Origin of the sequence: Dysgonomonas sp. HDW5A (assembly GCF_011299555.1) — a bacterium.
Lineage (GTDB): Bacteria > Bacteroidota > Bacteroidia > Bacteroidales > Dysgonomonadaceae > Dysgonomonas_A.
The window spans coordinates 2,076,177-2,191,519 of the sequence record NZ_CP049857.1; the positions used below are offsets into that span (position 1 = coordinate 2,076,177).

The window sequence follows — 115,343 nt, forward strand, 5'->3', positions numbered from 1 at the left end:
ATATGGATATAGAACGTCATTATTCACAACATAACTTCCATGATCATGTCCTTTTATTATCTTTAATACTGCATTAGGCATTGCGTTGACAATATTTTGAAAGCTATCTTCATAATACAGGTCATCTTCTGCTCCGATAACCAGGGTCGGGGTATTGATTTCTTTTAAATCGTCTAATTCGATATTCGGTTGCTCCAGCATCATTTTAAATAATGGATCTTGCGTCTTTTCGTATTCTTCAGCAATCGAGTTATATATATCCAATTTAAAATCGCTAGGTTTTAGATTCACTCCAAGTAACACCATTCGGTTGAACGTCTGAGGATATTTTAAAGTAAGTAATAAGCTTATAATTGCTCCGTCACTAAATCCTATTACTGACACATGTTTCAATTCTAGTTTTTCGATAAATTGATGAATGTCTTCGGCCATAGTTTCATAAGTAAAATCTTCGGTTCTTGTACTGGCACCGTGGTTACGGCTATCAATAGCATATACCGTAAATTGTTTTTCTAATTTACTTACCAGTTTATCGAATATTTGTAAATCTTCTCCATTGCCATGCAATAAAATGAGCGGATTTCCATTTCCTTTTACAAGGTAGTTAAGCGTAATATTATTGACATTTATTTCCATGTGTTTTGATAATTAAGGTCTAAAACCTGTTTTTTTACTCTAATAATTAAATAGTAAGTAAAAGAAAGTATTTAATGAAATGTATCATTCAATACTTTCATTGAGATATGTATAATGAACTGATTGTACTCTACACATTGTTTACTATCTGTTGGCTAGGTATACAACTCTAATATAATTATATTTGTAAGAATAATGACTAATTAATGGGAAATTCATCACCAAACGAAATATTTACTCTTGCAGCCGATATTGTGCTTAATACGTCGCAATCGGTTTTTCTGACAGGTAAAGCGGGTACAGGTAAGACAACATTCCTGCATTATATCCGTGAGCATGCAAATAAAAATGTAATAGTGGCTGCTCCAACAGGAGTAGCATCAATAAATGCAGGGGGAGTAACTCTACATTCTTTATTACAGCTTCCATTCGAGCCGTTTATTCCGAACCTTGAGGGTAAAAAGAAACTTGAATTTCATTTCAAATTGCGTAAGTCGAAGATTGAGATGTTACGCGAACTCGATCTGCTCATTATAGATGAAGTCAGTATGCTTAGAGCAGATATGCTCGATGCTATAGACTATTTATTGAAACGTTATCGCAATAATCAGCAATTATTTGGCGGTGTACAAATTCTCTTCATAGGAGATATGTATCAACTTCCACCGGTGGTACAACAGCATGAGTGGGATCAAATGAAAGAGTATTATCCGTCCCCATTCTTTTTTCATGCTCAGGCACTGCAAAATAATATGCCTTTGTATATAGAGTTAAAGACTATTTACAGGCAAAGCGATCAGATTTTTATCGATATCCTTAATCGTATTCGCAATAGCTGCACAACGTCTGCTGACCTACAAATACTGAATAAGCGTTATGATCCTTCTTTTAAGCTAACAGAGGAAAACAGATATATTGTTCTTTGTACTCATAACTATAAAGCTGATAAAATAAATAATGATGAGCTGGCTCGTCTGACTGCAAAAGCTGTATCTTTTTCGGGGAAGATAAGTGGCGATTTTGCGGAGAACTCTTTACCTACCGACTTTAATCTATTGCTAAAGGTTGGGGCACAGGTTATGTTTGTGAAAAACGATGCAGGAGAGAAACGTCGTTATTACAATGGAAAACTGGCAGTCGTTAGTTTTTTATCAGAAAAAAAGATAATCGTCCGGTTCGAAAACGGTCATGAAATGGAGCTGGAGGAAGAAACATGGCGCAATGTACGTTATTCGTTAAACGAAGACTCCGGAGATATTCAAGAAGAGGAGCTTGGAGCATTTACTCAATATCCGATCCGATTAGCTTGGGCTATTACCATACATAAGAGTCAGGGCTTAACTTTCGACCGTGTTGTAATCGATGCAGGACATGCTTTTGCTGCCGGTCAGGTGTACGTGGCACTCAGCCGCTGTACTTCTCTGGATGGGATAGTATTGTTTTCTCGTATTGCGGCAGACAGTATTCGCACGGATGAGGGAGCTATAGCTTTTAGCCGTAAAGAGTTGAAGCAAGACTACCTACAACAAATATTAGAGCAGGAAAAACCTTATTATTGTGCTGAACGATTAAAAAAGGCATTCGACTGGTCACCCGTAGTCCGTAGTTTGCGTTCGTTCTATGAATTAGTCTCAAGCAAGACCATTCCCAACAAAGAGGAGGTTCAAAAATTAGTTTCACAATTGTATTGTAAGGCTGAAGAACAAGAAAAGATATCCCAAAACTTCAGAAAGGAACTTCATTCCATATTATATACATCCAACCCTGATATCTATTTAATAAAAGATAGGGTAAATAAGGCTGTCTCTTATTTTCATAAAGATCTGCAACAAAACATTATTCTACCAATAGAGAATCACATTAACAGTTTAAAGAATGCTTCTAAGGTAAAAGCGTATTTGAAAGGGATACGTGAGATTGATGCTACTTTATTATCATTTCTGGCTAAGTTAGAGCATATACGCTATGGTAATATTAACCTCACTGAAAATATTATTTTTGACAAAGTAATCATTCAAAAAGCAGAAGAGGTACAAGTTGCTGAAAAGAAAGAGAAAGCTCAAAAAGGAGATAGTCAACGTATTACTCTTTCGTTATTTAATGAAGGAAAATCGGTAAAAGAGATTGTAGCTGAACGTAATTTATCCACTACTACAATTGAAGGGCATTTATCGGGTTTTATCCTTACTGGTGATTTGTCTGTTGATAAATTAATCTCTAAAGACAAGCAGGATTATCTCATCCCCCGATTAAAGGAGATACCATTTAATACTCCTTTATCGAGTATCAAAGAGAACTTACCAAAAGAATATAGCTATCTGGATATTAAATCAATAATCAATCATCTGAGATGGTTGAAAAGCTCTTCCGAATAAAAAGGGAAAGGAGTTGGATGAAATGATGATGGGTTGCTAAAATTTTATTCTTGTATGATTGAATACATTTTCATATCTATAACAGCACCATTCTTTACTGCATTTTTTCTTAAAGTGCCTTCGCATTTAAAGCCACATTTTTCAAGTATACGGCATGAGCCCGTATTATGGGCAAATGGTTCTGCAAAAATTCTGATAATATCAGTATTCTGAAAAACATAGTCACATATTTGTTTTACCGCACTTGTTCCAATCCCTTTGCCCCAGTACGGTTCTGCAATATAATATCCTAATTCGGCTGTTTTTGAATGTATATTTGTCTGGCGAAATATGCCTATACTGCCTACTGCCTTGTCTTCAATAGTTATTGCAAAAGCATACACCATTTCGTCATCTGCAGTAAGCATTGTAGTAATGTATTCTTTGGCATCTTCCGGTGTATAAGGAAAAGGTATACCATCTCTTAAATTATCAAGAATCTTTTTGTTGTTTAGAGCTTCCGAAAGATCATCTGTATCTTCTATTTTCCATCGGCGTATTTTACATTCCATTTTATTTTCTATTTATCTAGTCTCGCTAAGATAAATATTCTATTAGTATAAATCGGCAATAATGATATAAAAAAAGCCTCTCAGAAATGAGAGGCTTTTTATCTAGTGATCCTGCTGGGGCTCGAACCCAGGACCCCATCATTAAAAGTGATGTGCTCTACCAACTGAGCTACAGAATCTACCTATTTGCTTTTCTTTCAAAGCGAGTGCAAAGGTAGTATAATAAATTATATATCCAATAGCATATTGTAAATTTTTGCTAAATTTGTCACTGATTGATCTTCATCCTGAGGTTTTATAAAGGGCGTGGAGGTCTTCCTCCACCTCCCGGAGGACCGAATCTGGGCCCAGAATCATTACCCATATCACTCATTTTGGCACCACCTTTGAATATTTGAAAGCGATATATAAAGCTAAACATAAAATAACTTTCTAAAACATTAGTTCTCGATTCGCTTGTAGATTCTGTTGAGAAGGATTGAGATATATTCGTTTTTTGATGTAGTATATCGTAAATGCTGAGTTTCAGCGTGCCGTTTTTAGCTTTGAAAACTTGTTTTGATACAGAAGCATTCCATAACCATTCATTCAGTTCAAAGCCTTGTGTTGTTCCCGCATTTGCCGAATAATTGAGATCGGTATCCACCACAAAGTTGTATGGTAGATATAATGTCGTATTAAAGGTGCCTCCATAGTTATAAACAGTACGGTCTTGAAGGTTTCCTAAACTGTTATTTGTTGTTGTGTATCTAATGTTACCTCGAAGCCCAAAATCAACTAAATCAGATCTGTATTGCAGACCTAAACTTTCTGCAAGGTTCAGGTTATTTGCTGTATTTCTTAGTGTATCTATATAAGCGTTATTGCGTGCATAGCTCACAAAAGACATGGAGTTTATTGAAAACTTTTTGTTTTTTAGAGGTCTGTTCATTATCAGTCGTAAATTTGTACTCCAATTGCCATTTATATTGTCAAAAGTGCGTTCTTGCCTACCTCCAGATAGTGTTGTTGTTCGTGAAACGATGTCATTTGAAGCAAAATTAAACCCTCCGAATACCATAATTGCACTGGCTTTCTCCGGATTAAATTTTTGATAGCGCATTCTGAACCTATTGCTGAAGGTTGGTTTCAGATTGGGATTACCATAACTTATATTCAATGGATCCGATTCGTCTCTTACGCTCGATAATTGGGTGGTTGTTGGCTGAGTAGTTGACCCTGAATAATCGATACGAAGATTATGTCTTTTATCCCAAAGATAGTTAAATTGGGCAACAGGTGCATAGTTGAGAACATTGTTGGATATTTCGGCACTTTCTTTAGGTGTAATAATCCAGTTATTCATTCTGGAAGGTTGCAGCATAACTCCAATTGTATAATTGTATTTTGCTCTTACCGATTTGAAATTGATTCCTATTTCCTGATTTATGAAGTCATTCTTCAGATTCTTTGTCGCTGTAGAGTCGATGATTGTGTAGTTTCCGGAACCATCGTTTCTGAATGTATTTTGGTCAGCAACAGAATAATTTTTTCTGAAGCTATAATTAAACTGAATAAAGTTATTTCGACCGATAGGCTCTACATATGACAGATAGGCTCTCCAATTATGGCCGTTGTTTTTTTGTTTGGTATGTATATCAATAATTGAAATGGAATCGGGTTTGAGATCTTCTCTTGTGGCTTTCTTCGACCAACTGTCGATGTCATTATCCAAATCATTGAAGCCTCCTGACAAACTTAAGCTAACTACTCGTCCTTTTTTACCCAATTTACGGCTTATTTCTAGTCTCGCATTTGCCGATCTGGTTTCTCCTTCCGAAAAATAAGTAGAGTTACCCCAGTTGATACTATCATTTACATCTTCATAAGAGCTGATGAATTCACTAACATTGGATGTCCTATTTTTACCATATTGCAAATTGGGTGAAAATATGATTTTAGTTAATGAGTCGGGGGTCCACTCGAAACGAAAATCTACTCCATAGTTATCACTTTTGTTTTCGCCTTTATTGTTTGTGTTTTGAAATAAGTTTCCTTTTGGATTATTGGGTGTGAATCGTTCCACATGTTTTGAGGTTATTACATCATTTTCTGTTCTTCCCGCACGGGTGTTACCTCCCCATTTTAATTTATCAGAAGGAGTTATAGAGAAGTTAAAGCCTCCACTTGTCGATTTTATAATTCCATTTCCACCACCAAAGTTAATTCCGCTCGGGCGAAAACCTCGAAATGAATTTCCTGCATTATCCGTGAATCCTTCGTTATTGGTGTTGTTTGATCCCCCCATCAATGTAAATTGACTATCATTATGCATATAGTTGGCTATACCACTTACGCCATATCTGTCGTCACTCCCTAATCCTGAAGTTGTACTTCCGTACAACCCCTGTTTCATATTCTTTTTTATGGTTAAATTAATAACGGTTTCATCGTCGCCATCATCAAATCCGGTCATTTGAGCCATATCCGATTTCCTGTCTAAGACCTGTAGTTTATCGACCATTGCTGCGGGAAGGTTCTTTGAAGCTACTTTCGGATCATCGCTAAAGAATTCTTTACCATCTACCAATATTTTTTTTATCTCCTTGCCGTTCACTGTTATTTTTCCTTCGGAGTCTACCTCTGCTCCCGGCATTTTCTTTAGTAAATCTTCAACAACAGCACTGGGTTGTACTTTGTATGAATCGGCATTATATTCTACGGTATCTCCTTTTATCGCAATTTCGGCGGCTTTGGCTGTTACAATCGCTTCGCTCAACATAATTCCATCGGCACTCAGTAGTATATTGTCCATTACGACCGATTTTTTGCTTGCATCAACATTGGTAAAGCTTTCTTTGTAACCTAAATAAGACACACTAACAATGTATTTTCCCGGATTCACTGTAATTAAGAACTTTCCGGCATCATCCGTTGCCAGTCCTGTTACATAAGTACTATCTCTTTCTTTTAGAATTCTGATGCTGGCTTGCTCAATAGGACTATTATCGGTCTTATCCAAAACTGTCCCTGTAATTCTGGTATTATTTTGTGCGGCAAGAGGTAGTAGAATACATATTACCATTGCAAATGCGAGCAGAAGTTTTTTCATTGATCAAAAAAGCATTATTGTTGAGAGGTTTTAAGCACTATGTATCATAAGACAACAGTTGAGAAGAAAGGTTTAATCGGCAATCTTCTTTTTTTATATTTTTTTGTAGATAATTCGCAATATCATCATATTTACGAATTATTAATTTTTTAGAATCTCCTAAAAGTTTATTTATTAGCTAAATTTGGAGTTTAAACTAATACTGCTTTGTTTAAAGGCAGAGTGTTTGTTTGTCCTCTTGTTGTTCTTTGTTAACAGATGAAGATTATCAGTTCACTCTTATAATTATTGCAGTTATTACAATTAATAATTATTTATGAAGAAGATGATTGGGGGTGCAATGTTGCTTACATTGTGTTTTTCCTGCTCCCACCAGCAGTATGTTGCTACCGGTTTGCAAGCTCAACGATATCCAATTGTGGCGGCAGACTATTCTCAGACCAATAATGAGATGCAATCTCTTGTAGATCACTATAAGATGAAGCTTGATAATGAAATGAATCAGGTTATAGGTGTTTCGACTCAGGATATGACTTATGGACGTCCCGAAAGTTTGTTGACAAATCTTACCTCGGATGTGATGGAAGCATATGGTAATAAGTATACCGATGATGCCTGTGATTTAGCTTGCATGAATGTACATGGACATCGGGCGAATTTGTCGAAGGGTAATATTACGATTGGTAATATTTTTGAAATATATTCATTTGAGAATACCTTAGTTTTAATCAAGCTAAAAGGAAGTGATCTGTTAGATGCTTTTGAGTCTTATGCAAAAATGGGAGGATCGGGCATATCTTCTACAGTTAAATTGCTGATAAAAGATGGAAAGTTAGAAAGTGCAACCGTGAAAGGCTTGCCCGTGGATAAAGATAAAGTATATACAATTATTACGCTTGATTATCTGGCTGACGGTAATGACGGATTGGATGCTTTTAAAAACTCGATTGAAGTTATAGAACCCGGATTGACGCTTCGTGATGCTATGATGCAATATGTGAAAGATCAAACGGCAAACGGTAAAGAAATATCATCTGTATTAGACGGGCGAATAATTATTGAAAAATGAGATAGTAAACCTCTTGATTATTAAATGCAAAGTTTGAATTACTGTAAAAGATAAAGATTTAAGATGAAATTAAGAAATATATTACTATTCTCACTATTGTTTATAGGGTTGATGGTAAACGCCCAAAAGAAGATTGTGATTTTAGGCACAAATGATACTCATAGTCGTATAGAGCCGATTCCCGAGAATGATAAAAGTTACGGAGGAATGGGAGGTGTTGTTGCTCGTGAAGCTTTTATTGAAGGGATAAGAAATCAAAATAAGAATGTACTGTTGTTTGATGCAGGAGACTTTGTGCAAGGCACACCTTATTTTAATCTTTTTCATGGACGAGTTGAGGCTCAGGCTATGAATCTGATGAAGTATGATGCCGGAACATTGGGTAATCATGAGTTTGATTACGGTCTGGATACGCTGAAAATGATTGTAAAGAAGCTAAACTTCCCTATACTGAATTGTAATTACGATTTTTCGAAGACGGTGCTCAAAGATGATATAAAGCCTTATGTTATTTTGAAGCGATTCGGTCTGAAAATAGGAGTCCTGGGAGTCGGTGTAGATCCCGAGGGATTGGTTCAAAAAAATAAATATGAAGGAATGGAGTTTAAGCCAGCTATAAGCAGTGTAAACTTTTATGCTAAAATTCTCAAGGATTCTAAAAAATGCGACTTGGTAGTTTGCTTGTCACACTTGGGATACAATGACGATATAAAGTTGGCGGAGCAGTCTAAAAATGTAGATATTATTATTGGAGGACATTCGCATACTTATATGGAAAAACCTGATATGCGTACGAATCTGGATGGAAAAGAGGTTTTGATTTTCCAAACAGGAAAGAGTGGGGCGTATGTAAATAAAATTGAGGTAGAATTAGATAAAATCAAAAAATAATGAGGAAAGGGATCATTTTTAGTTTTGTAGCATGTCTGTTTCTTTCGGTTTTTTCTTCTTTTTCGAAAGAACGGATAGAGCCTTCGATGATGAAAAATGCAGACAAACTGAAAATGCGACAATGGGTTGACTCTGTATATAACCAGATGTCATTGGATGAACGCATCGGGCAGTTAATTATTATTCATGTAAATGGTGATAATGGTGCGGCTAATCGTCAGAAATTGGTCAGTTTAATTAGAGATCAGCATGTCGGAGGTGTTTTGTTTTCAAAAGGAACCCCCGAAAATCAGGCTAGGCTTACTAATTTAGCTCAAGAGAACGCCCGTGTACCTTTGATGATGACTTTTGATGGAGAATGGGGGTTGTCGATGCGTTTGGCTAATACCACCCGTTTCCCTAAAAATATGATGCTTGGTGCAGTCAAAAATGATTCCCTTATTTATTATTATGGAAGAGAAGTTGCCCGTCAGTGCCGATTGGCAGGTATACAAGTTAATTTTGCACCTGACATAGATGTAAACAGTAATCCGTCTAATCCGGTAATTGGTATTCGTTCTTTTGGCGAAGACCCCAAGCGTGTAGCTAAACTGGGAGTGGCTTATGCCAGTGGACTTGAAGCAGGAAAAGTAATGGCAGTAGCTAAGCATTTCCCTGGTCATGGTGATACTTCTACTGATTCGCATAAAGTACTTCCTCTGATAGATCATAGCAGAGAGCGATTGGATGATGTAGAGTTGGTACCTTTCAAAAAGTATATTGATGCCGGTTTAGCTAGTGTTATGACCGGGCACTTAAATATCCCTGCTTTAGATAATAGTGGAGTTCCAAGCTCATTGTCAAAGCCGATTGTGACAGATTTGTTGCAGAACGAATTAGGCTTTGGTGGTCTTATTTTTACTGATGGGCTTGCGATGAAAGGCGTATCTGTAGAAAAAGATATGAGTGTAAGAGCTATTCTGGCAGGTAACGATTTGCTTTTGGGACCTCTAAATGCAAAAAAAGAATATGAAGCTTTGAAGGCTGCTGTGGCGGATGGTATGCTGAGCGATTCACTGATAAATGTAAGATGTCGAAAGATACTCGAATATAAATATATATTGGGATTAAATAAATTGAAGCCGGTTGATGTTGATAATCTTTCATCTCGATTAAATATACCTTATGCCGAATGGCTGTGTCGTAAATTGAATGAAGAAGCAATCACCTTGTTGAAAAATGAAGACAAAATTGTTCCTTTAAAATCTTTGGATAAAAAGAAGATTGCAGCAGTCTCTTTAGGTGCACCGCATAACAGCCCCTTTCAGATGACTTTGAGGTTATATGGTGATGTTACCTGCTTTAATGCTATGAGCATTGCCGAATTAAAGAAGTTACAACCTGAGTTGAGCCAATATAATACAATATTAGTTTCGGTTCATTCCAATAGAGTTTTTTCAAGTGATGATATTCAAAGTGTTGTAGAAGGAAAAAATAGTGTGATCACTTTTTTTACATCACCCTATAGCATGTCTCGATTCAATAACGTTATAAAAAATACAGATGCTGTTGTTTTAGCTTATGAAAATACCCCATTTGCACAGGAATATGCTGCTCAGGCAATCTTTGGCGGAACTAACATATCCGGAAAATTACCTGTTACGGTAAGGGGGCTTTATGCCGTTGGTGACGGAATAGAAACTGAGAAAACAAGACTGGGCTATAATCTGCCGGAAGAGGTTGGTATAAAATCATCGGATTTAGATCAAATAGAAGCAATAGTAAAGGAGGGTATTGCACAGCAAGCGTTTCCGGGTTGTCAGGTTTTGATAGCTAAAGATGGAGTCGTTATTTACAATCAATCATTCGGATCGTTTGAGTATAATCAAGCTCAAGCGGTGACTAATGAAGATTTATATGATCTGGCCTCTATGTCTAAAGCATCGGGAACTATTCCTGCAATAATGAAATTGTATGATGAGAAAAAAATAACCCTTCAATCTCCATTGAGTAAGTATGTTCCGCAATTGAGGGATACAGATAAAGAGAATCTGACGATTCGTCAAGCATTGTTCCATGAAACAGGCTTGCCTTCCATTATTCAATACTATATGCCTGCTATAGATACTGACAGTTATGAGGGGAGATTGATTAGTTATAAGCCTTTAGACTCATATCCTGCTCTTATTGATAATGGTGCATGGGCAAGAACGGACTTTAAGTATAAGTCAAATTTGATTTCGGATGTACCTAAACCCGGTTTTTCAAAGAGAATTTCTGAAAATCTATATATAAGCGATAGTTATCAGGATACAATTCTTTATCGTATTGCCGAAAGTAAATTGCGACCTAATAAATCGTACCTCTATAGCTGCTTAAACTTTATGCTTCTCAAAGAAGTGGTAGAGCAGGTGAGTGATAGCGACCTGAATACATTTTTGCAAAATAATTTTTATCGTAAGCTCGGTGCAGTAACAAGTACGTATAATCCGTTGACGAAGTTTGATAAGAATATGATCGCTCCTACTGAGCAAGATGATTTTTTGAGAAAACAACTGTTGCAAGGTTATGTACATGATGAGGGTGCGGCTTTCTTGGGTGGAATATCAGGTAATGCCGGATTATTTTCAAATGCTAATGATTTAGCTAAGCTTTATCAAATGTGGCTCAATTTGGGAAGTTATGGAGGCGAGAAATATTTAAGTAAGGAAACTACCCGTTTGTTTACGACAACTAAAAGCCCAAACAGTAGGAGAGGTCTAGGCTTCGATAAGCCCGATCCTAGAAATAACCGTTCGAGTCCAACGGCTCCACAAGCTCCGATAAGTGTGTATGGACATACGGGTTTTACAGGGACATGTTTTTGGATAGATCCGGACAATAATATGATCTATATCTTCTTGTCTAACAGGGTGAATCCCTCTCGTACACACAAAAAACTGATGACTTTGAATATTCGCCCGCGTATACAATCGGTAATATATAATGCAATGAAAAAGTAAAAAAAGTGCGGTAGCACTTGCAGATATAGAAAATTGTTTTACCTTTGCACACGCAATGCGATAATGGTACCATAGCTCAGTTGGTAGAGCAACGGACTGAAAATCCGTGTGTCCCTGGTTCGATTCCTGGTGGTACCACTTCAAAATGATAAAAACGAAAGAGTTACATGAAAATGTAACTCTTTTTTTGTGCATAGAATTGTAGGTTTTGATGGTTTTAGAGGACAAAGTTAAACCAAGAGTTAAACCGAAATTTATGGTTAATGTCTTGTGTTACAAATCAAAAACGTTAGCAAATGGCGAACATCCTTTAGTAATTCGTGTTTGCAAAGATGGAAAGAAGAAATATCAGAGTTTAGGCATTTCAATTAAGGCGGAATATTGGGATTTCAGTAAGAATCAACCCAAGCGGAACTGTCCTAATAAAGAAGCAATTCAGCAAATTATTATCCAGAAAACCAAAGAGTACCAAGAGCAAATCTTAGAGTATAAAGTTGAGAATAGAGATTTTACCGCAAGAGCGTTAGTCGATAAAGTAAGTAATCCTGTTACAGCAAAAACGGTTAAGGATGTATTTGATTTACAGATAAAACGGTTAATCGATACGAAAAGATTACGTTATGCAGAGATGCATGAACTTGTAATGAGGTCTTTAATTAAATTCAATAGTCATTTAGATATTTATTTTTCTGATATTGATATTACTTGGTTAAAAGGATATGAAAATTGGCTACGTGCAAACAATCTGAAAGAAAATACAATAGGCTTACGATTCAGAACATTACGCACACTTTTTAATATAGCCATTGAAGAAAAAATTGTTAAATCAGAATATTACCCTTTCGATACATTCAAAGTATCTAAGTTAAGCCAAAAGACAGCAAAACGTTCTATCTCAAAAGATAAAGTGTTAGATGTGTTAAGTTATAAAGGCAAAACACTTTATGAATGTTTGGCTATTGATCTATTTACATTCTCCTATTTCTCAGCAGGAATAAATTTTGTCGATATGGCACAATTAACAAAGGATAATTTACTTGATAATAGGATTGTTTATGTCCGTAAAAAGACAAAGAAACTGATAAATGTACCATTGCAACCACTAGCTATTAAATTGATTGATAAATATTCAGATGCTAATAGTCCTTATTTATTCCCTATTTTAAGCAAGTTGCATAAAACAGAACAACAAAAAGCAAATAGGATTCATAAGGTTATCAGTAAGGTAAATAAGAATCTAAAAGACATAGGAAAAGAACTTAATCTACCGATTGACTTAACAACCTATGTCGCACGCCATACTTATGCAACCGTTTTGAAGCGTTCAGGTGTTAATACTTCTATCATATCTGAATCATTAGGTCATAGTTCAGAGAAAGTGACTCAAATCTATTTAGATAGCTTTGAAAATAGTCAGATTGATGAAGCAATGAAGAATTTGTTGTGAGAAAATAATGCTAATCATATTAAATTAAATACAAATAGAATGGACTGAAAGATGAATATTCAGTCCATTCTATTTGAATAGAAAGTTGTTAAATGAATTATTTAAATATAATCTCCAAAAACTTCAACCATTTTATTTCTCCAATTTTCAGGTAAATCCGCCCAAGTATCACCCCATTCTTCTGATTTTTTATAGGCTTGATATGGTTTTTCATATGTGGCTGTGTAACCAAGTTCTTGTTCCACATTATTTACCATCATAATTATTTTACCATTTTCGCCTAAAGCTTCGAAAATAGGTTGATTGAATCTTTCGGCATTGGGTTCATTTGAATCTTGATCATGAACTACTATTGGATTTATTCCCATTGATGTTAAGTACTTTACTAAACTAATAATAGCAGCTTTGCCTCTTGCTTTGATTATTTCAAAATCAGACAAAAGCTTTAAATATTTAGTCTTATCAAGCCTTTTTAGAGTTTCCTTAATTAAGATATCTTCAGTGTCACCTTCAATTATAACCACATATTTAGTAAAGAATATTCTTGAAATATAATTGTCTATTTTTAGAATCATCTTTACATAATGCTTTTCGTCAGCTTGTAGCTCTTTAAATTTCTCGCTAACACTAAAAGTATTACACTCAACATAATTCCCACAGCTATAAAGTCTATTTAATACTTGTTTAGGTTTTTTCGAGATGTCAATAATATAAGGAGAATGTGTGGACGCAATGATTTGAGAACTTTGAGAACTTAATTCATAAATAGCATCTCGCATTTGATTTGCAGCACTAGGATGTAAATAAGTTTCTGGCTCTTCAAAACATATAATTAAAGACCTAGTATGTTCATCTTCTTTTTGAGATAACCACATTTGTCTAAATCTAAGCATACCGAAAACGGCGGCTCTAACCATCCCTGTTCCTTGATTATCGACAGAGGTTCTTATGTTACTAGACATTTCAACATTAAAGGAAGGTTTTAAACTTGTAGGATCACTTAAGTTTGTAATTGCATGGAGCTTTGAATCTGGAAAGACAGATGATAAGATATTGTTTAAATCTTTCATCATTTTGCCAAACTCAGAATCTTCATCATTAGGGTCAAGTTCTTTTTCTAGATTTTTTAAATGAGTTTGTGCTTTCTCGAAATTATCAGAAGTTTCCCGCACTGTTTCAAAAAGTTCACTAAGTGTTTTACTTAAGACACCACTACCTGTTCCTTGTATTTCATGCATGCCTACGTCTACAGGAATTAATAGAAATCGAGGTAACATTTTTAGTACATTACCAGGAATGCCTCCTGGATTCTGAAACCAAGTTTCTTCATCAGAAATATCCCAAATCTCATCTATTTGTTCAAGCTTTTCTAATGCCGCCTTACTGACCCCTATACTCTTATCTAGATCTGGAAAAAATTGAGTCATTATTTCTTCTGACAAACCTTTATCTATATATTCTTGAGGCTTTTTACAGTCTGAATATTCTTCTTTTAGAATTCTTACTTTAGATTTAAATTCTACTATTACGTCTTTGCCTAATTCGTAGGTTTTTCTATAAATTACAGATAACCCAGTTTCTTGGCTACCATCTGGAATTTCATAGCTGAAAATTCGCCCTTTAAAGCCTCTCCAAATTCGTGCTTCTTCGGGGAGATTTCTAAATTCAGCTTCTAGTACTACAATATTAGTGTCAACCTTAGTTTCATTTGTATCTTCATCTAATATCGAATGATACTCGAATGTCGTAAGTTGTTTCTTTGCGGAAAGTAATGTTTCTATGGCTCTAATTACAGAACTTTTTCCACAATTGTTTTGACCAATTAGAAAGGTTGCATCTCCAAATAAAATTTCGATTTCTTTCAATCTTTTATATCCAGAAATTTTCAAAGAGTGTAGCTTCATAGTGTTATTCGTTTTGATATGTTTTTGTTAATTAGAAACAATTATACGAAAAATATTTCAACTATATAGCTAGAAAACAAATCCTCATTTAAGAATATCTTCTTTTTTGCCTAAAATGAATAATCAATGAACACAGACAATCCTTTTTACATTAAATCCGAACATTTACAATTCGTAGAATCCTTAATAAAACAATACTATGATTTTCATTCAAGTATGTTCATAGATGAAATCCAAAAAGGAGTTGAAAATAGTAACATAGGGTAAAAAACTTCTAAGATAGCCAAATTGATGAAGCAATGAAGAATTTATTGTAGTTATCAATCACAATTATAATGGGGATATTTTTTGAGAAATATAGATTTTATATACCCTACTCACATTTTATCCTCTATACTATATTGAAAAAAGAAAGGTTTATCATAAGGTTTTATTTCAATAAAAGTAATTTGATAATAAACGTTGATTATATCAATAAGTAGTTAATGAGTCGAATTTTTAATTTTTAATAAAAGATAAATTACTTTTTTTGTGTATTGTATTGATTAAGTCGTTAAATTTACGAAAAACAAACTGTTAATTAAAACTATAGATTATGAAAGACCAAATTTTCGAAGCGATTGAAAATCAAAACTTATTAGAATTTAACTATGAAGGATACTCTAGGACAGTTGAACCTCATTGTTATGGACTTACAACTAAAGGAAATGAAGCAATAAGAGCATATCAGGTTGATGGGTATAGTTCTTCTGGTAAAATGGGGTGGAAATTATATGATTTATCAAAAGCTGATAATTTAGAGATTTTAGATGATATTTTTGAAACAAGAGATGATTATAAGCGAGGGGATAAAGGAATGTCTAAAATTTTTATAGAAATCTAAATTTATGACTCAATGGGGCACTATACAAATAGGAATGAAAATTCTCCGATTCTATATTATAAAATAGAAGAAGATAATATAACTGTTTGGTTTAAGGGGGGAAATCGTATACTTATAGCTATAGAGAAGCAGGGAGAGGTCATGTTGAAGCAATGAAATCTTTATCTCTTAGTGGTTCTGGATTAAGTGCATATATTACGAGAAATGTGAGATTTGATTATGATTGAATATGAATAAATTATCTATTAATTTTGAAAATTGTTATGGTATTGGAAAATTAATAAAGGAGTTTGACCTCTCAACTTCAAATACTATACTCATATATGCTCCAAATGGAACAATGAAGACTTCGTTTGCTAACACCTTCGAATGTTTTGCTAAAGAGCCCCGAAAAATGCCTAAAGACAGGTTATACCTTGATAGAGAAACTATTTGTCAAATATTAATTGATGATATGGAAATAGAAAGTAGCTCTATTCTCGTAGTCAATGCAGAAAATAATTCTTTTGATAGAAGTGATAAGATAAGTTCCTTCATTGCAAGTAGATCATTAAAAGAAAAGTATGATGCTATTTATTCGGAGTTAAACTCTTTTAAAGATAAGTTCATAAAGGAGTTAAAGGTGATTTCTCAAAGTACAGATTGCGAGAGTGAGTTTATTACGACATTTTTGAGAGATAAGGATGACACATTTTTCACACTTCTTTTATTTATTCGAGAACAGCTTAGTAATAAATTTAAAAAATTTGACTTTAGGTATAATGATATATTTGATAAAAAAGGAAATGTTAAAAAATTCTTAGAGAAAAATCATGTTTTACTAAATGAATACTTTGAAAGTTATCAGGAACTTATATCAAACTCGACATTTTTTAAACAGTCTATTAACAATACCTTTGGAACACTACAAGCAAATGAAATAATAAAATCGACAGATGATAATGCTTTCTTTGAAGCAGGACATAAGCTCGTGTTAGATGGGAATATTGATATTGATTCTGCTGAAAAACTAAAAAAAATAGTAGAGGAAGAGATAAAAAAGATCATAAATGATGAGAATTTAAAGAAAACTTTCGATCGGGTTGATAAAGCTATTGGAGCAAATGTTGAGTTAAGAGCATTTAAAGTTGTAATAGAAAAAAACAATTTACTCTTAGTTGAATTACAGGATTATGAGGCTTTCAAAAAGAAAATCTGGATAAATTATTTTTCTGAACTTATAGATGATGTAGATATATTGATAAATCTTTATAATGAGAAAAAAGGAGAACTTGAAAAAATAGTAGAAGAGGCAAAAAAGGAGATCGATACATGGCAAACTATTATAGGAATCTTTAATTCAAGATTTTATGTCCCATTTAAAGTAAAACTCACAAACCAAGAAGATATAATATTAAAGCAAGAAACAGCAAACCTCGAATTTGAGTACAAAGATAAGACTGATGCTCTTCTAATTATAAAAGATAGAGCGGGGTTATTACAAGTTTTAAGCAAAGGAGAACAACGAGCATATTATATTCTTCAAGTTCTATTTGATATAGAAGCACGGAAATCTCTAAATACAGAAAGTCTGTTAGTCTTCGATGATATTGCAGATTCTTTTGATTATAAAAACAAATATGCAATAATAGAATACCTCAAAGATGTCCATGAATCTAATCTATTTAAATCAATTATCTTAACTCATAATTTTGATTTTTATAGAACTGTTTCATCTCGTTTAAATTTGGGGGGAGCTGTATTGATGTCTATAAAAGATAAAAATCGTGAAATTAGATTGGTTAGAGGACAATACCGAAAAGATGTATTTAGCCATTTTACACAGAATGCCAATGATGTGAAAGTTTTCATTAGTTTAATATCATTTGTCCGAAATATAGTTGAATATATAAAAGGTCAAGAATCAGATGATTATAAAAGTTTAACTTGTTGTTTGCATATAAAAGATAAAAGCACAGGTATAAAAGCTAATGATATATTAAACATATATAAGACTAATCTAAATAATTGTATAGATATTTCTATTGATTTTGGTGATAAAAATATAATTGAATTAACCTTAGATACTGCTGAAAATATTGTATTAGAAAATGCTATAGATGAAATTTTACTAGAAAATAAGATCGTTTTATCTATTGCTATACGCTTAAAAGCAGAATTGTACATGAAAAGATTTCTGCCTGAATTTGATTCTAATATTTTAAGATCAAATCAAACGAGAGAACTATTTAAAGAATTTAAGAAGAATAATGGTGAAAAGGATATTCTTTTAGTATTGGACAAAGTGAATCTGATGACTCCAGAAAATATTCATATGAACGCCTTTATGTATGAACCATTAATTGATATGTCTGTTGGACATTTGACTAGTCTATATAATGAGATAAAAAAATTGCAATAAATGTCAACAATAAAATTAAATCAACAACTCAATCGAGTTGAAATAAAAGAATTTGAAATAGGAAATTCCATCGTATTTAATTACTTCAATAATATTCCAGCAAATGAACGAGATGGAAAACTTCTACGTGCAATATATATAGGAGTGTTGGCAATGATGGAGGATCGAATTTCGGCATTTCTTTCTAAAACTTCTAATGAATTGGGAACAGAATTAGAAAGTTTAAAAATGATTTTCGAGATGAAAAAAGAACTTTTCTATAAAAGTACAATTAAAGGAATACTTGCGGAAGATGAAATTGCGGAATATTTAAATAGTTATTTTCAAGAAAAGAAACTGAAAGATAAAGCAGTATTAACAGGGAATACTACAGGACTCCTAAATAAAAATAAAACAGGGGATATAATATGTGAAATTGATGGAAGTAATGAACTCAAAATTGTTCTTGAATGCAAGTTTGATAAGAGTATAAAACTAGGAGATATAGAATCGAAAGATATTTTTACCCGAAAAACTGATACCGCATGGAGTCAATTGATAGAATCAAAGGCTAATCGAGATGCTAAAGTTAGTATTATTGTTTTGGATATATCATTAATTGATAATTCAATATTACGGAATTTCGATAATGTTGGATTCATTCCATCAGTAGGTTTTGTTTGTATAATTGACTCACAAAAAGGAGACTATTCTAATCTTGCTATTGCATATATGCTAGCTAGGGATATTGCAGTCAATGCTAAAGATGTTGAACTGGATAAAGATTTATTGGCGATTCTTATTAATCGAATAATAAAAGACACCAATGAAGTTCTTACGATAAAAAGTTTAGTCCTAAATAATATAGAAAATAATAAAGCAATATTACGACAACTAGAAAAGTCATTACTTTTAGTAGAATTTAATCAAGAGTATATGAAAAAATTTCTGGAAGAAGGAACGCTATCTAAAAAAGACCTATTAGATTTTTATATGGCAGAGGATGTTAAGGACAAATACAAATTGATAGAAAAAGAAATAAAAGAAATTTGACATTTTTTGAAGGATATTATTTTCCAAATAATACTTTTATATACCATCTTCAAATTTTTCCCTCAATATATCAATCACATTATATGGGGATCATTTATTAAAACATTATGATACAAAGAATATATTGGGGTTTAGAGTCAAGTCTATCAAACTAGTTGCCTAAAATACAGTGTCTTTTTTTCTTGATGTTTTTTTTTACGAATATTGAAATATATAATAAATGAAGGCTATAACCGAACCGATTTATCAACTACCCCTTCCTGCAAGTTATTATCAAATAGCGGAACCCTATCTAAATAAATATTTTAATATTGAAAGAAGAAATATAAATAAACAGATATTTGCAGCAGTAGCAGAATCCTCCGAACAAATACCATCAGAAGACTTCTATAACCAAGATCATTTAGAGTTTCTAATAAAACATGATTTAAAAATAGAGTTTGAAGTCTATAATCCACAAATAATAAGTGAGTGGCTTAAAATATATAATATTACAGAAAAAGTTGAATTTAATACTACAATAATAATCGCAACTCACTTTTATATTCAAATTACTAAAGCCCCAAGTTTAGAAGATAATGATTTGGAAAGAGTCTACATGGAAGACCGAGACATTTATAAACACTATGTTCGTCCAGATATGCTTCAACTTTATAGCTTTATTAATGACTGGAAGAAAACTCCAACAGAAGCTCCCATTACAATAATTTGTGGAAATAAGAAGTTACAACTAGACAATAAATCGAATTGGATATTCACAGCAATAAATAATCATTTAGAGCAATACCTAAGAGGAATTAAAAATGTTGACCAAGCTCAGCTAGAATTAGAAGAAAAGTACTCTAAGAAAACAGGTCGAAAATCCAATAAATTCCAGAATATATTAATTAATGGAATAGACAAGCTATTCCAAGACTTAACAAATAACACTGAAATAAGCAACGAGCAATGTCGATTTGTGAGGGATTATTTGAAATATGTGGATATGCCTATCTCAGAAGAAGAATTTGATCATGAAGATGATATAAAAAACATAAGATCAAGAATTCGATATTTACGAAAGTTAGACTATCAAGCAAATTGGATAGATGAAAATAATCTACCATATGCATTTGAATATTGGTAACGAGAAGATTTAGTCTTCTCGTTTTTTTATTTTAATAATTTGCTTATCTCTAGTGATATAAAAAATAACCTCCATTTTAACATCAATTCTTTTCCTATCGACCCCTTCGTATTACCCCACTTTTGCACTGCGTTTCAGAAAAAATACTGAATGCAAGTGCTCTTTGACGTATTGTCTATTTTCCTATTTAAATACCATACTATATGAGGTAGAAAACGAATCTCATTTTAACTATTGTTGTTTTCCTATCAAAGTTTTCAAAGTCACACATCTTTGTATCGTAATCATAACGATAAATGTTACAGCGGTCTTTGAAATACTGAAACAAAAACAAACTTCTAAAAAATTGGCATCGAGTTTTTCAGAATAAGTTCTATCGGTGCAATAAAATGAGCTAAGAACGAGAAGGCGCTAAAGTTCGAAGCTACGAAAAAACAATTTTATAAATATTAAAAAATAAATTAAGATGTCCACAAATAATTTTTCTTTAGACTTGAATTTTGTAGCTGAATCTGAATTATTTACCGTAAATAAAAATGAAGAATCTTGTAAAAAGCTACAAGAGGTGATGGAAGAGGGTGCTCGATTGATAATTAAGGCTTACACAGATAAAAAAGGTTATCCTACTTTTTGGATTGAAGCTATTCATCAAAAAAGAACTGATACATTCTCAGTTCCCGCTTACAACTTAATTATGCAAACTGTTTATAACTATCTCCGCAAAGGAACTATAGCAGAAATAAACTTTGTAGAAGGAGACTATGAGAAAAGTAAAACAGAAATGAACTTCTCTTTAAGATTATTTAAGGCAGAAGTTGAAAATGGAATTCGAATCAATACAGTTTCTGCATTTAAAGGAAGCAAGTATTTAAAAGCAATGACAAATCATAAGAAAGGGCAAATCCATTACAACTTAGAGCGAAACGAAGAGTTTGAAGGTTATCTTCTGGAAAAGAACCTTATTTAATAAAAGTGGGGAGCAACAGGCTCCCCATTAAATTTTTAACCACAAAAAAATAAAATAATGAAAAAGCCAGATCCTATAAAAATAAATAAAGGTCAATATCTTAAAGATGTTTTGCCCGAAATACCCACTAATACTATTTTAAATAAAACCCTTACAGGATTAGGTGCAACATACGGAGAACTTAAATCTGATAGGCATTCTATAATAATAGAACCTAACGTCCCTGTTATAGTCGGGAAAATGAAAGATAAAAAGCATAAAAATATTTTCGGGGTTTATGAAGGAATATATGCAGAAGATATTTTAAATTATCTAGAGAAAAATAATGGTAAGCATAAGTTTAAAATATTGACTACTCCTGAGAGTTTAAGAAAAGTCAAAGATGCTTTTTTTGAATTTGGGATGAATATTTACAAAGAATGTTTCTTATTATTCGATGAGTGTCAGAAAATAGTTCAAGATGTTTGCTACAGACAGGATATAGCCTTACCAATAGATGATTTTTTCAGATTTGAGAATAAGGCTTTTGTCTCTGCAACACCGATATATCCAAAAGACCCAAGATTTAAAAAACAGGGCTTTCAGATATTAGAGATTGAACCAACATTTGATTTTAAAAAGCAAATGTATCTCGTTACTACAAATAATGCGTTGCAGGCACTAAAGACGGTTTTAGAAACACTTTGCAAAAATAATTACTCTAAAGATGAAGAAAGGGATATTTGCATATTCTTAAATTCAACAGATACAATTGAGGCGATCATTAAGCAGTTAGAAATAATAAGTGAATCTACAGTTTTTTGTTCCGAGAAGAGCGTTAAGAAATTAAATAAGCGAGGATTTAAATCGGCATATGAACATTGGGATAAAAAGAAGATGAAGAAATACAACTTCTTTACTAGTCGTTTTTATTCAGCTTTCGATATTGAACTCGATGAAGCAGTAGACTTGATAATGATAAGTGATTTGTTTTATGCAGAACATTCAATGATTGACCCTAACACCGAAGCTCCTCAGATAATCGGGAGATTCAGAAAAGAGAACGGAGTTGCAAATATTGTTCATATTACCAACCTTAAGTCTGATTTACCAGTACGAACTAGGGAAGAGTTGCAACTATATCTTGATTGTAGTGAATCTATATACAATAAGATATATGAATTACACAATACAACCTCTGATTTAAGTTATAGACAAGCTTATAAAGCTGCATTAGCTGTAATACCCTATTCTAAATATATAGATAAAAACGGAAAAAAGAACTATTTTGCATTAGAGAACTATATAGATGAAGAGATAGTTAAGGGGTTCTATAACAATTCCCAATTTCTACTACAAGCTTATAAATCAAGTAATCGATTTGAAATCAATTATCAGCCAGTTTACTTTCCTTTAGGAGACTTTGAGCGATTACAACGAGAGCGAGATAATAAAAGTCTGAAAGAAAGAAATATCGAAACAGTTCGACAACTTGACCTTTTAATGGAGAGTGGAGATTATAACTCCGAAACTATACAAGAATATAGAAACGAACTTTATAAATATAATAAGTTATACGTTGAAGCATATGAATTTATTGGAAAGGAAGGAATTATAAAACTTAATTATTCGAGACCAAAAATAAGGGAAGCTATGATATTAAAAAAATATAAAGATGGAGTTTCTGGTTTAGGATTTCAAGAATTGCTTGTAAATTCATTTGTTGTAGGAAAAAAATATACTCGCAAATTCATAAAAGAAGAATTGAGTCGGATTTATTCAATATTTGAGATCAAACCCAAAAGGAAAATAACAGCAGAGACAATTCGTGAGTATTTTGAAGTAATAGAAGTTAAACAAAAAGGAGATGCAGCTTTTCAATTAATGGCTAGGTTATAAATTGACTGGTGAATTAAAGATCGTTACATATAATAATTAATATGCCCTCTTCCAAAGTATTTCTATTGAAATATTGAGTGAAGAGGGCTTCTGTTTTGGTATAACGATATCTCAGATCTCTTTAATTTTTTGTTATATTTGATAAATATAATATGACAAACTTAAATAACTATGGCAGATGCTTTAACTGTTGATGATATTGTCCTTGATGAAAGCAATAAACTGTTTTTTAATGCAGCAAAATTAGTTTTAGAAACAGAGAAGCAAATTATCTATCTTACAGGAAAAGCGGGAACTGGTAAAACCACTTTTCTTAAATTTATAAGACAAAGTTTTAAAGGGAATTGTGTGGTTCTTGCATCCACTGGAATAGCAGCGATTAATGCAGGGGGGCAGACAATTCATTCATTCTTTAAATTGAATTATGCTCCTTGTCCTCCCGATGATACAAGATTATCTCCACCTGAAATTTATGACGTTTTAAAATATAAAAAAGATCATATTGAACTAATTAATAATTTATCATTAATTATATTAGATGAGGTTTCTATGGTTAGAGGTGATGTGTTGGATTCTATAGATCGAGTTCTAAAAGTATATAGGAAGAATAAAGCACCATTTGGAGGAGTTAAAATCTTACTGATTGGAGATACTTTCCAGTTGCCTCCAGTAGTAGATGACTCTACATGGAATGTTTTAAAACTTTTTTATCCTACGCCTTATTTTTTTAGCTCTATTGTATATTCTAATTGTAATCCTATATACCTAGAACTAGAAAAGCCATATAGACAAAGCGAATTGGAATTTATTAATATTCTAAATAAAATCAGAGTTAATAAAATATCAGATGAAGAATTGAGCCTTTTAAATCAAAGAGTATCCCCAATTGCTGTATCGGATATTCAAGAAGGCAAAGAAGAACCCATTTTATTAGCTCCAACAAATTATCTAGTTAATAATTATAATACTTCGAGATTTGAAGTCCTAACATCGGATATATATCCTTTTGAAGGAGTAGTTCAGGGAGATTTTCCTGAAAAAATGATGATGGCAGAAAAGATGCTGAAGCTAAGAGTTGGCGCACAAGTTATGATCCTGAGAAATAAAAGGAGAGAGGGTTCTCTAGAATATGAATATCACAATGGAGCAATAGGGATTATTGAGAAAATAAATTTAGAACTAAAAACTATTACAGTTAAATTGTCACAGAAAACAGTAGAAATAGAAACTGTTATATGGGAAAATTTGGAATATACATGGAGTAAAGAAGAGAAAAGATGTAGAATAAAAGTAAAAGGAACATATGTACAAATTCCTCTAAAGTTGGCATGGGCAATTACGATACACAAGAGCCAAGGTTTAACTTTTGATAATGTCAATGCTGATCTTGCAAATTGCTTCGATTATGGTCAGGTATATGTTGCATTAAGTCGATGTAGGAAATTGAGTGGTCTAAAGCTGAAGTCTCCCATTCAAAGAAATGCAATCAAAACAGATCATAGGATATTAAGTTTTGTTGAAACAAAAACCCCTCATACATTAATTGTAGAAGAACTCCAAAAAGGAAAGGCTGATGGTTTGTATAAAAAGACTAGACAAGCTTTAGATAATAATTTCGTTGAAGAAATGTTTGATTCCTTAAATGAAGCAATTAAAATTAGAGATGATAGAGGCACCCCCGAATTTAAAAGATATATAAAAACGAAACTACAACAATTTCATGATAACAAAAATAAAGTAATAAGACAAAGTGAAATGATCGGCTATCTAGAGACTGATATTCTTTGTCTTGAAGAAGCAGAGTCTATCTTAACAAGTGAAGTAGACGATTTAAACGAAGAATACCAAAAGCTAATAGATGTAGTCGTATCTCAAAAACAAGAGTCAGCTAAAATAATTAAGAACTTATCAACTTCTGAGCAACAACTTAAGCGAGAGAATAATGAATTAAAAGAGAAAGTTCGGGATTCGACATTAAGAATCAACGAGCAAAATGAAAAATATGAAAATTTAAAGAAAGAATTTACAATAAAGGATATTTTATTAGAATCAGTTAGGGATAAACTTTTCAAAATGGAAGGATCTTTAAATAAGGAGATATTAGAACTAAAAAAACAATTAAGTGATGCTTCTATAGAAATATGTATTCTTCAAAATGTTACTTGGTGGCAAAAACTTTTCACAAAGAGACATCTCTAATTATGATACTTCGTATTTGTATTATATAGGTAGATATTTTTCAAGAAATAATACTTTTATAATCCACTTTTAGATTTTATCCTAGTTGAACATTGATTGAATCAGAAATACATATAATCTTAAAATAAACTCATTACAAAATTCTAAAAATATATTTTACGCGCTGTACGGTCGTGTTAGCAATTCTACGCCCCCATCCATCAGATTGGAAAGTAATATTTTAGGCACAACGGTATAGGAGCGAACAACCCTAAATTTAGAGAAACATCTTGAACAAAATAAGCTAACCTATAATACTTTATAGCTAAACCCAAAAAGTTGAGAAGAATCCGAAAACTTTAAGCAAACCCATACTGCCTAAAACCAATTACAATCCAAACATCCCAATAAGAGAGCCATAGACTTTAACTAGTCTGTGGTTCTTTTCATTTATAAACCCTTTAATCACTAACAAGATATGGATGCAAACGATCTGATAGAAGCTAAAGTTTACGTTGGAACATATAAGAAATACAATGAAGGCTCACTATTTGGTAAATGGCTAGAATTATCAAATTACACAGACAAAGAAGAATTCTATCAAGATTGCCTAGAACTACATGAGGATGAACAAGATCCCGAACTGATGTTTCAAGACTATGAAGGAATACCACAAGGATTGATTAATGAGAGTTGGATAAGCGAAGCCATTTTTGAACTGATCCATAAAGCCAATGATATAAACGATTTCGATGCTTTCCTTTCATTTCTTGATCTTACAGGATACAATTTAGAAGATGAAGAAATAAGCTACTTAGTTCAAAAATTCAGAGATAGTTTCTATGGGAAATTCATTAATGAAGAAGCATTTGCCAGTTTGTTAGTCGAAGATGGGTATTTAGGAGATATACCAGACAATATAAAACACTATATAAACTACGGAAGTATAGCTAATGATCTATTCACTACAGACTATCATTACGACAATGAAACAAACGCAGTTTTTAGTCGGAATTATTGATTTAAAATATTTTGATTGGACATGCTTTTCAGCTAAATTTGTGACAATTCCTAAAAGTCAAAGAGTTGATATTGGAAGGACATTTTATTTACGGAAAGCGTTAACGTATTATCCTTGATTTGAAAATCTCGACAATTTTTAATCACCCAAGGATAGTAGCAAATAGCTTTCCACGTCATTGTACATATATACCAGAGAAGGTTTTATATAAACATGGGCGTGGGAGCATTTGTCTATTATCGGTGTGATTGGGCAGTCGAGAGCCTTCAAATCAGATAGTAGTTCAAGTGCCTCACGCTTTTTTATGTTTATAATCGTCATCCAAGGGCACAGGAAGGCACAAAACCAAACTATTTATGAAGAAAATTATTTTCAGTATTTTTTTATTGAGCCTTTCAGTACACATGTCTCCACTAAAGGCAATAAACATTCAAACTATTTCTACACAACAAAGTGGTCATGTCATTGAAACATCCGCTTTTAAAGTAGGAGATGAATACGGTCGAACTGTCCAAATCCGAATGAATTCCGATTCATATGGTCGTTATTTTACTGTTATTAAGGTGCAGGGAATGTCATGTGATCCTATTATAGTCACAAGAACAAAAAATAACACCTATTTTTCTCACAGCTTTGTCTATGGGAGTATTACTTATTATCTAAATCTTAATTTATAATTAGCATGAAAAAACAGTTATATATATTATTGCTGTGGCTTTGTGCTTATTCTGTACATGCACAAGGCTACATTCCTTTACCTCAATTTAATTATACTCCATTAGATACACAAGGACATATTATTCAGTCATCTGTTTTAGAGAATGGAAATTATATTGCAAGAGTGAAGTATTATAATAGTAATACGAATACAGAATCTACTTATACTTTGAACGTTAATATTGTGAATGATAAAGTTGTCAGAATATACTTTGGTAATGGCGGATATATCCAAGTCGGAAGTAACAATTATACAGGAGGAAGTTTGAATTTCTATACAGATCAATACGGAAATCTAGATAGTGCAGATACCACTGTTAAGATCTATCGAAATGGGAGATATGAATATTACTATGTTGAATTATAATACAAATTAAAATGAAACAGGTAATTATATTATTTACTCTATTAATGTTTGGTTCTTATATACAGGCACAAGAAGGAAATTCTAAAGTTAATTATAATGTACGATATATTTTTGATGAAAAAGGCGATATATATAGAAGTGAAGCTAATCTTCAATTTGCATTAGGTAATTTATACGTACATCGGAATAACTATACAAAGAATTGGAAATGCGATTATAAAGGAATCATCAAAAAGGACGATAATAAAGCATCCTTCTATTATCATCATTATTATTTACCGACAAAAAATATACATATGTATATCAGTAAGATTAAAGAAGTAAAGCACGAAGGCATATTTTATTATAGAATTATTTTCGACGGTCAAACACAATTAGCATTATAATATGAAGGCACTAGCAACAATAGTAGGAATAGTAAGTTACTTTATTCTATCATGGATAGTAAAAGATATTTGGTATTCAATGGATAGAATAGAAGCTAAACCACATGAGGTAGAGTTATATTCAGCTACCATAGCTACAATATTATCAGCTTTGATTACCCAACTTATACGTTATGATTTTAATACGAATAGAATTGATATAACACCGATAATGGGAGGAATAGTGCTTTTCATTATTACTTATGGTATAATATTCTTACCTATATCAATGGGTTTAGCTATTTTATTCAATATCATAAATATAGCATTCATCGTTTATTTTGCTGTATTCTATGAAGAGTAATATAGTATATAATTATATTGAAATATTGAATAGTAAAGGATTTGCTCCTCAATTAAAAGGGGAGCATATTAACTTTCTGATTGAAGATACTCTAATGTCTATAACTAGAATCGATCGGTTCAGATATAAGTTAATGATCCCTGATGTTACCAATACAGAGAGAAAGAACAAAGCTTATATCCAAAAGCTAATAAACGAAACATACGAAGATTGCCAAAATGGAGTTAAAATAACTATTGAGTCAGATACAGTTAATATGTTTGTCATAGGTCATATTTACCCTAAAGAAGAATTCAAAAATAGTTTTAATCACTACATGGAGATATTACAAGACACTTATAATGTTTTCATGCAGAAAATCATCAATCGATATGAAACTAATTAACAATATAAATCGAATCAGAGGTCTCATTTTCGGGCAAGCAATTGGTGATGGCTTAGGTCTAGCCTCAGAGTTTATGACTCGAAATGAGGTTTTACACTTTTATCCAAACGGAATAAAAGGTTACGATGATATAATTCAAGACAAACATAGAAGTCGTTGGCAAAAAGGAGCATGGACGGACGACACAGATCAGATGCTTTGTATTCTTAATAGTCTATTGGAAAAGAAGTCTATTGACTTAAAAAATATAGCTCAACGCTTTGTTGAATGGAAAAAGTCAAATGGTATGGGAATAGGAAGGCACACTAACAATATCCTATCTGTTGGTAACTATGCAGATGAACCAATAAAAGTAGCTCAACTTATTTGGAATATGTCAGGCATGAAATCAGCCCCTAATGGAGCTATTATGCGAACCTCAATAGTTGGGTGTTGGAATTATTCTAATTGGGAACAAGTCCGCATAAATACAGAAAATATTTGCAAACTCACCCATTATGACCCTCGCTGTGTTGGCTCATGTGTGATTATAAGCTATATAGTTAGCCAAACTATACAGGATAAAACAATATTAAAATCTGATATTTTAAATATAGGTGATCAATATGACTCACGAATAGCAGAATATATAGAATTATCCTATCAGTCAGATGTTAACTTGTTGAAACTGGATGAAGAGAGCAAAATAGGATATACCTTGAAAACACTTAGTGCAGCATTATGGGCATATAATTATGCACCAGATTTCCATTTAGGACTAAGACTTATAATAGAACAAGGTGGAGATGCAGATACCAACGGAGCAGTGGCAGGAGCGTTATTAGGTCTGAAATTTGGCTATATAGATATACCAAAGAACTTAAAAGAAAAGCTCATAGGAAAAGATATACTTGAATATCAATCAGACCAATTCATTAATCTTATTTGCGAAAATTGATACGATTTAACTATCACTTTTACCAAGAGCATATTTTTCAAGAAATAATACTTTTATAGTACCTCTCTAAATTATATCCATTAATATTAAAATTTAAAAGTATATGAATGATAAAGTGAAAATTTTACTGTTACTGATACCTATTACAATACTTGTTTCATGTTTAGAATCGAAAAAACGATCCGAACCCTTACTCGAAGTGAACACTAATAATTATATTTTAAGTTCAGCTAAGGAGTTGGAGCAAGAAAAATCAATACAAATCTATTTACCAAAATACAATGATTCGATAACGTTAAGATTAGGTCGTGACTATCCAAATGGGACAAGAATTGAAGCCATAAAAGGAAATCATAAAGAGAATTTAATATTCTCAATTTTACCCAATACGAGATCTAACTTTTTTGATGAATATGGTTATTTAAATGAGGAGTATTATATTCAGATGTCTTGTGTTGATTTAGACAAAGATGCTGTAAGCGAAATTGTTGTTTCAATTGGAAACAAAGCAGCAGAATTGGAAAGCTATATATTCCAAATCCAAGATTCAGATACAACTCCATTTGAATATATAGGATACGTTTATAAATAAGTAGTTTGAAGTATATTTATAATTATAATAATCAATTAAAATTTAGTATTAATCACTCTTGAATTAATGATGTCAGTTAAACCACTAGTTAAACCAGATACAATATTTCAGTGAAATCATACAACTAAGGATTTGTGTCGTAACTGCATAATGAATTGTATATGATTGTTTTACCTTTGCACACGCAATGCGATAATGGTACCATAGCTCAGTTGGTAGAGCAACGGACTGAAAATCCGTGTGTCCCTGGTTCGATTCCTGGTGGTACCACTTCAAAATGATAAAAACGAAAGAGTTACATGAAAATGTAACTCTTTTTTTGTATTTTTAAAGCTGTCTTTGGAGATGCTTAAGGGCAGATTGAATGTAAATCGAATAATTTATGCATCATTATCTATTGAAAGAAATCGCAGAACGCGAACATTTATCAGACCTTGATACTGAATTATGTATGAAATGTTCGGAGTCTGTTTCCGTACTCAAGAATACCATTTTGGAAGAGGCTGGGAAAATTCCTCAGTATCTTTATTATATTGTTTCCGGCTTTATGCGTTTATTTTACTATGACGAAAATGGAGATGAGGCTACCATGCATATTAATTGTCCTCATGGCTTTTTTACAGCTTTCTCTCATTTTTCCAATCAGAGTATTTCTCCTGTAAATGTAGAATGTATAACCGATTGTGAATTGCTTAGGATATCTAAACCCAACTATGACATTTTAATGAAAGAGAGTGTCGTATGGAAAGACTACAGTTTGTTTGTATTACAGGAATCAATGACTTATCATGAAAACAGATCAAAGGATCTTGCTACTCTTACTGCCGATCAGCGTTATCGTAAGCTCATGGAAACTCATCCCGAAATTATACAAAATGTACCACTTCAATATATTGCATCCTTTTTGGGCATGAAGCCCGAAAGTTTAAGCCGAATCAGACGAAATTTGATTACCTAACAAATGTCAAGTAAAAGCAGCTAGTTATTTCCCAATTTTGCAGCATAATAATTAATATATTATATGATGCAAAATAATTTAGTTCTGGTTACTGGAGCAAACGGTCATTTGGGGAATAATCTGGTTAGACTACTTATCGATAAAGGGTATAAAGTAAGAGCCTCGGTGCGTAATATCAAAAATAGTGAACCCTTTCTAGGACTAGATTGTGAGGTTAAACAAGCCGATATAACGGATAAACAGTCGATGGTTGAAGCTTTACAAGGAGTTGACACTTTTTATGCCGTAGGAGCTGTCTTTAAATTGTGGGCAAAAGATCCTCAAAAAGAAATTTATGATGTAAATATGATTGGTTGCAAGACTATGATTGAAGCAGCCGCTGAAGCAGGAGTGCGCCGTATTGTTTATGTCAGTTCTATTGCGGCACTTGATTATTCTAAATTACCAATAACAGAAGATTCCGGATATAATCCAGATAGGAGAGATATGTATTATAATTCAAAAAATGATGCAGAGAAGCTAGCTTTTAAATTGGCAGCCGAGCATAATATTGAATTAGTCTCGGTTATGCCCAGTGCTATGATTGGTAGTGTTATTGCAGATCGGTTGAGTAATTCCTGTATGATTTTACGTTCGGTTCTAAAAAACGAACTTTCAGTAGAAACCAATGTAGCTCTGAACTGGATAGATGTAAAAGATGTGGCTGAAGGGTGTTATTTAGCAGCAAAGAAAGGACGTAATGGAGAGCGTTATATTCTGGCAAATGAAAAGAGTCTTTCTATTACCGAAACTATGTCTATCGCAAATAATCTTATTCCCGAATTAAAGTTGAAAAAGCCTGTTCGTGTTCCTAAATTTGTGCTTTACTCTGTAGCTTGGTTTATGGAGATGAGAGCAAAAATAACAGGAAACCCTCCCGTTTTAACGCCCAAAGAAGTTGGCATGTTTTGGGGATTGATTCCGGATTTTGATATCTCTAAAGCGAGAACCGAACTCGGATTTAATCCTAAACCCGGAAGAGAGGCTTTAGAAAATGCCTTAGTTTATATGTGGAATAATAAGGATCGGTTTTTAAACTAAAAGTCTATTACTCTTTCTGAGGTGGTATGGGCACCTGCTCTGTAAGCATTACTTTTCCATTTTTGTCATAATATGAACAGAGCATGCCCTTTATATCAACTGTCCATTTTTCAACTCCCGAAGCTGCCGAATGTTTGCAAAAAGTCATATAATTAGTCTGCCCCTGCTGATGAATAGTTAAAGCATGTTGTAGTCTTTCTATATCGCTTTCTTCAGCAATATGTAGCTCTGGATACTTAGGATCAGAGGTAAGTTGAAAATTGTCTTTCCCAGAATAAACGGTGTGTCCGTCATTCACGTAAATAGTATAACTTATTACTCCCAATTCAATCAGTTCCTGTATGTAATGGGGGAAGTCTGCACCACTTTTTACTTTGGCATGAATCTCTTCTATTGCATGAATTGTAAACATAATCTTATCGATTTAGATTGTCCGTTTTAATTGATTACTAAATGAATATATGATATTAATAGCCTACTATTAATATAACATTCGTATTTCGTCTTTGTTTATGATTTGATCGGTTTTGTGAAGTGTATCAGTTGGTTAAATCTGATTGGTCTAAAAAGAAGACTGTTTATGACTCTTCAGTTTCTTGATTGGGAGATGATGATACGGAGGGAATACCCGGTTCAGAAGTCTCAGATAAAGATAATTCAAGTTCTTTTTCTTTTAGAATGAAGATACTCTTGGTAAACTCTTTATCCATATTGATCTTATCCAAAGCTTCTTCTGCAGCCCTTTGCTGTGATTCTTTCTTTGAATAGCCACGACCTGTACCCGATTCTTGATCGTATATGTCAACAGCCGTATAGAATATCGGATTATTATTGTCGTCTGTAAATGATTCGATAAGTCTGAACTCAATTGGAATTTTATTTTTTTGACTCCATTCAATCAGACGTGATTTGAAGTTTACTTCTTGTTGGGCAACCGTTTCAATATTCAGGTGTTCAACGATAAGCCTTTCATGTACAAATTTTTTGGCAATACGGTAGCCTTGATCAAGATAAATCGCACCGATTAATGCTTCGAGAGCATTACCATACATGTGCGTTTTGTGATTGCCGGTTTTTGCAGAAGATTTTATAAGGCGATCCAGTCCTAAATTGAGTGCTAATTTGTTTAAAGTTTCGCGCTGAACAATCTTCGACCTCATATTGGTAAGGAAGCCTTCTTTCTTGTATTCGAATTCCTTAAATACGATATCAGCTACTATTGCATCGAGAATGGCATCTCCTAGAAACTCGAGACGCTCATTGTTGATCCATCTTCCGTCTTTCAGTTTGATAGACGATGATTTATGCAATAATGCTTGCTCATACAATGTTATATTGTATGGATAGAAATTTAGTATCTTATAAAACGAAACATAAGGCTCTTTCCCTTTTTTAGGAAGAAGCCTTATATTTCGATATAGTTTCTTAAGCACTTACTTATTAAACTTCTTTACGATTACACATGCATTGTGTCCACCAAAACCAAATGTATTTGATAAGGCAGCTCTGACTTCTCTTTTTTGAGCTTTATTAAATGTCAGGTTCAATTTGTAATCAATTTCGGGATCTTCATCACCTTCAGTGAAGTTGATCGTTGGAGGTACGATATCATTTTGTACAGAAAGTACACAAAATAAAGACTCCATTGCTCCGGCTGCACCAAGAAGGTGTCCGGTCATTGATTTTGTTGAACTGATATTCAGTTTATAAGCTGAGTCGCCAAATATCTCTTTGATAGCTTTGATCTCCGAAGGATCACCCACTGGTGTAGATGTTCCGTGAACATTTACATAGTCGATATCCTCAGGTTTCATGTTTGCATCCTCAAGGGCTGCTTTCATTACGATCTTAGCTCCAAGTCCTTCCGGGTGAGATGATGTCAAGTGATAAGCATCAGCCGACATTCCTCCACCTACAACTTCTGCATATATCTTAGCTCCTCGAGCTAATGCGTGTTCTAACTCTTCGAAAATAAGACAAGCCGATCCTTCTCCCATTACAAATCCATCGCGGCTGGCGCTAAACGGACGTGATGCTGTTTCCGGAGAATCGTTTCTTGTCGACAGAGCAGTCATTGCGTTGAATCCGCCAATAGCCGATTCGCAAATAGTGGCTTCTGCGCCACCAACTACCATTACGTTTGCTTTACCTAAGCGAATAATGTCAAAAGACGAAATTGCACTGTGGGTAGATGATGCACAAGCCGAAACTGTTCCGAAGTTAGGTCCGCGAAGACCATGTCTCATCGATATGTGTCCCGATGCAATATCAGCAATCATTTTAGGTATAAAAAACGGATTGAATTTAGGTCCCATTTCCTTATTTTGGAAATAATATCCGACCTCCTCTTCAAATGTTTTTATACCACCTATTCCGGCAGATACAATTACACCGATTTTATCACAATCTTCAGTTTCGAACTTAAGTCCAGAATCAGCAATTGCTTCTTCTGATGCAGCTATAGCCAACTGCGTATATCTGTCGCACTTACGTGCTTCTTTTCTGTCAAGATATTTCGCCACGTCAAAATCTTTCACCTCACAGGCAAACTGTGTTTTGAATTTCGACGCATCAAATTGAGTAATGGGTCCAGCTCCACTAACTCCGTTGATTGCATTGTTCCATGTGGTTTGCACATCGTTGCCCAGCGGTGTTACTGCACCTAAACCCGTTACTACTACTCTTTTTAATTCCATAAATTATTTGTGGAAATTTTTATTTTGCGTTAGCTTCAATATAAGAAACTGCGTCTCCTACTGTAGAAATTTTTTCAGCTTGATCATCTGGAATAGAAATACCGAATTCTTTTTCAAATTCCATGATAAGTTCTACTGTATCAAGTGAGTCAGCTCCTAGATCGTTTGTAAAACTAGCAGCATTTGTAACTTCTGTTTCTTCAACACCTAATTTATCAACGATAATTGCTTTAACTCTTGATGCTACGTCAGACATAACTTTTTGATTTTAATGAATAATTAAATTTTATTTCTAATTTTGTCGATGCAAAGTAAGCGTATTTTATTAATACGAAACAAATATTTTGGACAGAAAATTCGTTAAAACTGCACATTTCTTCTTTTTGTGTGCAAAGTCAATTAAAACCCGTTTATGGTCAATATAGCTATTTTTGCTTCCGGATCCGGCTCTAATGCTGAGAATATTAGCAATTATTTTAAGAATAAAGAGGGTGCTTCAGTAAGCCTGATTATATCGAATAAAGCAGATGCTTTTGTGCATAAGAGAGCAGAAGTTTTAGGCATAAAATCGATAACTTTTTCTAAAGATGACTTTGAAAAGACCGATTTGGTTCTTGATTGTTTAAGAGAAAATCAGATAGATTTCATTGTTTTGGCAGGTTTTTTATTGAAAGTACCTCAAAATTTAATTGATGCCTACCCTCAGAGAATAGTGAATATTCATCCTGCTCTACTTCCTAAGTTTGGCGGAAAAGGTATGTATGGAGATAATGTTCACAAGGCTGTTGTTGCTGCCCGAGAATCCGAATCAGGAATAACAATTCATTATATTAATGAGAACTATGACGAAGGAAATATCATTTTTCAGGCCAAATGTGAGGTCTTGTCGGATGATACATTTCAAAATGTAGCCGAAAAGGTTCATCAATTGGAATATCTTCATTTCCCTCCTGTAATCGACTCAGTAATAGCTAAATTAAGTAACGAATAAAATTTATTGGTATATTTTATAGTTGCAACAATCTATATTTGTTATACTTGCCAAAGCTATAAAAAGGTCTGTGACCTTATAATCTCAAAATGAAAAAAGAGCGAAAAGTGATTCACTTTTCGCTCTTTCGTTATATTATAGAGTGTCTTTTTAATTATCGTATTTTACCTCGTACCATACTTCTCCATTTGGATTTCCTGATACAGTATTTCTGGTGCGTACTTCTTTATTAATTATTTCTTTCTTTCTAAGTCTGTTTACTTCGATCTTGTCTACTTCTTTTCCGTTGATGAAGTAGGTAGGCTCATGTCCGAATTCCGAAGTCTCTTCATCTACTACGTTTGTTATGTTTGTTGTAGTATTGTCTGAATTATTGTTGGCATAAGATGGGTTTGTTGCCGGCTTCTTTCTTAATGTGGCACGACCGGCTCCGCCGGATAAGCGTGACGACATAGAACCTGCACTTGTTGTTTGTGCTTGTTCTTTTCGAAGGTCCTCCAGTAATGCTTCTACTGCTAATGCAGCTTCTTCCATTGTTTTGTACTGAGGTGTATATTTTTTGTTAAACACCGATGTCTTTTTGGAGGTAGTCTTTGTTTGAGCCGTTTTATTTGCTTCTTTACTGATTTGATTGTTGTTTGTATTTACCTTGGTAACGGTTACATTATCAGCTTGTTCTTCGTTTGCTAATGTAATTGGTGAATTTTTAATCGTAGTAGATCTTGTCCCCACTTCTGTATTTGTTTCAGTAGCATTATTGCTTGCGGATTCTTTATGGCTTAAAACCTCTGTTGGTTTTAACGCCTCTTTTCGTATAATGCTAGACCTTACAGGAGCTTTTTCTTGTGTTGTTGCTTCTGTTCTGATTGGCTCTGCTGGTGAAACGATTCGCGTACTCAACGGTTTTTCGATAGGAGTGATTTTTGTATCTTCACTATCATCTTTTATTAGGTAATTACTTTCGCTTTCTTCAGTTTTAACATTCTGAGGAGTGGAGGTAGTATGGGATGTTGTATCAGCTGGGGTTTCTTCTTCTTTTTGAGTTGTTGAACTACTTTGAGTTTGATAAACGACTAATCCATCGTCGTTTATGTAAAATGTATTTAGTGATTTGAACTGATTTTCAAGACGTTTTTTTTCATTCTCGTCAATTTTAGTACTGCGAGAATCCCTGTTGGGGCTTTGTGCAAAAGCATATGATGCTATGGAAAGCAGAACTATTGTTACTGAGAGTTTCATCTTCTTATTCATTTCTGTTAAAAAAAGAGCATTCGTTTCGATCCATCTAACCGGATTCTTTGTTAAGGTATGCTTCAAAAACTATACGCTTTAGTTATTCTTAGAGCCTACAAATTTAACACAAATCTTTGAGATAAAAAATAGAAAAGTGTTAACCCCGTGAAAATGTGTCAATTTCGTCTTTGCTTATACCACACCTGACTTGAGTTGATTATATTTTGCCAAAGTATGTAGGCTCCCGGTCCGATTGATGCAATTGGGTTCAGGTAAGTTTGTGCCATCCAGATCGAAAGTATAGTGTTTTTTTGTCCCAATCCCTGTCCTCCTGCGATAGTGTCGCTATATCGCCGTCCTAACAGCCTTCCAATGTAGAATTGTACAATGCAAATTATTAGGGTTAATCCGAAAATTATTAGTGATGTTTGAACGTGATTACTACCTTCGAGCAGTAGGAAATTAACAGTTCGGGCAGTTACTATCATTAAGGCAATATTCCATAAATAAAATGAATAAGACTGAGATGTCTTTATTTTATGATGAGTTTTTGGTGATATTTTCCCTAAGAGAATAGCCAGAAAGAACGGTAGCAGTAATAATACGAATACCCGCAGTGTAATTTCTTGTAATTCTTCCCAGAAGGAAAAGCCCGAATGCCCTCCTATTATAGTAAACAATAGTGGTGCAACCACGGCAACAGTAAGGTTGCTAAGTAAACTGAAAGCGGTCAGGCTGGCGGTATTACCTCCCAACATGCCTGTAATGACAACAGCCGAAGTGGCAGTAGGTGCTAAGATGCAAATCATTGCACTTTGGGCAATAATGGGATCTATACCGCGTATGGCGAGGTATGCGCCGATACTTCCTAACAGTTGAATTGCCAAAAGCCATAGGTGCAGCATCGAGAACCTAACTGATCTGATGGATATATTGGTATATGTAATAAGCAGCATAAAAAAGATGAGGTAAGGGGTCAAAAATGATAACTCCGATAAATAGGAGTAAAATAAGGCTCCTGTAATCATTGATATGGGCATCATATATGATTTGATCTTTCTCAACTTTTTTCTCGTTATTTTAGTTCGATACAAAGATAGGTTTAAATATTTCTTTTAAATAAAAAAATGCCCGACAGAATCGTTCGGGCATTTTTTAAGTTGGAATACTCGTCAAAGCAATAAAAAGGTCTGTGACCTTAATCAAAAGATTAGTGATTTTTATTTATAAGAGAACCATTTGATAAGTTCTTTAATAGTTGGCTTTTTTCCATACATAAGGATTCCTACACGGTAAATTTTTGCCGCAAATTTTACAACAAAGAAAATACTTACATATAATATGACTATAGATAGGATTTTTTCCCATAAAGGAATTTCGAAAGGTATACGCACCATCATTACGATAGGAGATGTCAGTGGTATCATTGAGCACCAGAAAGCAAGCGGGCCATCCGGATTTTGTAGGCTGTATATACCTACATAAAAGGAAAACATAAATATGAGCGTTATAGGCATAACAAACTGTTGTGTATCTTGTGCATTATCTACCGCTGCACCGAACATAGCAAAAAGCGATGCATAGATAAGATATCCTCCGATGAAAAGGAGTAAGAAATAGATAATGATTTCGATCCAGTTTATCGAAAATAGCATCTGTATATTACCTAATTGAGAAGATATATTCTGGATGTCGGCAGCCGGAAATAGTGTGCTTTTTAATCCCAGGATAATTGCAAAGATTCCGAACCAGATGAAGAGCTGAGTAATGCCGGTAAGTCCTATTCCGATAATTTTACCCATCATCAGATCGAAAGGACGTACAGACGAAATCATAACTTCGACAATGCGATTGCTTTTTTCTTCAACGACTCCCTGCATAACCATTGTTCCGTACATAAGTATAAACAGATACATGATGAATGTGAAAATACCTCCGACAGCCGCTGCAATATCAGTAGATGTTTCTTTCTCGGAGCCATCCTCACTCCATCTCAGTGTTGTTACTTTTATATTTCCTGAGGTCTCAATAACATGGCGTATATCAACCATTACTTGGGTATCTATATCTGCCTTTTGTGCCAGAAGATTTATTTTGTCTGATTTTACAATCTCCGAAAGCGTATTGTTGATATAGCCTTGTAGATCTAAAGGAACTTGTTTTTCGGAAACAAAAGCCGCAGCTGCAGAATTTTCTGTTAAGTCGCCGGTTATTTCGAGTATTCCGAATAAGTCTTTTCCTACTTTCGTTTTTAAATTATCCTCCTGATTACCTCCTACTATTTCGAATGTGTAATGATCGAATGATTTTAAGTGTGAAGCATATCTTCCGGTGTTATCAATTACCGCTATCCGTTTGGTCTCAGAATCTTTGATATTTGATAACAACAGGGGAACAAATACTAATGCAGCCATAAGAAGTGGCATTAAGATGGTGAGTACCACAAATGACTTCTTTTTTATTCGTGAAAGATATTCTCTCTTTATTATAATACTTAATGCGTTCATAGTGCTGTAACTGTTTGAATAAATATTTCGTTCATAGATGGCAGTTCTTCCTCAAAAGAGAGTACTTCGTATTTGTTGGTGATTTCCCTGAGAATCTCGGAGTTAGTTGATTGCACTGATTTTTTGATTCTTACTTTGGTGGTTTCAAAATAAGACTCTTTTGATTCCAACGAAAATAATTCGGAAGGAAGGTCAAAGTCGTTTCCACTTACAGTGACGGTAAAAACGTGTTTTTTGTATTTGTTTCGAATCTCCTTCACATTTCCTTGTAATACGACTTGCGATTTATTGATGAGTGTAATTTCGTCACAAAGGGCTTCGACCGACTCCATGTTATGGGTTGAAAGAATAATTGTTTTTCCTTTTTCTTTCAATTCGAGTATCTCCTTCTTTAATAGTTCGGCATTAACAGGATCGAATCCGCTGAAAGGTTCGTCCAATATCAGTAATTCAGGATCGTGAATCACTGTCGTTATGAACTGTATTTTTTGTTGCATACCTTTTGATAGCTCTTCGACCTTTTTGTCTTTCCATGAAGTGATATTGAATTTCTCAAACCATTCATCTATTCTTCGGTTGGCTTCGTGTTTCTTTAAGCCCTTAAGCTCGGCTAAGAATAAAGCATGTTCTTTTACTTTCATCTTTTTATAGAGACCTCTCTCTTCGGGAAGATAGCCGATATTATATATATCGGAAGGAAGGGATGCTCTGCCATTGAGGAAAACTTCACCGCTGTCGGGTGCTGTAATCCGGTTTATGATCCGTATCAGAGTTGTTTTTCCGGCTCCGTTAGGACCCAGTAAACCATAGATTTTGCCCTTTGGTACTTGTATACTTACATCGTTGAGTGCTCTATGGCTTGCATATTGCTTAATTATATTTCTGGCTTCTAGGTATATCATATTTTGTTAAGGTGTTGTTTCTATATAATTAGTGGTACGTTCTGTGAAAAAGTCACATCGGTATTAATCTTTTTAATATTGATTTGTTGTTTAAACTGTCAGATTACGAAATTAATTTATTATTCCAGATTATAAAGTATAAATTTGCGAGACTAACAGATAATTAACGAACACTATCTTCAGGTTAAGGTTTTCGAATTTTTTATTATCCGTTCAAGTATAACAACTCTGAAGAGATAATCAAAATTACTTCTATAAAATTTAAGCAAACTCTTGATATAAAGAATAAAATAGACCAACAATTGTTATATGAAACTTAAATAGGAGTTTTAGATAAAAGGTGCCTTAAAATGTGTTTTCCAGTCAGGAATTAATATCGTTTTTAACCTTCCCTTTGATCAGGGAAGGTTAAAAATAAATAGGGTATTTTTAAAGCTTAACTATGGATATCGAAGCAGAAGGTGTCGAGTAAACTGCATCTATACTAAGAAAGGTGATCGGGCTACCTTGCAAGGTTGTCCCGGATCGGGTTCTATAGAATGAATAGCGAAGCAAATCGCCTTGAGACAATGAGGCAATAACAGTAGGAAGAATCGCCGGAGTGCTTTGCCCGGTAGTCCAATTAATATTAAATATAGGTCTATATCCAACTACATCGAACCATGTACCTCCATTATTACTGCTTTTTTGTAAAGATATATTTATAAAAACATTACTACCCGTTGTAGACGTTCCAATTACATAATTAATCAAAGAACTTATCTGATATATTCCGGTTTCGGCAATCCTTATATAGCCATTTTGTATATTTATCCCCAAATTGTTTATTAAAATATCGGATGCAATGAAATCAAACGATTGACGAGATCCATCATTAAAAACAGTTAATGTGTTAGGGTCGGAAGAACTACTCAGCATTAGCCTGTTGGTCTGAATGGCAAGAATGGGGCTGATAGCTTGGGTTGCGACTGATCTTACAACATGCCCCTCAGGATCTACAAATAAGGGTTTAAGATTAGCATTGTTAGCACTTTTTGGAGATGTATTCTTAATAATTAAATCTCCTTCAATGTGTAAGGTGGCTTGAGGGCTCTCAGTATTGATCCCAACTTGGGCGTATGAAGATCCCAAGGAAAAAGAAATTAAAATGAATAAAGCTTTTTTAATCATAAATGATTTTAGAAAATTAAATAGTTTGACAAATAATAAATCAAACAACAGCATATAATATTTAGGTAGTGTTGTTGTCTAAACTGTAAATAGTCTCTGGGGTGGATAACCTATAAATTTGAGAAAAAGCAGTAGCCAGATTACATAGCTAAGCCATATCCGATGTAAACATGCGAACACAAAATAATCTCCCGAAAAAAAATTACGGGTATTTATTTTAAGTAGCTATTGCCATATAAAAGTGTGTGGAATTTAATTAAGCTATTGTCGCTCTAATTCCTTGACATACAGATCGGAATACAAATCGTTAGAAATCAAACCTAAAAAATATCTCTCTCAATTTTACCGAATTTATAAATAAATAAATTATAGATGGTTAGTGTCGTTTGCATAAATACATTTAGTGTGTATGCTTTTACCAAAACCATAAAAAGTTTTTGGATTTTTCCCCAGAGTTTTGAGGTGCAAATGTAGATTTTTTCTCGATATTTTTTTTGTTAAAAAATATTTTTTTACTGTTAATTTGTCTAAACTGTTATCTTTTGATCTCACAAACAGCATGTTGTAAACCAAGTTACTAGCCATTCTCTGTTATACTGGAAAAAACGGAAATACTCTGAGGTCAGTTTGAAATATTATTTCTATATTTGCACAGTTAACAATTTTGTTAAACAGAAAAGTTGATAATGGAAAAGAAAGATATAACGACTGAACAAACAATTCTCGAAGCAGCAGAGCAAGAATTTTTGGAGAAAGGATTTGCCGGAGCAAAGACTACTGCAATTGCCAAGCGTGCCGGGGTGAACCATGCAATGATTCATTATTATTTCAGGACAAAGGAAAACTTATTTACAATGGTTTTTCAGCAAAAGATACGTATTTTGGCGGAATCATTCTCGCAATCATTTAATCAGGATCTATCTTTTTTCGACCAACTAAAATTAGCTATAGGTACTCATTTCGATTTTATTGCTGCCAATCCACGGTTGTTATTCTTTGTTTATGGAGAAATAATCACGAATGACAGGCGAAAGAAAATGCTGGTTCAAAGCGTGTTTCCTAAACTGAAAGGGATAGTGAAAAGATTGAAGGATGGAATAGATGCTGAAGTGGAAAATGGAACTATTCGTTTTATTCGTCCTACCGAACTGTTAATGAATATAATTGCACTGAATGCGATTACATTTTTAGCAATGCCTTTGTTGCAGATTATAAAAAGAAACAATAATGAAGTGGAGAAGCTTTTGAAACAAAGAAGAGAGAATAATATTCAATTTATTATAAATGGATTGAAAATCTGATTTTTTTTATAACTAAACTAACAATTTTGTTAAACAGAAGTGTTTGAAAATAGAATGTATAATATGAAGAGAATATTACTTGTTTTGTGCATTATGCTAAGTGGCTATTCGGTTGCATATTGTCAATTGACTATAGAGCTATGCCACGAAAAAGCAAAGAAGAACTATCCTTTGATTAAGAGGTATGATCTGATAGAGAAAACCAAAGATTATAACCTGTCTAATGCAGGTAAAGGTTATTTACCTCAGTTCTCGATGTCGGCAAAAGCCACTTACCAATCGGATGTTCCGCATTTGCCCATATCTGTGCCGGGTGTTAATATAAGACCATTGAGTCAAGACCAGTACGGAGTTACATTGGATGTAAACCAAACGATCTGGGATGGGGGAGTTATCAGTTCTAAAAAGGAAATGGCAAAGACAACTTCTGAAGTAGCCTTAAAACAGCTCGAAGTAAATCTGTATTCAATAAATGATAGGGTCAACCAGCTGTACTTCGGCATTCTTTTGCTTGATGGAAAGATTAAACAGAACCAATTGCTTCAGGAAGAACTGGAACGGAATTTTAATCTCATATCGAGTTATATTCAGAATGGAGTTGCCAATCAGTCGGATTTGGATGCCATAAAAGTAGAGCAATTGAAATCAATACAAATTCAGACACAGTTGATGTCAAACAGGAGAGCATATATAGATATGCTGGCGGCATTAATTGGTGAACCAATTGACGAGAATGTGATCATGGAGAAACCGAATACAAGTACTCAGTTGATAACGGGACAAATCGAACGTCCTGAATTACGTTTATTCGAGGCACAACAAACTGATCTCGAAACACAAAAGAAATTAATAAAGACCGGATATATGCCTAAGTTGGGTGTGTTTGCAACAGGCGGATATGGTAGACCCGGTTTGAATATGCTGGAGGATAAGTTTGCTGCCTATTATATAGGAGGGGTTCGTTTGTCGTGGAATTTCGGCGGATTATATACCGAAAAAAATGACCGCAGAATTATAGAAGCCAGCCAAAGTTCACTCGCTGCCGAGAAAGAAACATTTCTGTTCAACACCAATCTGCAAGTAACACAAGAGCAGAGCGAAATTAAGAAAAACAGAGATTTGTTAAAATATGATGATGAAATAATAATCCTCCGTAATAATGTAAAGAAAGCGGCAGAAGTAAAAGTGGCAAACGGCATGCTCACCGTAACAGATCTTATGCGCGAGATAAACGCAGAGGATTTGGCAAAGCAAGATAAAATCCAGCACGAGGTAGAGCTTTTACTATCCATTTATAATTTGAAGTATACAACAAATAATTGAACGGTTAAGACTGAAATATATGAGAACTATAAAAACAACATTCCTTTTAGCCATTACATTTTTATTCGTAGCCTGTGGCAGCAAAAACGGAGATTATGATGCTTCGGGAATATTCGAGACGACAGAAGTGATTGTTTCTGCGGAAGCTAATGGCAAAATATTAGAACTGAATCTGGAAGAAGGTCAGATTGTAAATCCCGATGTACCTTTGGGATATATTGACACTACGCAGCTTTACCTCAAAAAGATGCAACTGTTGGCTAGTAATCAGGCGGTAAAAAGTAAACAAACCGATGTTCCCCGACAAATTGCAGCGATACAGCAGCAGATTATAACCCAGAAGAAAGAACGGACACGTTTCGAAAATCTGATAAAATCGAATGCAGCCAATCAAAAGCAGTTGGATGATATCAATGCTCAGATTCTTTATCTCGAAAAACAATTGGCTGCACAGACCGAAGTCTTGATGAACTCCAACAGGGGAGTCTCCGAAGAAAGTTCTTCTATGCAAATACAGGTTGCCCAACTCGAAGATCAGATAGCAAAATCGGTAATTAAGAGTCCTATAAAAGGAACTATACTGTCTAAATATGCGGAGCAAGGCGAATTGGCTGTACAGGGTAAAGCCTTATTCAAAGTGGGTGATATCGAAAATATGATTCTCCGCACTTATATTACAGCAAGCCAGTTGACACAGTTGAAGGTGGGTCAGACAGTAGGAGTGTTTTCGGATTTGGGCGAAGCTGATCGAAAAGAATATTCAGGCACGGTGAAGTGGATATCCGACAAAGCCGAATTCACGCCAAAGACAATACAAACACGTGACGAACGTGCCAATCTGGTGTATGCGGTGAAAATAGCCGTTAAGAACGATGGTTATATCAAAAGGGGAATGTATGGCGAGATAAAGCTGTTAAATCCATGATTGCAATCTCAGTACAAAATATAAATAAGAAGTACGGCGATATCCAAGCCTTGAATAACATCAGCTTTGAAGTTGAGCAGGGAGAGATATACGGTATTATCGGTCCCGATGGAGCCGGCAAAACTTCCTTATTTCGTATCCTTACCACACTTTTATTGGCTGAAAGTGGAACAGCCACGGTTGATGGCTTGGATATTGTTAAAGATTACAAGCAAATCCGTAGTAGGATAGGGTATATGCCCGGAAAATTTTCCCTCTATCAGGATTTAACGGTAGAGGAGAATCTCGAATTCTTTGCAACTGTTTTTAATACCACAATAAAAGAGAATTATGATCTGATCAAAGATATTTACAGTCAAATAGAGCCATTTAAAGATCGTCGGGCGGGAAAACTATCAGGCGGAATGAAACAAAAACTGGCACTCAGCTGTGCTTTAATTCATAAACCGACCGTTCTGTTTTTGGATGAACCGACGACAGGTGTCGATCCTGTTTCGCGAAAAGAATTCTGGGAGATGCTCCGTAAATTGAAAGAGCAAAATATAACGATTCTGGTCTCCACGCCGTATATGGATGAGGCTATGTTGTGTGATCGTATTGCTTTGATTCAAGAAGGATCTTTTCTTCAGGTCGATACACCACACAGTATCATAGAAAGATTTCCCGAAAAGCTTTGGGCAGTAAAAAGCAACGAGATGTTTAGGTTACTCTATGATCTGAGACAGTACAATGGTATCAAAACCTGTTTTACTTTTGGTGAAGTGCATCATATAACCGTCAAAGATGAGCTTGAAATGGTCGATTTGGAAGAATATCTACAAGAGAAAGGTCATCACGAAATAGAAATATATGCAATTAAACCCAATATCGAGGATTGTTATATGCAATTGGCACAAAATGCAAGATGATGAATGAATCTGTAATATATACTGAAAACCTGACTAAGAAATTCGGCACATTCACGGCTGTCGATAATATATCGTTCAGCGTTGATAAGGGTGAGATTTTCGGTTTTTTGGGTGCTAACGGTGCCGGGAAAACCACAGCTATGCGTATGTTGTGCGGATTGAGCCATCCGACATCGGGCAAAGGCTTTGTCGCAGGATATAATATTGAGAAAGAATCTGAGAAAGTGAAGAAAAATATCGGTTACATGAGTCAGAAATTTTCTTTATACGAAGACCTAAAGGTTTGGGAAAATATCCGCCTGTTTGGAGGAATCTATGGGATGAAAGAAAAGCTTATAGCCGCAAAAACAGATGAGATATTAGATGAGTTGGGTTTTCTGGGTGAGCGTAACACACTTGTTCGGGAATTACCTTTAGGGTGGAAACAGAAACTGGCTTTCTCTGTGTCCATATTTCATGAACCTAAAGTCGTATTCTTGGATGAACCCACAGGAGGTGTTGACCCTGTAACCCGCAGGCAGTTCTGGGAGCTTATTTATGCGGCGACCGACAGAGGCATTACAGTCTTTGTTACGACTCATTATATGGACGAGGCCGAATATTGTAACCGAGTTTCAATTATGGTGGATGGTAAAATTGAGGCTTTGGACACCCCTAAAAATTTAAAACTCCAATTCGGAGCAGATAGTATGGATGAGGTATTTCAGCAATTAGCCAGAAAAGCAACACGATCGGATAACTAAACGAGCCTAAATATGAACGAATTTCAAATAGTAGTTTGGCTATTGCCCATTGTATTTATGATACATGACTTTGAGGAAATAATTTTCTTCAAACCATGGGTTACTAAGAATAGTCCCTATTTGAAAAAGCGTTTTCCATTCTTAGCAAAACGTTTATTGCCACGTATGGAAGCATTGTCTGTTGCTGCATTTTCCGTCGCTGTTTTTGAGGAATTTGTATTGTTGAGCATAATTACTTTTGCAGCTTTTTATTTTGACTATTATAGTATCTGGCTAGCAGTATTCATGGCATTTTTTATTCATCTGTTTATCCATATTATTCAATGGATGGTACTGAAAAGATATATACCTGCCATAGTCACTGCCATACTTGCTTTACCATATTGCATGTGGGGATTTATAATCGTATTGAGGAGTCATTTATTTACTGTATCCGAAATTATTTTGCTGTCATTGGCAGGAGTCTTTTTTATGGTGCTAAATCTCCTCTTCGCTCATTTTCTTGCAGAGAAGTTCGATAAAAAAATATCAATTGAATGAAACAATTTCTATCATTTGTAAAAAAAGAATTTTATCATATATTTCGTGATACACGAACCATGATGATTATATTGGGTATTCCGGTTATACAGATGCTCCTTTTTGGTTTTGCGATAACAACCGAGGTGCGTAATGTGCAGGTGGCTGTATTCGATCCGTCGAAAGATATTTCAACCGAGCGTATAATCAATCGGTTGGACGCCAGCAAGTATTTTCATGTAGTAAAGATGTTGAATAATCCGGATGAAATTAATTCGATCTTTAAAAAAGATCATAATATTAATCTGGTTATTGTATTCGATGAAAATTTCAATGAAAACCTCCTGCATACAGGTGAGGCATCCGTTCAGTTGATTGCAGATGCTACAGACCCCAATCAGGCTACAACTCTTACTGGATATGCTACTAACATAATAAACTCTTATCAACAAGAGCTTCTAGAAGGGGCTAAAATTCCGATTCAGATAAAGCCCGAGGTAAGGATGCTTTATAATCCACAGATTAAAAGTGCATATAATTTTGTCCCCGGAGTAATGGGGTTGATCTTTATGTTGATCTGTGCTATGATGACTTCTATCTCTATTGTCCGGGAAAAGGAGACCGGTACTATGGAAATATTATTGGCTTCGCCTGTGAAACCCATCTATATCATTGTGGCGAAAGCAATACCCTATTTTGTAATCTCCATGGTAAATCTCACCACAATACTTTTGCTGTCTGTTTATATTTTGAAAGTGCCGGTAACGGGAAATTTTTATTCACTGATCGGTATTTCTTTACTCTTTATAATGGTGGCATTATCGTTGGGTATACTCATTTCAACTATTGCTCAAACGCAAGTTGCTGCTATGCTGGTATCGGGTATGGGGATGATACTTCCTGTTATGATTCTGTCGGGAATGATATTTCCTATCGAAAGTATGCCTGTCATTCTGCAATGGGTATCGGATATCATTCCCGCAAAATGGTATATCTCAGCGGTAAGAAAATTAATGATACAGGGACTGGGCATCACTGCTGTATATAAAGAACTGTCCGTTCTGTTAGGGATGTTCGTTTTTTTAATATTTGTAAGTCTCAAAAATTTCAAGACAAGGCTTGATTAAGGTCACAGCACTTTCTTGTTGCTTCGATAGCCGATAACTTAAGTTGATTTAATCATGATAAAATTTCTATTAGAAAAAGAATTTAAGCAGATTCTCCGGAATTCATTTCTTCCCAGAATGATTATTGCTATGCCTCTAATGATGATGCTTGTATTTCCGTGGGCTGCTAATCAGGAAATAAAAAACTTGCGTTTAAGTGTTGTGGATAATGATCATAGTGTTTATTCTGAACGTCTGATACAGAAAGTAACAGCTTCTGGATATTTTAATCTGACAAATGTATCGGCGTCGAATGAAGAAGCTTTACAAAGTTTAGAGTCCGATAAGGCTGATATAATTTTAGAGCTTCAGCCCAATTTCGAGAAACATTTGATTAAAGAAGGAGCGGCTAATGTTATGATTTCTGCTAATGCGGTAAATGGAATGAAAGGTGGTTTAGGCACTGCTTATCTGTCTGTGATATTACAGGATTATGCGACCGAAATAAGAGATGAGTGGAAGCAGTCTTCCCTGATGGCGACTTTGCCTGTAATAAATATTGTGCCTCAAAATCGATTTAATCCTCATCTGGATTATAAAGTATTTATGGTTCCTGCAATAATGGTTACGCTTTTGACTATGCTATGCGGTTTTTTACCGGCATTGAATATTGTAGGAGAAAAAGAAACAGGCACTATCGAACAGATGAATGTTACACCTGTTAATAAACTTACCTTTATTTTGGCAAAACTTATTCCTTACTGGACTGTTGGGCTTTTGGCTCTGACTCTTTGTATAACTTTGGCGGCTACCGTATATGGCTTAGTGCCTGCGGGGCGTTTGGTTACGCTTTACTTTTTTGCCAGTTTATATATTCTGGTGGTTTCAGGATTGGGGCTGGTTATTTCCAACTATTCTAATACAATGCAGCAGGCTATGTTTGTCATGTTTTTCTTTATTATGATTTTTATTTTGATGAGTGGTCTTTTTACTCCGATTTCGAGCATGCCTCAATGGGCAGAGACTATTACTACATTTAATCCCTTGAAGTACTTTATACAGGTCATGAGAATGGTTTATTTAAAAGGGAGCGGTATTGTTGACCTTACTATGCAGATGGTTGCTTTGGGTTGCTTTGCTGTCTTTTTTAACGGTTGGGCAGTGATTAGTTACAGAAAGAATAATTAGATTATATATTCTTTATAATCTGTTTATTAATAGTTATTCAGAAATCTCCAAAAGGAAATTTATTAGAATAAAAGGAGTTTATTTGTTTATAGTTGTTATTTTTGTGTAAAATTAACATAAGAAATGAGGTGAAATCTTACTTTCATAGTCGAATATGAACTATTTTATCTATTTGTATACATACAAACACATTTCCACATTTTAATTATAAACTAACATTAACAAAATGAACAACAAATTTCTTTTAGTGTTACTCAGTTTCTTTCTGAGTACAACTTATTTGCAAGCACAATTATCAAAAAATATTGATGTGTCGGTGCCTGGAACCTTGGCTAATTCTTTGGGAGATGATAAAACAAAAGTGGGCGAATTAATTCTTACCGGTACTATTAATGATGCCGACTTTGCAACGATTAAACAAATGTCTTTACTTAAGGTTTTGGATATGTCAGATGTTGATATTGTAAATGGAACGATACCTAGTGAAGCATTTCGTTGGAGAGTAATGGAGATTGTTCGTCTGCCGTCCTCACTTAAAACAATCGGTTTTAATGCTTTCCGTGAAGCTACTATTGATGTTTTAGATTTTTCTTCTTGTACCTCTTTAGAGTCATTGTCAGCTTATGCATTTTCCAATTTAAATGTAAAGTTCGGTCTAGATCTATCTAACTGTAGTTCTTTAACTCAAATCGGAAATTATACTTTCGAAAGTTCTGTTTCGTCTGTAATTTTGCCTCATAACTTAAAAGAACTGGGTTCTTTGTCTTTTGCATACTTCAAGGGATCGGTAACTATCCCTTCTACTTTAGAGAGTATCGGTTCAGAGGCTTTCCGTTGGAGTAAGATGAGTTCCTTGTCTTTGCCGTCCTCACTTAAAACAATCGGTTTTAATGCTTTCCGTGAAGCTACTATTGATGTTTTAGATTTTTCTTCTTGTACCTCTTTAGAGTCATTGTCAGCTTATGCATTTTCCAATTTAAATGTAAAGTCCGGTCTAGATCTATCTAACTGTAGTTCTTTAACTCAAATCGGAAATTATACTTTCGAAAGTTCTGTTTCGTCTGTAATTTTGCCTCATAATTTAAAAGAACTGGGTTCTTTGTCTTTTGCATACTTCAAGGGATCGGTAACTATCCCTTCTACTTTAGAGAGTATCGGTTCAGAGGCTTTCCGTTGGAGTAGGATGGCTTCTTTGTCTTTACCATCCAGTTTAAAGTCTATTGGATATCAGGCTTTCCGTGAAGCTACTATTGATGTTTTAGATTTTTCTTCTTGTACCTCTTTAGAGTCATTGTCAGCTTATGCATTTTCCAATTTAAATGTAAAGTCCGGTCTAGATCTATCTAACTGTAGTTCTTTAACTCAAATCGGAAATTATACTTTCGAAAGTTCTGTTTCGTCTGTAATTTTGCCTCATAACTTAAAAGAACTGGGTTCTTTGTCTTTTGCATACTTCAAGGGATCGGTAACTATCCCTTCTACTTTAGAGAGTATCGGTTCAGAGGCTTTCCGTTGGAGTAAGATGAGTTCCTTGTCTTTGCCGTCCTCACTTAAAACAATCGGTTTTAATGCTTTCCGTGAAGCTACTATTGATGTTTTAGATTTTTCTTCTTGTACCTCTTTAGAGTCATTGTCAGCTTATGCATTTTCCAATTTAAATGTAAAGTCCGGTCTAGATCTATCTAACTGTAGTTCTTTAACTCAAATCGGAAATTATACTTTCGAAAGTTCTGTTTCGTCTGTAATTTTGCCTCATAATTTAAAAGAATTGGGTTCTTTGTCTTTTGCAAGATTCAAAGGATTGGTAACTATCCCTGCTACTTTAGAGAGTATCGGTTCAGAGGCTTTCCGTTGGAGTTTTATTACTGAGATTACTTTGCCTGCATCACTTAAGTATATTAGTTCAAGTGGGTTTCAGGAGTGTGGTAAATTGAATACATTGGTTAGTCTAAATCCTTTTCCTCCTGCATTAGGGGCAAATGTTTTTAATAGTGTAAATAAAACTACCTGTAAATTAATTGTTCCGGAAGGAAGTGTTGAATTATATAAAGCTGCTTATCAATGGAAGGATTTTCTTATAGAAGCAGCTCCCAGACCAGTTCAAAAAGTAACTTTACATTATACTGAAGATTCAGGTCAAACAATAAAAGGTGATTATGAAGCAGTCCGCATAGGAGAATATTATTGGATGAATAGTGCATTCAAAAATGAAGTTATGACAAGTCCAACGGATATTGCTAGTTTGGGATACGAAGAGCAGGCATATATAAACTATTCGTGGTTACCTAACAATTCTATAAAGAGATCCCAAATTGATTTATGGCATTGGAGAGCATGGATGTTTGAGAATTCAGATAATATAGCTGAACGATTATCTTATTTTGATGAACTAAAAGGAGTTTCAGAGCAAGAGAAACTGGCTAATATAGAGAAATATTATGGAACTTATCATTCTCGTATACATTTGGATTGGTTATGGCTAAATGCTATACATTCTGGGAAGAATAGCCGAGTGCGTTTGTTAGAAGGCGATACTAAAATATATAATATTTGGACAGAGCCTTCGGTTCAGGCTACAATGCAGTTGTTTGCTATGTGTGGTAATGCTACCAGGGATGAGATTAAAATTTATTTGTCGGATCAATATAATGAAACAGATAATAATAATCCGGTTGTTATTAAAAATAGATCATACATGACTTGGTTTGATAAAACTATACACAATGATGTTGCACACTTGGCTAATGGTTACAAATCACAATATATCAATAGATACGGTTTTAATTTATTACCAACAGGGGATAGATTGAATAATCCGGCAGTCATTCAGCTAAAAGACCATAAGACAGGAATGAATGTGCAATATAATGGAGTTATAGGAGACTTTGAAGGATTAAATCAAAAGGCTGTTTTACCTATGGGAACAAGTTATGCGGTGTTACATGATTATCCAGAGATAGTCTATACCAAGTTGTATCATTGGGCCCCAATCCGCTTTTGCAGACCACTTACTGACGAAGAATTAGGTTATAAATTATACATCAACGTTTCAGGGTATCCTGAGTTGGAAAGTTATAACTTTTTGAGTACGCTTTATCAAAATCATCAAAATGGAGTATTTGAAGTTAAAATAGAGAAAAAAGAACTGGGACAGTCTCCAAACAATGGCTTTTATGAGTTGCCTAAAGGATATTTAAGAGGCTTTTACGTTCAATACATGATTGAGTATCCCGATGATACTAAAACAATGACGGATTTATTAAGAATTGCTCAGCAAAATCCGTTTGTTTTTTGGGATAAGCCTACCGCAGACGGATTGGATGTGCCAGATTACTTGCCCTCAACTCGCTCTTCTTTATCTTTAGAGTCGGAGTCAACAAACATATCTATCTATCCTAACCCTGTGACAGATGTTTTATACTTTGACTCTCCGGGCTCTATTACGGAAGTGAACATTTATAGTACAGCAGGTAAATTAGTATTAAGTCAAACAAATGTCGGCTCATCGGTTTCAGTTAATCATTTGACAAGTGGTACATATATCTTGAAGCTTCAGACCAACAATAAATCTTATACTCAGAAGATTATTAAGAAATAAGAATATAAGGATATATTACAAATAAAAAAGCGACTAATTAATTAGTCGCTTTTTTATTTGAGTAGCATTAGCTATCTAATACAGCATAGTTTAATTGTAACTATAGGTTGTAATTATACTTGCCACAGCTTAATATAAATTACTGTAATTGCTTATCAATTTTTTCTACTAAAGCCGATTTTGGAGCTGCTCCAACTTGTTTGTCAACGATTTCTCCATTCTTGAAAAATAGAATGGTAGGAATGTTGCGGATTCCAAATTTAGATGTAATCTCGTCATTGTTATCAACATCTACTTTTCCTACTATTACTTTGTCTGCATAGTCAACAGCCAATTCTTCTACGATTGGACCTACCATGCGACATGGGCCACACCATTCTGCCCAAAAATCAACCACGACTAATTTGTCTGATTTTAAAACTTCTTCAAAAGTTGCATCTGTAATTTCAAGTGCCATACTACTAATGTTTATTATGTTTCGTTTAATTTTATAACAAATATAACCAAAGTCTCTGAGATACGGAAAATCAATTTACCTTGAATACGATGTTTTCGTTTTCTTCCAGATAGTCAATTAATTCCTTGCGGATATTAATTTTAAGACCTCGGGCAAAGAGTTCAACTTTCATATTCCGTTCACCATCGACAATCTCAAAATATAACAATGAATTACCCACATTGTTTTTAGTCAGAGTTGAAAGCTCTTCTACCATTTGAGCATTCATTTCGTGGATAGGCAATGTTATGGTTATCTTCTCAATAACCTGATCTTTCACATCAGGAAGTAGCTGAATCGATACGATTTTAAGTTCGAGCTGATTTTCATTAAATCTTCGTCCCTGAACACGGGCTTTTACATATACATAAAGTCCGAGACGCCCGTATTTGCTAAAGTTGATGTAATCATCTCCAAATAAAGGAATTTCTCCACTTCCGGTAAAATCTTCGATTTTGATGATCATATAAGGTTTACCATTCTTGGTAATGCCTTCTCTGGCAGCACATACCAACCCTCCAAATGTTACTTCTTTGTTTCTTAGAGCTTCTTTGTCCTCAATGTCAGCCATTCCCACATTGCATCCATATTTAAGTGCTATGGCGTATTCGTCAAGAGGGTGGGCTGATAAGTAAATACCAATCAACTCACGTTCTTTATTTAAACGTTCCAGGTCTGACCATTTTTCGGCTTTTGGAATTTCAGGATGAGTAGGCAAAACAATGTCATCTCCACCGAAAAGTGAATTGGTTGCTTGTGCCTTATCGATCTGATACATATTTCCGTAACGAACCAGCTGGTCTATAAAAGTTTCACCTTTAGCGTTTGTTTCAAAGAACTGTTCGCGGGTAATTTCCGGGAAATTATCGAAAGCTCCGGCAAGAGCGAGTGACTCTATATTCTTCTTGTTACAAGAGGATAGATTTACACGTTCTACTAGATCAAATATAGTTTTATAAGGACCATTGAGAGTTCGTTCCTTGATAATATCATTCACCGCTCCACTGCCCACTCCTTTTATGGCAGCCATTCCGAAGCGTATATCACCTGCTTTATTTACCGAAAACTTAAGATATGATTCGTTTATGTCCGGACCAAGTACATTCATTCCCATGTACTTGCATTCATCCATAAACTTGGTGATTTCCGTGATATTCGACAAGTTTCGAGATAGAACGGCTGCCATATATTCGGATGGATAGTTGGCCTTGAGCCATGCTGTTTGATAAGCTATCCACGAATAACAGGTTGCATGCGATTTGTTGAAAGCGTATGATGCAAACTTTTCCCAGTCAGCCCATATCTTGTTCAATGTTTTTTCGGCATGTCCGTTCTTCTTTCCTCCTGCTAAGAATTTCTCCTTTAGGGCATTCATCTTGTCGATGAGCTTCTTACCCATCGCCTTACGTAACTCATCGGACTGACCACGAGTAAAGTCGGCCAATAGACGAGACAAAAGCATGACCTGTTCCTGATACACCGTAATACCATATGTATCGTCAAGATACCGTTCCATAATCGGGATATCGTAGGCTATTTCTTCACGTCCATGTTTACGGGCAACAAACGAAGGAATATAATCCATCGGGCCGGGACGATACAGGGCATTCATGGCAATTAAGTCTTCGAACTTACTTGGCTGAAGTTCTTTGAGGTATTTTTGCATACCGGCAGACTCAAACTGGAATGTACCTGTTGTCTTTCCCTGACTATATAATTCGTATGTCTTAGCATCTTCAAGCGAAATAGTACTGATGTCTACATCTTCTCCTGTAGTCTGCTTTATATTTTCGAGAGCTTCTTTTATAATCGAAAGGGTTTTTAAACCCAAAAAGTCCATCTTGATAAGTCCCGTTTCTTCGATAATCGATCCCTCATACTGGGTCACCAGCATCGTTTCTCCTGTTTCTTTATCTTCGGCAGTACTTACGGGAACTGTATCCGAAATAGCAGTTTGCCCAATAATAACCCCACAGGCATGCACTCCGGTGTTACGTACGTTACCTTCGAGCATTTGTGCGTATTTCATCGTGTCGCGCATAATGAGATCCGTACTGTTTGAAGCCTGCTTTAATTCGGGTACATATTCGATGGCATCTTTAAGGGTTACCTTCTTTTTATCGGGTATTCTATCCGGAACTAGTTTCGCTAAGTAGTTAGATTGTACTAGTGGTAGCTTTTGAACACGGGCAACGTCTTTGATTGCCGATTTGGTTGCCATAGTACCGTATGTGATAATGTGGGCAACCCTTTCTTGTCCGTATTTTTCTGTTACCCAGCGAAGAACCTCTCCACGTCCATCATCATCAAAGTCGATATCGATATCGGGCATTGATATACGGTCGGGATTAAGGAAACGCTCAAACAGAAGGTCATATTTAATAGGGTCGATATCGGTAATTCCGAGGCAATAGGCTACAGCAGAACCTGCTGCCGATCCACGTCCCGGACCTACTGCAACACCCATTCTGCGAGCAGCTGCAATAAAGTCTTGTACAATAAGGAAATATCCGGGGAATCCCATGGTCTTCATAACGTCTAATTCAAATTCCAGACGTTCGCGAGTTTCATCATTCATATTTTCTCCGTAGCGTTTTACTGCACCTATCATTGTCAGGTGTTTCAGGTAATCGGCTTCGAGTTTTATTCGGATTACTTTGTCGTATCCTCCTAAGCGATGATATTCTTTGTCTCCGAATTCAGTGATAAGATCTGTTTCTGTGAACTTTTCTCTGTAATCTGCTTCTGTCCCGAAAGAAGGGTCAATATCAAAGAATGGCATCAAAGCATCCGAATCTATCGAGTAATATTCAACTTTTTCGGCTATTTCCAGCGTGTTGGATAGTACATGAGGGATATCCTTGAACAGCTCGTTCATCTCGGCAGTTGTTTTTAACCACTCCTGTTTGGTATATCTCATCCGTTTCGGGTCATCCAGATCTTTTCCTGTACTGAGACAGATCAGACGATCGTGGGCATCCGAATCTTCTTCGCCGATAAAATGCACATCATTGGTTGCAATAACTTTGACGTTATGCTTTACGCTTAATTTTAACAACTCCTGATTGACACGTTCCTGAAGCGGATATACCTCAAGGTTAGCATCAGGGCGACTTGTTTTATGTCGTTGAAGCTCAAGATAGAAATCGTCTCCGAAAAGATTCTTGAACCATTGTATGGCTTCGTCTACTTCTTCGGGGGTTCCGCGTGTTATTTTTTTGGGAATTTCTCCTCCCAGACAGGCTGATGATACGATGAGTCCTTCGTGGTATTTTTCGAGTAGTTCTTTGTCGATACGAGGGCGCATGTAAAAGCCTTCTGTCCAGCTTTGCGAAACCATCTTAATCAGGTTTTTGTAGCCTTGCAGATTTTTAGCCAGTACTATTAAGTGCCAGCCGCTCATATCGGGTTTTCCTTCTTTTAACTTGCGGTTTCGATGGGCTACATAACATTCGCATCCTAAAATAGGTTTGAATAAATGGGATTCTTCTTCCTGAAGCTTTTTGTTCAACTCCTCCAAAAGAGGACTTCCTTCTTTAGCTTCGGCTATTGCCGCTTTAATTTTTTTTATTTCGGCAAATACAGGTGCGTTTTTTTTCTTTACGTAGTTGTAAAACTCTTTGATCCCGAACATCGATCCGTGATCGGTCAAGGCTAAAGCCTTCATACCATCTCCTTTGGCTTTGTCAACGAGTCGTTGAATACTTGCCTGCCCGTCGAGCAGTGAGTATTGAGAATGTACATGCAGATGTATAAAGGGTTCCATATATATTTAAGAATTAAAGGTTGCAAACCTTTTTAGTGCTTTGTTGGGTGAATACATTAAAATAACTCTGATCCAATCACCGAATATTGATAAGCATATTGGTGTTTGATTTTATAAAGGTACCCTTTTTATCGAAAAAAAGATACCTATATTTTATTGATTTTATCAATGCTTTTTTAACTCGAAAAGAATCAATACTATATCTCAATTATTTAACTAAGAGTTGCTTTTGCGAGTGTTTCTTAACTTTTGAAGAAGATTGGCAACGTTAATTTTATCTTGTTTTATGTTCTTTACCAAAGTTTCGAGATCCTTAAACTTTTCGTCAGTACGCATAAATTTGACGAATTCAACGGATAATGTTTTGCCATATAGATTCTGATCGAAGTCGAGTATATTTACCTCCAGACTTATGTTATCTCCATTATGAAGCGTGGGTCTTTTGCCTATATAAAGCATCCCTTCGTATTGATCGTCATCGATAAGCACATATACGGCATATACACCAAAGGCGGGAACGACTTTGAAATCTTCCCAGATTTTAATGTTAGCAGTGGGAAAACCGATTGTACGACCTACCTGAAATCCTTCAACAATCTGTCCTGATATTGTGTAGGTATATCCGAGAAGTTGGTTTGCTTTGGCAATATCACCTTCGCCCAATAAGCGTCGTATGCGTGATGAGCTGACGTGTGTGCCACCCTCTAGTTCTTTGGCTTGTATTACATCAATTCCTACCTCTTTACCGTACTTTTGATACTCCTCGAAGCCATCTTCGCGGTTGTGCCCAAAGCGATGGTCGTAACCGATAAGCAGTGTTTGTACATTGAGCTTTTCTTTGAGTATTTGTTGAATGAATTCGCGAGCGCTCAAAGTTGACATTTCCCGGGTGAAATCGAGTGTTATGCAATAATCGACATCTGTTGTAGCAAGGCGTTTTACTTTTTCCTGATATCCACAAAGTAAAGCGGGCTGGTAATCACTGCATAAAACTTTTCGCGGATGTACCGGAAATGTTATAACGGCCGAAGGCAGATTCTGCTTTTTAGCTTCTGCCTTAAGCTGTTCTATGAGGTACTGATGACCGGTGTGTACACCGTCGAAGAAACCTATAGTAGCTACCAGAGGTTGATGTTGGGTGTTGTTATGTTCGGGATCTATTAAGTTCATTGAACTGTCGAAGGTCTCAGACCTTTTTTATTGCTTTGGCCTAAGGATACTCCCCCGATTCATCCAATTTGGATGGGTTGAGTAAGCCCTACAAGCCGAAAGTATATTGTTAAATACGTTTTTGTGTATAACCTGATTGGCAGGTCTTAGGTGATCTTTATTCAAAAACTTTTCTCAGGTCTTCTTCTTGATCGACCAGGTATGTTTTAAAGCCGAATTTTTCGGCAGCATCCAGATTCGATTGTCCGTCATCTAAAAATAAAGTTTCTTCGGGGTTGATCTTTGCTTCTTCGATAACTATTTCAAATGTTTCTTTTGCAGGCTTTGTGTGTCCCATTTTGAAAGACCAGAACATCTGATCGAAGAATGCTGAAATGGGTTCTCCCGAAGGTGAGAAATCTTTAGTATCAGCCCATCCCATAATAACGGGGTTGGTGTTGCTAAGCAAATATATATTGTACTTTTTGCGAAGTTCTTTCAGTAGATCGAATTTATATTCGGGTATTCCTGTAAGAAATGCTAACCATCCTGAATCTATGTCTTTATCGGGAATATTCTTTCCTGCCAGTTTTCTTAATTCATCATAAAATTCTTCTTTACTGATCGTTCCTTCTTCTAGCTGAAGGAAAATTCCTTCTTGACGAAATTCGCCCAGAAAGTCTTCGATATTATCAACTCCTATTTCTTTGAAACGCTTTACAGCATTATCTTTATTGATACTAACAATTACACCTCCAAAGTCGAAGAGTAAATTCTTTATTCCGGTTAAATCAGCCATATTCAACTTTTTATATTTGAGACTATCGATGCCTTTAAGATATTGTATAATTTTTACAGACAATAAGTAAGCCTGTTACCTTTTCTTTTTATTATGCGAAGTTAATCATTTTATAAATTATTACTGATGAATTTATTTATAACTATTCAAAATATCAAAGCTTGCAGAATTTTCAAAGGTTTTATTAAGCATACATAATAGATTATCAATAATTGAAATTTTTTATGGACTGTAGTGGGGAGTGTATTGCATATGCACTGTGTTAATAATTGTATTCGTCGGGAATACATCCGCAATTGGAAATGTTTGAATAAATTCTTCAATTTTCCTAACGCACCCTATCGGGTTTGTTTTTCATTTTGCCTTGATGCAAAACGAAACAAAAGATCAAGACTGTGCCTCTTTGCCCGACCCGCTACGGACTCGAAAGCTAAAACAAAAGAAAAACGTTTATCGTTGATATCCTTTTGTTTCTTAACGCTTTCATTCGCCCTACGGTACCCCGTGCAACCGTCAAGGTCGGGGAAGCCTGACGGGCGAAAGCCACTTACGTGCGTCAGCCCAAGTGCATAAGTAGCACAGCCGTTGGCTGACAAGCGAAGCGGGCGTAAAACTAAACGTGCCGTAAGGCAGTAGGTTTAGTTTAGCCTGTAATCTTAAGTCATATAGGCGAGCCAGTCAGCACAAAGCCTTTTTGATTCCTTTTGCGGCTTTGGGCAAAAGGAATACAAGCAATCTTTGATTGTGCGTAGTTAAAAGAGTATAATGAAATTGAACGTATATCCAACTATTAATTGGCATGATTAATAAATTCTATCTGGTTGCTTAAAAGCAGCAATAGAAAACATTTAGTGATACATTTGAAAACCATAGTTGCTTTTATCTATCCATATAGAGCTTATCTGAAAAACAGAACCTAAATAAGAAGCTGTATAAAAAGTGTCACTTTTGTCACTTTTGTAATGTTTTTGGGTATTATGTTTTGATAATTAGATGTTTGTGAAAATGACAAAAATGTACATATACTTGTTTGGATTTGTTGCCTTTGTAACTTTTTTGTATGGCTTATGTATGCTTTTGTAACCTTATTTTTTCAGTCTTTAGTTGTATTAAATAGTTGATATTTCGTTAATTTGTATATCATTTAAGTTTGCAGAGCTATTTGTTGCTTTGGCTGTAGGGGTGAACCTGTGTGTTCACCTATTTCGGACAGACACATAGGTCTGCCCCTACCAACAATAATGTGTCATTACATATTTTCTTTTACTTAAATTAGAATCATTTGACTATGTTGAATTTCCGTCTTCGGGTTTTTTATTCAGTGGCTACATTCTCAAGCTTTACAAAAGCTGCCGAAGAGATGTTTATCACTCAGCCTGCTGTAACCAAAAATATAAAGGAGCTTGAGTCTGAATTGGGTATTCGCCTTTTTAACCGGATATCAAATAAAATAACTCTTACTGAGGCAGGAAAGCTTCTTCTGCATTATACGGAGCATGTTCTGACTTTGGATAAGAAATTTATGTTTGATTTGGGTGTGTTGAAGCAAAAATTTTCGGGAGATCTTAAATTGGGAGCCAGTACTACTATCGGGCAATATGTATTACCACCTATACTTGCAAAATTTAAGATGGAACAGCCTGAGATGGAATTGTCGTTACTGAATGACAATACACAGCGGATAGAAACTGCTTTAATTGAGAAAATTCTGGATCTTGGGATTGTAGAGGGCAATTCTAAAAATAGTCAGTTGAAATACATTCCTTTCATTAAAGACGAAATTGTGGCTATTGCTCACTCCTCACAACCCTTATTCGAGAAAGACGAGATTACATTGAATGAGTTTAAAGAAATTCCTTTGGTATTGAGAGAATTAGGATCGGGAAGTTTAGAGGTGATAACCGAAAAGCTAAGGTTGAAAGATGTGAAATTGAAGGATTTGAATGTTGTAATGCACTTGGGCAGTACAGAGAGTATTAAAACATTTCTGGCAAATTCAAATAGTATCGGACTTATCTCGATTAATGCTGTCAGCAAAGAAATTGCTAATGGCGAGTTTAAAATTATAGATATAGCTGATTTCGAGATTGTGCGTAACTTTTATTTTATTCATTTGCATGGAGTCCCTTCGGGTTTTACAGAAATGTTTATCCAGTATGCCCTCAGTTATTATAACCAGAGGTTATAGGCGATGAAATATTTGAATATACAACCAAGCTTTTTTTAAGAGACCTTTGTCTGCATAAATCAAACATCAAGAAAATGAAAATTAATTCGAAATTGTTGAAAAAAGGTATCTTTATAATACTGGTTATATTGTGTTTGTTTCCTTTTGTGGAACCTCCGGTTGCTCTTCTAGCGGGTTTTATTTTGTCATTTACGATAGGACATCCGTATCTTCATCTCAATAACAAGGCGACTAAAATTTTATTACAGGCTTCTGTTGTAGGGCTGGGTTTTGGAATGAATATTTATGATGCAATGGCTGTAGGAAAAGAAGGACTGATATTTACCGTTTCGTCTATTGTTCTTACTCTGGCTTTTGGTTTGTTGCTCGGGAAGCTATTTCATATAAATAAAAAAACGAGTGTCTTGGTATCGTCCGGTACTGCTATTTGCGGAGGAAGTGCAATCGCTGCAATGGTACCTATTATAGATGCCAATGAGGAAGAAACTTCGGTTTCATTAGGGGTTATATTCGTCTTAAATTCAGTTGCACTGTTTTTATTCCCTGTGATTGGTCATCTGTTGAGTATGACACAAGAGCAGTTCGGTCTTTGGTCTGCCATTGCCATACACGACACGAGCTCTGTTGTGGGTGCTGCTCATAAATATGGGGAAGAAGCACTGAAAATAGCCACAACAGTAAAATTGGAAAGGGCTTTGTGGATAATTCCACTCTCTTTTGTAACAGCTCTTTTGTATAGGAAGGGTAAGGTGTCTATTCCTTATTTTATTTTTCTATATGTGGTTGCAATGATTATTAATACTTTTATTCCGGCTGTTCAAACAGTATCACCGGCTATTGTTATGATCGCTAAGAGGGGGTTGACTCTAACTTTATTCCTTATTGGTGCCGGATTAAGTAAAGAGGCCTTAAAGAAGATTGGTGTAAAACCTTTATTACAAGGTATAATACTCTGGGCTTTTATCTCTATACTGTCTCTTCTTGTGATTTTAAATATGTAGATATATAAAAAACAAGCAGCTATAATTGATATTATAGCTGCTTAGTTCTTTTATATTGTATCTCAATTATTTTGAGTTACTTCTCTTTTTAATATATCTGCCTGAATAACAGTGTTTTTTAAATATTCATATTCCAGTTGGAAGCATTCACTGAATATGTTATCCTCAAGCAAGCTTTGCTCTATTTGCTTGGGAGTCCAGAATTTACCATCCAGTAAACTGATACTTTTGAGCTGATCTTCATTTTCTATTCTGGATACGAATAAGAATACCAGACGCTTTACATCTTCATTTTCGAATACGTATTTTAAAAGGAAGTTGAAAGGTAGCTCTTGCATATTTAATGCTTTTGATATGCTATTTCTTACCGATATATTTATCTCGTGATTAAAAAGCATTAGCTTCTCGAAAGGGTGATCATACATAGAGGGGTTTATGCTGTTACTGCCCGGCCTCTTTTGTATATAGATTTCGCCATTATGTATCAACGCAATACGTACCATTGGATGCATAAAGCGTTTCTTCATCTTAGAGGATACCGATTTAGCAATTCGACCTGTAACTTCGCCTGATTCGTTAACGATGGGTAGCCACTCCTCTTTTCTTAATTGCTTAACAATGTTTCTGGTCTTGATTTCCTCATAAACAATAATGGAAGCGAGTATTGTCACAGGTATTATTGTGTAGAATACATTATTAATTAAAGAGTTCGGATCCAAATCACGTTGAACTAATTGATAGATCAACAATATAAATATATGAAATGTCAATCCGTATTGGGTAAGCTTTGCAACCTCAAAAAACTCTCCAAGGAATGTCTTTTGAATGATACTTTGCTTTTTTCCTAAGTACATATTTATATATGCTTTTCCTAATCTTACGGTAAAGAGAAGACTGACGAATATAACTTCGAAAAACACAAGATACATTAATTCTGGTATGGTGGTCTTGTGTAAAATATACCAGAGAATAAGTGTCGTGAAAAGTGCGAGGAAATTCAGTATGAACATAAGTCCACACGCATTAGACTTGGTGTAAAATCTAAGAATAATGTCTGCAGTGCCCGCAAACAGGACAGAGATTATTAATGAATAACCAATATTACTAGTTGCTGTGAATAATGCTATATATAGTATACTAGCTAGCAATCCTAGTGAAGGGTTTACTAAGTATTTTTTTGCTCCTTTTGAAATCATAAATTACATATATACAGATGGTTTACTCCTTGATGGTGTTAGCATGTTACAATTGTCATTTTCTAAATATACAACTTATTATTGCCTTATTTCTCAGGGTTTTATATTAAAACAAATATCAATAAGTTTTGTTTATTGAGTAAATTAAATATAGATTCTAATACACTAAGAAGCTGTGATAGATTAGTCTTTTGTACGCATCGACTGTAAATATATATTATAAAATGTAATTTTCGATGTTTATCTAAAGTAAAAAAACGCAGGAGTTTTTTACTCCTGCGCTCCGGCCTTATTTAAACTTCAAAAAATCAATCACTTTTGTATATAAATAATTTCTATTATGACTTCCCGGGATAGAGTGATTTTGATCAGGGAAGACAAAAAGCTCGAATTGTTTATTTGCTTTTATCAATGCTGATGTGTATTCTATTGTATTTTGGAAATGAACATTGTCATCGGCTGTTCCGTGAATTAGGAGAAGCCGTCCGGATAAAGATGAGGCTAAAGTGCTGGGCGAGCTGTTTTGATATCCAGAGGCATTTTGCTGAGGAGTTCGCATATACCGCTCGGTATATACCGAATCATAGAAACGCCAATCGGTAACAGGTGCGATAGCAACTCCCGATTTGAATACGTCGTTTCCTCTGCTTAAGCTCATAAGAACATTATAGCCGCCGTAGCTCCAGCCCCAGATTGAAATATTAGCAGCATCGATGTAGGGTAATGTCCCGAAATACCGTGCAGCTGCAATCTGGTCATCGGATTCTTTTATCCCTAAATTCATATAAGTGCATTTTCGGAATTCCTGACCGCGGGCACCTGTGCCTCGTCCGTCTACAGCTACCACTATATAATCTTGAGTAGTCAGATAGTCAACCCAATCGATATTAAAACGATCTAATACTTCTTGTGAATCAGGCCCGCTGTATTGAACCATCAATAAGGGATATTTTTTGCTCGAGTTGAAATTCGCAGGTTTAAGCATCCATGCATTAAGAGAAGTGCCGTCTGCTCCTTTTACCGTAATGAACTCTTTTTTAGGCAGACCTAAAGAGGGTAGTTTACTTTTCAGCTCTTTGTTGTCTTCAAGAACTCTCAATTCTTTTCCAGAAGCATCATTCATGGTTATCAAAGAAGGATTTTCGGTGTTAGACCAATTATTGATGAAGTATTTACCATTCGAACTAAAGCCGGCAGTATTATATCCTGCTTTTGTTGATAATTTGGTTTTAGTGCCTTTAAGGATGTCTACTTTATATATAGCTCTTTGAAGTGGACTCTCTTCTGCCGCTTGGTAGTAAACGGTTTTGCTTACAGGGTCGCAAGCCAAAATTTCCATAACATCATAATTACCCGATGTTAGCTGTTTTTGTTGAACTCCGGTTAATGAGTATATATAAATATGACTATAACCATCTTTTTCGCTGATATATGTAAATTGATCCCCTAAGAAATGAATCGAATTAAAGAAATCATAATTGATGTATCTGTCGTTTTGTTCTCTCAGAATTAGTTTGGCTATAGTTGTTCTGGGATCGGCAAAATACATATTAAAATCGTTCTGATCACGATTGAGTGTCATTATAGCTAACTGAGAGGTAGGAGTAAACTCAATTTTGGGTATATATTCAAAACTAGTATTAGCCGGGAAATTTATAGGTCTGATTGTCTTTGATTCAATATCAAAAATGTTGCAAGTCACTTTTGAGTTAGCTTCGCCTGCTTTTGGATATTTAAAGGATATAAAATCTGGATACAATTGTTGCTTGAAGTTTTGAAACGAAAATTCAGGAACCTTAGTCTCATCAAATCTTACATAGGATAACAGTTTATTATCAGGCGAAAAATCCATTAATGCTGTTGTACCAAATTCTTCTTCATATACCCAATCGGTAGCACCATTTATGATTTTACCTATTTCTCCGTCTTTCGTAATCTGTGACTCTGTTCCATAATCAAACTTAGATAGCCATATATTGTTGTCACAAACATAAGCGAGCATACGTCCGTCACGAGAAAATATAGGAGCCATTTGTTTTGACTTATTGTCGCTTAATTTGCGTATCAAATTGCGGCGTATATCGAAGTAAAAATAATCGGCTTTAAACGATCGGCGATATATTTGTTCACTGTTGGTATAAACAACGAGTCGGTTTTCGTCAGGACTCATAATGAACCCTTCAAAAGAAGGAATGTTGCAATCGCGTGCCGTTTGTATATCAAATACTGTTTCCACAGGCTGTCCTGTTTTATAAGAGTATTTTATAATTTTAGTTTTTGATTGATCTGCTTGGAAATAGAATTCGCCGTCTGCCGAAGATACTTCCGAAGCTATTCCTTTAGCTCTGTATTTACCGTCGGTAATATCTTTTAGATTTAGTGTTTGGGCAAAAAAAGAGGTTGAAACCAGCATTGCAAGAAGCACAAAACAAACTTTTTTCATAGGTTATATTATTTTATACAATACAAATATACATTCTTTCGATGTAGAATCTTAACTTCGTTTCCTAAAAAATATACCGTATGATAAATGAAGTGCCCTATTCTGATGTATTGGAAATCCGTCATAAAGTAATGTATCCCGAAAAAGAAATAGATTATGTTATATTGCCTGAAGATGATAAAGGCTTGCATATCGGATATTATAAAGAAGGGCTATTGGTAAGCGTGTTGTCTTTATTCTTGAATAATAGAGAATTACAGTTTCGTAAATTTGCGACATTAGCCGAATTTCAAGGACAAGGTTATGGTTCGGAATTATTGAAATGGGTACTTGATTATGCGAATGACATGAAGTTTGAAAGGGTTTGGTGTAATTCGAGAATCGAAAAAACCGATTTTTATAAAAAGTTTGAATTTGTCGAAACCGATCAAATTTTCGAAAAAGACGGTCGTCAGTTTGTTATTTTAGAAAGAAAATTCTAACAAGATGCTTTGAGACCTTAAAAAAAAATAATGAACACCTTTATTTTCTTCTATTTAACTATATTTGCAACTTTGTTCTTATAGACACAGAAGTTGTAATCACGAATTTTTATAATAAACATTTAATTTTCAACATGAAAAAGTATAACCTAGTCAATAACATTTTTGGGTGGTTGAGCTTTATTATTGCAGCAATTACCTATTTGTTGACAATCGAACCTACTGCAAGTTTTTGGGATTGTGGTGAGTTTATTACTTCGGCATATAAATTTGAAGTGGGACACCCTCCCGGTGCTCCTTTTTTCATGTTGACAGGAAAGTTTTTCACACTCTTTGCATCTGATGTGACTCAGGTAGCAAAAATGGTTAACACCATGTCTGCCTTATTGAGTGCATTAACTATACTATTCCTTTTCTGGACAATAACGCATCTCGCAAAAAAACTGATATATGCCGATACCGATAAAGAAATGTCGTTAGGACAAATGATTGCAATTATTGGTTCAGGTCTTGTAGGAGCGTTAGTATATACATTCTCCGATACATTTTGGTTCTCAGCTGTTGAGGGTGAAGTTTATGCTTTCTCGTCTATGTTTACCGCTTTGGTATTCTGGTTAATTCTGAAATGGGAAAATAGAGCCGATAAACCAGGTTCTGATAAGTGGTTGGTTTTGATAGCTTATACTATGGGATTGTCTATTGGGGTTCACTTGTTGAACTTGCTTTGTATCCCTGCCATTGTATTGGTTTATTATTTCAAAAAGACACAAACTCCGAACTTTAAGGGAATATTATTGGCACTACTTGGTTCGATGGGATTGATCGTGGTTTTAATGTACGGTGTTATTCCTGGATTTACTAAAGTAGGTGGTGCTGTTGAACTATTCTTTGTAAATACGTTAGGCTTCTCATATAACAGTGGGGTATTTACCTATTTAATTATTTTACTTTTATCTCTTGCCTGGGGACTTTATGAAACTCTATCATCAAAAGGCAATCTGAAAAGAGCTAAAATAGCTTTTATCTTAACAATGGCATTATCGGGTATAACATTTATCGGATCGAATGTTTTACTTTGGATTGTTCTATTAGGAGGTTTAATCTTCTTCTGCTTCAAAGGACAGAAGGTTACCTTCAGATTGGTTAATACAAGCCTTTTGTGTTTGTTGGTAATATTAATTGGATATTCTTCGTTCGCTATAATACCTATTCGTTCTACAGCGAATACACCGATGGATCAAAACTCCCCCGAAGATGTATTCTCATTGACCGATTATCTAAATCGTGAACAGTATGGAGATTCTCCTTTGGTTTATGGGCGTACTTATGCCTCAGAGGTAAAAAGAGATGCAAGTGGTAAGGCTATTGAAGCTTCAAAGAAAGCTAGATATGACAGAATTGTAAAGAAATCGCCGGATGAGAAAGACCGTTATTTTATAGCTAGTGAGGCGCCTTCATATGAATATACAAATACAATGCTATTCCCTCGTATGTATTCTGACGATCCTCGCCATATTCAAGGATATAAGAATTGGGGTGGTATTACAGACGCAAAAGTTCCTCCTACATTCTTTGAGAATCTGCAATACTTATTTAAATATCAAATAAATTTCATGTATTGGAGATACTTTATGTGGAATTTCTCCGGTCGTCAGAATGATATCCAATCATTAGGCGAAATAAATAATGGTAACTGGATGACAGGTATCAGTTTTATTGATGAGCATGTACTCGGCTTAGGGCCACAAGATAATTTACCTCCTGATATTGCCGATAATAAAGGACATAATGTGTTTTATATGCTACCTCTTATTTTAGGTTTATGTGGTATCTTTTTCCAATTGACCAGAGGTAAAAAAGGAGAGCAACAACTGTGGATTACCTTCATGTTGTTTTTTATGACAGGTTTGGCTATTGTGCTCTATCTGAATCAAAAACCTTACGAACCACGTGAAAGAGATTATGCATATGCCGGATCGTTCTATGCTTTTAGTATTTGGGTCGGGCTGGGTGTTGCTGCTCTTTGGACTTTGCTCAAGCGATATGTTCCTGAGACTGTAGCTGCGGCTGTGGTAACAGTGCTGGCTCTGTTGGTTCCTGTGCAAATGGTCTCTCAAACTTGGGATGATCATGATCGCTCAAACCGATACACAATGCGTGATTTTGGAATGAACTATCTGCGAAGTGTCGAAAAAGATGGTATCCTGTTTACGAATGGCGATAATGATACATTCCCTCTTTGGTATGCTCAGGAAGTTGAAGGCTTCCGTACTGATGTTCGTGTGTCTAACTTAAGTTATCTGCAAACCGACTGGTATGTAGATCAAATGCGTCGTCAGGCTTATGACTCAAAACCACTTCCTATAGAATGGGACAAGTCTCGCTATATCGGAGACAAGGGTATGTATGCCTATGTGATTACAAAAGATCAAATAGAAAGTGTTCTGAAACAGCAACTCGAAAAGCAAGGAGGTGCCTCGTGGATGGATAAAATGCAGAATGATCAAAATTTCAATTTTGGAAATTATTACGATAAAAATGCATTTACCGACACTGTTTCCTTAGATAATATAATGGAGATATTGAAGACACAGGATAGTTATATTCCAAAGAATCCGTTTATCGAAGGTGGAGGTAAAGAATTTATTATTCCCGGAAACCTTTTATATATGCCCGTTGATACTGCTGCTGTTGACTGGAAAGCCTTGGATGCAGCACCATCTCCTCATATGGTGATCAACTTAGGAAATAAAAATGTTTTATATCGTCAGGAATTAATGATTCTGGAGATGTTGAACAATATCAATAAAGACGGATGGAAACGACCTATATATTTTGCAACTACCGTTGGTAGCGATATGTATTTGAATCTGAAAGATAAGAACTTTATGCTCGAAGGTTTGGCATATAGAATTACACCGGGGAAAATAAATCCTACAGGAGTTAATACTGAAGTTGCTTATGATAATATGGTCAATAAGTTTAAATGGGGAGGCATTGATAATCCGAAAGTATATTTAGATGAGAATAACTTAAGGATGTGTAAGACATTCCGAATCATGTTTAATGAACTTATTGCAGCCCTAATTAATGAAGGTAAAGATGATAAAGCTCTTGCTGCATTAGACTACTGCTTGAAGGTTATTCCTGCAAATACTGTTCCAATGGGTGGTGAGTCGGTTTCTTTTGCAGATGCTTATTTTGCAATAGACCAACCCGAAAAAGCTGAAGCTGTAATTAAAATAATACTAGATAGATCGGAGCAGTCATTAAATTGGTTCCATCGTTTGAAACCCGACCAAATGGCAGGTTCAACAAGTGATATAAGAAGCAATTTCGATAATCTGTTGCGTATTGCTATGGTTTATCAACAACATGGGGATATGGCTAAATACAAAGCCTTAATTGAGAAATTACAAGGTTATGCACAGTTATATTTCACAAATAGAGTACCTGCTCTAGGAAATTATGCGTTAAAAAATATTACTGATACATCAGTTAGAGGATATTATGTTGCTGAGAAAGGTTCTGAAAATCAGAAAATTGAAGAAGAGTTAGCTCAGCAATCAATGCAGTTGATGCAACAATTTAGTCCCGCACTATTAAAAGAATATACAAGTCAAAGCAACAATTAAGATAATATTGCGTCTATAGTGATGAAAGGCATGATTTTGCTTTTCATCATTGTAGACAATATTATTTTTAAGAGAAATATGTTGATAGAACAACCGCCGTTAGTTTATAGACTCCTGTTTCCGGGAGGACATTGGAGGCTACCTAGCAAAAAAGAGAAAGTAATTTATTTGACTTTTGATGACGGACCCATACCGGAACTTACGCCGTGGGTTTTAGATTTGTTGGATAGGTATAACATAAAGGCTACCTTCTTTTGTGTTGGAGATAATGTCAGGAAATATCCGGAGATTTATCAAGATGTTTTAGACAGGGGGCATAAAGTCGGAAATCATACATACAATCATATCCAAGGGATAAAAAACTTTACCAAAAACTATATAAAGAATACTCAAGAGGCTGCTGAGTATATAGAATCTCCCTTGTTTCGTCCTCCTCACGGACACATGCGTTTACCTCAATTCTTTAAGCTTCGTAAAAAGTATAAAATTATACTATGGGATGTTGTAACCCGTGATTATAGTAACAGGTTAACCCCTGACGATGTTCTTAATAATGTGAAGAATTATGCACGCAATGGTTCTATTGTTGTATTCCATGACTCATTAAAAGCCGAGAAGAATATGAAATATGCTTTGCCTTTAGCTATTGAATGGCTCAAGGAGCAAGGATATGTTTTCAAAACAATAGAAGAGGGGCTGGCTGAGGTTTCTAACGAAGCAGTAGAGACGAATCTCCATAACTCAGAAAACGATAATGGTGAGCTAGTGCGTGATTATAGATAGACATCCACTTGCCTTCGACAAAGGCAGAAACCAATAATAAAAGAGTGCTTTGCGGCTGGTGAAAATTAGTAACTATGCCGCTTACTACTTTAAATACATAGCCCGGAACAATCATTATTTGAGTATCAGCCAATAAAGTATTTATTGAATGAGAATCAAGATAATCTAAAATGTTCTTGAGGGCTTTTTCTTTTGATATCGTGTTGCAACCGTTATATGGTTGCCATTGTTCGACTTTTAAAGTTTCAGAATTTGGATTCTGTTCCAAAGCAGCTCCGATATGATATAAACTCTCGAGCGTTCGCACCGATGTTGTACCTACTGCAATTATATTCCCTTTGTGAGATAATATATGTTCAATTGTTTCTCGCTTCACCGAAATAAATTCGGAGTGCATTTCATGCCCGTTAATCGTTTCACTCTTTACAGGTTTAAAAGTACCTGCCCCAACGTGTAGGGTAACTTCATCTGTTTGGATACCTTTTTTCTTAAGGTTTTCGAATGTTCTTTCCGTAAAATGTAGTCCGGCTGTGGGAGCGGCTACAGAGCCTTTAATCTTAGAATATAGTGTCTGGTAGGTCTCTTTATCCTTTTCCTCAGTATCACGATTCAAATAGGGTGGAATCGGCAATTCGCCCACTGTATCAAGAATATCTGCAAAAGTATATTGAGAATTATTCCATTCAAATTTGATTACATGCATATTGCCTGCCGATTGTATCCGTTCGGCTTTCAGTAATACAGTTTCGTTATTTATTATAATTTCTTTTTCGAGAATACCTTCTTTCCATTTTTTTAGATTCCCAATCATACATTGCCATGAACAATGATCTGTTGCTTGAAATATTAAATTATAATCGTGTGGAAAATAAGGGTCGAGGCAGAATATTTCTATTTGTGCCCCCGTTGCCTTCTTGAAGTGGAGACGTGCCTGAATCACTTTCGTATTATTGAATATCATTAGGCTGTCCTCAGGTAAGTAATCTGTAATAGCCGAAAAACGGCTGTCGGTGATTGTTTTTCCTTTGTAGACAAGCAACTGAGAATTATCCCTCTCTTGGAGTGGATACTTGGCTATTTTATTATCAGGTAAATCGTAATTATAATCTTTGATATGTATATGGCGAGGGTCAGATAATTCCATTTTTCTCTTTTTTTATCCGTCAAAATTAATCAACTTTGTATGAATATGAAAGTATTAAGGTTGCAGACCCTTTTATTTTTGTATTTTGTAGAATAATAGATTCAGCAAATTGTAAGAACAAATAGGTCTGAGACCTCAAAACAAGATATTATTATGAAAGTTGGAGATAAGGTACGTTTTCTAAATACAACAGGTGGTGGCATTGTAAAAGGTTTTCAAGGTAAAGACATAGTCATCGTAGACGATGATGGTTTTGATACACCTATACTTATGCGTGAGTGTATTGTAATTGAACCCGCTAATGAAGCACAAGTGCGTCAGTCTGTAAAACCAAAAGCACAGGAAGTAACTGCATATCAAAAGGAACCAAAGACTGAAAGTCATGTTCCTGTTGTGGAAACTAAAGAGGGAGAGCGTATTACTGCGTGTTTGGCTTATCTGCCTTTAGATATAAAAACACTCAGCACAACAGGATACGAATGTTATTTGGTGAACGATAGTAATTTTTATCTCTCTTATAATTATATGAGTAGATCAGAACAAGGATGGATTAGTCGTGCAGTTGGTACTATAGAACCGAATACCAAGATTTTTCTGGAAGAATTTACGAAGACTGACCTGAATGATCTGGAAAAAGTTTGTGTTCAATTTATCCCTTATAAGATTGATAAACCGTTCAGCTTAAAGAATCCTTGCTCTTCGGAAATCAGAATTGATACGGTTAAGTTTTATAAGCTGCATAGTTTCAAAGAAAATGACTATTTCGATGACGATGCCATTATCTATTATCTGATGAAAAACGATCTTACAGAAAGAGAATTATTCGTTTCGGCAGAGGCTATTGAAGAAGCCATGAAGGAGAAAAAGCAATTGGATCGCCAACAGCCACAACCTATTAAGAAGAAAGATACAGCTTCATCTATTCTTGAGGTCGATTTGCATATCGAAGAATTGATAGATAGCACAGCCGGATTAGATGCTAAGGATATTCTTGAATATCAGATAACAAAATTCAGGGAGATACTAGATGAGAATAAAAGCAAGAAAGGTCAGAAAATTGTTTTTATTCATGGTAAAGGCGAGGGTGTTTTAAAGAAAGCGATATTAAATGATCTGAAAACCCGATACAGTCATTTGAATTATCAGGATGCTTCTTTTAAAGAGTACGGATTTGGTGCAACTATGATTACTATAAAGTAAGAGTAATATCTAAAGGATTTAATGTCGTATTTGAAGACTATAGCAATTGATAGGTTGCTATTTAGGATGAAAAATAAATAGGTCTGAGACCTTAAAATAAAGCAAGTGATATGAAGTTTCGGAAGAAGTATAAGAATTTATTGAATGCTCTATTTGTATTTATTATTGCATTCTCCTCTTTTTTGGCTTTTGAACCGTTGTTTGAGCATTTGGGACAAAAAGCTTCTCAAGAGTTTGCTGCTGCTATCTTCGGAACTATTTTTGCCGCTGTAATTACTATGGTATTGCTCAATAAGCAGACCGAGACAGAGGAGGAGAGAAGTCGCAGTGAGAAGGTTTTCGAGCAAAAGATCACTCTTTATAATCAAGCCATCGATACACTGCAAAGTATTTTCGAAAGACAAGACGACCGGAATCAAATAAAGCTGGAACGATCTCAAATCACGCAACTGGAATTTCTTCTTGCTAAAATGATGATGATTGGTAATGATAAGACAATAAATGAGTTTAAAGCTTTTTATGAGATTGTTACTAATAACTATTCCCCTCAAACAAAAATATTGTACTTAGATTCATCTGATAAGCAAACTATTTTTCGCTTTGCCGATTATTGCAGGGAGGAACTCGGGCTGTCTGATAAAACCTTGGAAAAAGAAACCTTAGAGGATATTGTTTTGCAGGGTGAGTTGTTTTACAATATGGAAGAGACAGGAGAGCTACACCCGAATGTTGTTGACACTATAAAAGATATCTATGGATATTTGGTGTTCGATCTTGATTTACCTACCCGTAATATTGTTTTTAAATCGAATGGTTTTGATGTATATATCACTAAAACCCATGAGGCTGAAATGTGTTTTTTGCAATGCACATTCGATATGAGTACGGTTCGTTTGGTATTAGAGCACGATCATGTAATAAAGGGATTTGCCAAGAATAAAGAAGATAATAAGTCCATATTCTTATTCGAATCATCGGATCGGGAGAAAGTGAAGCTATATATTTCCGATATAGAACGTGCCATAAAACAAAGTTATTTGCAATCAAAAAAGAAGTTCTTGAATTTATAAAAGATATAATTTTTAATGACTAAATATACAATGAAACAGAAGCTATTGGTATTCTTATTGCTTTGTGCAACAATACTATTCTCGGGCTGTGGGGTAACTAATGACCTTACGAGTGCCTATAATGTAACTAAATGTGAATATGATTATAAATCGATTTCAAATTTAACCGTATCGGGGATGAATTTATCGAATGGAATTTCGCCAACTTACATTCCTAAACTATTAGGAATATTGGGAGGGACGGCTTCATCGATACCAATGAATTTCACACTGAATCTGGATGTGAAAAACCCAAACTCGACAGCTGCTATAATGAACGGATTACAGTATATCATCAGCATCGATGATATTCAGTTTACCACAGGACATGTTGATCAAACAATGAATATCGCCGCGGGTACAAGTCAAATTTTACCTTTAAATATTGGAGTTGATCTTGCAACGCTGATGACTAATAATTCAAAATCGGCAGTACAAAACATTGCTAAGAATTTTATTGGAATAGGAGATACTAAGTCTAATGTAAAGGTTCAGATCAAACCAACCTTTATGATTGGAGGGACACCAATTACATCTCCTGCGTACTTTCCTGTAAGCTTCACGTTTGGAGGTAAGTAACAAATGATAAAAACGGAAGAACCGACTAGTCAATCTGATTAATCGGTTCTTTTCTTATTTATATATGTCTTCAATTAGAGTATAAAATCTGTTTGTGGAGGATAAAGTCCTATATATTCTTCAGTGATTTCGTCAGCATATGCAATCTTTAGATTATCTAAAAGATCTTCCTCTTCCAGAACTTCTAAAATAGTATGTATTGCTATGTTTTTGTCTACAACATAACAAAAAATATTCATTGTCGCCGATCCGATATCTCCTCCGTCACAATGCCCATTACCCGTCCAGCCCAGACAATTGTTGAATAGCGATTCCACATAATCTCTTTTTTCGATTAGCTCTGCTTCATCAGCGTTTTTTTCATATGAATATTGAACAATGAATTCAGTTAAATCATTTACTTCTTCATAACCGGCTTCTTTTTGTTCGCTGATATATTTAGCTAATAAAAGATCTGTAGAGAGATCATTGTTTTTAGTATCCAGATTTTCAGTTTCTCCTACTTCTCCTAATTTTCCTTGATGGATAGTAAGTGTTTTATCTTCATTTACCCAGATTTCAAAATAATAGGTTGCACTATCCGATTTCTTGTATAGTTTTACCATTTTCAGATCGGTCTCTTCTGTATTTAGGGCACTATCGTCATTCCATTCATTGATATTGGGAACTTTTCCCTTTGTATAATACTGCGAAAATAGGTTTATAATTTCCTCTTGAGTAGCATATGTACGGCTATAGTGTTTGAAATTATCATCCGTTCCAAATACAAATCTTATTTCAGCATAGTACTCGTTGTTTTGCTTGATTGCTTGTATGTAAATACTGTTTTCTATCGGGTTTTTAGGCTCTAGGATGATATAGCTGTCTTCATCCTCAGTAAGGCTCTGTATTGTAGTTTTAAGTATATCCTGATCGTGTTTGCGAACGCTGCTTCCGTCTTTTATTAATTTGAACTGTATCATATGCTATTCATGTTTTCTTTAAGTAAATGGTCAAGCCCTTTGGATAGAAAATGTCCGAAATCAAGTTCGAAATTCGGTGTAAATATATCTTTTCCTAACTGGTTTTTGATTTCAGATATCTCCCAGAAACGACCGTCGGATACCTCTTTCAGATCTATTTGCGGGATTTGATTGGTTATGGTATAGAAGCAATAAGTAAGTTCTCTCTCCCTGTCGGTTTCTATGATATACTTATCGAGGTAATGCAAGGTCAGATCATTTAAACCTATTTCTTCTCCGGCTTCTCTTGACGCAGCCTCCGAAGGGCTCTCATTCAGATCAATGTGCCCCCCAACCGAAGAATCCCATTTGTCGGGTTGTATATCTTTAGTTGATGAACGTTTTTGCATATATAATTTGCCTTCCTCATTAAAAACATGGAGATGTATTACCGGATGTAACAGCATAGAGCCACTATGGCACTGACTGCGTGTTGCTTGGCCAATCACATTGCCTTGTTCATCTACCAAAGGAAATATTTCTTCTTGCATAATGTTATTTGTCTAAGAAGTTTCTTAATTCATCATTACTTAAGTTTTCAACACTGCCGTCAAATCCTAAACGGAAAGTACATCCCGATTTCCATTCCGAGCAGCCATAGGCTGCTTTTCCTTTCAAAAGATTTCCTTTTTTACAAAGAGGGCATAATACTGCTCTGTCAGACTTTTGTGTTGCTTCTTTTTCTTTTTTCTTTTCAGTAGGCTCTTTTTTCTTGCGTGGAGAAGTCTTTTTTGCGGGCTTTGTTTCCGGTTCTTTTACTTCTTCTATTTCTATAGACTTTCTTGAATAATCGTTACGGACATTCATAACTATTTGAGTCAGCATTTGCTTTAGCTCATCTATGAATATTTTTGTATCGTATTGATTACGCTCTATTTGTCTAAGCTTATTTTCCCAAATTCCGGTAAGTTCTGCCGATTTTAGTAATTCCTCTTGGATGGTTTGTATCAATTGTACTCCTGTAATTGTAGCCAGAAGATTCTTCTTTTCTTTACGAATATAATTACGTTTAAACAGGGTTTCTATAATGGCAGCACGCGTAGACGGGCGCCCTATACCGTTTTCTTTCAGGGCATCTCTGAGTTCATCATTTTCGACAAATTTACCTGCTGTTTCCATCGCCCGAAGTAGAGTCGCTTCGGTATAATATTTAGGAGGAGAAGTCCACTTTTCAGTTAAAGAAGGTTCGTGTGATCCACTTTCTCCTTTTTCAAATGTAGGAAGAATATTCTCTTCATCCTTGTCATTACTTTCAGAGTCATCGGATGAGGAGTTGTTTGATTGTTTTTCGAACACCACTCTCCATCCCGGATCTAGTATTTGTTTTCCGGTCACCTTAAATTCAACCTTAGCTGCTTCTCCTAAAACAGTAGTGGTAGACACTTTACAATTTGGATAAAATACGGCTATAAATCGTCGGGTTACCATATCGTATACCTTACGTTCATTTTCGGTAAGGGCATTTGCTCTTACACCTGTCGGAATGATAGCGTGGTGATCGGTCACCTTACTGTTATCAAATACTTTTTTCGATTTCTTGATTTTTGCTGCAAGTATGGGTGCTACTAAATCTTCATAACCCATCAATCCTTTTAAAGTTGCGGGTACTTTAGGAAATATATCATCACTTAGAAAAGTAGTATCAACACGAGGATAAGTCGTAAGCTTCTTTTCGTATAGCGATTGTATTGTTTTCAATGTATCTTCTGCCGAAAAGGCAAATTTTTTGTTGCATTCTACCTGTAACGATGTCAGGTCGAATAATCGTGGGGGGAGCTCTTCTCCCGCTTTTGTTGTAACATCTGTTACTTCAAAATCTGACAATTTGATTACTTCGAGAAATTTCTCACCTTCTTCCTGAGTTGTAAATCTTCCTTTAGTTGCAGAGAAGGTTGTCGCTCTATAGATGGTCTTTAATTCCCAATAAGGCTCGGGTTTAAAGTTCTCTATTTCTAATTGTCTGTTTACAATCAATGCCAGAGTAGGGGTCTGTACCCTTCCAATGGATAGGACGGACTTGTTTTGCCCATACTTTATGGTATACAGTCTGGTTGCATTCATTCCCAGTAACCAATCGCCTATGGCACGTGATAATCCGGCCTCATACAGCTTGTCAAAATCGCTTTGTGCCCGTAGGTTCTGAAAACCTTCACGTATGGCGTCTTCGGTAAGTGATGAAATCCAGAGACGTTTAACAGGGCATTTAGCCTGTGCCTTTTGCATTACCCAGCGTTGTATAAGCTCTCCTTCTTGCCCGGCATCACCACAGTTTATTATCTCTTCAGCATTTGCAAACAGGGTTTCGATAACCGAAAACTGTTTGGTGATTCCCTGATTATCTATTAACCTGATCCCAAATCGGGGAGGGATCATCGGTAGTAAATCCAATGACCAACGTTTCCATTGGGGATAATATTCATGGGGTTCTTTGAGGGTACAAAAATGACCGAATGTCCAGGTAACTTGGTATCCGTTTCCTTCAAAATATCCGTCTTTTTTGTTTTTTGCTCCTAGAACATTGGCTATCTCTCGGGCTACACTTGGCTTTTCGGCTATACAAACTTTCATATTAAAGAAGCATGTCTGCTATAACTCAAACAGACATGCTGTACATATTTTATTTAGTGAAACTTCTTTGAATTAAAGGTCTGATACTTTAATAGCTTTCTTTTTCGTTAGGAAAGTCTGATTCCTTGACGTCCTTTATATATGATTGCACTGCTTCACTCATTATGGTATGAAGGTCTGCATAACGACGTAAGAATTTAGGTGAGAAGTCTTTATTAATGCCCAGCATATCATGAATCACGAGTACTTGTCCGTCAACACCTCCACCTGCTCCTATACCGATCATAGGAATCGTTAATTCTTTGGCAACTTGTTCTGCTAATGTAGCCGGAATTTTCTCCAATACTATACCAAAACATCCAACTTCTTGTAGAAGGCGTGCATCATCAATGAGTTTTTGAGCTTCCGTTCCTTCTTTAGCCCGTACAGCATAGGTACCATATTTATTTATCGATTGAGGCATTAATCCCAAATGTCCCATAACCGGAATACCTGCATCGATAATCTTTTTAATATCTGCAATAATTTCTTTACCTCCTTCAATCTTTAAAGCATCGGCACCTGTCTCCTTCATTATTCTGATTGCAGCTTCAAGAGAAAGCGTGGGGTTACCCGAGCAGGTTCCGAATGGCATATCTACAATAACTAAAGCTCGTTTTACTCCATTTACAACCGATCTGCCATGATAAATCATCTGATCAAGCGTCATAGGTAGGGTGGTCGTGTTTCCTGCCATAACATTGGAGGCCGAATCGCCTATCAGAATTACATCCATGCCTGCCTGATCTACGATCGAAGCCATAGAAAAATCATACGCTGTAAGCATTGAGATCTTTTCGCCTCGTTGCTTCATTTCCAGTAAACGATGAGTCGTTACTTTGCGGTTGTCTTCTGTATAAGTTGACATAATCTTTAAATAAAAGTTAGAATTTAATGCACATCTTAAAATTATACCTAAAAAGTAGGTCTTATATTCAAGATGGATAACAAAAAGGTCTAAGACCTTTATTGGTATTTTTAGCTATGCAAATGTATAAAAAGCAAATGGTAATAAATATTATAAACAGAAAAAGCTGCACTATTTAAACAGTGCAGCTTATCTCAATAAGTTCTCTCATTCTCGCTTGAAGTGAGTTAAAGTATAATTATCAGGGGGCTGTAAATCTCTAATTTATGTAGATTAGAGAATCTACATTTTAATATAAATCAGATGTAGATATAATTTTTTAGATTAAAAACACAAAACAATTATGAAAAAAGCGTTATTATTTATTACATCATTTTTCTTGTTAACTTTATTTTCATGTAATAATGAGGATAATGAAGATATTACTAAGCAAGCTGTATCTGAACAAACTATTCCAGAGAGTCTCATCGAGTTTGTATTTGAAGGGAAAAAGTATTCTACGGCTTATACTAAGGTTGGAGATAGTTTAATATTCGAGAATAAAGAAGCGTCTGATATATTAAATGCTGCTAAATATTCGAATAACTATTCAATTACATTCAATGAAGATAGGGTAGTTATTGATAAAAAAGCATTCTCTTTATCAGAAGAGTCTTCTCATATGGAGCTAAGAGGGTCTGCTGCTGGTGGTGGAAGAGGGGGCAATTCGGGGAGTGGTATTGTAGAGTTTAAACCTATGATTGGTGCGGTTGTCTTATTTGATTCTTACGGTAATAATAAGATATTTTCGGCTAATGGAGATGAAGGTATCCAAGAGCGTTCGGTTATGCAATATGGTTGGGGTGATAAAAGGGTACTTTCATTTAGAATTCTCAATATGACAGATGAGACATGGATATTTGCCTACTATTCAGAGATCATGTATATAAGTGGTACGGTAAAAGTTGAAATTCCACCAAGTTCTATTAGTGATATTGCGAGAAATAGCATTCAAGGATCGAATGGTGGATCTCAAGAAGCTCTATTAGCATATCTTACAACAGAGTGGAATCGTCTTACTCATTCACCTTTTGAATCATTTAGATATCTACCCAAAAGTAAATGGACAGAGATTCAATGGACAGAGAATGAGCAAGGCAGGACAACTGGAGATAGAGGAGGTTCTAATGGACTGCCTAGCAGAAGATAATTCTATAATGGCGAAAAAACATGTATATACACAGAAAAGCTGTACTCATAACGAGTACAGCTTTTCTGTGTATATCTTTTTATATCTTTTATTTTTTAGAATCTATATCCTATGGTTAGTAGACCGCTGAACATATTATTTTTAAGTTCTGTTTTATCAGATCCTCCATGTGTGTATAGATCATCGGTGCGATTTTGCATTACAAATGCCACATCCGTATAAAATTGAGGTGTAAATCTATATCCAAGACCGTAAGTGAAATAATTAGCATTTCCTACAAGAGAATAATTAGTAATAGTTCCTGCAGTAGCAGCTGTGTGTGTGCCATTTGCACTTCCGTTTCTGAGTATATCCTTCACCGGACTTTGTTGCCACATATAGCCTACACGTCCCGAAAATTGTGGAGTGATACGAAACTCGCCTCCTACCCTTAGGGTAGATGAACTTCTAAAATCTTCTTTGATATCTTGGTTTGCTGATAATCCGAAACCGTTTCTATCTTGCAGGTTCATACTGGCGTAATTCGTAAGTTCATAGTCTGCACTTATTATAGCTCTTTGAGCAATAATTCCCGCTAAACTGAATACCCATTTATCGGGTGTGCGGAATTTATAGTCACTGAAAACAACTCCTTCTTCCGCTCTGGAGGAAACAGTAGTACTGCCGTTATCCATGAGTACAGTATAAGAATCAGTCATATTATACCATGTTGGAGAATGATAGGCAACTCCAATTCTTAATTCTTGAATAGGTTTAAAAATAAGTCCAGCTTTTACTTGCCAACCTGAACCATCTGTTCTCAGCTGATTGTCAAAATCATAAAAATGAGCGGGATTTGTATTCTGCCCTTCATATAAATCTTCACTATAAAGGGTTGTTACATTATAACTAATATCTGTAACAGATACCGAAAGACCGGCACTAAGCATATCAGCAAAAGTAGTACCCATGTTGAAGTCGTAAGAATCTATAGATCCTCTTTCAAAAACATGTAGAAAATTATCTACAGTAGGGTCATTCATTGTTTTAATAACAGATTCGTATCGATCTCCATTACCTCCTGGTACTGTGGGAGAAATCATACCTGTATTATAGGCTAAGGCTCCCAACCAATAATCAGAAGATCGATCAAAAAAAGGATCCTGACTTAACTCTAGATCTCTAGATGGAATTCCTTCTACTCGATTTGCTATATATTGTGTTTGTGATTGATTTAGAAAATTACCATGCATCGTGTATCTTCGATCAAAAGATTGCAAGCGATTATAAGAAAAACCAAAATTAATTAATGGAGCAACATCACTATGTAATGGCACTGTTCCTACAAATGCTAAATTATCAAAACTAAACTTGAATTTGCTGTCATCTGTTCTGCTTCCGTACAAATCGGTTTTAGTCCTTGTATTTGTGAAATTCAGCGTTGTTACTACCTCAGATGTCGTGTACACACCAATTCCGGCAGGATTTATGGCAATCCCCGAAATGTCGCCTCCCAAAGCACCAAAGGCACCCCCCATTGCAACAGAGCGGGCTGTTCCTTTCAATCCATTATAAGACAGGTTGAAAGCATCCATCTCTCCTTGTGCTAATGCCGATCCTGTGAAAGAAGCGGAAAGTAAAGCAAGAATAAAAATACGTTTCATAGTTATTGTTTTTTTCTTAAAAAAAGCTATTTTAGTTTAAACAGCTAAAATAGCTTTTTTGTTTTTATTCAATTTCTTTTTCTTCCAATTAATGTTACCTGCGTCCTCCACTGCTGCGGCTCGAACCTCCACCACCACTGGATGAGCGTCCGCCGCTGCTAGCTCCGCCGGATGAACGTCCGCTACTGCTGCTAGGTGATGATCTTTGTACAGAAGAGCCTGACGATCTGCTATTGGATGAACTTCCTGTGTTGAAGTTTCTGTTGTTATTTGTTGCAGGTCTTGCACTTGTTCCACTATTTGTTCTTGAAGAACCCTGGTTGGTTACTGCTCCACCTCTGTTATTTGTTGTTGTACCTCTATTGGTTGTACTACCTGCTCTATTAGTCGTAGAACCTGTTGTATTTCGGGTTGGAGAATTAGTAACTATTCGACCAGTACCTGCATCGTAAGTAGCATTTCGGTTGACCGAAGTTCTGCTGCCTGTTGCACTTGTACCTCTGTTGTTTGTTGTTGTAGGTCTTGTACTTACTCCTGATTCTCTTGTTGAATTACGTCCTGAATTTTCTCTGGTTGTACTACTGCGAGTACCTTCATATCTTCCTGTTCCACGTCCTGCAGCATCTCTGCCTGTAGTGGTACGTCCTGATTCTCTTGTTGAAGTACGTCCGGACTCTCTGGTTGCACCAGAGCCACGTCCATTCGTATCTCTTGCTGAGGAACCTCTATCACGGTTTGTACTGGAGTTTCTTCCTGAAGAATTACGTGAGGAGTTGCGTGAAGAGTCTCTGGAAGTTGTTCTGCCGGGTCTGTTGTAGTTAGCTCTTGGACGGTTCCAACCGCCACCCCAGCCACCGCCCCAACCGGGACCCCAGGCTCCGCCCCAGCCCCAACCGGGACCCATGCCCCAGCCGCCGCCCCAGCCCCAGCCCATGTTCCAGCCGCCACCCCAGCCCCAGCCCATGTTCCAGCCCCAACCGGGACCCATACCCATGCCCCAGCCCCAACCGGGACCCCACATGCCCCAGGGACGCATGCCCCAGCCCATGCCCATGCCCATGTTCCAACCCCAGTTGTTCCAAGGGTCGTTCCAAGGGTCATTTCTCCATGCCATGGTAGTGGTTAGACTGTTTGCATAATAGTCATCTAAAGAACCATTCAAGACAAAGACATTAATGTTGTCATCGCTCGAAATTCTTACACTATTAGGTGCTTCGTATCTTAGGTCAAATTCATTTATGAAATCACTTTGTGAATTAATGCTTACATTAGTGCCTTCATCGACACCTACCGAAACATCTCCTCTTGTAGAGATATTTACATTATTATTGGCATTTTCTATATAAACATTGGTTGCGGGAGTTGTATTCCTTTGTGAATTTCGATTTTGTCTTCTGTTAGGAGATGAACCATAGATGTCATCACCCCAATTTTGAGAGAAACTCGCTAATGGCAACAACGCTGCTAATAATAACAATTTACTCCTTTTCATTATTTTATCTCCTCTCTAGTTATATGTAAATTCGATTTCAAATTTTTACTTATTTACTCCTTAGACTTGCTAAAGTACTAAATGGTTTAATAGACACATCAAAGAAAGTCTATTTTTTTATAACAAAGATGCAAAAATACCAGCTCTGTTGCTCGCAATATCCTTAACAAATCTAAAAAACAGAATAGCTCAGACCTGTATAAACAGAACTCGATGAAAGCTAAACGTTTGAACTTTAGTCTTTGTTTTTGAAAAACCAGATTCTTTTGTAAAGAAACAAAAAAATACAAAAAATAATTGACATAACTATCATTAAATGTTTCGAAAAGAGAGAAACGTAGAAACTTATTGGCGTAAAAACTATATTTTTGCCAATTATTAAAGCTGATGCTAAATGATGAAGACTATAAATGGACGGAAATCGAATTAACTATCTTTGTCTTCTTCTTTAAATTGGATGTTTATAATACATAAAAAATATATATCAAAATGAATTATATCGAAGCAGTATTTGTTTGTATTCCTCACGATGAGATTGTAACAGAGGTATTATCTGCAGAGTTGGGTGAAGTGGGTTTCGAAAGTTTTGTGGATACTGCAACCGGATTGACTGCCTATATTCAAGAAAGCCTTTATGACGAGGAAACGGTAGAGGGAGTTCTTAATAATTTTCCTTTGGAGGCTAAGATAACTTATACAACGAGCCTTATTGAAGGTAAAGATTGGAATGAGGAGTGGGAAAAGAATTACTTTAAACCTCTTATTATTGATGATAAATGTATCATTCAAAGTACCTTCCATAAAGAACCGGCTACTTATGAATATAATATATATATAGACCCTAAAATGGCCTTTGGTACAGGACATCATCAGACAACAGAACTAATGATCCGTGAAATACTGAATATGGATTTTGCCGGCAAGTCGGTTTTAGATATGGGATGTGGAACTGCTATTTTAGCTATTCTTGCATCTATGAGAGGTGCTGATCCTATCTTGGCTATAGATATTGACGAATGGGCATACGATAATGCTAAGGAAAATCTGGACTTAAATAAAGTCTCTAATGTAGATGTTCAAATTGGTGGAGCCGAACTTTTGACCTCAGATAAAACATTTGATGTTGTATTGGCAAATATCAATCGAAATATTTTACTCAATGATATTCATGTGTATGCATCAGTGCTTAATGCTGATGGGGTATTGTTTATGAGTGGTTTTTATACGGAGGATATACCTGCTCTAAAAGAGGAGTGTAACAAGCATAGTTTGACATTTGTCCATTCGCATAATAAGGACAACTGGGCTAATGTGAAGTTTATAAAAAAAGGACTAGTTTAAACTAGTCCTTTTTTATTTTATACTAAATCTTAATAATTTATTAGAGAATTAGGATCTACATTTATGTTTGGATTTGGAGCTTCTTCTATCGCAACAATACTGTCTACAATAAAGCGGGTATAGCCTCTCCACGGCAGAGCTCCAAAATATTCTTTGTAATGGAGTTTTACGTTTTGTCCCGCCAAATTCATCAATTGTTTGGCTAATTCTTTATTCTCTATAGAGAATTCAAACTCATTAGATTGTACGCCTCCCGTTGTTCCGGTTTTAATACCTGTCTGTATTAATTTGCCTTCGTATGTTTTAAATATGACTCCTTTGTGCATGACATAATTAAGCTGTCCTGCTTTTACGCTACTGTCTCCATAGGGAAGGTAGAAGTATGCAATTACACCTCCTATTACTAATATTATCAGTACAATAAATATTTTAGTAAATGTTTTCTTCCACGAGCTGGTTGTTGTTCCCATTTTCTGATTTGTTAGTTATTCTGTTTGATTAACATCAAGTGACTTCTATTTGTTTATTTCTTCTTCGCTTTTTCTTTAGCAAGACGTTCTTTTTCCTTGCGCTCGGCTTCACGCTGTTTTAGGCGTTCCTTGCGTTCACGTTCACGCTCTTTTAATCTTTCCTTTTGAGCTTTTTCTTTTTCTTTTAGCTCCTGCTGACGTTGTTTACGTGCATCTTCCCGAGCCTTTACAGTTTCTTTTTGTTCATTTATTTTAGCTTCTGCGGCGGCTCGTTCTTCGGCTTGTTTTTGTTTTTCGGCATTACTAATCGAATCTAGTCGTGCCTGTTCAGCATCTATCAGAGCTTGTTCTTCGGCTTTGACCTTAGCTTTGCGTTGTTTCTCAAGATCTTTGAGGCGTTTGTTTTCTGCCTTTTGAGCAGCCTTTTCTTCCTTAGTCAACTTGGGTTTATTTCCTGATGAGTTGAACAGATTTTTCAGACCGTCTACAGGATTATTTATTATGTCAATTGTTTTGTTTATAACATTGTCAACTTGCTCTATCTGATCATCCGATAAAACATCACTTACTCCTATTTCTTTTCCTTTATCTTCAGATTCCTCTTCACTAACAAGAGGGGTAATTTTCCTTGGAGGTGCAGGTTTAGTCGGTTTTACCTCAGGTTTAGGTTCTTCGACCACAGGAGTTGTTGTTTCTGGCTCAGGCTGGGGTTTATCTTCTGCTGTTGGCGGAATCTTATTTCGCTGTTGATTCCAATACATGATTAATTTGATCATTTCTCTAGTATAATTCTTCTCAAAGAATAAGAAATACTCATTGAGGCTCTTACCATTCATCAGTGCAACAAAGTTGTCGGTAGATATCGGAAGAGGAATTATCGACGGATCGAGTTCAGACATTAATGAGTTTTTGTCGAAAGCTTTATCTATATACATTTCAATTTCAGCCAGCGATTTAAATCCTTTTACCTGTAACATTTCTAACGAATTGGCTTCAGTAAAGCTTAAGTCAAATGTTTGATAAATGAAGCTGGAGAAATTATAGCTTGCAACATCATATATAAGCTGATTTTTATCTATAGTTTGCGATTTATAGATAAACAAAAGCATGTATTCTGCATCCGGATTAGCGACAAAGTCTACGCCTGCCATTTCTTCCGGATTCTGGCCTGTTCCGAATCTTATATCCCATATCATTCCACGTGCAGGAGATGAGTCGGATGATAATGTTTTACCTCCCAGAATACCTTTTAGCATATCAGAGGCTAATGGCGTAACATCAGCTTTGGGATACTTTTCGATCAGGTCACGTAAGTGAGTCTTAAATTCATCAGGATCATTGGTCTGGGCATACGTAAGAGCATTTAAAAACATAAACTTGGGTATCAATGCTGAAAGAGGATACTTTTCTTTCATCGACTGATAGTTTGCCCTAACAGTGTTTATGTTTGCTGCCAGATACGCCTCATATGTTTGCTGGTAAAGATTATCTTCCAGCTGGTGCATATTCCTGAGATTCCATTCATAATTAGGATCGGCTAATGCGGCCGCATAAGAACTTTTAGGAAAAGAGTTTAAGAGATAACGTCTATACAACTCTGTCATTTCTTTATTTCCTAACCTCAAGTAAATGAGAAATAATTGATAGTATATTTCCTCTCTATTCGGTCCGTTTGGAAAACGAGAAAGATTAGTTGTGAAGGCATCTATCGCTAAGTTGTAATCTTCCAGTTTGTCTTTGTAGAGTTTACCTAGACTAAAGAATGCATTTTCGATGATTTCGTTCGAAGCTTTAATGGCTTCTGGTGTCATCGGGATTTGTTGCAGATAAAATTCGGGCGAATACACGTCTTGACTAGCAGGCGTTTCTGCCTTTTGTTCTGATGTTTGGGCTGAATCCTTAGGTGTTTGGTCTGCTTCGGGATTGGTATTGCCTTCATCGAAAGTGGTTACGCGTTTATTACGCCTGCGCCAATTATCTTCCAGTTTTCGGTTGCCCCATTTTCGTTGGAAGGCGACCTTTCCTTGGTTTACTAATTGAGGATTATAAAAATAGAATGATGACGAATTGCCACCAATGTTGACCGGTGCTGAAGGAATATTTGGAGAACTCTGTTCGAAGAACGGACTGTTTGGGTTTATCGCCGACGAATTATTATTCTCTCTTTCTAACTTTTGCTGTTCTCTCTTTTCGGCTTCTTCTTTTTTTCTAAGGTCGGCAATTATCTTTGTGACAACAGCTACTTGTTCTTCGTAAGGCTTTTGTGCCAGATTTTGGAGACTGTCCTGTAAATGTATAGCTTCTATATGGACAACTAATTCGTCCAGCACTTCTGCACGAAGGGTAACTCTGGGGTATGCTTCGTGCTTTTTACTTATAGAAGCTAGTGCTTCGGAGTAGTTTGGCTGAGCTTTTGCGTATTTTTGCTGTGCAAAATAAATATCCCCCAAGGCAATCTGGCTCAGAGCTTTGTCGTAACCGTTACGAGTGCTTGCTTTGACGGCTTTTTCGTATTCAGTTATAGCTTTTGCCGTATCTTGGTTGTTTAAATAGATGTTTCCGATAGCATAATATACCTGATCGAGATATTCTTTGTTTTTAGGATCTTTACTCATTTTTGTAAGTAATGATAATATCTCTTGCTTATTGGAGCTGTTTACAAACGAGGCTTGTTGCATCTTAGCATTGAATGAGTAAAGGTAGGGTGTGTTAAGCCCTGTTACGCTTTCAAAAGCTTGAAATGCTTTTTCCTGATTCTTGGTATGCGAATACAGTTGTCCCAGCAAATATTTCATGCGTATTTTTTGAAACCCGTCGCTCTCATCTTTTATGGCTTGTTCCAGGAATGGTATTGCTTTTTCGTATTCTTTTCTTTTGATCAGAAAATCGGCATATACTTTATTGTATTCTGCGGTTAGATTTTCGGGAACACCTCCTGCCAGTTTTATCTTATGAAATATATCTTCTGCTTCGTAAAACCACCCCATAGCCGTGTATGCTTTGGCGATCCATATGCGTGCTTCGGCTACAACATCATTATCTCCTTTGTAAAGACGGGTTACGTATAATAGAGTCGATACAGCTTGTATGTAGTCTTCGTTCTGGAATTCGGCTTTACCTAGTAGTAACCATGCATTTTTCAGGAAAGGATTAAACTCTTGTTGTTTTAGCCATGCCTGATATTCCTGATTTTTTCTCTTGGCCGGGTCGCGTTCGGGTTTGGTGCGTATTGAGTGGATTTTTATTGCTTTTGTTGTTTTATCTACCGTAACATCAAAGCTGCCTCCCGTTCTTTGCTTTAGTTCTTCCTCTTCAATTGCTCCCGGATATATTGATATTATTTGTGAGAGATTGTCTTGATAACCTGCTTGTTTTGATTTTAAAGATCCTTTGTAAGCTTCGTTTGCATTAAAATAAATGTTGTACTTGGTGTTTATGGCATGGTACATACGGGTTGTTGATGTATTCTTTTTAGAAGCACACCCCAACATTGCCAGAATAACGACAGACGCTATTATATATTTATACTTAAACACCTTGATTCAGAACTTTGTAAGTTTGATATAGATATTCACCTACAGCAAATTGTTTAGTACAAAAGTAGCAGAATTATTGATCATTGAAATTTTTGTATTTAATAAAAACGAAAAGAGCTATTAAATATTAGACGAAAAATGCATATACTTGCAACCTCAAAAAATGAGCTTAGAATTTTAAAATGGAAATATCGAAGAGGACGATTGAGTGAGAGTAAGTCTGCTTCTGACTGTATCGGCTTTTGATTTGAATTCTATATCAGTAAATTGATAGCGTAATCTTTCAGTTTATCCTTCAAATAATGCAGTTTGTCAATATTCTATTTAAAGAGACCTGACTTTATTATTATTTTGTGGAATAATATTATTCTAAATATAGCGTGAATTTAACAACTAACTAATTATGAAAAAGTATTTTTTAGTACTTGTATGTTTAAGTATGTTTGCTTTGTCTGCATCTTCTCAACTTCGATTTGGGGTAAAAGGAGGATTAAACCTTTCGGGAGTTTCCGGTAAGAATATAGATAATTTCGTAGATAAGAATGTTACCGGTTTTCAGCTTGGAGCATCTTTAGAGTGGATGATCAAGGGTGGGTTTGGTCTTGAAAGTGGACTTCTATATTCGGAAAGAGGTATGAAGTTTAGAGGAGGCGACCGTCCTAAAAACGGTTATATTGATTTGCCTGTTAATATTAGGTTTAAATATCCATTGTCAAAAACTGTGCAACCTTTTGTAAATGCAGGACCTTATATTAGCTTGAGGATTTCTGGTGATGGAAATTTTGACCAGATATGGAATGACGTTGATCAGCAATGGAAAGCCCAGTCTTTTGGTGCAGGGTTAAACTTTGGTGGAGGTGTTGAACTGTTCCACTTCCTTCAATTAGGTGCTAACTACGGCTTGGGTATGACTGACAACTATAAAGAAAGTAATGGCAATTATAAAGTAAAAGACAGAACGTGGTCTATTACTGCTGCTGTGTACTTTTAATGCATTTCTATACGAGATAAGTAACGAAAAAGCTTCTATTTTTAGAAGCTTTTTTTATTGGGTATAAATAGAGTCTATCAGCTTTGCTCTATTATTAACTATCTAGTTTTCTGCAAATAGACTAAAAAGGTGTATTTTTGCGTCCAAATGAAAGAATATAGATTAACAGATTGGTTGCCTACAACCAAAAAAGAGATAGAATTAAGAGGATGGGAAGAGCTGGATGTTATACTTTTCTCTGGTGATGCTTATGTAGACCATCCTGCTTTTGGTGCTGCTGTAATTGGCCGAATATTAGAAAGCGAAGGATTAAAAGTGGCTATAGTACCTCAGCCTAACTGGCGTGACGATTTACGCGATTTTAAGAAACTCGGCAAGCCCCGTTTGTTTTTTGGAGTTACGGCAGGTGCTATGGATTCGATGATAAACCATTATACGGCCAACAAACGTTTGCGTTCGGATGATGCTTATACTCCTGATAGTAAATCGGGCATGCGTCCAGATAGACCCTCAATCGTTTATACAAATATCCTGAAAGAATTGTATCCCGATGTTCCTGTCGTTTTGGGCGGAATAGAGGCTTCGTTGCGTAGGGTAACCCATTATGATTACTGGGATGATGTGCTTCGCAAATCGATATTGTTTGATGCCAAAGCCGATATCCTTGTGTATGGAATGGGGGAACAACCTCTTCGTGAAATTGTAAAACGATTAAACGACGGTCAATCAATCCTTGATCTGAAGGATATTAAACAAACTGTTTATTTAACAGATTCTTATACAGAGCAGGAAAAAGATACGGTTCTTTTTCCGCATGAAGATTGTTTGAAGGATAAACTGAAACAAGCAAGGAATTTTAAAGTTGTAGAGGAGCAATCGAATATGATGAATGCCTCCCGAATAATACAACAATGTGGAACGGGATATGTGATAATCAATCAACCCTACCCTCCGATGAAAGAGAATGAGATTGATGCTTCTTTTGATTTACCATACACCCGCTTGCCTCACCCTAAATACAAAGAGAAAACTATTCCGGCTTTCGAGATGATAAAATTCTCGGTGAATATGCACCGTGGATGCTTTGGTGGATGTGCTTTTTGTACCATATCTGCCCATCAAGGTAAGTTTGTAGCTTCACGATCTAAAGATTCGATACTTAAAGAAGTAAAGCAAATTACAGAAATGCCTGACTTTAAAGGGTATTTAAGTGACCTGGGAGGACCTTCGGCAAATATGTATGCCATGCGTGGCAAGGATGAATCGATCTGCGGTAAATGTAAACGCCCGTCATGTATTCACCCCAAGATATGTAAAAACCTGAATGTAGATCACTCAGCATTGCTGGACATATATAAATCGGTAGATGCACTTCCTAAAATCAAGAAATCGTTTGTCGGAAGTGGTGTGAGATACGATATGCTTCTTCACCGTTCGGATGATGATAAATTGAATAAGGTTTCCGAAGAATATGCTCATGAGTTGATTAAGAATCATGTGTCTGGACGTCTCAAAGTAGCACCTGAACATACATCTGATACCGTTCTCAATTTTATGCGTAAACCAAGTTTCAGTCAGTTTTATGCTTTTAAGAAGATATTCGATAAAGTGAATGACGATTATGGTATGAAACAGCAAATGATTCCTTATTTCATATCGTCACATCCCGGATGTACCGAGGTCGAAATGGCGGAATTGGCTGTGACAACAAAGCCTTTGGGTTTCAATTTGGAACAGGTGCAGGATTTTACCCCTTCGCCAATGACCTTGGCTACTGAAATATACTATACAGGCTATCATCCTTATACTCTCGAGAAAGTATTTACACCCAAAACAAAAGAAGAAAAACTAGCTCAAAGACAATTTTTCTTTTGGTATAATAACGATTATAAGCCTCAGATCATAAAATCGTTAAAGGGAATGAAGAGAGAGGATTTACTCAATAAGTTATATCCTGCCGGAACAGGTGGAAATGCGGTTAGTAAGACAAAAAGTTACAATCCGAATTTTAATAAGAGAAGAAAATAATTCAGCTATTTGATATTTTATTTTTACAGAGTAACGAAACACTATAACGAAGGATAAATTATAATTGTTAACTTTACTTTTGTTAAGTAAGTAAAAGTCTTTTGTAATGTACTTTAAAGGTATATGTGGATATTAGCATGCTTACTGCCTCAATAGATAACAAATGGGTCTGTGACCTTAAAATAAAAATATATGAATCAAATTTTTCAAGTATTCTGTAAGAATGACAACCAGTATCATTATTTACCTTTGGGTATTACTTTAGCAGAGGCTCAGAAATTATTGAAAATCGAAACGCCTTATCAGATCGTTAATTGTAAAGTAAATAACAAAACAGAATCGCTTGATTACAAGCTGTATCAACCCAAGCATATCGAGTTTGTAGACTTGAGTGAGTCTTCGGGGATGAGAACTTATGTTCGTTCTTTGTGCTTTATATTAGCAAAAGCGATTTCGGAAGTTTTTCCTAATGCCAGAATGAGAATAGAACATCCTATTTCTAAAGGATATTATGGGAGAGTAGAGGGCAAAGACAAGCTTTCGGACAAAGATATTAGTAAGATAAAGGCAGTAATGGATGATCTGATTAAAGAAGATATTCCATTTGTAGCATTAGAAGATGAAAAGGATAAGGTAATACAACTTTTCAGAGAACGTGGCTTTGAATCTAAGGCTTCGTTATTGGAAGCCTCAGATTCAGTGTATTCTAAATACTATCGTTTAGGGGATTATTTCGATTATTTTTATGGGTATTTAGTACCTTCAAGTGGATATATAAAGTTATACGATATTGAACCATATCTGAATGGGTTTTTATTACGTGTGCCCAATAGAAATAATCCCGTGGAATTAGAACCCCGTATCGAACAACCTAAGATGCAACAGGTTTATCTGGAGCATTTAAAGTTTCTGAATATACTGGGTTTGGAAAATGTTTCGGACTTAAACAGGGCGAACAAAAACGGAGGTATGTCGGATGTGGTAAAAGTTGCTGAGGCTTTGCAGGAAAGGTCTATCGGCGATATTGCTGAGAAAATAGCCGGTCGCTTCAAAAAAGGAGTGCGTATTGTGATGGTTTCGGGTCCTTCTTCATCAGGAAAAACGACATTCCGAAAACGTCTTGAGGTGCAATTGATGGTAAACCTCATAAAGCCTGTCGGAATTTCGCTAGATGATTATTTTGTAAATCGTGCAGACACACCCAAAGATGAGAAGGGCGATTATGATTATGAATCATTATACGCTTTGGATCTTAAACAGTTCAATGACGATATGTCGCGTTTGTTGAAAGGTGAAAAGGTGTCTTTGCCTACTTATAATTTTACAACCGGACAGCGTGAATATAACGGGCATGAACTTCAAATAGACGAACATAATGTTATCATTATAGAGGGGATTCATGGTCTAAACCCGGAGTTAACCAAGCAAATAGATGACAGTAAGAAGTTCTTGATATACGTATCGGCTCTTACTAGCATATCGTTAGACGATCATAACTGGATATCTACTACCGATAACCGTTTAATCAGACGCTTGGTAAGAGACTTTAATTACCGGAATTATTCGGCTATTGATACCATTTCGAGATGGGATAGTGTACGACGTGGTGAAGAAAAATGGATTTTCCCTTTTCAAGAGAATGCAGATGTAATGTTCAATTCAGCTATTATGTATGAATTGGCTGCATTGCGTAAATACGCCGAACCGATCCTGATTCAGGTACCTAAAACAGCTCCTGAATTTGCTGAGGCGAGTCGCTTACTTAAATTTCTTAGTTATTTCAGTTATATAAATGATTCGGAGATGCCGCCAACATCATTGTTGAGAGAGTTTCTGGGTGGAAGTAGCTTCACATATTAAGATTATAGAAATACATTTATCGCCAATTAAGTAATAGAACCAACTTAAAAATGCGTGGGTATTTGTCAGTTACAATAATTGTTTATATTTTTGCATCCGCTTTGCGTAATCTCTGACGAGACTAACTCGTGAATATTGCGTATTGTTTTACAATATAAAGCTATAATAGTCATGGATTTAATGAAGATTGCACAAGATGCATTTGCTACAGGTAAAGAACATCCTCAATTTAAGAGTGGAGATACTGTAACTATAGCATATCGTATCAAAGAAGGTAACAAAGAGCGTGTACAGCAGTATCGTGGTGTTGTTATCAAAATCGGCGGACACGGCGCTAAAAAACGCTTTACTGTACGCAAAATGTCAGACAATATTGGTGTAGAGCGTATCTTCCCTCTTGAGTCTCCATTTATCGACAGTATTACTGTAAATAAAGTTGGTAAAGTTCGCAGAGCGAAACTATATTACCTACGTGCCCTTACAGGTAAAAAAGCAAGAATTAAAGAAAAGAGAGTGGCTCGCGCTTAATCTTTTCTCACTTCATAAAAAAGCACTTCAAGCAATTGAAGTGCTTTTTTATTTAGATGTAGATGTAACAAAAAGGTCTGAGACCTTAACAATATAATTGAAGTTTATTTCTCAAGTAACATTGAGTATTTATTGTTATATCTTACAACTATAACTATCTTTGTTTATTGTGTTTGCCAAAGCAATAAAAAGGTCTGAGACCTTAACTTCGTTCCTTGGAGGAAAAAAATGATAGATCAACTTACGATAGATAGGATAATGGAAGCTGCACGCATCGAAGATGTTGTCGCAGAATTTGTTACGCTTAAGAAAAAAGGAATTAACTTTGTTGGATTATGCCCGTTTCACTCCGATAAAACACCTTCATTTTATGTGTCCCCTTCCAAAAATATCTGCAAATGTTTTGCATGCGGAGAGGGTGGGAGTGCTGTGCATTTCATTATGAAACATGAGCAGCTTTCGTATTATGAAGCACTTCGTTATCTGGCTAAAAAGTATAATATAGAGATACAGGAAAAAGAACTTACCGAAGAGCAAAAGAATGCTTACAATGAACGAGAGAGTCTTTTTATCCTGAATGAATATGCACGAACTTATTTTGTAAATACACTTCATCAACATAGCGAAGGAAAGACTGTCGGATTAAGTTATTTCAGGGAGAGAGGTTTTAGAGAAGATATTATTAAAAAATTTCAACTCGGATATAGTCTCGAACAAAGAGATGCTTTCACTCAGGATGCTCTTAAGAGCGGATTCAATAAAGATTATCTGGTAAGAACTGGTCTGACTATAGAAGGTGATAACTATATGGTCGATCGCTTTCGCGGTCGTGTCATGTTTCCGGTGCATACACTTTCCGGTAAAGTTGTTGCTTTCGGTGGGCGTATTCTTAAGAAAGCAGAAAATACAGGTAAATATGTCAATTCGCCTGAAAGTGACATTTATCATAAGAGTGACCAGTTATATGGAATCTATTTTGCTAAGCAAGCTATTTCAAAAGCCGATTGCTGCTTTCTTGTAGAAGGTTATACCGATGTTATTTCGATGCATCAGGCAGGTATAGAGAATGTTGTTTCGTCTTCGGGTACCGCGTTAACTATCGGGCAGATAAAACTGATACACCGTTTTACACCCAATATAACGGTTATTTACGATGGTGATGCGGCTGGTATAAAAGCTGCGTTGAGAGGTATTGACTTATTGTTAGAGGATGGAATGAATATCAAAGTGGTTCTTTTACCGAACGGAGAAGACCCGGATTCATTTTCTCAAAAACAAAATGCCGAATCTTTTACCAGTTATATAAGAAAGCACGAGGTCGATTTTATCCGTTTCAAAACGCAACTCTTATTAGATGATGCAGGAGAAGACCCTATAAAAAGGGCATCACTTATTTCGGATATTGTCAATAGTATATCTATTATTCCCGATGGAATTATCAGATCCGTATATACACGAGATTGTAGTGTATTATTGGGGGTAGACGAGAGAGTCTTAATTGATGAGATCAATAAAAAGCGGTTGGCATATCTTGAAAAAGAAGGGCAGAGGTTGCCGCAACAAAATAATATACCACCTGTTGCAGATGATTATCCCCCGTTAAATATACCTGAAGAATTTCAGCCTCAAATAGCACCAAAGTCGCCTTTCGATAAGTTTGAATTGGCTATTTTATACTATGTTGTTCGATATGGTATGCTGCAGATGATTCAGCGAGAACCGGAGGACGGGGAAGAGCCCCATGATGATATAACTGTACTTGAATACATTAAGTTTGATTTGGAACGAGATGGTCTGTGGTTTCAGAATGTATTGTATAAAGAAATTCTGGATGAAGCTATCAGTATGATGGAAGATCCTAACTTTATACCGGCTCGTTATTTTCTGGCTCATCCTAAGCAAGAAATAAGCCGTTTAACGGCAAGTCTATTAGAAGATAGGTATGAGCTAAGCAAGGTGCACACAAAACAGTATGGTGACGTTAAAAAAGAGGAAACTCCTATGGCGGAAGAGAAGCATCTAGAAACCTCTGTGCCCCGTGTTCTTATAGAGCTGAAAGATGCTTTTATTACACATCAAATGAAAATGATTAAAGAAAAGATGAAGCAGGTGCATAAGGCTGGCGATTCTGATGCTTCGATAGCTCTTATGCAGCAATTAAAAGACCTTAGTGCAATAAAGAATGCTTTGTCAAAAGTATTAGGTGAAAGAGTTATACTTCGTTATTAAATTCAAAAGCTATAAAAGTAAACCCTCGGAAATTATCTATTTCCGAGGGTTTACTTTTATTTTAAAGTTTGAATATTCTTCTTACAGATATCCTCTAACAATTCCTCTGGGAGAGTTTTTGATGAAATCTACAATTAGTTGAGACTCTTCTGTCTTCTCAAGTTCCTGTTCAATTTTTGCAGTGGCATCAGAAAAATTATATCCCGATTGATAAATTAAACGATAGATCTCTTGTATCTGGTTGATCTGTTCATTTGTAAATCCTCTTCGGCGTAATCCTACTAGATTGATACCTGCATATGCAACAGGATCACGACCTGCTATAATGTATGGAGGGATATCTTTACCTAATCGCGTTCCGCCTTGTATCATCACATGTTTTCCAATGCGGGTAAATTGGTGTACTAATACACCACCGCTTAATATGGCAAAATCATCGACTTCTACCTCTCCTGCCAATTGGGTTGCATTGCCTATTATGACATTATTTTGAATAATACAATCATGTGCAATATGACTATAAGCCATAAGCAAACAGTTGTCTCCTACAATCGTTTTTCCTTTCGAATCGGTTCCTCTGCTTATCGTAACACATTCTCTTATCGTTGTATTATTTCCTATAATTGCAGTAGAATCTTCTCCGTGAAATTTTAAATCCTGAGGTATTCCTGATACTACAGCACCCGGATAGATTGTACATTTTTCGCCGATACGAGCTCCAGATCTGATATTTGCATTCGACATAACAAATGTACCATCACCAATTACAGTATTGTCATCAATATATGCAAATGGTTCTATAGTTACATCTTTGCCTATTTGGGCATTTGGGTGTATGAATGCGTTAGACGATATATTTGACATGGATCAAATTTTAAATTATTTATTTTTTACAATTTGGGCAGTAAACTCTGCTTCAGAAACAACTTTTTCTCCAACGAAAGCATAACCTTTCATGTTGGCTATTCCACGTCTTATCTCAGAAGTGAAATCGAGTCTGAAAATTAGTGTATCGCCCGGTACTACCTTTTGACGGAATTTTACGTTGTCTATTTTCAAGAAGTAAGTCGAATATCTTTCGGGTTCATCTACTCTTGCCAAAACTAATACTCCCCCAATTTGAGCCATTGCCTCTATTTGTAATACTCCGGGCATTACAGGTTCTTGAGGAAAATGTCCCTGAAAGAAAGGCTCATTAGTAGTAATGTTTTTTACCCCAACAATGTGTTGTTGTCCTATCTCAATGATCTTATCAACCATTAGAAATGGGTATCTGTGAGGCAACAATTCTTTTATCTTATTAATGTCAAGAACAGGTTCTTTAGTTACATCATAAACCGGAGGTTGTACATCATTTAGCTTGATTTGCTTACGGATCAAACGAGCCATTTGATTATTGATCTTATGACCGGGGCGTGTAGCTATGACTCTACCTTTAATCGGCTTGCCGATAAGAGCCATGTCTCCGATAATATCAAGTAATTTATGACGTGCCGGTTCGTTTGGTGACTGAATAGGTTTATTATTTATATATCCTAGTTCTGAAGCGTTTTTATGAGCTACTCCTAAAAGATCACCTAGTTTATCTAAAGCCTCTTGAGATATTTGTCTTTCGTATATGACAATAGCGTTATCTAAATCGCCACCTTTTATTAGGCCGGCTTCGAGTAATTGTTGAATATCTCTAACAAAAACAAATGTTCTTGCACTGGCTATTTCTTTTTCAAAATCATTCAAGTCATCAAGTGATGCTGATTGATTGGGAATGTAAGTTGATTCGAATTCAATGAAAGAGTTGATACAGAAATTTTCATCAGGAAGGAGGATGAATTTTGAACCTGTTGCTTCGTCATGAATTTCCATCTTTCTACGGACGATATAAAAGTCACGATCGGCTTCTTGTTCTACCAATCCTACTTTTTTTATAGCTTCAACATATTTTATAGCACTTCCATCAAGTATGGGAAATTCTGGAGCGTCTACTTCTATCAAACAGTTATCAACATTCAATGCATATAAAGCAGACATTGCATGTTCTACTGTGCTAACTTGAACATCTCCTTTGACAAGAACAGTTCCTCTTTGAGTTCCTCCTACATTTTCGGCAAGAGCATCTATAACAGGCTCCCCTTCAAGATCTATCCTTTTGATCTTATATCCGTGGTTTTCGGGAGCAGGATTAAATTTAATAGTAATGGGCAGTCCCGTGTGTAATCCTTTTCCTTGTAGAGAAAAACTCTCTTTTAGTGTTTTCTGTCTTTCCATTTTAATTCCTCATGTAAACATCTTTGAGGATGTCTTTTTATTTTGATTATTTATTTTGTTCTGCTTTCAGTAGTTTTATTTCCTTCTCTAACTGAGCTATTTGTCGATACATATCGGGTAGCTTTGGAAATACAACACTTGATCTAAAGAAATCCTTCACAGGAATAGCAGGAGATCCCAATATCTGTGCGTTATCTTTGATGTTGCTTATAATACCTGCTTGCGCTCCGATGTTGGCATTGTTGCCTATGGTGATGTGTCCACCCAGACCCACCTGTCCGCCAATCATACAGTGTTCGCCTACTTTTGTTGACCCCGAAATTCCAACTTGTGCTGCCATAACGGTATTAGCTCCTATCTCTACATTGTGAGCTACCTGAATAAGGTTATCCAGTTTTACTCCATGTCTGATAATAGTTGCATCCATTACTGCTCTGTCTATCGTAGTATTTGCTCCGATTTCAACATCGTCCTCAATAATTACGATACCCATTTGAGGTATTTTCTTATATATATCACCCTCCGGAGCAAATCCAAACCCGTCTGATCCGATTACTGCACCTGAATGAATGATACAATTGTTTCCTATTTTTGAGCCGGGATATATCTTCACTCCCGGATATAATATCGTGTTGTTACCTATAGTACAGCCTTCACCAATATATACCTGTGGGTGTACTTGGGTGTTGTCTCCTATAGTTGTATTCTCTGATATATATGCAAAAGCTCCGACGTAGATATCATTGCCGAGTTTTGCACTCTCTGCCACAAAACTCATCGGTTCGATCCCTTTTTTCTTAGGTTTCGATTTTTCAACCATATCCAATAACATTGCTAACCCTGCATATGCATTAAAAACTCTTATTAGAGTAGCTTTTATGGGTTTGTCAGCAACAAAATCATTATTTACCAAAACAATGCTTGAATCTGTTGTGTAGATGTAGTTTGTATATTTTGGGTTAGCCAAAAATGACAAAGAGCCAGGTTTCCCTTCTTCTATTTTAGAAAAATTACTAACTTGTACATTGGGGTCACCTTCAATTGTACCCTTCAGAAAATCAGCAATTTGTTGAGCCGTGAATGAAAGTTGCATAAATAGGTCGAATATTCGATAAATATTGTTTTAAACTGCGAAATAAGGAATAATTTTCCAATAATGATGTTTTTTTGCCCAGAAAATACTAGTTCGCATACTAATATAGTCTTTATTAATTAATTCAACAAATTTAAAAAACAGCACGAAAAGTATATTAATATTAGAATGTAGAAGATTATTATCTTCCATTTTTGTTCAGCCAGAGTGAAAAAATGAGCCAATAAAATAGTTATACTACAAGACAATATATAAAGGTTCAGTGTCGGATCCAAAATTATAAAGAAAAATGCAATGATAGAAAAAAGTGATGTGATGTGTAGGAACTGTATATTGGCACGAATTCTAATTTTGTCTCTAAAAGAGTTAGCTTGATAATCGAGAGATATAGTAATTAATAGGGCAAAAGCAATGACAACCAATAAGCCTTCTCCCATTAACGGAATTGTTTCAATCGAATTATTCAGTAAAGGGTATAGGTGTTCGAACGGACTTAGAAACCCTGCGATGTTATTTTGCCAAAGGAAAAAAACAAAGGTCAGCCAATATATTGTAGCGACACCTAATATTGAAATTATAAAATTTTTGAATTTGAAAATTCGCATCAAGCTGAATCCAATCCAAAAAAGGGGAAGATACATTAAGAAATAGAATGAGAATAAACTGCTGACTCCTATTACAAATCCAATTGCATAAGCATTTCTGCTGCCTGTCTTATCTTGATACGATGAGTAAAGCAAATCTGTGCATATCAGAAATGCCAACGTTGATATATAGTAAGGAGTCATATATATAAAGACCGGATGCGAACTGAGGATCAGACTTCCGAATATATATATAAGGTAAGTTCGGTTTCTGATTAGTCCATGCTTTGCATTCAGTTGAGAGGCATAAAAAGATATTATAAAAACAAATAATGTGCTGATTGTGAACGAAATTGTTCCTCTGGAAAGGAAGTTAGTCAATGCTCCTGTCCACAGATATCCTCCTCCAATATGTTCGTTGTGAAGTGTTGCATCCGTAAAATAAAAAATAACTAAACGTATAACTATTGTTAAGAGTATCGAGAATAGAACCAGGTTCTTATTTTCTACAATATTTCTCTTATACAGCTTTATTGCATCCATTAATAATTGGGTAAGTTTACTTTTTATTTTAAGTCGAAACCTATATCTTTTCTGTAATATTTGCCATCAAAACATATCTTTTCTGCATTTGCGAATGATTTATTTAGGGCTTCTTCTTTACTGTTTCCATACGAACTAACAGCAAGTACTCGTCCCCCATTAGTTGTAATGGTATTTTTATCTTCAATTGTTCCTGCATGAAACACGATGCTGTCACTAACGGAGTCTAAGCCTGAAATAACTTTTCCTTTTTCATAATCGCCGGGATATCCCCCCGATACAAGCATAACAGTTGTGGCATAGCGATTATCTATCTCCAGATTTTTCTTGTCTAATGATTCGGTGGCAACACCTTCCAGTAGATCAACCAAGTCTGATTTTATCCGCAGCATTACCACTTCTGTCTCGGGATCTCCCATACGGACATTGTATTCAATAACCATGGGTTCGCCTCCGACTTCAATTAGACCGATAAAAATAAAACCCTTATATACTATATTGTCTTTTTGTAAACCTGTGACTGTTGGTTTTACTATTCTTTCCTCTACCTTTTTCATAAAGATATCATCGGCAAAAGATACAGGCGAAACTGCACCCATACCTCCGGTGTTGAGACCGGTATCTCCTTCTCCGATACGTTTGTAATCTTTAGCGACCGGTAATATTTTGTAAGATTTACCATCGGTTAAGACAAATACGGAACATTCTATTCCGGAAAGGAATTCTTCGATCACAACTGTATTGCTTGCAGCTCCAAACATTCCTCCAAGCATGGCTTTGAGTTCAGCTTTGGCTTCATTCAGATCATTTATAATAAGTACTCCTTTACCTGCAGCAAGACCGTCGGCTTTAAGGACATACGGTGCTTTAAGTTCTTCTAAAAACTGGTATGCCTCGTCGATATTTTTATTGGTAAAGCTTTTGTATTGTGCAGTGGGTATGTTGTGACGCATCATGAAACGCTTCGCAAAATCTTTGCTACCTTCAAGCTCAGCTCCCAGTTGGGAAGGCCCAATGACAGGGATATGTTGAATCTCTTTGTCATTAATAAAGAAGTCATAGATGCCTTTTACTAACGGATCTTCGGGTCCTATTACTACCATATCTATCTTTTTATCAATAACCTGTGCTTTTACTGCGGTAAAATCGAGAGGTGAGATGTCTAAAATTTTAGCAATTTGGCCGATTCCCGCATTTCCGGGTGCAACATAAAGGGTGTTGATTTTAGGGCTTTGTAATATTTTCCAAGCTAAAGCATGTTCTCTTCCTCCGCTCCCCAATAATAAAATATTCATAAAAGATATGATTTTAAGGTGGTAAACCTGATTTTTGTTTCTATAAATATAAGTAAAAATGTAATACTTATTTAATCTGAATCGGCAAAGGTAATAATCTTAATTATTATCTGCCAATTAGAAATATTCTATAAAAGTAAATATAATATTTGAGATACTATTTATACAATTCAGGCATCCGCATTTTTCTCCCATTTGCTGACTACTGTTGTTGCTAGGGCATTACCCAATACATTTGTCATGCTACGTGCCATATCACAAAAGTGATCAATGGGAATCAGTAAAGCAACTCCTTCGGGCGGGATTCCAAACATAGAACAAGTGGCTACAATTATTATCAATGATGCACGGGGTACGCCTGCTATACCTTTACTTGTAAGCATTAAAACAAGAAGCATTATTAATTGAGTAGACAAACTCATTTCTACTCCATATAGCTGAGCGATGAATATACTTGCAAACGTCATGTACATCATACTGCCATCGAGATTAAAGGAATAACCCAACGGTAAAATAAAAGATACTATCTTGGGGTTACAACCGAATTTTTCGAGTTCATCCACCAACTTGGGAAATACAGCTTCGCTACTGGTTGTAGAGAATGCTATCAGAAGAGGGCTTTTTATTGTTTTAATTAAAGCAAATACTCTATTGCCTAGAATGATGTAACCAACGAGTATAAGTACTATCCAGAGCGAAACCATACCTATGGCAAACGCCGCAAGGAAATTTGCGTAGAGTTTAAATACCGATAAGCCATGTGAGGAAACCGCTGCCGTAATTGTTCCGAATACAGCAATCGGAGCAACCCACATGATATAACTTACTATTTTCAGTATTACATGTGTTACTATATCCAGAGCTTTGGTTATAGAGGTGCCTTTTTCTGCGAAAGAGGCTAATGCAACACCGAAAATAACTGCAAAGACTAATATTTGGAGTATTTCGTTGTTTGCTAAAGCTTCAAATAAACTTTTGGGAATAACATGGTTTACGAATTCAGCCAGAGTCAATTGATGGCTGTTGGCAATAAGATCTGAAGCACTTGCCGTATTGCTTAAATCAAGAGTGGATGTAGTTCCCGGCTTTAATAAGTTTATCCAGATAAGACCAATCATCAGAGATACCAAGGAAGCAGATATAAACCAAAGCATGGCTTTTCCGCCTACACGACCAACCATTTTCATATCTCCCATTTTGGAGATGCCCACAATGATAGTACAAAAAACAAGTGGCGCAACAATCATTTGAATAAGACGGATAAATATTGTCCCCAGAAGTTTTATGTTTTCGGATACTAAAGCGATAGTTTTTAAAGAGCAAAAGCTGTGGACTGATTGTCCGGCTATTATTCCGAGTATTAAAGCTATCAGGATATAATAAAACAGGAGATTGTTATTTGACTTCTTTTCTGTAGATACTGCCATTGTGTATAAATTGGGGTTTGATGTTTGTTTTTGATTGTGAATTGATCGTAAAATTATAAAAAATGTTTAATTATCTCTTGTTTTTGTTGTTTTTTGATATGTATTCTTCTTGAAAATAGGATATTTTGAAGCTGATTGATCTGATAAAAAAGAGCTTAAGTATTATGAGAGGTCGGAAGCCATTTAGATTATTATTTCTGATATGATGCTCTTCGCAGGGCTGCTTGAAAAGCAAATATTTTAAAATGGGAAAATAATTATTCTGATTGCTTATGACCAACTCGAAACTTCTTTTTTATCGTTTTTCTGAAATTTTATGCACACTTGGTATTTATAATTATATATGAACTTTATTTATGGTATAAATGTTTTCTTATCTATCATTATATACAAAACGTAACTAATATATCTTATTTTTATATGAAAATAAACATTGCTTTAATTATGTCTATTATTTCTTTGTATTCATATTCTCAGGTTGGAATAAATACAATAAACCCTCAAGGGGTATTTCATATAGACGGGGCTGGAGATAATCCCAGCTCAGGTTCTCCTACAGTCGAACAGGAATCTAATGATGTTACTGTATCTGTATTAGGCAATATCGGTGTTGGTACGACTTCTCCTAATGCCAAAATAGAATTGATCGGTAGTACGACGGTAACTCCAATTATAGCACGAAATATGGAAATATCTTCTACAACAACCTTAGCTGATAAACAGAGCTTATTTCCTGTTGTTATTGATAATAATGGAGTTATGATAAGGCAGGCTTCACCTGTAAGTTTAGGAAATAGTTATTCTTTAGATGGTGCTTTTAATATACTTATTGGAGGAGGTCCGGTAACTGTTTTTACCGGTATAAATAATAATACTGTAGTGGTATTTAAGTTCGCAACAAATTTATCTTTTGGAAATGGAAATACAGGCATGCTTTATGGGCAAATAAGCTTTTCTGTAAAAAGAGGGTTCCGCGTTTCTAATGACTGGGTGTTTTCTGGAGATGCCGTCACAGAGCAATATAGTCTTGTTGGCGAGAATACGAATACATTGGTATTTAATGCTACAACACAGCCAAGATTGACTTTCGCATATTCATCAGGCATAATTAGTGTAAATTCAAGTGCAACTATTGCACAGACAAATGTCTTTATATATGAAGGGAGAAAAATAAGGTAGTAGATTTTTTTTAGAGCTTGTTTAAACTTTACGTAACAATAACTTTACAGAAGCAATTCTTGACCATATTCTTGTATTTTTCAGTTCAATATAAATATTCCAAAAGATAATGATCCTTCATGATTTATTTATTATGATTTTGTGAGAGTTGCAACAAAAGTCTTCCTACTTTATCTGCGAATTTACATTCCCTCTTTTTGGGGTTCTTTTAGTATGAAAGACTCCTCTTTGTTAGCCTTCTGCTTATGATAACTTTACATATATAATCTTGCCTAGAAGAATATCCAATAGTTCCCACATTAATGAGGTCATGCTTATAGATATGGATGGTCGGAAGAAATTTCTTCCGACCATCCATATCTAAAATATCTTTTTTGATAAATTGTGCTATAATTTGCTATTTGATAATTCTAGTTGTTGTGTTTTAGTCCTCGAATTATTCATTTGATTAACATAATCAGCTTTTTGCTTGATCTCCTTTTAGAGTTGATAACCATTATCTTATAGCAGCTATTCTACTGATGTATTTTCCTATGATATCGAACTCTAAGTTAACTACACTTCCAACTTTAAATTGGTGGAAATTTGTGTGTTCGAATGTATAAGGAATGATTGCTACCTGGAATGAATTGTCGGTAGTGTTAAATACGGTAAGACTTACTCCGTTTACTGTTGCCGATCCTTTGTCTACGGTTAAGTAACCTTTTTTTGCCATTTCTTTATCATAGTCATACTCGAAAGTAAAATACCAGCTGCCATCTGCTTCATCAATCTTAGAACAACGAGCAGTTTGATCAACATGTCCTTGTACAATATGTCCATCCAGTCTGCCATTCATAAGCATGCTTCTTTCGAGATTAACTTTGTCATTGATCTTAAGCAAGCCTAAGTTCGATCTGTCCAAAGTTTCTTTAATAGCTGTAACAGTATACGTATCCTCTGTTAGATCAACAACTGTAAGGCATACCCCATTGTGGGCAATGCTTTGATCGATCTTTAATTCTTTTACAAAAGAGCAGTTAATTGTTAAATGAATATTCTCATTCTCCTTACGTATGGCTACTACTTTTGCCGCCTCTTCTACTATTCCTGAAAACATATAAATACTGATTAAGTAATTGATTTATTTTACTATTACAAAAGTACGAAATAAAATAAAAATAGGAGAAAATAAAAATATTATTAAGATTCCTATTTGCTAATAAGATGAATAGCTTATCTTTGCAGATTATACAAACACTGCTGTTTTTAACACTAATCGGCATAAATTAGGTTTATACGAATAAAATTTAACTATAAATGAAGAAAATTAGTCTAGTCTTGTTTTTAATTTCTACCATAATATTGGGGGCAAGTGCTCAGTCGAAAGGTAGATTGTGTGATTTTGGTATCACATTCGAAATTAGCAATAATTCAAGTTGGGGATACGGTGAGCCGGTTGTGCTTTCTGTGGAGCCATTTTCTCCGGCAGCAAAAGCGGGAGTGAAAGTTGACGATATTATTATGGAAGTAAATGGGGCTGCTACCTATTTGAGAAACTATCCTACTATAGCATCATGGCTCTTTGATGCTACATCATCTGATATAAAATTGACAATCAGAAATGTTGATACCTATTTTAAGGAATATGAAATACAGCGTGATTGTAAAAGTGTAAATGCACTGAGTGAATTTCACTTGGCTGATGCTTATGCATTCTATAGCTTGGAAGATACAAATGATCGAGCATTCTCGTTGCCGGTTAAAGTAGATCCAAATACAAATGTCGACTTTGCCGATTATCGTACATTCGACTTCTTAAAAGAAGATAGTTCAGTTCCGGATGTTGATTATTATATCAATAGTCAAATAGAAAAAGCCTTAATCGAAAGAGGGTTGGTTAGAAGTACTCAAGATCCTGATATTATAGTTCAAACTTACTATACTTTTCAGCCTAACTTAAAATACAATGCTTCTGTTAATAGTAAAAACTCATATTCGTGGAGATATGACAGCGAGACTCAGGAAATGGTTAAACTGCCTATCTTATCTGCCGATGATGTTAATGCAGAATCTAAAGGACAATATATACTTGAGCTTGGAATCCGTTTTTTTGATAAGAAATATATCAATAAAGATAAAATGACTCAAATTTGGGATTGTCGTTCCAGAGAGTTTTTGACTGAAGATTACGATATTCAGGAATATGCAAGAATACATGCTTCTTTGCTGATGATGCAGTATCCATACTCAACGGCTAAAACTACGGCAAAATATTTGGTGAGTAAAAAAGGATTTAACTATACAGGTCTAAATTTCGACTCTAAAGATATTGCAAGTATAACAGATGTAGATGCCGGTTCTCCTGCTGCTTTGGCTGGTATTCGTCCGGGTGATCGTATCGTAAAGATTGGAAAGATTAAGTTCGATTATTCGAGTGATGATTTAGAGAAAGCATACAGACGATTTATTGTTGAATCTATGCCTTTGAGAAATCCCAAAACGCGCTTTATTGATGCCAATGGTTTTCCTGACTGTATGTATTGGAGTATAAACAGATATCCGGAAGTAGCAGAATTATTTAAGAAAGAAGCTATATATGCGCCATGTTTTAGCTATCTTTACGCTTTCAATAAATATGTATCAGGACCTAATCCTCCAAAAGTACTAGATATTGAGGTGAAGAGCCAAGGACAGAAGAAGCTTGTAAAAGTGACTCCTCAGGTTCAACAATCAGTTGTCATAAAGGCACTTTAAGTACCCGAAGTTAAATTAAAATAATATATAACTTGGTGAGTAACATTAATCTGCTGCTCACCATTTTGAATTTAATATGATTACAGTTTCTAATTTAGGAATCCAGTTTGGTAAGAGAGTTTTGTTTCAGGATGTGAACTTAAAGTTTACTCCGGGCAATTGTTATGGTATCATTGGAGCCAATGGTGCAGGTAAATCTACTTTCCTGAAAATTTTGAGTGGCGAAAAGGATGCGACTCACGGGTCTTTTTCTTTAGCTCCAAACGAGCGTATGTCGGTTTTGTCTCAGGATCACTTTGCTTATGATGATCAGACAGTAATGGATACAGTTTTGCAAGGGCATAGTATTCTTTCGGAAATAATGAAAGAAAAAGATGCGTTGTATGCAAAAGAAGATTTCACGGATGCTGATGGTATCAGGGCATCGGAGTTGGAAGAGCGATTTGCTGAACTTGAAGGCTGGAATGCAGAAAATGATGTTGCCAGCTTATTGAGTGGTTTAGGTATCAAAGATGAATTTCATCAGCAGATGATGAGGGATATGAGTGGTAAACAGAAAGTAAGAATCTTACTTGCTCGTGCACTATTCGGAAATCCTGATAATCTACTGTTGGATGAGCCTACTAATGATCTGGATATTGAAACCGTAATGTGGTTGGAGCAATATTTGTCGAATTTCGAAAATACAGTGTTGGTAGTATCTCACGACCGTCACTTTTTAGATTCAGTGTGTACACATACAGTTGATATTGACTTCGGCAAGATTAATATGTATGCAGGTAACTATAGTTTCTGGTACGAATCGAGCCAATTAGCTTCACGTCAACAAGCTCAACAAAACAAGAAAGCCGAAGAGAAAAAGAAAGAGTTGGAAGAGTTTATCCGTCGATTTAGTGCGAACGTTGCTAAGTCGAAACAAACTACCAGCCGTAAGAAAATGATCGAAAAGCTTAATATCGAAGAGATTAAGCCATCATCCCGTAAATATCCGGGAATTATATTTACTCCTGATCGTGAACCCGGAAATAAAATTTTGGAAGTTAGCGGTCTTAGTAAATCTATTGAAGGGGTAAAACTTTTCGACAATATTAATTTAAATGTAGAGAAAGGCGACCATGTGGTGTTTTTATCGAAAGACCCTAGAGCGATGACTTCTTTCTTTGAAATTATCAATGGATACGAAACACCTGATGCGGGAACTTTCGAATGGGGACAAACCATAACTGAGGCTTATTTGCCATTGGATAATTCCGAATATTTCAAAATAGATCAAAATCTTGTAGATTGGCTGGCTCAGTTTTCGGATGATACAAGTGAAATATATTTGAAAGGATTTTTAGGTAGAATGCTATTTTCAGGCGAAGAAGTTCTGAAAAGTGCGAAGGTGTTATCGGGAGGAGAAAAGATGCGTTGTATGATAGCTCGTATGATGATGAAAAATGCGAATTGTCTTGTGCTTGATTCTCCAACAAATCACCTAGACCTCGAATCTATTCAGGCTTTCAATAATACGTTGAAGCAGTTCAAGGGAAATGTATTGATGTCTTCTCATGACCACGAATTCATACAAACCGTATGTAACCGTATTATAGAGCTTACTCCTAACGGAGCCATCGATAAACGTATGGATTATGATGATTATATAGTTTCTCCTGAAATAAAAGCTTTGAGAGAAAAAATGTATAATTGATTAAGAGATAAAACAGGGTTGTAAAACCTGATATTAAAGCCGGAAGTGAAATTTTACTTCCGGCTTTTTTGCTTTTATTATCGGAGTATATTTACCAGAGCACTTTGTATGTCTTTATATCTGAATTGGTATTTGTTTAATTCCAGTTTCTTGGGAATTGCACATTGCCCATCAAGAAGAAGAGTAGATGCTTCGCCCATAAATAGAGAAATAATTACAGATGGAACATTAAATATGCAAGGGCGTTTTAAAACTTTAGCTAATGTTTTAGAAAACTCTTTATTGGTGACAGGGCTGGGGGAGGTCATGTTTACGGCACCCTTAATATGAGGTGCTGTTAAGAGGAAGTTTATAATACCTACCATGTCTTCTATATGTATCCACGAAATATATTGTTTCCCACTGCCCATCGTTCCACCTAAGCCAAGCTTAAAAATAGGCAATATTTTGGCTAACATACCTCCTTTAGATGATAAGACGATACCTGTTCTTAATAAGCACACACGTGTTTTTGAGCTTTCGGCTTCCATGGCGAAAGCTTCCCATGCTTTACATAGTTTATTAGTAAACTCCTCATGAGGTTCTGTATCTTCAGTTATTATTACGTCCTCTTTGTTTCCGTAATATCCTATGGCAGATCCTGATATGAATATTTGAGGAGGGTTCTCTCCTGATTTAATAAGCTGTGTGAGTTTCTTTGTTATTTGCCATCGGCTTTGGCAAAGTCTCTGTTTCTGTAATTCAGTCCATCGCTTCCCTGCTATTGGTTCTCCTGCAAGATTAATAACAGCATCGTATTCATCTAACGAAGTTAATTTTTCCAGCGAATCACAAAATTCAAGATTGTTACCCAATATCGCCTGAGCTTTTTCTATATTTCGGCTTAATACTGTAATAGTATGATCTTCTTGCAAAAGTCGTGATATAAGATGACTTCCTACTAATCCAGTTCCTCCGGTAATAAATATTTTCATAGTTAATCTGTTTATTAAACGAACACTTATACCCCCTTTTATGTTCTAGAAGAAAAATAATAGAATCGCAGAATTATTGTTTGTTGGGTTATCCGTATAGGTATAGAGTCTTTCAAAATAGGTGTGCGATAATGAAAATTTAAAAGTATTTGATATTACGTTCGATATGAAAAAAAAACTACAGATTATTATTCCTATTTTAGTTTGTTTCTTAGTGGGTTTTCTGGGTAGCCGTTTTCAAGAATATGCTATCGCTAATTGGTATCCTTATCTTAATAAGCCCGATTTAACACCTCCTAATATTGTATTTCCTATTGCGTGGAGTATTTTGTATTTATGTATGGGATTGTCTATCGGTTTGGTTTTAAATACAAATAGCCGAAAGAAAAAGTATCTTCTGAAAATATTCCTGTTGCAATTGTTCTTAAACTTCACATGGAGTATTTCATTTTTTTACTTTCAGAGTCCTCTAGCAGGTTTGGTTAATATTGTATTGCTCGAAGTAGTTATGATTTATTATGCCCTGAGTGTATATCCTGTTCGGAGAATAAGTTCGCTGCTATTTGTTCCTTATATATTGTGGGTGAGTTTTGCCTCCTATCTTAATTTTTATATTCTCTTGTATAATTGATCGTTGAGTATCGCTTTTTGAGCCTTAATAAGTTATCGTTTGTATGCTTGCCAAAAGATTAAGGTCTGTAACTCTAAATTTGACGAAGCCATAAAAACGTCTATAACCTTAATGTGCTTTTATTAACAGAAATAACTACCTTTGTGGCATTAAAAATGGATTTTAAGTCATGGAGTATAATTTCAAAGAAATAGAAAAACGTTGGCAGGACTTTTGGGTTAAGAATGAGACCTATAAAGTGAGTGAAGAACCCAATAAGCCTAAGTATTATGTCCTCGATATGTTTCCTTATCCTTCGGGAGCAGGTTTACACGTAGGGCATCCTCTGGGTTATATAGCTTCGGATATATACGCCCGTCATAAACGTCTCCAGGGCTTCAATGTTTTACATCCGATGGGCTATGATGCTTACGGGCTTCCTGCTGAGCAATACGCTATACAAACCGGACAGCATCCTGTGATAACTACCAATCAGAATATCAATCGATATAAGGAACAATTGGATAAAATTGGCTTCTCTTTTGATTGGAACCGTGAAATCCGTACTTGTGAACCCGAATATTATAAATGGACTCAGTGGGCATTTATTCAAATGTTCAACTCATACTTTTGTAACGATGAGCAACAAGCTCGTCCGATTGAAGAGTTGATTCAGGTTTTTGAATCTCAGGGAACAAAAGATATGAATATTGCTTGCAGTGAGGAATTGTCTTTCTCTGCTGATGAATGGAATGCAAAATCGGAAAAAGAGCAACAAGAAATATTACTGAATTATCGTATTGCTTATTTGGGTGAAACGATGGTTAACTGGTGTCCGGCTTTGGGTACGGTTCTAGCAAATGATGAGGTAATCAATGGTTTGTCTGAGCGTGGAGGATATCCTGTGGAACAACGTAAAATGCGTCAATGGTGTTTGCGTGTATCAGCTTATGCTCAACGTTTGTTAGACGGATTGGAGAAAATAGATTGGACTGATTCGATTAAAGAGACCCAAAAAAACTGGATCGGAAGATCGGAAGGTGCTGAAATGAAATTCAATGTAAAAGACTCGGATCTTTTACTCGAAATATTTACTACTCGTGCTGATACTGTATTTGGAGTAACCTTTATGGTGCTTGCTCCCGAAAGCGATTATGTAGCTCAATTAACTACTGCAGAACAAAAAGCGGAAGTTGATGCTTATTTGGCTGCTACTAAAAAACGTACCGAAAGAGAACGTTTGGCAGACAAAAAGATATCGGGCGTGTTTACAGGCTCGTATGCAATTAATCCGATGAACGGTAAAGAAATTCCCATCTGGATTTCCGATTATGTACTTGCCGGATATGGTACAGGGGCTATTATGGCTGTGCCTGCACACGATAGTCGTGACTATGCTTTTGCTAAACATTTCAGTTTGCCCATCATTCCTCTAGTAGAAGGTTGCGATGTGTCGCAAGAAAGCTACGATGCCAAAGAAGGTATTGTGACTAACTCTGATTTCTTAAATGGCTTGACTGTAAAAGAAGCCATTGAGAAAGCAAAAGAATACATCAAAGAGCATAACTTAGGTCATGTAAAAACCAATTATCGTTTGCGTGATGCGATATTTTCGCGTCAACGTTATTGGGGAGAGCCCTTCCCTGTATATTACAAGGATGGTCTGCCTTACATACTGCCGATTGATAAATTACCTCTTGAGCTACCCGAAGTTGATAAATTTTTGCCAACTGAAACGGGTGAACCTCCGTTAGGGCGTGCAACCAATTGGGCTTGGGATACTGTGAACGAAAAAGTAGTTTCAGTAACAGAAATCAATAATACAACTATATTCCAATTGGAATTGAATACTATGCCCGGATTCGCAGGATCTTCGGCTTATTATTTGAGATACATGGATCCGCATAACGATAAAGCTTTGGTTTCTAAAGAATCAAATGAGTATTGGAGAAGTGTCGATCTATACATCGGTGGAACTGAGCATGCTACGGGTCACTTGATTTACAGTCGTTTTTGGAATAAATTCTTATACGACATCAATGTATCATGTGAAGACGAGCCTTTCAAAAAACTGATTAATCAAGGAATGATTCAAGGGCGAAGCAATTTTGTGTACCGTATTAATGGTACAAATAAATTTGTGTCTTTGAATTTGAAAGATCAATATGATACTACAGCTATTCACGTAGATGTAAATATTGTAGATAACGATATACTGGATGTTGACAAATTCAAAATTTGGCGTCCGGATTATGCTGAGGCTGAATTTATGCTAGAAGATGATAAATATATTTGCGGTTATGGAGTTGAGAAAATGTCCAAATCATTGCATAATGTTGTAAACCCTGATGATATTGTTGAAAAATATGGTGCTGATACACTTCGCTTGTACGAAATGTTTTTAGGTCCATTAGAATTATCTAAGCCTTGGGATACAAATGGTATTGATGGAGTACATCGATTTTTACGCAGACTTTGGGCTTTATTCTATAAAGGAGATGAGTTTGTAGTAGTTGATGAAGCCCCCATAAAAGATGAATTGAAATCTCTTCATAAGTTGATTAAGAAAATATCTTTCGATATTGAGAATTTCTCATTCAATACTTCTGTGTCAGCTTCTATGATTTGTGTAAATGAACTTACATCGCTTAAATGTAACAAAAAGGCAATATTGAATGACTTGGTTATTCTTTTAGCTCCTTTTGCACCTCATATTGCAGAAGAATTGTGGCATTCATTAGGAAATACAACTACAGTATGTGATGCTGTATGGCCTCAATACAATGAAGAATATCTGGTTGAAAGTGTAATTAATTACACCATTTCATTTAATGGAAAAGCACGTTTTACAATCGAGTTTGCGGCTGATGCTTCTAATGAGGAAATTGAAAAAACGGTTATGGCACATAGCAATTCGGCAAAATGGATGGAAGGCAAGACTCCTAAGAAAGTAATTATTGTACCTAAGAAAATAGTAAATATAGTACTCTGACAAATATGCCCAAGAAATATCTAAAAGAATTTTATTGGAAAGACTACCTCAATATCACATTAGGGTTGGCTTTATATGCAATCGGACTAGTCGGTTTTATTAAGCCACAGGGTATTGTAACCGGAGGTTCTACAGGTGTGGGGTTGGTTGTAGAGTATGCAACAGCTATTCCGTTTCAATATACCTATCTTGCCATAAACTGTGTACTTTTTGTTATTGCATTAAAAGTATTAGGCTTAAAGTTCATGATAAAAACCATCTATGGGGTACTTATGCTTACGCTTCTTATTACTCTTGCCGAGAAAATAATAGTTGAAGCTGTTATAGAGAATGAACCTTTACTTTCGGGACTGATAGGTGGTATTATTTGTGGCGTTGGAGTCGGATTGGTACTTAGTGTAAACGGAAGTACCGGAGGTACTGATACTATTATTGCAATTATCGGTAAATATAGAAATATTACTTTTGGAAGAGGTGTCCTTTTCTGTGATTTTGTAATTATATCATCTTCATACTTTGTTTTTCATGACTACCAGAAAATCGTAGCCGGTTTGATCGTATTAGGTGTCATGAGTTATGCTATGGATTTGGTTATTAATGGCTCAAAGCAATCAGTTCAATACCTTATAATATCTGATAAGTATGATACTATTGCAGATGCAATCAATAAAGAATTACACAGAGGTTGTACTCTGCTTGAAGGAATGGGATGGTACACAAAGAAGCCTACAAAAATAATATTGGTATTGGCTAAACGAACAGAGTCAATAGAAATGTTTCGGTTAATAAGAAGCATAGACGAAAAGGCATTTATTTCACAAAGTACCGTTCGTGGGGTATACGGTGAAGGCTTTGATAAAATCAGATAAATTATTGATGAATGGATATCAATAATA

At 35.5% G+C, this 115,343-nt stretch carries 88 protein-coding genes, 3 tRNA genes and 1 pseudogene (2 of these 92 cut by a window edge); 55 read left to right on the forward strand and 37 right to left on the reverse strand.

Going from position 1 to position 115,343, the window contains the following annotated elements:
• Positions 1–636 carry the 5' portion of an alpha/beta fold hydrolase gene (locus G7050_RS08575; protein WP_166113968.1) on the reverse strand. Its footprint begins 21 nt before the window's first position, so only the first 636 of its 657 coding nucleotides appear in the window; its start codon is at positions 634–636; its stop codon lies off the left edge, out of view.
• 206 nt (positions 637–842) lie between these two features.
• On the opposite strand from G7050_RS08575, the gene G7050_RS08580 reads away from it, so the two are divergent.
• Positions 843–3,011 (forward strand): helix-turn-helix domain-containing protein, encoded by a 2,169-nt coding sequence (locus G7050_RS08580; protein ID WP_166113971.1) that lies wholly within the window; start codon positions 843–845, stop codon positions 3,009–3,011.
• Positions 3,012–3,055: 44 nt separating this feature from the next.
• Here G7050_RS08580 and G7050_RS08585 read toward each other — a convergent pair whose 3' ends face one another.
• The 3 genes from G7050_RS08585 to G7050_RS08595 all read right to left on the reverse strand — a co-directional run bounded on the left by G7050_RS08585 (position 3,056) and on the right by G7050_RS08595 (position 6,653).
• On the reverse strand, positions 3,056–3,562 hold the full coding sequence (locus tag G7050_RS08585) for a GNAT family N-acetyltransferase (RefSeq protein ID WP_166113976.1): 507 nt from the start codon (positions 3,560–3,562) through the stop codon (positions 3,056–3,058).
• 106 nt (positions 3,563–3,668) lie between these two features.
• A tRNA-Lys gene (locus G7050_RS08590) sits at positions 3,669–3,741 on the reverse strand.
• Between the two features lie 116 nt (positions 3,742–3,857).
• Entirely contained in the window at positions 3,858–6,653 is a 2,796-nt protein-coding gene (locus G7050_RS08595; RefSeq protein WP_255499283.1) for a TonB-dependent receptor, read from the reverse strand.
• A 316-nt stretch (positions 6,654–6,969) separates the two neighbouring features.
• Between G7050_RS08595 and G7050_RS08600 the strand changes: the two genes are divergently transcribed.
• The 5 genes from G7050_RS08600 to G7050_RS08620 all read left to right on the forward strand — a co-directional run bounded on the left by G7050_RS08600 (position 6,970) and on the right by G7050_RS08620 (position 13,041).
• Positions 6,970–7,722 (forward strand): 5'-nucleotidase C-terminal domain-containing protein, encoded by a 753-nt coding sequence (locus G7050_RS08600; RefSeq protein ID WP_166113979.1) that lies wholly within the window; start codon positions 6,970–6,972, stop codon positions 7,720–7,722.
• 63 nt (positions 7,723–7,785) lie between these two features.
• Entirely contained in the window at positions 7,786–8,613 is an 828-nt protein-coding gene (locus tag G7050_RS08605) for a bifunctional UDP-sugar hydrolase/5'-nucleotidase (protein ID WP_166113982.1), read from the forward strand.
• The gene (locus tag G7050_RS08610; RefSeq protein WP_166113984.1) at positions 8,613–11,594 is read left to right on the forward strand and encodes a glycoside hydrolase family 3 N-terminal domain-containing protein; all 2,982 of its coding nucleotides are present in this window, start codon (positions 8,613–8,615) and stop codon (positions 11,592–11,594) included. The genes G7050_RS08605 and G7050_RS08610 overlap by 1 nt, the downstream gene beginning before the upstream one ends.
• 65 nt (positions 11,595–11,659) lie before the next feature.
• Positions 11,660–11,732 (forward strand) — tRNA-Phe (locus tag G7050_RS08615).
• Positions 11,733–11,805: 73 nt separating this feature from the next.
• Entirely contained in the window at positions 11,806–13,041 is a 1,236-nt protein-coding gene (locus G7050_RS08620; protein WP_255499284.1) for a site-specific integrase, read from the forward strand.
• Between the two features lie 101 nt (positions 13,042–13,142).
• Here the strand turns inward: G7050_RS08620 and G7050_RS08625 are convergent, their stop codons facing one another.
• The gene (locus G7050_RS08625) at positions 13,143–14,945 is read right to left on the reverse strand and encodes an AAA family ATPase (RefSeq protein ID WP_166113987.1); all 1,803 of its coding nucleotides are present in this window, start codon (positions 14,943–14,945) and stop codon (positions 13,143–13,145) included.
• Between the two features lie 595 nt (positions 14,946–15,540).
• Here G7050_RS08625 and G7050_RS08630 point away from each other — a divergent pair.
• The 18 genes from G7050_RS08630 (at position 15,541) to G7050_RS08715 (ending at position 32,196) form a co-directional block, all read left to right on the forward strand.
• The gene (locus G7050_RS08630; protein ID WP_166113990.1) at positions 15,541–15,828 is read left to right on the forward strand and encodes a WYL domain-containing protein; all 288 of its coding nucleotides are present in this window, start codon (positions 15,541–15,543) and stop codon (positions 15,826–15,828) included.
• Positions 15,829–16,057: 229 nt separating this feature from the next.
• Positions 16,058–18,229 (forward strand): hypothetical protein, encoded by a 2,172-nt coding sequence (locus tag G7050_RS08635; RefSeq protein WP_166113993.1) that lies wholly within the window; start codon positions 16,058–16,060, stop codon positions 18,227–18,229.
• Complete coding sequence (locus tag G7050_RS08640) at positions 18,230–19,261, forward strand: hypothetical protein (protein WP_166113996.1); 1,032 nt, start codon at positions 18,230–18,232, stop codon at positions 19,259–19,261.
• 220 nt (positions 19,262–19,481) lie between these two features.
• Entirely contained in the window at positions 19,482–20,387 is a 906-nt protein-coding gene (locus G7050_RS08645; RefSeq protein ID WP_166113999.1) for a hypothetical protein, read from the forward strand.
• Between the two features lie 466 nt (positions 20,388–20,853).
• Positions 20,854–21,354 carry a hypothetical protein gene (locus G7050_RS08650; protein WP_166114002.1) on the forward strand — a complete coding sequence of 167 codons (501 nt, stop codon included), beginning with the start codon at positions 20,854–20,856 and terminating at the stop codon, positions 21,352–21,354.
• A 57-nt stretch (positions 21,355–21,411) separates the two neighbouring features.
• Entirely contained in the window at positions 21,412–23,232 is a 1,821-nt protein-coding gene (locus G7050_RS08655) for a hypothetical protein (RefSeq protein ID WP_166114005.1), read from the forward strand.
• A gap of 171 nt (positions 23,233–23,403) precedes the next feature.
• A complete protein-coding gene (locus G7050_RS08660; protein WP_166114008.1) occupies positions 23,404–25,431 on the forward strand; it encodes an ATP-dependent RecD-like DNA helicase in 2,028 nt (675 codons plus the stop codon).
• A gap of 457 nt (positions 25,432–25,888) precedes the next feature.
• The gene (locus tag G7050_RS08665; RefSeq protein ID WP_166114011.1) at positions 25,889–26,431 is read left to right on the forward strand and encodes an antirestriction protein ArdA; all 543 of its coding nucleotides are present in this window, start codon (positions 25,889–25,891) and stop codon (positions 26,429–26,431) included.
• Positions 26,432–26,787: 356 nt separating this feature from the next.
• Complete coding sequence (locus G7050_RS08670; RefSeq protein WP_166114014.1) at positions 26,788–27,108, forward strand: hypothetical protein; 321 nt, start codon at positions 26,788–26,790, stop codon at positions 27,106–27,108.
• 5 nt (positions 27,109–27,113) lie between these two features.
• A complete protein-coding gene (locus G7050_RS08675; RefSeq protein WP_166114017.1) occupies positions 27,114–27,515 on the forward strand; it encodes a hypothetical protein in 402 nt (133 codons plus the stop codon).
• 11 nt (positions 27,516–27,526) lie between these two features.
• On the forward strand, positions 27,527–27,901 hold the full coding sequence (locus G7050_RS08680) for a hypothetical protein (protein WP_166114020.1): 375 nt from the start codon (positions 27,527–27,529) through the stop codon (positions 27,899–27,901).
• Position 27,902: 1 nt separating this feature from the next.
• Complete coding sequence (locus G7050_RS08685) at positions 27,903–28,244, forward strand: hypothetical protein (protein ID WP_166114023.1); 342 nt, start codon at positions 27,903–27,905, stop codon at positions 28,242–28,244.
• Entirely contained in the window at positions 28,234–28,629 is a 396-nt protein-coding gene (locus tag G7050_RS08690; protein ID WP_166114026.1) for a hypothetical protein, read from the forward strand. Before G7050_RS08685 ends, G7050_RS08690 begins: the two co-directional genes overlap by 11 nt.
• Positions 28,616–29,566, forward strand: coding sequence for an ADP-ribosylglycohydrolase family protein (locus tag G7050_RS08695; RefSeq protein ID WP_166114029.1), 951 nt, complete (start codon positions 28,616–28,618; stop codon positions 29,564–29,566). Before G7050_RS08690 ends, G7050_RS08695 begins: the two co-directional genes overlap by 14 nt.
• Before the next feature lie 103 nt (positions 29,567–29,669).
• Entirely contained in the window at positions 29,670–30,158 is a 489-nt protein-coding gene (locus tag G7050_RS08700) for a hypothetical protein (RefSeq protein WP_166114032.1), read from the forward strand.
• Between the two features lie 197 nt (positions 30,159–30,355).
• Positions 30,356–30,428 (forward strand) — tRNA-Phe (locus G7050_RS08705).
• 112 nt (positions 30,429–30,540) lie between these two features.
• Positions 30,541–31,116 (forward strand): Crp/Fnr family transcriptional regulator, encoded by a 576-nt coding sequence (locus G7050_RS08710; protein ID WP_166114035.1) that lies wholly within the window; start codon positions 30,541–30,543, stop codon positions 31,114–31,116.
• Positions 31,117–31,179: 63 nt separating this feature from the next.
• The gene (locus G7050_RS08715; RefSeq protein ID WP_166114037.1) at positions 31,180–32,196 is read left to right on the forward strand and encodes an NAD-dependent epimerase/dehydratase family protein; all 1,017 of its coding nucleotides are present in this window, start codon (positions 31,180–31,182) and stop codon (positions 32,194–32,196) included.
• A gap of 7 nt (positions 32,197–32,203) precedes the next feature.
• On the opposite strand, the gene G7050_RS08720 is transcribed toward G7050_RS08715, so the two are convergent.
• From G7050_RS08720 to G7050_RS08735, 4 genes are all read right to left on the reverse strand, one after another.
• Complete coding sequence (locus tag G7050_RS08720; protein WP_166114040.1) at positions 32,204–32,608, reverse strand: DUF1398 domain-containing protein; 405 nt, start codon at positions 32,606–32,608, stop codon at positions 32,204–32,206.
• A gap of 166 nt (positions 32,609–32,774) precedes the next feature.
• Positions 32,775–33,629 carry a ribonuclease III gene (gene rnc, locus G7050_RS08725; RefSeq protein WP_166114043.1) on the reverse strand — a complete coding sequence of 285 codons (855 nt, stop codon included), beginning with the start codon at positions 33,627–33,629 and terminating at the stop codon, positions 32,775–32,777.
• Positions 33,630–34,892, reverse strand: coding sequence for a beta-ketoacyl-ACP synthase II (gene fabF, locus G7050_RS08730; RefSeq protein WP_166114048.1), 1,263 nt, complete (start codon positions 34,890–34,892; stop codon positions 33,630–33,632).
• 19 nt (positions 34,893–34,911) lie between these two features.
• Positions 34,912–35,148, reverse strand: coding sequence for an acyl carrier protein (locus G7050_RS08735; protein ID WP_050710464.1), 237 nt, complete (start codon positions 35,146–35,148; stop codon positions 34,912–34,914).
• A gap of 156 nt (positions 35,149–35,304) precedes the next feature.
• Between G7050_RS08735 and G7050_RS08740 the strand changes: the two genes are divergently transcribed.
• Positions 35,305–35,883 (forward strand): phosphoribosylglycinamide formyltransferase, encoded by a 579-nt coding sequence (locus G7050_RS08740; protein ID WP_166114051.1) that lies wholly within the window; start codon positions 35,305–35,307, stop codon positions 35,881–35,883.
• Between the two features lie 150 nt (positions 35,884–36,033).
• On the opposite strand, the gene G7050_RS08745 is transcribed toward G7050_RS08740, so the two are convergent.
• The 5 genes from G7050_RS08745 to G7050_RS08765 all read right to left on the reverse strand — a co-directional run bounded on the left by G7050_RS08745 (position 36,034) and on the right by G7050_RS08765 (position 41,695).
• Entirely contained in the window at positions 36,034–37,200 is a 1,167-nt protein-coding gene (locus tag G7050_RS08745; protein ID WP_166114053.1) for a hypothetical protein, read from the reverse strand.
• 92 nt (positions 37,201–37,292) lie between these two features.
• Complete coding sequence (locus tag G7050_RS08750) at positions 37,293–38,180, reverse strand: bile acid:sodium symporter (protein ID WP_255499285.1); 888 nt, start codon at positions 38,178–38,180, stop codon at positions 37,293–37,295.
• 156 nt (positions 38,181–38,336) lie between these two features.
• Positions 38,337–39,623 carry an ABC transporter permease gene (locus tag G7050_RS08755; protein ID WP_166114056.1) on the reverse strand — a complete coding sequence of 429 codons (1,287 nt, stop codon included), beginning with the start codon at positions 39,621–39,623 and terminating at the stop codon, positions 38,337–38,339.
• Positions 39,620–40,525, reverse strand: a complete 906-nt coding sequence (locus G7050_RS08760; RefSeq protein WP_166114058.1) for an ABC transporter ATP-binding protein — start codon at positions 40,523–40,525, stop codon at positions 39,620–39,622. Before G7050_RS08760 ends, G7050_RS08755 begins: the two co-directional genes overlap by 4 nt.
• A gap of 429 nt (positions 40,526–40,954) precedes the next feature.
• Positions 40,955–41,695: a hypothetical protein gene (locus G7050_RS08765; RefSeq protein WP_166114061.1), complete on the reverse strand. Its 741-nt coding sequence runs from the start codon at positions 41,693–41,695 to the stop codon at positions 40,955–40,957.
• 686 nt (positions 41,696–42,381) lie between these two features.
• Here G7050_RS08765 and G7050_RS08770 point away from each other — a divergent pair.
• The 8 genes and pseudogenes from G7050_RS08770 to G7050_RS08810 all read left to right on the forward strand — a co-directional run bounded on the left by G7050_RS08770 (position 42,382) and on the right by G7050_RS08810 (position 53,306).
• Positions 42,382–42,996 (forward strand): TetR/AcrR family transcriptional regulator, encoded by a 615-nt coding sequence (locus tag G7050_RS08770; protein ID WP_166114064.1) that lies wholly within the window; start codon positions 42,382–42,384, stop codon positions 42,994–42,996.
• 63 nt (positions 42,997–43,059) lie between these two features.
• A complete protein-coding gene (locus G7050_RS08775; RefSeq protein ID WP_166114067.1) occupies positions 43,060–44,319 on the forward strand; it encodes a TolC family protein in 1,260 nt (419 codons plus the stop codon).
• 19 nt (positions 44,320–44,338) lie between these two features.
• On the forward strand, positions 44,339–45,244 hold the full coding sequence (locus G7050_RS08780; protein WP_166114070.1) for an HlyD family secretion protein: 906 nt from the start codon (positions 44,339–44,341) through the stop codon (positions 45,242–45,244).
• Positions 45,241–46,895, forward strand: a pseudogene (locus tag G7050_RS18005) (ATP-binding cassette domain-containing protein). The gene G7050_RS08780 and the pseudogene G7050_RS18005 overlap by 4 nt, the downstream one beginning before the upstream one ends.
• 12 nt (positions 46,896–46,907) lie before the next feature.
• Positions 46,908–47,435 (forward strand): HXXEE domain-containing protein, encoded by a 528-nt coding sequence (locus G7050_RS08795; RefSeq protein WP_166114076.1) that lies wholly within the window; start codon positions 46,908–46,910, stop codon positions 47,433–47,435.
• Positions 47,432–48,541 (forward strand): ABC transporter permease, encoded by a 1,110-nt coding sequence (locus tag G7050_RS08800; protein WP_166114079.1) that lies wholly within the window; start codon positions 47,432–47,434, stop codon positions 48,539–48,541. Before G7050_RS08795 ends, G7050_RS08800 begins: the two co-directional genes overlap by 4 nt.
• Positions 48,542–48,595: 54 nt before the next feature.
• Positions 48,596–49,708 (forward strand): ABC transporter permease, encoded by a 1,113-nt coding sequence (locus G7050_RS08805; protein ID WP_166114082.1) that lies wholly within the window; start codon positions 48,596–48,598, stop codon positions 49,706–49,708.
• A gap of 226 nt (positions 49,709–49,934) precedes the next feature.
• Positions 49,935–53,306 carry a leucine-rich repeat domain-containing protein gene (locus tag G7050_RS08810; RefSeq protein WP_166114085.1) on the forward strand — a complete coding sequence of 1,124 codons (3,372 nt, stop codon included), beginning with the start codon at positions 49,935–49,937 and terminating at the stop codon, positions 53,304–53,306.
• Between the two features lie 139 nt (positions 53,307–53,445).
• Here G7050_RS08810 and trxA read toward each other — a convergent pair whose 3' ends face one another.
• The 4 genes from trxA to G7050_RS08830 form a co-directional block, all read right to left on the reverse strand.
• Positions 53,446–53,763: a thioredoxin gene (trxA, locus tag G7050_RS08815; protein ID WP_166114088.1), complete on the reverse strand. Its 318-nt coding sequence runs from the start codon at positions 53,761–53,763 to the stop codon at positions 53,446–53,448.
• Positions 53,764–53,833: 70 nt separating this feature from the next.
• Positions 53,834–57,568, reverse strand: coding sequence for a DNA polymerase III subunit alpha (gene dnaE, locus G7050_RS08820; RefSeq protein ID WP_166114091.1), 3,735 nt, complete (start codon positions 57,566–57,568; stop codon positions 53,834–53,836).
• Between the two features lie 216 nt (positions 57,569–57,784).
• Positions 57,785–58,738: a bifunctional riboflavin kinase/FAD synthetase gene (locus tag G7050_RS08825; RefSeq protein ID WP_166114094.1), complete on the reverse strand. Its 954-nt coding sequence runs from the start codon at positions 58,736–58,738 to the stop codon at positions 57,785–57,787.
• 157 nt (positions 58,739–58,895) lie between these two features.
• On the reverse strand, positions 58,896–59,516 hold the full coding sequence (locus G7050_RS08830; protein ID WP_166114097.1) for an HAD family phosphatase: 621 nt from the start codon (positions 59,514–59,516) through the stop codon (positions 58,896–58,898).
• A 1,288-nt stretch (positions 59,517–60,804) separates the two neighbouring features.
• On the opposite strand from G7050_RS08830, the gene G7050_RS08835 reads away from it, so the two are divergent.
• Positions 60,805–61,704: a LysR family transcriptional regulator gene (locus tag G7050_RS08835; protein WP_166114100.1), complete on the forward strand. Its 900-nt coding sequence runs from the start codon at positions 60,805–60,807 to the stop codon at positions 61,702–61,704.
• Between the two features lie 74 nt (positions 61,705–61,778).
• Entirely contained in the window at positions 61,779–62,705 is a 927-nt protein-coding gene (locus G7050_RS08840; protein ID WP_166114103.1) for a YeiH family protein, read from the forward strand.
• A gap of 62 nt (positions 62,706–62,767) precedes the next feature.
• Here G7050_RS08840 and G7050_RS08845 read toward each other — a convergent pair whose 3' ends face one another.
• Together G7050_RS08845 and G7050_RS08850 are read right to left on the reverse strand one after the other, a co-directional pair.
• On the reverse strand, positions 62,768–63,559 hold the full coding sequence (locus tag G7050_RS08845; RefSeq protein WP_166114105.1) for a hypothetical protein: 792 nt from the start codon (positions 63,557–63,559) through the stop codon (positions 62,768–62,770).
• A gap of 631 nt (positions 63,560–64,190) precedes the next feature.
• Positions 64,191–66,344: a S9 family peptidase gene (locus G7050_RS08850; protein WP_166114108.1), complete on the reverse strand. Its 2,154-nt coding sequence runs from the start codon at positions 66,342–66,344 to the stop codon at positions 64,191–64,193.
• An 80-nt stretch (positions 66,345–66,424) separates the two neighbouring features.
• On the opposite strand from G7050_RS08850, the gene G7050_RS08855 reads away from it, so the two are divergent.
• From G7050_RS08855 to G7050_RS08865, 3 genes are all read left to right on the forward strand, one after another.
• Complete coding sequence (locus G7050_RS08855; RefSeq protein ID WP_166114111.1) at positions 66,425–66,826, forward strand: GNAT family N-acetyltransferase; 402 nt, start codon at positions 66,425–66,427, stop codon at positions 66,824–66,826.
• 134 nt (positions 66,827–66,960) lie between these two features.
• Entirely contained in the window at positions 66,961–70,461 is a 3,501-nt protein-coding gene (locus tag G7050_RS08860) for a DUF2723 domain-containing protein (protein WP_166114114.1), read from the forward strand.
• Positions 70,462–70,539: 78 nt separating this feature from the next.
• Entirely contained in the window at positions 70,540–71,244 is a 705-nt protein-coding gene (locus G7050_RS08865) for a polysaccharide deacetylase family protein (protein ID WP_166114116.1), read from the forward strand.
• Here G7050_RS08865 and G7050_RS08870 read toward each other — a convergent pair.
• Positions 71,171–72,388, reverse strand: a complete 1,218-nt coding sequence (locus tag G7050_RS08870; RefSeq protein ID WP_166114119.1) for an S-adenosylmethionine:tRNA ribosyltransferase-isomerase — start codon at positions 72,386–72,388, stop codon at positions 71,171–71,173. The two genes, G7050_RS08865 and G7050_RS08870, sit on opposite strands and share 74 nt — an antisense overlap.
• A gap of 153 nt (positions 72,389–72,541) precedes the next feature.
• Between G7050_RS08870 and G7050_RS08875 the strand changes: the two genes are divergently transcribed.
• The 3 genes from G7050_RS08875 to G7050_RS08885 all read left to right on the forward strand — a co-directional run bounded on the left by G7050_RS08875 (position 72,542) and on the right by G7050_RS08885 (position 75,276).
• Positions 72,542–73,588: a DUF2027 domain-containing protein gene (locus G7050_RS08875; protein WP_166114122.1), complete on the forward strand. Its 1,047-nt coding sequence runs from the start codon at positions 72,542–72,544 to the stop codon at positions 73,586–73,588.
• Between the two features lie 110 nt (positions 73,589–73,698).
• Positions 73,699–74,658 (forward strand): hypothetical protein, encoded by a 960-nt coding sequence (locus G7050_RS08880; protein WP_166114125.1) that lies wholly within the window; start codon positions 73,699–73,701, stop codon positions 74,656–74,658.
• 30 nt (positions 74,659–74,688) lie between these two features.
• Positions 74,689–75,276, forward strand: a complete 588-nt coding sequence (locus G7050_RS08885) for a hypothetical protein (RefSeq protein ID WP_166114128.1) — start codon at positions 74,689–74,691, stop codon at positions 75,274–75,276.
• 74 nt (positions 75,277–75,350) lie between these two features.
• Here the strand turns inward: G7050_RS08885 and G7050_RS08890 are convergent, their stop codons facing one another.
• From G7050_RS08890 to panB, 4 genes are all read right to left on the reverse strand, one after another.
• Positions 75,351–76,238, reverse strand: coding sequence for a hypothetical protein (locus G7050_RS08890; protein WP_166114131.1), 888 nt, complete (start codon positions 76,236–76,238; stop codon positions 75,351–75,353).
• Positions 76,235–76,768, reverse strand: coding sequence for an NUDIX domain-containing protein (locus G7050_RS08895; RefSeq protein WP_166114134.1), 534 nt, complete (start codon positions 76,766–76,768; stop codon positions 76,235–76,237). The genes G7050_RS08890 and G7050_RS08895 overlap by 4 nt, the downstream gene beginning before the upstream one ends.
• A 4-nt stretch (positions 76,769–76,772) precedes the next feature.
• Positions 76,773–78,845, reverse strand: coding sequence for a DNA topoisomerase 3 (locus tag G7050_RS08900; RefSeq protein ID WP_166114137.1), 2,073 nt, complete (start codon positions 78,843–78,845; stop codon positions 76,773–76,775).
• Positions 78,846–78,933: 88 nt separating this feature from the next.
• Positions 78,934–79,752 (reverse strand): 3-methyl-2-oxobutanoate hydroxymethyltransferase, encoded by an 819-nt coding sequence (gene panB, locus G7050_RS08905; RefSeq protein WP_166114140.1) that lies wholly within the window; start codon positions 79,750–79,752, stop codon positions 78,934–78,936.
• Positions 79,753–80,095: 343 nt separating this feature from the next.
• On the opposite strand from panB, the gene G7050_RS08910 reads away from it, so the two are divergent.
• Positions 80,096–80,941 (forward strand): hypothetical protein, encoded by an 846-nt coding sequence (locus tag G7050_RS08910; RefSeq protein ID WP_166114143.1) that lies wholly within the window; start codon positions 80,096–80,098, stop codon positions 80,939–80,941.
• A gap of 95 nt (positions 80,942–81,036) precedes the next feature.
• Here the strand turns inward: G7050_RS08910 and G7050_RS08915 are convergent, their stop codons facing one another.
• Together G7050_RS08915 and G7050_RS08920 are read right to left on the reverse strand one after the other, a co-directional pair.
• Positions 81,037–82,584: an OmpP1/FadL family transporter gene (locus G7050_RS08915; protein ID WP_166114145.1), complete on the reverse strand. Its 1,548-nt coding sequence runs from the start codon at positions 82,582–82,584 to the stop codon at positions 81,037–81,039.
• A 94-nt stretch (positions 82,585–82,678) separates the two neighbouring features.
• Positions 82,679–84,076: a hypothetical protein gene (locus tag G7050_RS08920; RefSeq protein ID WP_166114148.1), complete on the reverse strand. Its 1,398-nt coding sequence runs from the start codon at positions 84,074–84,076 to the stop codon at positions 82,679–82,681.
• A 489-nt stretch (positions 84,077–84,565) separates the two neighbouring features.
• Between G7050_RS08920 and prmA the strand changes: the two genes are divergently transcribed.
• Positions 84,566–85,417, forward strand: a complete 852-nt coding sequence (gene prmA / locus G7050_RS08925) for a 50S ribosomal protein L11 methyltransferase (protein WP_166114151.1) — start codon at positions 84,566–84,568, stop codon at positions 85,415–85,417.
• A gap of 29 nt (positions 85,418–85,446) precedes the next feature.
• Here prmA and G7050_RS08930 read toward each other — a convergent pair whose 3' ends face one another.
• Both G7050_RS08930 and G7050_RS08935 read right to left on the reverse strand, forming a co-directional pair.
• Positions 85,447–85,887 carry a hypothetical protein gene (locus G7050_RS08930; protein WP_166114154.1) on the reverse strand — a complete coding sequence of 147 codons (441 nt, stop codon included), beginning with the start codon at positions 85,885–85,887 and terminating at the stop codon, positions 85,447–85,449.
• A 53-nt stretch (positions 85,888–85,940) separates the two neighbouring features.
• Entirely contained in the window at positions 85,941–89,423 is a 3,483-nt protein-coding gene (locus tag G7050_RS08935; RefSeq protein WP_166114157.1) for a tetratricopeptide repeat protein, read from the reverse strand.
• A 403-nt stretch (positions 89,424–89,826) separates the two neighbouring features.
• On the opposite strand from G7050_RS08935, the gene G7050_RS08940 reads away from it, so the two are divergent.
• The 5 genes from G7050_RS08940 to dnaG all read left to right on the forward strand — a co-directional run bounded on the left by G7050_RS08940 (position 89,827) and on the right by dnaG (position 97,059).
• Positions 89,827–90,414 (forward strand): porin family protein, encoded by a 588-nt coding sequence (locus tag G7050_RS08940; RefSeq protein WP_166114160.1) that lies wholly within the window; start codon positions 89,827–89,829, stop codon positions 90,412–90,414.
• A gap of 147 nt (positions 90,415–90,561) precedes the next feature.
• Positions 90,562–92,442, forward strand: coding sequence for a YgiQ family radical SAM protein (locus tag G7050_RS08945; protein WP_166114163.1), 1,881 nt, complete (start codon positions 90,562–90,564; stop codon positions 92,440–92,442).
• 192 nt (positions 92,443–92,634) lie between these two features.
• Positions 92,635–94,302, forward strand: a complete 1,668-nt coding sequence (locus tag G7050_RS08950) for a nucleoside kinase (RefSeq protein ID WP_166114166.1) — start codon at positions 92,635–92,637, stop codon at positions 94,300–94,302.
• 171 nt (positions 94,303–94,473) lie between these two features.
• Positions 94,474–94,830, forward strand: coding sequence for a 50S ribosomal protein L19 (gene rplS / locus G7050_RS08955; RefSeq protein WP_110309567.1), 357 nt, complete (start codon positions 94,474–94,476; stop codon positions 94,828–94,830).
• Between the two features lie 228 nt (positions 94,831–95,058).
• Positions 95,059–97,059 carry a DNA primase gene (gene dnaG / locus G7050_RS08960; protein ID WP_166114169.1) on the forward strand — a complete coding sequence of 667 codons (2,001 nt, stop codon included), beginning with the start codon at positions 95,059–95,061 and terminating at the stop codon, positions 97,057–97,059.
• A gap of 81 nt (positions 97,060–97,140) precedes the next feature.
• Here dnaG and lpxA read toward each other — a convergent pair whose 3' ends face one another.
• The 6 genes from lpxA to G7050_RS08990 form a co-directional block, all read right to left on the reverse strand.
• The gene (gene lpxA, locus G7050_RS08965) at positions 97,141–97,923 is read right to left on the reverse strand and encodes an acyl-ACP--UDP-N-acetylglucosamine O-acyltransferase (RefSeq protein WP_166114172.1); all 783 of its coding nucleotides are present in this window, start codon (positions 97,921–97,923) and stop codon (positions 97,141–97,143) included.
• A gap of 15 nt (positions 97,924–97,938) precedes the next feature.
• Positions 97,939–99,324 carry a bifunctional UDP-3-O-[3-hydroxymyristoyl] N-acetylglucosamine deacetylase/3-hydroxyacyl-ACP dehydratase gene (locus G7050_RS08970; protein ID WP_166114175.1) on the reverse strand — a complete coding sequence of 462 codons (1,386 nt, stop codon included), beginning with the start codon at positions 99,322–99,324 and terminating at the stop codon, positions 97,939–97,941.
• Positions 99,325–99,370: 46 nt separating this feature from the next.
• Complete coding sequence (lpxD, locus tag G7050_RS08975; protein ID WP_166114178.1) at positions 99,371–100,417, reverse strand: UDP-3-O-(3-hydroxymyristoyl)glucosamine N-acyltransferase; 1,047 nt, start codon at positions 100,415–100,417, stop codon at positions 99,371–99,373.
• A 119-nt stretch (positions 100,418–100,536) separates the two neighbouring features.
• Positions 100,537–101,544, reverse strand: coding sequence for a hypothetical protein (locus G7050_RS08980; protein WP_166114181.1), 1,008 nt, complete (start codon positions 101,542–101,544; stop codon positions 100,537–100,539).
• Between the two features lie 23 nt (positions 101,545–101,567).
• Positions 101,568–102,839 carry a phosphoribosylamine--glycine ligase gene (purD, locus tag G7050_RS08985; RefSeq protein ID WP_166114184.1) on the reverse strand — a complete coding sequence of 424 codons (1,272 nt, stop codon included), beginning with the start codon at positions 102,837–102,839 and terminating at the stop codon, positions 101,568–101,570.
• Positions 102,840–103,009: 170 nt separating this feature from the next.
• The gene (locus tag G7050_RS08990) at positions 103,010–104,266 is read right to left on the reverse strand and encodes a dicarboxylate/amino acid:cation symporter (RefSeq protein WP_166114187.1); all 1,257 of its coding nucleotides are present in this window, start codon (positions 104,264–104,266) and stop codon (positions 103,010–103,012) included.
• A 420-nt stretch (positions 104,267–104,686) separates the two neighbouring features.
• On the opposite strand from G7050_RS08990, the gene G7050_RS08995 reads away from it, so the two are divergent.
• Positions 104,687–105,445: a hypothetical protein gene (locus G7050_RS08995; protein WP_166114190.1), complete on the forward strand. Its 759-nt coding sequence runs from the start codon at positions 104,687–104,689 to the stop codon at positions 105,443–105,445.
• A gap of 496 nt (positions 105,446–105,941) precedes the next feature.
• Here G7050_RS08995 and G7050_RS09000 read toward each other — a convergent pair whose 3' ends face one another.
• The gene (locus tag G7050_RS09000; protein WP_166114193.1) at positions 105,942–106,544 is read right to left on the reverse strand and encodes a riboflavin synthase; all 603 of its coding nucleotides are present in this window, start codon (positions 106,542–106,544) and stop codon (positions 105,942–105,944) included.
• 200 nt (positions 106,545–106,744) lie between these two features.
• On the opposite strand from G7050_RS09000, the gene G7050_RS09005 reads away from it, so the two are divergent.
• A complete protein-coding gene (locus tag G7050_RS09005; protein WP_166114196.1) occupies positions 106,745–108,181 on the forward strand; it encodes a PDZ domain-containing protein in 1,437 nt (478 codons plus the stop codon).
• 76 nt (positions 108,182–108,257) lie between these two features.
• Positions 108,258–109,871: an ABC-F family ATP-binding cassette domain-containing protein gene (locus G7050_RS09010; RefSeq protein WP_166114199.1), complete on the forward strand. Its 1,614-nt coding sequence runs from the start codon at positions 108,258–108,260 to the stop codon at positions 109,869–109,871.
• 77 nt (positions 109,872–109,948) lie between these two features.
• On the opposite strand, the gene G7050_RS09015 is transcribed toward G7050_RS09010, so the two are convergent.
• Positions 109,949–110,845: a TIGR01777 family oxidoreductase gene (locus G7050_RS09015; protein ID WP_166114202.1), complete on the reverse strand. Its 897-nt coding sequence runs from the start codon at positions 110,843–110,845 to the stop codon at positions 109,949–109,951.
• A 166-nt stretch (positions 110,846–111,011) separates the two neighbouring features.
• On the opposite strand from G7050_RS09015, the gene G7050_RS09020 reads away from it, so the two are divergent.
• The 4 genes from G7050_RS09020 to G7050_RS09035 all read left to right on the forward strand — a co-directional run.
• Positions 111,012–111,476 (forward strand): TspO/MBR family protein, encoded by a 465-nt coding sequence (locus tag G7050_RS09020; protein ID WP_166114205.1) that lies wholly within the window; start codon positions 111,012–111,014, stop codon positions 111,474–111,476.
• A 169-nt stretch (positions 111,477–111,645) separates the two neighbouring features.
• Complete coding sequence (gene leuS, locus G7050_RS09025; protein ID WP_166114208.1) at positions 111,646–114,447, forward strand: leucine--tRNA ligase; 2,802 nt, start codon at positions 111,646–111,648, stop codon at positions 114,445–114,447.
• Positions 114,448–114,452: 5 nt separating this feature from the next.
• A complete protein-coding gene (locus tag G7050_RS09030; protein ID WP_166114211.1) occupies positions 114,453–115,316 on the forward strand; it encodes a YitT family protein in 864 nt (287 codons plus the stop codon).
• An 11-nt stretch (positions 115,317–115,327) separates the two neighbouring features.
• Positions 115,328–115,343 carry the start of an SDR family oxidoreductase gene (locus G7050_RS09035; protein ID WP_166114214.1) on the forward strand. 758 nt of this gene lie beyond the right edge of the window, so the window shows 16 of its 774 coding nt (coding positions 1–16); its start codon is at positions 115,328–115,330; the stop codon falls past the right edge of the window.

Coding starts and splice junctions, on each gene's coding strand:
- G7050_RS08580 (WP_166113971.1), top strand. CDS start 843: ATGGGAAATTCATCACCAAACGAAATATTTACTCTTGCAGCCGATATT.
- G7050_RS08585 (WP_166113976.1), bottom strand. CDS start 3,562: ATGGAATGTAAAATACGCCGATGGAAAATAGAAGATACAGATGATCTT.
- G7050_RS08595 (WP_255499283.1), bottom strand. CDS start 6,653: ATGAAAAAACTTCTGCTCGCATTTGCAATGGTAATATGTATTCTACTA.
- G7050_RS08600 (WP_166113979.1), top strand. CDS start 6,970: ATGAAGAAGATGATTGGGGGTGCAATGTTGCTTACATTGTGTTTTTCC.
- G7050_RS08605 (WP_166113982.1), top strand. CDS start 7,786: ATGAAATTAAGAAATATATTACTATTCTCACTATTGTTTATAGGGTTG.
- G7050_RS08610 (WP_166113984.1), top strand. CDS start 8,613: ATGAGGAAAGGGATCATTTTTAGTTTTGTAGCATGTCTGTTTCTTTCG.
- G7050_RS08620 (WP_255499284.1), top strand. CDS start 11,806: ATGGTTTTAGAGGACAAAGTTAAACCAAGAGTTAAACCGAAATTTATG.
- G7050_RS08625 (WP_166113987.1), bottom strand. CDS start 14,945: ATGAAGCTACACTCTTTGAAAATTTCTGGATATAAAAGATTGAAAGAA.
- G7050_RS08630 (WP_166113990.1), top strand. CDS start 15,541: ATGAAAGACCAAATTTTCGAAGCGATTGAAAATCAAAACTTATTAGAA.
- G7050_RS08635 (WP_166113993.1), top strand. CDS start 16,058: ATGAATAAATTATCTATTAATTTTGAAAATTGTTATGGTATTGGAAAA.
- G7050_RS08640 (WP_166113996.1), top strand. CDS start 18,230: ATGTCAACAATAAAATTAAATCAACAACTCAATCGAGTTGAAATAAAA.
- G7050_RS08645 (WP_166113999.1), top strand. CDS start 19,482: ATGAAGGCTATAACCGAACCGATTTATCAACTACCCCTTCCTGCAAGT.
- G7050_RS08650 (WP_166114002.1), top strand. CDS start 20,854: ATGTCCACAAATAATTTTTCTTTAGACTTGAATTTTGTAGCTGAATCT.
- G7050_RS08655 (WP_166114005.1), top strand. CDS start 21,412: ATGAAAAAGCCAGATCCTATAAAAATAAATAAAGGTCAATATCTTAAA.
- G7050_RS08660 (WP_166114008.1), top strand. CDS start 23,404: ATGGCAGATGCTTTAACTGTTGATGATATTGTCCTTGATGAAAGCAAT.
- G7050_RS08665 (WP_166114011.1), top strand. CDS start 25,889: ATGGATGCAAACGATCTGATAGAAGCTAAAGTTTACGTTGGAACATAT.
- G7050_RS08670 (WP_166114014.1), top strand. CDS start 26,788: ATGAAGAAAATTATTTTCAGTATTTTTTTATTGAGCCTTTCAGTACAC.
- G7050_RS08675 (WP_166114017.1), top strand. CDS start 27,114: ATGAAAAAACAGTTATATATATTATTGCTGTGGCTTTGTGCTTATTCT.
- G7050_RS08680 (WP_166114020.1), top strand. CDS start 27,527: ATGAAACAGGTAATTATATTATTTACTCTATTAATGTTTGGTTCTTAT.
- G7050_RS08685 (WP_166114023.1), top strand. CDS start 27,903: ATGAAGGCACTAGCAACAATAGTAGGAATAGTAAGTTACTTTATTCTA.
- G7050_RS08690 (WP_166114026.1), top strand. CDS start 28,234: ATGAAGAGTAATATAGTATATAATTATATTGAAATATTGAATAGTAAA.
- G7050_RS08695 (WP_166114029.1), top strand. CDS start 28,616: ATGAAACTAATTAACAATATAAATCGAATCAGAGGTCTCATTTTCGGG.
- G7050_RS08700 (WP_166114032.1), top strand. CDS start 29,670: ATGAATGATAAAGTGAAAATTTTACTGTTACTGATACCTATTACAATA.
- G7050_RS08710 (WP_166114035.1), top strand. CDS start 30,541: ATGCATCATTATCTATTGAAAGAAATCGCAGAACGCGAACATTTATCA.
- G7050_RS08715 (WP_166114037.1), top strand. CDS start 31,180: ATGATGCAAAATAATTTAGTTCTGGTTACTGGAGCAAACGGTCATTTG.
- G7050_RS08720 (WP_166114040.1), bottom strand. CDS start 32,608: ATGTTTACAATTCATGCAATAGAAGAGATTCATGCCAAAGTAAAAAGT.
- fabF (WP_166114048.1), bottom strand. CDS start 34,892: ATGGAATTAAAAAGAGTAGTAGTAACGGGTTTAGGTGCAGTAACACCG.
- G7050_RS08735 (WP_050710464.1), bottom strand. CDS start 35,148: ATGTCTGACGTAGCATCAAGAGTTAAAGCAATTATCGTTGATAAATTA.
- G7050_RS08740 (WP_166114051.1), top strand. CDS start 35,305: ATGGTCAATATAGCTATTTTTGCTTCCGGATCCGGCTCTAATGCTGAG.
- G7050_RS08755 (WP_166114056.1), bottom strand. CDS start 39,623: ATGAACGCATTAAGTATTATAATAAAGAGAGAATATCTTTCACGAATA.
- G7050_RS08760 (WP_166114058.1), bottom strand. CDS start 40,525: ATGATATACCTAGAAGCCAGAAATATAATTAAGCAATATGCAAGCCAT.
- G7050_RS08765 (WP_166114061.1), bottom strand. CDS start 41,695: ATGATTAAAAAAGCTTTATTCATTTTAATTTCTTTTTCCTTGGGATCT.
- G7050_RS08770 (WP_166114064.1), top strand. CDS start 42,382: ATGGAAAAGAAAGATATAACGACTGAACAAACAATTCTCGAAGCAGCA.
- G7050_RS08775 (WP_166114067.1), top strand. CDS start 43,060: ATGAAGAGAATATTACTTGTTTTGTGCATTATGCTAAGTGGCTATTCG.
- G7050_RS08780 (WP_166114070.1), top strand. CDS start 44,339: ATGAGAACTATAAAAACAACATTCCTTTTAGCCATTACATTTTTATTC.
- G7050_RS08795 (WP_166114076.1), top strand. CDS start 46,908: ATGAACGAATTTCAAATAGTAGTTTGGCTATTGCCCATTGTATTTATG.
- G7050_RS08800 (WP_166114079.1), top strand. CDS start 47,432: ATGAAACAATTTCTATCATTTGTAAAAAAAGAATTTTATCATATATTT.
- G7050_RS08805 (WP_166114082.1), top strand. CDS start 48,596: ATGATAAAATTTCTATTAGAAAAAGAATTTAAGCAGATTCTCCGGAAT.
- G7050_RS08810 (WP_166114085.1), top strand. CDS start 49,935: ATGAACAACAAATTTCTTTTAGTGTTACTCAGTTTCTTTCTGAGTACA.
- trxA (WP_166114088.1), bottom strand. CDS start 53,763: ATGGCACTTGAAATTACAGATGCAACTTTTGAAGAAGTTTTAAAATCA.
- dnaE (WP_166114091.1), bottom strand. CDS start 57,568: ATGGAACCCTTTATACATCTGCATGTACATTCTCAATACTCACTGCTC.
- G7050_RS08825 (WP_166114094.1), bottom strand. CDS start 58,738: ATGAACTTAATAGATCCCGAACATAACAACACCCAACATCAACCTCTG.
- G7050_RS08830 (WP_166114097.1), bottom strand. CDS start 59,516: ATGGCTGATTTAACCGGAATAAAGAATTTACTCTTCGACTTTGGAGGT.
- G7050_RS08835 (WP_166114100.1), top strand. CDS start 60,805: ATGTTGAATTTCCGTCTTCGGGTTTTTTATTCAGTGGCTACATTCTCA.
- G7050_RS08840 (WP_166114103.1), top strand. CDS start 61,779: ATGAAAATTAATTCGAAATTGTTGAAAAAAGGTATCTTTATAATACTG.
- G7050_RS08845 (WP_166114105.1), bottom strand. CDS start 63,559: ATGTACTTAGGAAAAAAGCAAAGTATCATTCAAAAGACATTCCTTGGA.
- G7050_RS08850 (WP_166114108.1), bottom strand. CDS start 66,344: ATGAAAAAAGTTTGTTTTGTGCTTCTTGCAATGCTGGTTTCAACCTCT.
- G7050_RS08855 (WP_166114111.1), top strand. CDS start 66,425: ATGATAAATGAAGTGCCCTATTCTGATGTATTGGAAATCCGTCATAAA.
- G7050_RS08860 (WP_166114114.1), top strand. CDS start 66,961: ATGAAAAAGTATAACCTAGTCAATAACATTTTTGGGTGGTTGAGCTTT.
- G7050_RS08865 (WP_166114116.1), top strand. CDS start 70,540: ATGTTGATAGAACAACCGCCGTTAGTTTATAGACTCCTGTTTCCGGGA.
- G7050_RS08870 (WP_166114119.1), bottom strand. CDS start 72,388: ATGGAATTATCTGACCCTCGCCATATACATATCAAAGATTATAATTAC.
- G7050_RS08875 (WP_166114122.1), top strand. CDS start 72,542: ATGAAAGTTGGAGATAAGGTACGTTTTCTAAATACAACAGGTGGTGGC.
- G7050_RS08880 (WP_166114125.1), top strand. CDS start 73,699: ATGAAGTTTCGGAAGAAGTATAAGAATTTATTGAATGCTCTATTTGTA.
- G7050_RS08885 (WP_166114128.1), top strand. CDS start 74,689: ATGAAACAGAAGCTATTGGTATTCTTATTGCTTTGTGCAACAATACTA.
- G7050_RS08890 (WP_166114131.1), bottom strand. CDS start 76,238: ATGATACAGTTCAAATTAATAAAAGACGGAAGCAGCGTTCGCAAACAC.
- G7050_RS08895 (WP_166114134.1), bottom strand. CDS start 76,768: ATGCAAGAAGAAATATTTCCTTTGGTAGATGAACAAGGCAATGTGATT.
- G7050_RS08900 (WP_166114137.1), bottom strand. CDS start 78,845: ATGAAAGTTTGTATAGCCGAAAAGCCAAGTGTAGCCCGAGAGATAGCC.
- panB (WP_166114140.1), bottom strand. CDS start 79,752: ATGTCAACTTATACAGAAGACAACCGCAAAGTAACGACTCATCGTTTA.
- G7050_RS08910 (WP_166114143.1), top strand. CDS start 80,096: ATGAAAAAAGCGTTATTATTTATTACATCATTTTTCTTGTTAACTTTA.
- G7050_RS08915 (WP_166114145.1), bottom strand. CDS start 82,584: ATGAAACGTATTTTTATTCTTGCTTTACTTTCCGCTTCTTTCACAGGA.
- G7050_RS08920 (WP_166114148.1), bottom strand. CDS start 84,076: ATGAAAAGGAGTAAATTGTTATTATTAGCAGCGTTGTTGCCATTAGCG.
- prmA (WP_166114151.1), top strand. CDS start 84,566: ATGAATTATATCGAAGCAGTATTTGTTTGTATTCCTCACGATGAGATT.
- G7050_RS08930 (WP_166114154.1), bottom strand. CDS start 85,887: ATGGGAACAACAACCAGCTCGTGGAAGAAAACATTTACTAAAATATTT.
- G7050_RS08940 (WP_166114160.1), top strand. CDS start 89,827: ATGAAAAAGTATTTTTTAGTACTTGTATGTTTAAGTATGTTTGCTTTG.
- G7050_RS08945 (WP_166114163.1), top strand. CDS start 90,562: ATGAAAGAATATAGATTAACAGATTGGTTGCCTACAACCAAAAAAGAG.
- G7050_RS08950 (WP_166114166.1), top strand. CDS start 92,635: ATGAATCAAATTTTTCAAGTATTCTGTAAGAATGACAACCAGTATCAT.
- rplS (WP_110309567.1), top strand. CDS start 94,474: ATGGATTTAATGAAGATTGCACAAGATGCATTTGCTACAGGTAAAGAA.
- dnaG (WP_166114169.1), top strand. CDS start 95,059: ATGATAGATCAACTTACGATAGATAGGATAATGGAAGCTGCACGCATC.
- lpxA (WP_166114172.1), bottom strand. CDS start 97,923: ATGTCAAATATATCGTCTAACGCATTCATACACCCAAATGCCCAAATA.
- G7050_RS08970 (WP_166114175.1), bottom strand. CDS start 99,324: ATGGAAAGACAGAAAACACTAAAAGAGAGTTTTTCTCTACAAGGAAAA.
- lpxD (WP_166114178.1), bottom strand. CDS start 100,417: ATGCAACTTTCATTCACGGCTCAACAAATTGCTGATTTTCTGAAGGGT.
- G7050_RS08980 (WP_166114181.1), bottom strand. CDS start 101,544: ATGGATGCAATAAAGCTGTATAAGAGAAATATTGTAGAAAATAAGAAC.
- purD (WP_166114184.1), bottom strand. CDS start 102,839: ATGAATATTTTATTATTGGGGAGCGGAGGAAGAGAACATGCTTTAGCT.
- G7050_RS08990 (WP_166114187.1), bottom strand. CDS start 104,266: ATGGCAGTATCTACAGAAAAGAAGTCAAATAACAATCTCCTGTTTTAT.
- G7050_RS08995 (WP_166114190.1), top strand. CDS start 104,687: ATGAAAATAAACATTGCTTTAATTATGTCTATTATTTCTTTGTATTCA.
- G7050_RS09000 (WP_166114193.1), bottom strand. CDS start 106,544: ATGTTTTCAGGAATAGTAGAAGAGGCGGCAAAAGTAGTAGCCATACGT.
- G7050_RS09005 (WP_166114196.1), top strand. CDS start 106,745: ATGAAGAAAATTAGTCTAGTCTTGTTTTTAATTTCTACCATAATATTG.
- G7050_RS09010 (WP_166114199.1), top strand. CDS start 108,258: ATGATTACAGTTTCTAATTTAGGAATCCAGTTTGGTAAGAGAGTTTTG.
- G7050_RS09015 (WP_166114202.1), bottom strand. CDS start 110,845: ATGAAAATATTTATTACCGGAGGAACTGGATTAGTAGGAAGTCATCTT.
- G7050_RS09020 (WP_166114205.1), top strand. CDS start 111,012: ATGAAAAAAAAACTACAGATTATTATTCCTATTTTAGTTTGTTTCTTA.
- leuS (WP_166114208.1), top strand. CDS start 111,646: ATGGAGTATAATTTCAAAGAAATAGAAAAACGTTGGCAGGACTTTTGG.
- G7050_RS09030 (WP_166114211.1), top strand. CDS start 114,453: ATGCCCAAGAAATATCTAAAAGAATTTTATTGGAAAGACTACCTCAAT.